This is a genomic window from Streptomyces virginiae (genome assembly GCF_000720455.1).
In the GTDB taxonomy this organism is placed as follows: Bacteria; Actinomycetota; Actinomycetes; order Streptomycetales; family Streptomycetaceae; genus Streptomyces; species Streptomyces virginiae.
This window is the reverse complement of sequence record NZ_JOAK01000003.1, coordinates 503799-616496: the sequence shown is the minus strand read 5'-3', so window position 1 is coordinate 616496 and position 112698 is coordinate 503799. Positions and strand designations below refer to the sequence as shown.

Annotated in this window: 104 protein-coding genes and 7 pseudogenes (2 of these 111 running past the window's edge); 51 read left to right on the top strand and 60 right to left on the bottom strand. The window is 71.5% G+C overall.

Translation table 11 applies throughout. The features are described from left to right. Positions 1-483, bottom strand: partial view of a TetR/AcrR family transcriptional regulator gene (locus IG86_RS0108205; RefSeq protein WP_030817653.1) — the 5' portion only. 78 nt of this gene lie to the left of the window's left edge; the window shows 483 of its 561 coding nt (coding positions 1-483); it begins with the start codon at positions 481-483; its stop codon lies off the left edge, out of view. 114 nt (positions 484-597) lie between these two features. Between IG86_RS0108205 and IG86_RS0108200 the strand changes: the two genes are divergently transcribed. The 4 genes from IG86_RS0108200 (at position 598) to IG86_RS0108185 (ending at position 4105) form a co-directional block, all read left to right on the top strand. Then, positions 598-1290 carry an SDR family oxidoreductase gene (locus IG86_RS0108200; protein WP_030817655.1) on the top strand — a complete coding sequence of 231 codons (693 nt, stop codon included), beginning with the start codon at positions 598-600 and terminating at the stop codon, positions 1288-1290. A 57-nt stretch (positions 1291-1347) separates the two neighbouring features. Continuing rightward, the gene (locus IG86_RS0108195; RefSeq protein WP_107056209.1) at positions 1348-2088 is read left to right on the top strand and encodes an aldo/keto reductase; all 741 of its coding nucleotides are present in this window, start codon (positions 1348-1350) and stop codon (positions 2086-2088) included. Between the two features lie 126 nt (positions 2089-2214). Then, positions 2215-3240: an NADP-dependent oxidoreductase gene (locus IG86_RS0108190; protein ID WP_030817659.1), complete on the top strand. Its 1026-nt coding sequence runs from the start codon at positions 2215-2217 to the stop codon at positions 3238-3240. Next, positions 3233-4105 (top strand): alpha/beta fold hydrolase, encoded by an 873-nt coding sequence (locus tag IG86_RS0108185; protein WP_030895920.1) that lies wholly within the window; start codon positions 3233-3235, stop codon positions 4103-4105. The genes IG86_RS0108190 and IG86_RS0108185 overlap by 8 nt, the downstream gene beginning before the upstream one ends. Before the next feature lie 276 nt (positions 4106-4381). Here IG86_RS0108185 and IG86_RS0108180 read toward each other — a convergent pair whose 3' ends face one another. Genes IG86_RS0108180 through IG86_RS40975 form a run of 4 tightly spaced genes read right to left on the bottom strand, consistent with a single transcriptional unit; the run spans position 4382 to position 6984 of the window. After that, positions 4382-4879 (bottom strand): hypothetical protein, encoded by a 498-nt coding sequence (locus IG86_RS0108180; protein ID WP_030817663.1) that lies wholly within the window; start codon positions 4877-4879, stop codon positions 4382-4384. Between the two features lies 1 nt (position 4880). After that, on the bottom strand, positions 4881-5879 hold the full coding sequence (locus IG86_RS0108175) for a hypothetical protein (protein ID WP_244305812.1): 999 nt from the start codon (positions 5877-5879) through the stop codon (positions 4881-4883). Further along, positions 5866-6219, bottom strand: coding sequence for a P-type ATPase actuator domain-containing protein (locus tag IG86_RS45300; RefSeq protein WP_338116731.1), 354 nt, complete (start codon positions 6217-6219; stop codon positions 5866-5868). Before IG86_RS45300 ends, IG86_RS0108175 begins: the two co-directional genes overlap by 14 nt. Positions 6220-6246: 27 nt before the next feature. After that, the gene (locus IG86_RS40975) at positions 6247-6984 is read right to left on the bottom strand and encodes an anti-sigma factor (protein ID WP_078905841.1); all 738 of its coding nucleotides are present in this window, start codon (positions 6982-6984) and stop codon (positions 6247-6249) included. A gap of 705 nt (positions 6985-7689) precedes the next feature. Between IG86_RS40975 and IG86_RS0108160 the strand changes: the two genes are divergently transcribed. Beyond that, complete coding sequence (locus IG86_RS0108160; RefSeq protein ID WP_244305810.1) at positions 7690-8217, top strand: RNA polymerase sigma factor; 528 nt, start codon at positions 7690-7692, stop codon at positions 8215-8217. Positions 8218-8396: 179 nt separating this feature from the next. Beyond that, on the top strand, positions 8397-9506 hold the full coding sequence (locus IG86_RS0108155; RefSeq protein WP_078905850.1) for a MerR family transcriptional regulator: 1110 nt from the start codon (positions 8397-8399) through the stop codon (positions 9504-9506). Positions 9507-9676: 170 nt separating this feature from the next. On the opposite strand, the gene IG86_RS0108150 is transcribed toward IG86_RS0108155, so the two are convergent. Further along, positions 9677-11737: a glycosyltransferase family 4 protein gene (locus IG86_RS0108150; protein ID WP_157854789.1), complete on the bottom strand. Its 2061-nt coding sequence runs from the start codon at positions 11735-11737 to the stop codon at positions 9677-9679. 167 nt (positions 11738-11904) lie between these two features. On the opposite strand from IG86_RS0108150, the gene IG86_RS0108145 reads away from it, so the two are divergent. Continuing rightward, positions 11905-13230, top strand: coding sequence for a glycosyltransferase (locus IG86_RS0108145; protein ID WP_244305808.1), 1326 nt, complete (start codon positions 11905-11907; stop codon positions 13228-13230). 258 nt (positions 13231-13488) lie between these two features. On the opposite strand, the pseudogene IG86_RS44210 reads toward IG86_RS0108145, so the two are convergent. Continuing rightward, positions 13489-14249: pseudogene (locus IG86_RS44210) on the bottom strand (FAD-dependent oxidoreductase); the annotation flags it as partial. A 29-nt stretch (positions 14250-14278) separates the two neighbouring features. Next, positions 14279-16387, bottom strand: a complete 2109-nt coding sequence (locus IG86_RS43895) for an MMPL family transporter (RefSeq protein ID WP_030895905.1) — start codon at positions 16385-16387, stop codon at positions 14279-14281. Between the two features lie 65 nt (positions 16388-16452). On the opposite strand from IG86_RS43895, the gene IG86_RS0108130 reads away from it, so the two are divergent. Further along, on the top strand, positions 16453-16944 hold the full coding sequence (locus tag IG86_RS0108130; RefSeq protein WP_030895903.1) for a MarR family winged helix-turn-helix transcriptional regulator: 492 nt from the start codon (positions 16453-16455) through the stop codon (positions 16942-16944). 294 nt (positions 16945-17238) lie between these two features. Here IG86_RS0108130 and IG86_RS0108125 read toward each other — a convergent pair whose 3' ends face one another. The 6 genes from IG86_RS0108125 to IG86_RS0108100 all read right to left on the bottom strand — a co-directional run bounded on the left by IG86_RS0108125 (position 17239) and on the right by IG86_RS0108100 (position 23492). Beyond that, positions 17239-18111, bottom strand: coding sequence for a MurR/RpiR family transcriptional regulator (locus tag IG86_RS0108125; protein ID WP_030817681.1), 873 nt, complete (start codon positions 18109-18111; stop codon positions 17239-17241). Positions 18112-18241: 130 nt separating this feature from the next. Then, complete coding sequence (locus tag IG86_RS0108120) at positions 18242-19534, bottom strand: cyanophycinase (protein WP_030895901.1); 1293 nt, start codon at positions 19532-19534, stop codon at positions 18242-18244. Positions 19535-19703: 169 nt separating this feature from the next. Further along, positions 19704-20918 (bottom strand): M20/M25/M40 family metallo-hydrolase, encoded by a 1215-nt coding sequence (locus tag IG86_RS0108115; protein ID WP_030895899.1) that lies wholly within the window; start codon positions 20916-20918, stop codon positions 19704-19706. Then, a complete protein-coding gene (locus tag IG86_RS0108110) occupies positions 20915-21667 on the bottom strand; it encodes an amino acid ABC transporter ATP-binding protein (protein WP_030895897.1) in 753 nt (250 codons plus the stop codon). Before IG86_RS0108110 ends, IG86_RS0108115 begins: the two co-directional genes overlap by 4 nt. A gap of 11 nt (positions 21668-21678) precedes the next feature. Then, positions 21679-22641 carry an amino acid ABC transporter permease gene (locus tag IG86_RS0108105; RefSeq protein WP_030817689.1) on the bottom strand — a complete coding sequence of 321 codons (963 nt, stop codon included), beginning with the start codon at positions 22639-22641 and terminating at the stop codon, positions 21679-21681. Positions 22642-22643: 2 nt separating this feature from the next. Further along, complete coding sequence (locus IG86_RS0108100) at positions 22644-23492, bottom strand: ABC transporter substrate-binding protein (RefSeq protein ID WP_234316167.1); 849 nt, start codon at positions 23490-23492, stop codon at positions 22644-22646. A 421-nt stretch (positions 23493-23913) separates the two neighbouring features. Between IG86_RS0108100 and IG86_RS0108095 the strand changes: the two genes are divergently transcribed. From IG86_RS0108095 to IG86_RS0108080, 5 genes are all read left to right on the top strand, one after another. After that, entirely contained in the window at positions 23914-24984 is a 1071-nt protein-coding gene (locus IG86_RS0108095) for a hypothetical protein (RefSeq protein ID WP_208864247.1), read from the top strand. Positions 24985-25407: 423 nt separating this feature from the next. Further along, positions 25408-25566: a hypothetical protein gene (locus IG86_RS43525; protein WP_167751138.1), complete on the top strand. Its 159-nt coding sequence runs from the start codon at positions 25408-25410 to the stop codon at positions 25564-25566. Positions 25567-25605: 39 nt separating this feature from the next. Continuing rightward, complete coding sequence (locus IG86_RS44205) at positions 25606-25956, top strand: DUF6479 family protein (protein ID WP_244305806.1); 351 nt, start codon at positions 25606-25608, stop codon at positions 25954-25956. 142 nt (positions 25957-26098) lie between these two features. Then, a complete protein-coding gene (locus IG86_RS0108085) occupies positions 26099-26494 on the top strand; it encodes a MerR family transcriptional regulator (protein ID WP_030895892.1) in 396 nt (131 codons plus the stop codon). A gap of 148 nt (positions 26495-26642) precedes the next feature. Next, positions 26643-27560, top strand: coding sequence for an NADP-dependent oxidoreductase (locus tag IG86_RS0108080; protein WP_045936910.1), 918 nt, complete (start codon positions 26643-26645; stop codon positions 27558-27560). On the opposite strand, the gene IG86_RS44200 is transcribed toward IG86_RS0108080, so the two are convergent. From IG86_RS44200 to IG86_RS0108045, 8 genes and pseudogenes are all read right to left on the bottom strand, one after another. Next, on the bottom strand, positions 27535-27714 hold the full coding sequence (locus tag IG86_RS44200; protein WP_078658672.1) for a DUF6480 family protein: 180 nt from the start codon (positions 27712-27714) through the stop codon (positions 27535-27537). The genes IG86_RS0108080 and IG86_RS44200 overlap by 26 nt on opposite strands. A gap of 34 nt (positions 27715-27748) precedes the next feature. Continuing rightward, a complete protein-coding gene (locus IG86_RS0108075; RefSeq protein ID WP_234316168.1) occupies positions 27749-28465 on the bottom strand; it encodes an SDR family NAD(P)-dependent oxidoreductase in 717 nt (238 codons plus the stop codon). 4 nt (positions 28466-28469) lie between these two features. Then, positions 28470-29009, bottom strand: a complete 540-nt coding sequence (locus IG86_RS0108070) for a DUF4383 domain-containing protein (RefSeq protein ID WP_078905839.1) — start codon at positions 29007-29009, stop codon at positions 28470-28472. 335 nt (positions 29010-29344) lie between these two features. Then, positions 29345-30115, bottom strand: a pseudogene (locus tag IG86_RS0108065) (pyruvate formate lyase family protein); the annotation flags it as partial. A gap of 279 nt (positions 30116-30394) precedes the next feature. Continuing rightward, entirely contained in the window at positions 30395-33097 is a 2703-nt protein-coding gene (ppdK, locus tag IG86_RS0108060) for a pyruvate, phosphate dikinase (protein ID WP_030895881.1), read from the bottom strand. Positions 33098-33179: 82 nt separating this feature from the next. After that, entirely contained in the window at positions 33180-34049 is an 870-nt protein-coding gene (locus IG86_RS0108055) for a universal stress protein (RefSeq protein ID WP_030895878.1), read from the bottom strand. 346 nt (positions 34050-34395) lie between these two features. After that, positions 34396-35106: a response regulator gene (locus tag IG86_RS0108050; RefSeq protein WP_030895875.1), complete on the bottom strand. Its 711-nt coding sequence runs from the start codon at positions 35104-35106 to the stop codon at positions 34396-34398. A gap of 184 nt (positions 35107-35290) precedes the next feature. Continuing rightward, positions 35291-35737: pseudogene (locus IG86_RS0108045) on the bottom strand (bifunctional acetaldehyde-CoA/alcohol dehydrogenase); the annotation flags it as partial. Between the two features lie 65 nt (positions 35738-35802). On the opposite strand from IG86_RS0108045, the gene IG86_RS0108040 reads away from it, so the two are divergent. Continuing rightward, positions 35803-37521, top strand: a complete 1719-nt coding sequence (locus tag IG86_RS0108040; RefSeq protein ID WP_030895868.1) for a sensor histidine kinase — start codon at positions 35803-35805, stop codon at positions 37519-37521. A 16-nt stretch (positions 37522-37537) separates the two neighbouring features. Here IG86_RS0108040 and IG86_RS0108035 read toward each other — a convergent pair whose 3' ends face one another. The 3 genes from IG86_RS0108035 to IG86_RS0108020 all read right to left on the bottom strand — a co-directional run bounded on the left by IG86_RS0108035 (position 37538) and on the right by IG86_RS0108020 (position 40075). Further along, positions 37538-37987: a pyridoxamine 5'-phosphate oxidase family protein gene (locus IG86_RS0108035; protein ID WP_037942007.1), complete on the bottom strand. Its 450-nt coding sequence runs from the start codon at positions 37985-37987 to the stop codon at positions 37538-37540. Between the two features lie 171 nt (positions 37988-38158). Continuing rightward, entirely contained in the window at positions 38159-38485 is a 327-nt protein-coding gene (locus tag IG86_RS0108030; protein ID WP_051785026.1) for an STAS domain-containing protein, read from the bottom strand. 714 nt (positions 38486-39199) lie between these two features. Beyond that, on the bottom strand, positions 39200-40075 hold the full coding sequence (locus IG86_RS0108020) for a universal stress protein (RefSeq protein WP_030817756.1): 876 nt from the start codon (positions 40073-40075) through the stop codon (positions 39200-39202). Between the two features lie 243 nt (positions 40076-40318). Here IG86_RS0108020 and IG86_RS0108015 point away from each other — a divergent pair, with 243 nt between their 5' ends. Both IG86_RS0108015 and IG86_RS0108010 read left to right on the top strand, forming a co-directional pair. After that, positions 40319-42688, top strand: a complete 2370-nt coding sequence (locus IG86_RS0108015; RefSeq protein ID WP_030817758.1) for a phosphoketolase family protein — start codon at positions 40319-40321, stop codon at positions 42686-42688. A 549-nt stretch (positions 42689-43237) separates the two neighbouring features. Next, on the top strand, positions 43238-44248 hold the full coding sequence (locus IG86_RS0108010; RefSeq protein ID WP_030817761.1) for a quinone oxidoreductase family protein: 1011 nt from the start codon (positions 43238-43240) through the stop codon (positions 44246-44248). A 259-nt stretch (positions 44249-44507) separates the two neighbouring features. Here the strand turns inward: IG86_RS0108010 and IG86_RS39780 are convergent, their stop codons facing one another. Continuing rightward, positions 44508-45866, bottom strand: coding sequence for an eCIS core domain-containing protein (locus IG86_RS39780; RefSeq protein WP_051785025.1), 1359 nt, complete (start codon positions 45864-45866; stop codon positions 44508-44510). Positions 45867-46383: 517 nt separating this feature from the next. Beyond that, positions 46384-47541, bottom strand: a complete 1158-nt coding sequence (locus tag IG86_RS0108000) for a HEAT repeat domain-containing protein (protein ID WP_030895861.1) — start codon at positions 47539-47541, stop codon at positions 46384-46386. A gap of 776 nt (positions 47542-48317) precedes the next feature. Between IG86_RS0108000 and IG86_RS0107990 the strand changes: the two genes are divergently transcribed. Beyond that, positions 48318-49382, top strand: coding sequence for an NAD-dependent epimerase/dehydratase family protein (locus tag IG86_RS0107990; protein ID WP_030895858.1), 1065 nt, complete (start codon positions 48318-48320; stop codon positions 49380-49382). A 189-nt stretch (positions 49383-49571) separates the two neighbouring features. Here the strand turns inward: IG86_RS0107990 and IG86_RS0107985 are convergent, their stop codons facing one another. Beyond that, positions 49572-50681: a sensor histidine kinase gene (locus IG86_RS0107985; RefSeq protein ID WP_030817770.1), complete on the bottom strand. Its 1110-nt coding sequence runs from the start codon at positions 50679-50681 to the stop codon at positions 49572-49574. After that, entirely contained in the window at positions 50674-51504 is an 831-nt protein-coding gene (locus IG86_RS0107980; protein WP_078905837.1) for a response regulator transcription factor, read from the bottom strand. Before IG86_RS0107980 ends, IG86_RS0107985 begins: the two co-directional genes overlap by 8 nt. Positions 51505-51627: 123 nt before the next feature. Here IG86_RS0107980 and IG86_RS0107975 point away from each other — a divergent pair, with 123 nt between their 5' ends. From IG86_RS0107975 to IG86_RS0107965, 3 genes are read left to right on the top strand one after another with little or no spacing between them, the layout of a single operon-like run. Further along, entirely contained in the window at positions 51628-52341 is a 714-nt protein-coding gene (locus IG86_RS0107975) for a glycosyltransferase family 2 protein (RefSeq protein WP_030895854.1), read from the top strand. Then, positions 52338-52958: a TIGR04282 family arsenosugar biosynthesis glycosyltransferase gene (locus IG86_RS0107970; protein ID WP_030817774.1), complete on the top strand. Its 621-nt coding sequence runs from the start codon at positions 52338-52340 to the stop codon at positions 52956-52958. Before IG86_RS0107975 ends, IG86_RS0107970 begins: the two co-directional genes overlap by 4 nt. Continuing rightward, on the top strand, positions 52955-53614 hold the full coding sequence (locus tag IG86_RS0107965) for a class I SAM-dependent methyltransferase (RefSeq protein WP_030817777.1): 660 nt from the start codon (positions 52955-52957) through the stop codon (positions 53612-53614). Before IG86_RS0107970 ends, IG86_RS0107965 begins: the two co-directional genes overlap by 4 nt. A gap of 82 nt (positions 53615-53696) precedes the next feature. On the opposite strand, the gene IG86_RS0107960 is transcribed toward IG86_RS0107965, so the two are convergent. Together IG86_RS0107960 and IG86_RS0107955 are read right to left on the bottom strand one after the other, a co-directional pair. Further along, positions 53697-54101, bottom strand: coding sequence for a hypothetical protein (locus IG86_RS0107960; RefSeq protein ID WP_030895850.1), 405 nt, complete (start codon positions 54099-54101; stop codon positions 53697-53699). Then, positions 54101-55243, bottom strand: a complete 1143-nt coding sequence (locus IG86_RS0107955; RefSeq protein ID WP_030817781.1) for a molybdopterin-dependent oxidoreductase — start codon at positions 55241-55243, stop codon at positions 54101-54103. The genes IG86_RS0107960 and IG86_RS0107955 overlap by 1 nt, the downstream gene beginning before the upstream one ends. 114 nt (positions 55244-55357) lie before the next feature. On the opposite strand from IG86_RS0107955, the gene IG86_RS0107950 reads away from it, so the two are divergent. Continuing rightward, complete coding sequence (locus IG86_RS0107950) at positions 55358-56902, top strand: glycosyltransferase 87 family protein (protein ID WP_078848413.1); 1545 nt, start codon at positions 55358-55360, stop codon at positions 56900-56902. Here IG86_RS0107950 and IG86_RS0107945 read toward each other — a convergent pair. Next, positions 56887-57225 carry an ATP-binding protein gene (locus IG86_RS0107945; protein WP_030895845.1) on the bottom strand — a complete coding sequence of 113 codons (339 nt, stop codon included), beginning with the start codon at positions 57223-57225 and terminating at the stop codon, positions 56887-56889. The two genes, IG86_RS0107950 and IG86_RS0107945, sit on opposite strands and share 16 nt — an antisense overlap. 38 nt (positions 57226-57263) lie before the next feature. Between IG86_RS0107945 and IG86_RS45480 the strand changes: the two genes are divergently transcribed. The 6 genes from IG86_RS45480 to IG86_RS0107920 all read left to right on the top strand — a co-directional run bounded on the left by IG86_RS45480 (position 57264) and on the right by IG86_RS0107920 (position 63206). Continuing rightward, on the top strand, positions 57264-57686 hold the full coding sequence (locus IG86_RS45480; protein ID WP_107056204.1) for a SpoIIE family protein phosphatase: 423 nt from the start codon (positions 57264-57266) through the stop codon (positions 57684-57686). A gap of 131 nt (positions 57687-57817) precedes the next feature. Next, the gene (locus tag IG86_RS0107940) at positions 57818-58204 is read left to right on the top strand and encodes a hypothetical protein (RefSeq protein ID WP_030817790.1); all 387 of its coding nucleotides are present in this window, start codon (positions 57818-57820) and stop codon (positions 58202-58204) included. Between the two features lie 206 nt (positions 58205-58410). Beyond that, positions 58411-59745, top strand: coding sequence for an AI-2E family transporter (locus IG86_RS0107935; RefSeq protein ID WP_078905835.1), 1335 nt, complete (start codon positions 58411-58413; stop codon positions 59743-59745). Positions 59746-59934: 189 nt separating this feature from the next. Beyond that, the gene (locus IG86_RS0107930) at positions 59935-60849 is read left to right on the top strand and encodes a SigB/SigF/SigG family RNA polymerase sigma factor (RefSeq protein WP_030817799.1); all 915 of its coding nucleotides are present in this window, start codon (positions 59935-59937) and stop codon (positions 60847-60849) included. Positions 60850-61149: 300 nt separating this feature from the next. After that, positions 61150-61563 (top strand): ATP-binding protein, encoded by a 414-nt coding sequence (locus IG86_RS0107925; protein ID WP_037942124.1) that lies wholly within the window; start codon positions 61150-61152, stop codon positions 61561-61563. A gap of 167 nt (positions 61564-61730) precedes the next feature. After that, entirely contained in the window at positions 61731-63206 is a 1476-nt protein-coding gene (locus IG86_RS0107920) for a M1 family metallopeptidase (protein ID WP_030817803.1), read from the top strand. A gap of 15 nt (positions 63207-63221) precedes the next feature. On the opposite strand, the gene IG86_RS0107915 is transcribed toward IG86_RS0107920, so the two are convergent. After that, positions 63222-63914, bottom strand: a complete 693-nt coding sequence (locus tag IG86_RS0107915) for an N-acetylmuramoyl-L-alanine amidase (protein WP_030817806.1) — start codon at positions 63912-63914, stop codon at positions 63222-63224. 348 nt (positions 63915-64262) lie between these two features. Between IG86_RS0107915 and IG86_RS0107910 the strand changes: the two genes are divergently transcribed. The 4 genes from IG86_RS0107910 to IG86_RS38490 all read left to right on the top strand — a co-directional run bounded on the left by IG86_RS0107910 (position 64263) and on the right by IG86_RS38490 (position 66683). Continuing rightward, positions 64263-64478 (top strand): DUF6243 family protein, encoded by a 216-nt coding sequence (locus tag IG86_RS0107910; RefSeq protein WP_030895834.1) that lies wholly within the window; start codon positions 64263-64265, stop codon positions 64476-64478. 283 nt (positions 64479-64761) lie between these two features. Further along, positions 64762-65742 carry a magnesium transporter CorA family protein gene (locus IG86_RS0107905; protein ID WP_234316174.1) on the top strand — a complete coding sequence of 327 codons (981 nt, stop codon included), beginning with the start codon at positions 64762-64764 and terminating at the stop codon, positions 65740-65742. Positions 65743-66081: 339 nt separating this feature from the next. After that, complete coding sequence (locus IG86_RS44190; RefSeq protein ID WP_244305804.1) at positions 66082-66405, top strand: PI-PLC domain-containing protein; 324 nt, start codon at positions 66082-66084, stop codon at positions 66403-66405. Between the two features lie 71 nt (positions 66406-66476). Further along, complete coding sequence (locus IG86_RS38490) at positions 66477-66683, top strand: hypothetical protein (protein ID WP_037942003.1); 207 nt, start codon at positions 66477-66479, stop codon at positions 66681-66683. Here IG86_RS38490 and IG86_RS42905 read toward each other — a convergent pair. Then, complete coding sequence (locus tag IG86_RS42905; protein ID WP_157854788.1) at positions 66676-66849, bottom strand: hypothetical protein; 174 nt, start codon at positions 66847-66849, stop codon at positions 66676-66678. The genes IG86_RS38490 and IG86_RS42905 overlap by 8 nt on opposite strands. Before the next feature lie 164 nt (positions 66850-67013). On the opposite strand from IG86_RS42905, the gene IG86_RS0107890 reads away from it, so the two are divergent. Both IG86_RS0107890 and IG86_RS0107885 read left to right on the top strand, forming a co-directional pair. Then, positions 67014-69560: a helix-turn-helix domain-containing protein gene (locus tag IG86_RS0107890; protein ID WP_030895830.1), complete on the top strand. Its 2547-nt coding sequence runs from the start codon at positions 67014-67016 to the stop codon at positions 69558-69560. 149 nt (positions 69561-69709) lie between these two features. Then, the gene (locus IG86_RS0107885) at positions 69710-69997 is read left to right on the top strand and encodes a hypothetical protein (RefSeq protein ID WP_030030332.1); all 288 of its coding nucleotides are present in this window, start codon (positions 69710-69712) and stop codon (positions 69995-69997) included. A 70-nt stretch (positions 69998-70067) separates the two neighbouring features. Here IG86_RS0107885 and IG86_RS39775 read toward each other — a convergent pair whose 3' ends face one another. After that, entirely contained in the window at positions 70068-70490 is a 423-nt protein-coding gene (locus tag IG86_RS39775; RefSeq protein ID WP_051785023.1) for a hypothetical protein, read from the bottom strand. Next, positions 70487-70690 (bottom strand): three-helix bundle dimerization domain-containing protein, encoded by a 204-nt coding sequence (locus IG86_RS0107875; RefSeq protein WP_159040586.1) that lies wholly within the window; start codon positions 70688-70690, stop codon positions 70487-70489. The genes IG86_RS39775 and IG86_RS0107875 overlap by 4 nt, the downstream gene beginning before the upstream one ends. A 146-nt stretch (positions 70691-70836) precedes the next feature. On the opposite strand from IG86_RS0107875, the gene IG86_RS0107870 reads away from it, so the two are divergent. Then, a complete protein-coding gene (locus IG86_RS0107870; protein WP_030895824.1) occupies positions 70837-71598 on the top strand; it encodes an SDR family NAD(P)-dependent oxidoreductase in 762 nt (253 codons plus the stop codon). A 27-nt stretch (positions 71599-71625) separates the two neighbouring features. Then, positions 71626-71996, top strand: a pseudogene (locus tag IG86_RS38480) (MerR family transcriptional regulator). A gap of 42 nt (positions 71997-72038) precedes the next feature. Here the strand turns inward: IG86_RS38480 and IG86_RS0107860 are convergent. After that, positions 72039-72515, bottom strand: coding sequence for a MarR family winged helix-turn-helix transcriptional regulator (locus tag IG86_RS0107860; RefSeq protein WP_030817828.1), 477 nt, complete (start codon positions 72513-72515; stop codon positions 72039-72041). A 103-nt stretch (positions 72516-72618) separates the two neighbouring features. Here IG86_RS0107860 and IG86_RS0107855 point away from each other — a divergent pair. The 3 genes and pseudogenes from IG86_RS0107855 to IG86_RS0107845 form a co-directional block, all read left to right on the top strand. Then, positions 72619-73521: pseudogene (locus IG86_RS0107855) on the top strand (EamA family transporter); the annotation flags it as partial. 266 nt (positions 73522-73787) lie between these two features. Next, a complete protein-coding gene (locus tag IG86_RS39770) occupies positions 73788-75515 on the top strand; it encodes an RICIN domain-containing protein (RefSeq protein ID WP_157854787.1) in 1728 nt (575 codons plus the stop codon). 208 nt (positions 75516-75723) lie between these two features. Next, positions 75724-76164 (top strand): STAS domain-containing protein, encoded by a 441-nt coding sequence (locus tag IG86_RS0107845; RefSeq protein WP_030895815.1) that lies wholly within the window; start codon positions 75724-75726, stop codon positions 76162-76164. 82 nt (positions 76165-76246) lie between these two features. Here IG86_RS0107845 and sigJ read toward each other — a convergent pair whose 3' ends face one another. Further along, positions 76247-77191 (bottom strand): RNA polymerase sigma factor SigJ, encoded by a 945-nt coding sequence (sigJ, locus tag IG86_RS0107840; protein ID WP_030895811.1) that lies wholly within the window; start codon positions 77189-77191, stop codon positions 76247-76249. 168 nt (positions 77192-77359) lie between these two features. Here sigJ and IG86_RS0107835 point away from each other — a divergent pair, with 168 nt between their 5' ends. Then, on the top strand, positions 77360-77767 hold the full coding sequence (locus IG86_RS0107835; RefSeq protein WP_030895808.1) for a hypothetical protein: 408 nt from the start codon (positions 77360-77362) through the stop codon (positions 77765-77767). Between the two features lie 49 nt (positions 77768-77816). On the opposite strand, the gene IG86_RS42900 is transcribed toward IG86_RS0107835, so the two are convergent. The 4 genes from IG86_RS42900 to IG86_RS0107820 form a co-directional block, all read right to left on the bottom strand. Then, complete coding sequence (locus tag IG86_RS42900) at positions 77817-78026, bottom strand: hypothetical protein (protein ID WP_157854786.1); 210 nt, start codon at positions 78024-78026, stop codon at positions 77817-77819. A gap of 115 nt (positions 78027-78141) precedes the next feature. After that, on the bottom strand, positions 78142-78828 hold the full coding sequence (locus IG86_RS0107830; protein WP_208864246.1) for a hypothetical protein: 687 nt from the start codon (positions 78826-78828) through the stop codon (positions 78142-78144). A 109-nt stretch (positions 78829-78937) separates the two neighbouring features. Further along, positions 78938-79309 (bottom strand): peptidase inhibitor family I36 protein, encoded by a 372-nt coding sequence (locus IG86_RS0107825; protein WP_078848339.1) that lies wholly within the window; start codon positions 79307-79309, stop codon positions 78938-78940. Positions 79310-79517: 208 nt separating this feature from the next. After that, on the bottom strand, positions 79518-81380 hold the full coding sequence (locus IG86_RS0107820) for a hypothetical protein (RefSeq protein WP_030895803.1): 1863 nt from the start codon (positions 81378-81380) through the stop codon (positions 79518-79520). A 191-nt stretch (positions 81381-81571) separates the two neighbouring features. On the opposite strand from IG86_RS0107820, the gene IG86_RS39765 reads away from it, so the two are divergent. Beyond that, entirely contained in the window at positions 81572-82315 is a 744-nt protein-coding gene (locus tag IG86_RS39765) for a pentapeptide repeat-containing protein (protein WP_157854785.1), read from the top strand. Positions 82316-82357: 42 nt separating this feature from the next. Here IG86_RS39765 and IG86_RS0107810 read toward each other — a convergent pair whose 3' ends face one another. The 6 genes from IG86_RS0107810 to IG86_RS39760 all read right to left on the bottom strand — a co-directional run bounded on the left by IG86_RS0107810 (position 82358) and on the right by IG86_RS39760 (position 88020). Continuing rightward, positions 82358-83011 (bottom strand): DinB family protein, encoded by a 654-nt coding sequence (locus tag IG86_RS0107810; protein WP_244305802.1) that lies wholly within the window; start codon positions 83009-83011, stop codon positions 82358-82360. 513 nt (positions 83012-83524) lie between these two features. Then, positions 83525-84454, bottom strand: a complete 930-nt coding sequence (locus tag IG86_RS0107805; RefSeq protein WP_030895796.1) for a class I SAM-dependent methyltransferase — start codon at positions 84452-84454, stop codon at positions 83525-83527. Between the two features lie 471 nt (positions 84455-84925). Then, a complete protein-coding gene (locus IG86_RS0107800) occupies positions 84926-85444 on the bottom strand; it encodes a hypothetical protein (RefSeq protein ID WP_030817858.1) in 519 nt (172 codons plus the stop codon). Between the two features lie 86 nt (positions 85445-85530). After that, positions 85531-86019, bottom strand: coding sequence for a hypothetical protein (locus tag IG86_RS0107795; protein WP_234316123.1), 489 nt, complete (start codon positions 86017-86019; stop codon positions 85531-85533). A 159-nt stretch (positions 86020-86178) separates the two neighbouring features. Further along, positions 86179-87630 (bottom strand): RNB domain-containing ribonuclease, encoded by a 1452-nt coding sequence (locus tag IG86_RS0107790; RefSeq protein WP_037941999.1) that lies wholly within the window; start codon positions 87628-87630, stop codon positions 86179-86181. A gap of 21 nt (positions 87631-87651) precedes the next feature. Then, on the bottom strand, positions 87652-88020 hold the full coding sequence (locus IG86_RS39760) for a calcium-binding protein (protein ID WP_030895789.1): 369 nt from the start codon (positions 88018-88020) through the stop codon (positions 87652-87654). A 325-nt stretch (positions 88021-88345) separates the two neighbouring features. On the opposite strand from IG86_RS39760, the gene IG86_RS39755 reads away from it, so the two are divergent. The 3 genes from IG86_RS39755 (at position 88346) to IG86_RS0107770 (ending at position 91351) form a co-directional block, all read left to right on the top strand. Beyond that, entirely contained in the window at positions 88346-89974 is a 1629-nt protein-coding gene (locus tag IG86_RS39755; protein ID WP_159042568.1) for a sigma-70 family RNA polymerase sigma factor, read from the top strand. Between the two features lie 447 nt (positions 89975-90421). Beyond that, positions 90422-90796, top strand: coding sequence for a hypothetical protein (locus IG86_RS0107775; protein WP_030817869.1), 375 nt, complete (start codon positions 90422-90424; stop codon positions 90794-90796). A gap of 198 nt (positions 90797-90994) precedes the next feature. Next, positions 90995-91351: an ArsR/SmtB family transcription factor gene (locus IG86_RS0107770; protein ID WP_030817872.1), complete on the top strand. Its 357-nt coding sequence runs from the start codon at positions 90995-90997 to the stop codon at positions 91349-91351. A gap of 119 nt (positions 91352-91470) precedes the next feature. Here the strand turns inward: IG86_RS0107770 and IG86_RS0107765 are convergent, their stop codons facing one another. After that, entirely contained in the window at positions 91471-93084 is a 1614-nt protein-coding gene (locus IG86_RS0107765; protein ID WP_030895783.1) for a phospholipase D-like domain-containing protein, read from the bottom strand. 185 nt (positions 93085-93269) lie between these two features. On the opposite strand from IG86_RS0107765, the gene IG86_RS0107760 reads away from it, so the two are divergent. Continuing rightward, positions 93270-94157 (top strand): NAD-dependent protein deacetylase, encoded by an 888-nt coding sequence (locus IG86_RS0107760; RefSeq protein WP_030895780.1) that lies wholly within the window; start codon positions 93270-93272, stop codon positions 94155-94157. A gap of 36 nt (positions 94158-94193) precedes the next feature. Here IG86_RS0107760 and IG86_RS0107755 read toward each other — a convergent pair whose 3' ends face one another. Beyond that, entirely contained in the window at positions 94194-94517 is a 324-nt protein-coding gene (locus IG86_RS0107755; RefSeq protein ID WP_234351251.1) for a lysine transporter LysE, read from the bottom strand. 252 nt (positions 94518-94769) lie between these two features. On the opposite strand from IG86_RS0107755, the gene IG86_RS0107750 reads away from it, so the two are divergent. Then, positions 94770-95168, top strand: a complete 399-nt coding sequence (locus tag IG86_RS0107750) for a VOC family protein (protein ID WP_030895775.1) — start codon at positions 94770-94772, stop codon at positions 95166-95168. Positions 95169-95207: 39 nt separating this feature from the next. Then, the gene (locus IG86_RS0107745) at positions 95208-95840 is read left to right on the top strand and encodes a hypothetical protein (RefSeq protein WP_030895773.1); all 633 of its coding nucleotides are present in this window, start codon (positions 95208-95210) and stop codon (positions 95838-95840) included. Positions 95841-95892: 52 nt separating this feature from the next. Here IG86_RS0107745 and IG86_RS0107740 read toward each other — a convergent pair whose 3' ends face one another. Together IG86_RS0107740 and IG86_RS0107735 are read right to left on the bottom strand one after the other, a co-directional pair. Beyond that, positions 95893-96138, bottom strand: coding sequence for a DUF3817 domain-containing protein (locus tag IG86_RS0107740; RefSeq protein ID WP_030817884.1), 246 nt, complete (start codon positions 96136-96138; stop codon positions 95893-95895). Positions 96139-96143: 5 nt separating this feature from the next. Next, a complete protein-coding gene (locus IG86_RS0107735; RefSeq protein ID WP_030895768.1) occupies positions 96144-96587 on the bottom strand; it encodes a hypothetical protein in 444 nt (147 codons plus the stop codon). An 88-nt stretch (positions 96588-96675) separates the two neighbouring features. Here IG86_RS0107735 and IG86_RS0107730 point away from each other — a divergent pair, with 88 nt between their 5' ends. Further along, positions 96676-97014: a helix-turn-helix transcriptional regulator gene (locus tag IG86_RS0107730; protein WP_030895765.1), complete on the top strand. Its 339-nt coding sequence runs from the start codon at positions 96676-96678 to the stop codon at positions 97012-97014. Beyond that, entirely contained in the window at positions 97011-97691 is a 681-nt protein-coding gene (locus IG86_RS0107725) for a permease prefix domain 1-containing protein (protein ID WP_030817890.1), read from the top strand. The genes IG86_RS0107730 and IG86_RS0107725 overlap by 4 nt, the downstream gene beginning before the upstream one ends. Positions 97692-98281: 590 nt before the next feature. On the opposite strand, the pseudogene IG86_RS0107720 reads toward IG86_RS0107725, so the two are convergent. From IG86_RS0107720 to IG86_RS39750, 4 genes and pseudogenes are all read right to left on the bottom strand, one after another. Further along, positions 98282-100726: pseudogene (locus IG86_RS0107720) on the bottom strand (SpoIIE family protein phosphatase); the annotation flags it as partial. A 110-nt stretch (positions 100727-100836) separates the two neighbouring features. After that, entirely contained in the window at positions 100837-101310 is a 474-nt protein-coding gene (locus IG86_RS0107715) for a hypothetical protein (protein ID WP_030895759.1), read from the bottom strand. 71 nt (positions 101311-101381) lie between these two features. Then, on the bottom strand, positions 101382-105389 hold the full coding sequence (locus IG86_RS0107710) for an SGNH/GDSL hydrolase family protein (protein ID WP_244305800.1): 4008 nt from the start codon (positions 105387-105389) through the stop codon (positions 101382-101384). Between the two features lie 686 nt (positions 105390-106075). Beyond that, positions 106076-106933, bottom strand: coding sequence for a 2OG-Fe(II) oxygenase (locus IG86_RS39750; protein WP_078905831.1), 858 nt, complete (start codon positions 106931-106933; stop codon positions 106076-106078). Between the two features lie 244 nt (positions 106934-107177). Between IG86_RS39750 and IG86_RS0107700 the strand changes: the two genes are divergently transcribed. From IG86_RS0107700 to IG86_RS40920, 3 genes and pseudogenes are all read left to right on the top strand, one after another. Continuing rightward, positions 107178-107909 carry a DUF2470 domain-containing protein gene (locus IG86_RS0107700; RefSeq protein ID WP_030895751.1) on the top strand — a complete coding sequence of 244 codons (732 nt, stop codon included), beginning with the start codon at positions 107178-107180 and terminating at the stop codon, positions 107907-107909. Between the two features lie 275 nt (positions 107910-108184). Next, entirely contained in the window at positions 108185-108364 is a 180-nt protein-coding gene (locus tag IG86_RS0107690) for a VOC family protein (protein WP_037941994.1), read from the top strand. Positions 108365-108461: 97 nt separating this feature from the next. Then, positions 108462-108728, top strand: a pseudogene (locus IG86_RS40920) (SpoIIE family protein phosphatase); the annotation flags it as partial. 1 nt (position 108729) lies between these two features. Here the strand turns inward: IG86_RS40920 and IG86_RS0107680 are convergent. The 4 genes from IG86_RS0107680 to IG86_RS0107665 all read right to left on the bottom strand — a co-directional run. Continuing rightward, positions 108730-110064 (bottom strand): serine hydrolase domain-containing protein, encoded by a 1335-nt coding sequence (locus IG86_RS0107680; protein WP_167751137.1) that lies wholly within the window; start codon positions 110062-110064, stop codon positions 108730-108732. A gap of 178 nt (positions 110065-110242) precedes the next feature. Continuing rightward, entirely contained in the window at positions 110243-111037 is a 795-nt protein-coding gene (locus IG86_RS0107675) for a 3-hydroxybutyrate dehydrogenase (RefSeq protein WP_030817909.1), read from the bottom strand. A gap of 148 nt (positions 111038-111185) precedes the next feature. After that, positions 111186-111884 (bottom strand): HAD-IA family hydrolase, encoded by a 699-nt coding sequence (locus tag IG86_RS0107670; protein ID WP_030895741.1) that lies wholly within the window; start codon positions 111882-111884, stop codon positions 111186-111188. 46 nt (positions 111885-111930) lie between these two features. Continuing rightward, on the bottom strand, positions 111931-112698 hold the 3' portion of the coding sequence (locus tag IG86_RS0107665) for a L,D-transpeptidase (RefSeq protein WP_234349128.1). The gene runs 693 nt beyond the window's last position; only the last 768 of its 1461 coding nucleotides appear in the window; the start codon falls outside the window, past its right edge; the stop codon is at positions 111931-111933.

Sequence of the window (112698 nt, the reverse complement as noted above, 5' to 3'; positions counted from 1 at the left end):
CAGGACCAGCGCTCCGAACAGGGTGCAGAGGCGGACGATGCCGTCCTGGTCGTCGGTGGCGAGGAAGTCGGCGAAGTCGGCCACCCCCTCGGTGTAGACGCGACGGGCCTCACGTCCCCCGCCTTCGCGCGCGATGTCGGAGGCGAGCGCGGCGACCGGACAGCCGTCCGCCGGGCCGTCACGGTGCTCGACGGAGAGGTAGGTGTCGATCAGCACCTGCTGGGCGGCGTCGCGCCGCCCTTCATACCGCTCAAGTCCCTCGGTGTAGCGCCGGGCGAGCTCGGCGAAGGCGTGGGCGGTGGCCTCGTCGACGAGCGCCTCCTTGGAGGCGAACTGCTTGTAGAAGGCGCCGTGGGTCAGACCGGCCGCCTTCATCAGGTCGGCGACGCTGACCTGCGTGCCCTGCTCCCGGAACAACCGGGAGGCGGTGTCCACCACCCGCCTGCGATTTTCCTGCGCCTGCGCCTGCGATACGCGGCCCATGGCCACCTCCCGTTTGGATGTCGACTGGCATCTATCGTAACTCCATGTTTAGATTGATTGCGTAATCTAATTCGTGTGGGTTGCCGTCGGCACCCGTCAGGACCAGGAGCAGGCATGGAACTCAAGAACGCGGTCGCGGTCGTCACCGGCGCAAACCGGGGGCTCGGGCGGCACCTGGCAGCCCAGCTCGTCGAGCGTGGCGCGAAGGTGTACGGCGCGGCCCGACGCCCCGAGGCGGTTGACGTGCCCGGCGTCATCCCGCTGCGGCTGGACGTCACGGACGAGGCGTCGATACAGGAGGCCGCCCGCGTGGCGTCCGACGCGACACTGCTGATCAACAACGCGGGCATCTCCACCGGCGTGACGCTGATCGGAGGCGACGTGGCTGAGGTGCGCCGGGAGATGGAGACCAACTTCTTCGGCCCGCTCGCCGCGACCCGCGCATTCGCCCCCGTCATCGAGGGCAACGGCGGCGGCGCCGTACTCAACGTCCTGTCCGCCCTGTCCTGGTTCCACCCGGCCGGCCTCGGCTCCTACGCGGCCTCCAAGGCCGCCGCCTGGGCGCTGAGCGACGCGACCCGTGAGGAGCTGGCACCGCGCGGGATCACCGTCTCGGCGCTGCACGTCGGTTACATGGACACCGACATGGCCGCCGGCGTGCCTGCCGATCAGAAGGTCGCCGCCCCCGACGTCGCGGCCCAGGCCCTGTCCGGCATCGAGACCGGCCTGCCCGAGATCCTCGCCGACGAGACCAGCCGGTACGTCAAGCAGACGCTGTCCGCGGCACCCCAGCCGAACGCGGGCTGACGCTCACCCCTCCACCCCGGCGCGGCCGCCTTCCCACCCCTCAGGCAAGGACATCTCATGCGTTACACGACCTTCGGACACCGGACCGGACTGCGCGTCTCTGAGTACACGCTCGGCACCGCGAACTTCGGCACCGGCTGGGGCGCAGGCACCGAGCCGGACGAGGCACGCCGGATCTTCGACCGGTTCGCCGAAGCAGGCGGCACCTTCCTCGACAGCGCGGACGGCTACCAGTTCGGCGAGTCGGAGGAACTGACCGGAAAGCTGATCTCCGCCGACCGCGACCACTTCGTCCTGGCCGCGAAGTTCACCCTCGGCGCCGCCCCGCAGCCGGACATCTCCAGGACCGGCAACAGCCGCAAGAACATGGTCGCCTCGGTGGAGGCCAGCCTGAAGCGCCTGGGCACCGACTACATCGACCTGCTGTGGGTGCACTTTCCCGACGAGCTCACTCCGATGGAGGAGCTCCTGCGCGGACTCGACGACCTGGTGAGCGCCGGCAAGATCCACCACGCCGCGCTGTCCAACTTCCCCGCCTGGCGCGTCTCGCGCGCGGTAACCCTCGCGGACCAGAAGGACTGGGCTCCGATCGTAGGCATCCAGCACGAGTACAGCCTCGTCGAACGCACCGCCGACCGCGAACGACGAGCAATACACCCGCCTGACCGAGGTCAGCGCGGTGCCGCTCGGCGTGCCCCACGAGGGGATCACCGCCTCCCTGGACCGCCTCCAGGGAGGCACCGCCGACCGCGTCATCGCCCCAGCCGTGCCGGTCGCCTGATGAGTGAACGCGGCTGAGGACGCAACGCGCCCGCGCCGCAGCCAGAAAGACAACACAAACTATTTCAAAAAGTACGGCGGCCATTCGGGATGCGCCCGCCGCCGAGATACCCCCCCCAGAAACGCTTTGCTTAGGAGTGCTCCGTGAAGGCCTTCGTCCTCGAGAGGTACGGCTCCCCCTTGCGGGAGGTCGAGATGCCCGTACCGGTCCCCGCCCCCCATGAGGTGCTCGTGCGCATGGTCGCGTCGGGCGTCAACCATGCCGACGAGCGGCTCCGCTCCGGCGAGTTCAAGGCAATCTTCCCGTTCCGGCTACCCAAAGTCATGGGCGGTGAGCTCTCCGGCGAGGTCGTTGAGGCCGGCTCCGCGGTACGAGACGTCGCCGTGGGCGACCATGTGTACGGCTATGTCGACTTGGCGGCCACGGGCACCTTCTCCGAGTTCGTCGCGGTCGACGCCGCCACGATGGCACCCGTACCCCGGTCTGTGAGCCTGGTCGAGGCCGCGGGGCTTCCAGTCGTCGCGCTCACGGCCTGGCAGGCCCTCGTCGAGATGGGCAAGGTGAAGAAGGGCCAGACCGTCCTCATCCACGGCGGGACCGGTGGCGTGGGATCGGTCGCGATCCAGCTCGCCAAGCACCTGGGCTGCACCGTCGCCACCACCGTCTCGACGGCGAACATCGCAGCCGCCCGAGAGCTTGGTGCCGACATCGTCATCGACTACCGCCACGACGACCTCGCGCAGAGCCTCGCCGGCACGCCCGTCGACCTCGTCCTCGACACCCAGGGCGGAGCCACGCTGCAGGCTTCCCTCGGTGTGCTGCGCCCCGGCGGCACCGTCATCGGCATCACGGGCCCGCCCGACCCGGCCTTCGCGCGGCGCGTCGGCGTCAACCCCGTCGTCCGGCTCGCCATCCGGGCCCTGAGTGCCCGTACTCGCCGCCGGGCACGCGCGCTCGGGGTCACCTACCGCTTCCTGTTCATCACACCCGATAGCGCCGCGCTGCGCCAGGTCGCCGGGCTGGTCGACGACGGGGTGCTGCGCCCGATCATCGACCGGGCGCTCCCATTCGACCAGACCCCGCGAGCTCTCGACGAGGCGCTCGCCGGCGGCACACGCGGCAAGGTCCTGGTCACCACCGACCCGAAGGCGGTGACCAACCGTGGCTGAGTCCAACGTCCGTCCCCGCCCGACCACGTGGGCCACGGCGCCCAACCGCCGCATCGTCGTAGGTTCGAACACGCTCGTATACCGCGACCTCGGCCCCGAGAACGGCGTCCCGCTGGTCCTGCTCACTCACCTGGGCGCCACGCTCGACGAGTGGGATCCCCGATTTGTCGACGCGCTCGCCCGCGACCGCCGCATCGTCGCGCTCGACCTCCCCGGGGTCGGCGGATCCACCGGCCGTGTCCCAGGCACCGTCGCCGCGATGGCGCGTGCGGCGGAGGGGTTCGTAGCCGCCCTCGGCCTGACCCAGATGGACCTGCTCGGATTCTCGCTCGGCGGCTTCGTCGCCCAGCAGGTGGCCCTCGATGCGCCGGGGCTCGTGCGCCGCCTCGTCCTGGCCGGAACCGGCCCCGCCGGGGGCACTGGCATCGACCGTCCGACAGGTGGAGCCTACGTCTACTGGGACATGGCTCGTGCCGCGATGGCCCGCACCGATGCCAAGGAGTTCCTGTTCTTTCCCCGCACTCCAGCGGGCAAGGCGGCAGCCAAGGCTTACCTCGCGCGCTTGCGCGAGCGCGTGATGGACCGTGACACCCCCATTACACTGTCGTCCTTTCACCGCCAGATCACCACCATCCGGGGCTGGGGCCGGGCTGAGCCGCAGGACCTCTCCCGCATCGGCGCCCCGACGCTCATCGCCAACGGCGACCACGACCGCATGGTCCCCACCGAGCTGTCCCACGACATGCACGCCCGCATTCCCGGCAGCACGCTGATCATCTACCCAGGGGCCGGGCACGGCGGCGTCTTCCAACACGTCGACGAGTTCGTCGACGCCGTGCGAGCCCACCTCCACACCGACAGTTGACATCGGCTCCTCCGCCCGCACCCTCGGCCTGGCCGACCTCGCCCTCCGCCGGGCCGGGGTGGGCCTGTACGACGGCGGCCACCCGACAGCAGCAAACGGCTCGGCCAGATCAACGACCTCCTGCGGCGTTGGAGCCAGCAGAGGCGGCTGGTGACGACCTGGACGCGGTAGGCGACAGCGCGCGTCCTCGTGCAGACGAGTAGATTCCCAGAGCACACCAGAGGCGGTTGCCCGGCATACATCGGCCAGGCAGCCGCCCCCTGCATACCATTGCGCTCAGCTACACGATCCGTACGGTGCATTCGCACCTGAACTGTTCGGCAGAGCACGAACATTCGACGGCGTGGCCAAGACATCGCGAAGCCGCTCGATCTCCATCCGCTGGGCGGCGATCTGCGACAGAGCCCGCTCCCTGAAGTCAGCGAGCCCCTCGATCTGCGCGTCACTCGCGGCGAGGCGTTCCTTCAGTCCGGATACCTGTTCCTTGAGGCGCTCGATCTGTGCAGCCCGCGGGTCCGGAATCACGCCCGTTTCCCGAAGCTCGGTCAACCGGCGTTCGAACTCCTCCGCCAGGTGTTGGTAGGGGCCAGGCCGCGGCGAGCCGTCTCGGTTCTTCTTGGGATAGAAGCCGGTGCGGGCGACCCTGGCCTGGGTCGCGAGGGTTTTGATGTCGCACTTGCCGCCCGGGGGAACGTCACCGGCAAGGAGCCGTTCCATGACATGCCTGATGGCCGTCTCGTTGTTCCGCCGGGTCTCGTCGCTGATGCGGGCCACGTCATGCCCCCGTTCCGGAGAGGGCGTCGATCTCGGCCAGCACCCGTTCATCGCGGGCGAGTTCCGTACGCAGCCGGGTCTTCTCCGTCCGTTGTTCGCGTCCGATGGTGGCGATGAAGACCTTCTTGCTGTCGGCGCTGGCCGCCCAAACCGGGCGGTGCCCGGCATGGTGAGTGGCCTGGGGACACCGCGCTGAATCGCACATGCCGATCAAGGGCTCTGTCGCCCCACGGGCGTGGGTCCCTGCGAGCTTGAGACACAGCGCCTTGGACGGATCGAGGAACCAGCAGTAGTTCGCTGGCCCCAGGTGCAGGGCCTTGGCCCGCTTGGCGAGCAGGTTCGTCACCTCCTGGTCGCTGCGCTTGATGTTCGGCGCCCCGGAGGAATCCAGCTGTTCGTCGACGAACGCGAAGAAGTCCAGGAGGTCGCTGGCGCCAGGCCCCGCAGGCCGGATACCGTTCCGGTAGTCGTGGAATGCGTCCAGGGCGACGCGCATCTTGTGCTCTCGCTCCTCTTGGCCGAACTCGGCCATCAGCACCGACTGGGCCCCACCGGGGCGGTCCGCATAGCCCTCGGTGGTGACCACGGAAATGTGCTTGAGATGGATCTTGGCGGCCAGCAGACCACCGGGTCGGTGCGCCATTTCCACCGCGAGGGTTCTCCGTAGCATCCTCAGACTGACCGGCACCTCGGGGATCGGCGCCAGCCCAAGTCGACGGCCGTCTGAGCCATTGACCCAGGTCAGGAACCATTCGTACGGAGTGAAGAAGGAGAGCGACTTGAACAGGTGACCGTCGCTCTTCACCGGGTCAGCGAGGGAGGCGGCTACGCCGGCGGTGTCGTGCGCCTGCTTGATGGTCACCCACTGATCGTGTTCACCACCCAGCTTCCGGCCCTTAATGACCTTGCCCTTCAGGCGGTACCGGACGCGGCCCTCGCCGAGCTGCTCGGGAGGCAGGCGGCAGCCGTCGGTCAGCTCAGCCAGTTCACTCTTCCGCATGCCGGTCAGTGCGGCGAGCGCAGAAGTGCTGCTCCCCGCACCCGCGGGGATGGTCCCTCAAGCTGGGCGTCAGTGAGCTTGTGCAGCAGCTGCTCCCCGCACCCGCGGGGATGGTCCCGGTCGGCGCCGTACCGGGTGACGGTACGGGTGCTGCTCCCCGCATCTCCCCCGTCACCGTCGACTCGTCGACCTCGCTCTCGCCCTCCTCGACAACCCCGTCCGCGGCGATCTTCGCCCCTGGGCGGACGAGCAGCAGGTCCCCGACGGCCACGTCGGAGGTGGCGACGTCGACCGCTTCCCCGTCCCGCAGGACGAGCGCCCGGGGCGGGGCAAGGTCCAGCAGTGCGCGGCCCCAGTACAGGTCATGTCAGCCGTACAGTCTGCCGCGCACGGAGCTCACACCGGAGTGGGCCGGGTTGCCGTTGGAGGCCTGCACCGACACGTCTACCAGTGGGTGGGCGCCGAGGTCGATCTGCGGAGGAATCGGAAGCGTGGCGGTACCGTCCGCACGGAGGGTGCCCAGCGGGACGAGCCGGGAGTGGCTTTGGTCCATGAGCCACACCTCGTAGTAGCCGTCCGTCGGCGGCAGCCGTGCCACGGTGACCTCGACCTCGCGATCGGTGGCAGACACGCGCACCAGGCGAACCGTCCCGGCGGCTCCAGGAACACCGAGAGGGGCGAGGCGGCTCACCGGGCCGGCCACGCTCGGCGGTCCGGCCGTGAGTCGTGCGGTGGCGAGGGCGCCGAACATCGTGGCGGCGGCAAGCGCAGTGGTTGGGAGGATCAGGGCGGATCGTCGCGCCCAGGCGCGGTCGCGCGAGGGGCGCTTGTCCGGAACGGTTGTGGGGCCGCCGCTTCCTGCCGGGGGTCGCAGGTGGGCACCCAGGTGCAGTTCTGACGCGATCGAACGCCACACACCGTCGGGCGGAGCGGTCAGGAGATCTTCGGTCGAGACGTCGCGCGCGGCGCGGACCACTTCCAGCAGTCGACCGAGCTCACGAGAGCAGTCGAGGCAACGGTCCACATGGTCGTGCCGGCGCAGGCTCGGGCCGGCACCGGTGCCGAGAGCGAGGTCGGTGAATTCATCAGTGCCCAGATGATCCACTGTGTTCCGCCTCCCTCGCGCCGGTTGGCTGCGGGATCGCCCGCGTGTGAAAGGGAAGCTCCGGGGGGTACACCTGAGCGGGCACGCTTCGGCCCGAGGCGACGCCGACCGGTTCGCCCTCCGTCATGGTCACCTCCACACGCCACCCGGGCATGGGCCGCAGCCCGGCGCCGGAAGAGAGCGTGCAGGGCTGCTTCGACGCGGCCCGGTAACGGCACGAGGAGCAGCCGCAACGCTGTCGGCGTCGGCCGTTCTCGGCTCTGTCCCGGGGAGTCACGGCGCCGCCCGTCGCCACCGGCTGCACAGGGCCCGGTGACGGGGCGGGGGTGGTGCGGGCGACGGCAGGGAAGGGGAAGTTCACGGCTCGCTCCCATCGAAGAGCTCACTTCCTGTGAGTGAGTGCAGCCGGTTGTTCCCCTGGTGGGTCACTCAGAGATGCAGGCCCCGACCGCTCATTTCGATGCAGCAACGGCGCAGATTGCAGCCCTGCATCGTTTCGAAGGACTGTCGTGGCATCTCTGTACATCGACCCAGGAGCCAACGATGGCCACTGCTCGGCCCGACACTCACCTGAGCGCCGACACAGAGCGCACGCGGTGGTGCGACTCCGACACGCTCCGGATGTCGGATCCGTCTCCGCAGCAAGCGGAGACGGGCACGGACGCCGACCTTGCCCATCGCTTCCGCGCCGGGGACGAGCAAGCATTGGCTCTGGCATACCAGCGGTGGGGTGCCCTGGTCTACACGCTCGCTCGGCGTTCCCTGAACGACGTCCGGGACGCCGAGGATGTGACCCAGCAGGTCTTCATGGCCGCCTGGCGGGGACGTGCCGGGTACCGGCAGGACCGGGCCCCTCTGGCCGCCTGGCTCGTCGGCATCACGCGCCACGCCATCGCGGACGCGCACGCGGCGCGGACCCGCCGAGCCGACATCGAGAACATGTCGGCGGCCCAGCAGGAGGAGGCGGTCCGGCACTGGGGCTTCGACGAGAGCGAGGCCGCCGTCAACCGCGTCCTCGTCCTGCAGAAATTCGAACGTCTGACTCCGGTGCAACGGCGTCTGCTGGGAATGGCCGTGTACGGCGACATGACCCAGGTGCAGATCTCCGAGCACACGGGGCTGCCGCTGGGTACGGTCAAGAGCCACATCCGCAGGGCCTTGCACTCGCTGCGCCGCGTGATGGATCCCCCCACTCCATCTGATGGTGCCCCCGCAACGTCATGCCCTCTCTGATCCTCTCGGATCGGGCGGTAGAAATGTCGGGCCCCGCGTCGGCAGCGCCCGGCGCAGCGCCTGGTGGCGGCTGCAAACCGCCGATCGCTTCCTCGCGCGTCCGGTCGTGACGCATCCGCAGCCCGCCCGAACGGAGAACACATCGGTGTGGCACGTGCACTGCGGCGGTGGAGGCGGAGATGGACGGGAACGGGGATCGCGGCTCCGGGGCCGGCGTGACGACCGGGGGCCTCGCGCGGAAGCTCGGCATCTCCCCCACCACGTTGCGTTCCTGGGATCGCCGCTACGGATTGGGACCTGCGACGAGGGTCGAAGGACGTCACCGGCGATGGACGGCACGGGATGTCGCGATGGTCCAGGAAATGTGCCGCCTGACGGCGGAAGGCGTGCCCCCGGCCGAGGCGGCGCGCGCCGCCAAGAATCATGCCAGCGAGGTCCGCTCGGGACATGCCACGGCGGTCGTCGCACCCTTCGATCGGACGCCGGTCGAGCCGTCGACCGGTACGGACGATCCGCAGGGAGAGGACCTGACACCGGAGGACTCACGCCGACGCGGCCGGGGGCTCGCTCGAGCAGCGGTGCGCATGGACGCCGAAGCCGTCCACGAGCAGATCATGGGCTGCATCGAAGCGTACGGCCTGATCGCCGCGTGGGACGAAGTGCTGATGCCGACCCTGCGGTACGTGGGGCGGAAATGGGAGTCGTCCGACGACCGGTACGTGGAAGTGGAACACATGCTGTCCTGGCACATCTCCGCAGCCCTTCGATACGCCTACGCAGGCTCTATGGCTCGCCGCAAGCCGGCGGACGGACGCCCTGCCCTCCTGGCGTGTCTGCCCGGCGAACAACACACCCTTCCCCTGGAGGCGCTCACCGCCGCGCTGAGGGATCGCGGTCAACGTGTCCTGATGCTGGGCGGGTCAGTGCCGGTCGAAGCCCTGGAAGCCACCGTGCACCGAGTCGCCCCGGCGGCAGTCGCCCTGTGGTCGCAATCCCGGAACACCGCCGACCTTCCCATGGCACGTCATCTCGCGTCACAGCGCTGGGGGATCCACGGCGCGCGCACCCGTAGCCACGTTCTGCTGTGCGGCCCGGGATGGGGGCTGCGTCCCGACCCGGAACTGCTGAGGCCGCACGGCCTGGGGGACGCTGTGAGGATCATGGTCTCCGCCAATCGTCCCGTCGACGAAGGAACATCCGACGGAGTGGAGCGGGCGCCGGGATCCGCGCACACCGAAGCCGCCCATGCATCCGAACGCGGCACCAAGAGCGAAGAAATCGTTGCATGACATCCTATATACGGTTTTTGCGCTCGTATGCAGGCGGCGGCTCGGCGGCCCCTCCGGACGACCGGGCGGGCCGTCAACCTCGTCGGGCACCGGGCACCGGGCACCTGGCACCGGGTGCCGGGTGCCGGGTGCCGGGTTCGCCCGGAGCCCACGACTGGCGGCAACCGTCATCAGCCGCCCTGGCTTCTCTCCCCGGTAGCCGCCAGGTACTCGACTCTCAGGGCCTCCGCCATCTCGGCCACGGAGTAGCGCTCCGTCACCGTGCCTCGCGCCGCCTGCCCCATGCGGCGGCGGCGCTCCTCCGGAACGGAGGCCAGCCTGTGCAGGCCACGTGCCAGGTCGGCGGCGGAACCTGTGTCCAGCAGGATGCCGTTGACCCCGTCCTGCAGATAGTGGGGCACTCCCCCGCGGCGGGGCCCCGCCGCGGGCAGTCCCGCCTCCATCGCCTCCAGCACCGCGATCCCGAACTCCTCCTTGGCACTGGGGCACACGTACCAGGCCGGTACGCCATTGGCCGTGTCGGCCAGGGCTCGCTCGAGGCGTCGGATGCGGTCGTTCGGCATCGCGGGGACCAGCGCCAAGCGGCGTGCCGCTGCTTCCCGGCCGGCGAGCAGGGGGCCGAACGTGGCGCGCATGCGCTGCTCGTGCAAGGTCGGGCGGTCTCTGCTGCCGCCGACCACGACCAGCGTGCTCGTGCGCCACAGTTCCGTGGCGAGCCACGTGCGCACGAGCAGGTCCTGTTGCTTGACCGGGTGCAGCCGCCCCACACACAGCAGCAGGGGAAGCGCCCTGTCGTCCGGCGACAGCGCATCGGAACGGCCGCCGTCGGCGAACAGTTCTTCCAGCATCGCCTGCCGCAGAGAGGTCTCGCGCTCGGCCGGGATGTAGGGTGCGATCCCCTCGGGCGGGGCAGCCGGCCCCGTGGGACCGTATCGCGTGCCGAGGGAGGGAAAGTAGCGGAGCAGGTCCCGGGTTCCGGGGCGTCCCGGGATGCCGACGACAGCGTCGGCACGGTCCACCAGACGGTCGGCGCAGAAGACCCGGTGGAGATCGTCGCGGAGCACTTCCGCTCGCTCCGCGTCGTCCGGTCCGGCCTCGGCATGCTTGCGCGCCAAGTTGCGGTGGGGATCAGGGGTCGCGGTGAAGAAGAGCCGTGCTCCGGTCCGGTCCGCCGCGCGCGCGAGCGCCAGGCTGCCGTCGTCGCCGTATCGCACGTGCACGAGATCGACAGGGCGGGGCATGGCGCCCAGAAGACGGGTGGCCCACCAGGCGAGGGCAGCCCGGTGGGCCGGCCATTCGTCCGGCTGGGGTGACGCCGCGGCGTCGACCGGAAGGCGCAGCACCCAATGGCCCGGACGGCGCTCGCGCAGCAGGAGGGGGTCGCGTTCGAGTCCTTCGTGCCCCGACGTCACCACCGTCAGCACGCAACCGATGCCGGGGCTCAGGGCCAGGCGGTCACCCAGTCCGCCCAGCAGCACGGACAGTCCGCCGCTCGACCCGTGGCCCGGTGCATCCAGTTCGCCCTGGAGCATGCTCTGCGCGACGACGATGCCGGTTGCCGGCCACCCTTCCTGCCCAGCGAGGACCTGCGGCTGGAGGAGCAGCCTCTCATAGGGGTCGGCCGCCGCCCCGGTGCCCGGCAGGTGTGTGATGCCGTCGGGAAGCTGGTGCAGGTAACGCCACACGGCATGCCGAACGCCTCGGTCATGGCATGAGGCATGGTGCGCCGCCTCGGCGGCGGACAGCGGACGCAGGCCGACCGATTCCGCGCAGTCCAGCAGGAAGGCCGTACGCGCGGCATCCGGCGCACCTCGCAGCAACATGTGGCGCAGCGTTTCCTCGGCGTACTGCTCGCCGTGGCGGCGTACTGTTTCGGGCCACATCTCGGTCAGGACCGCGGCGAGTCTGGGCCCGTCATGGCTGTGGGCCAGCAGCGCCTCGGGGGTGAGCGGAACGGCGAGGCGGCACGCCCGGCGCAGCGACGCGACGGCGGTGTCCTCGCGGCTGAGCGCGTCGGCCTTCCCCGACGGCACCGAACAGGGGCGGACACCGTACTCGGCCTCCAGCAGAACCGTCAGGTCGCCGCTGAAGGGCACGCCTGCAGCAGTCCCCCGTACGTCCGCGCCCGCACCCCGGAAAAAGCCGCTTCTCGCTGCGACGAGCGGGTCCATATCGTCCCGGGGCGGCGGCGCCACCGCGGTGTCCCACGGCTGCGCTGAAGGATCAAACACGTGGTCTCCTTGGTGAGAAACGTACGACGCAGCGGGTTTCTCCCGGTCGACCGCACTCGGATGCACTCGGTCACACGGCATTCCGCACGGGGTGGCGGGGGTCTGGTCCCCCGACGCGCGCATCCGAGCGTCCCCATCGGGCCGAAGACAGATGTATGCCTCGCGTCGTGATCATCAGCCCCCCGTTCTCCTCCCATGCCGGCCCCATGGCGGTGCTCGCGTCGGCACTGCGGGATCGCGGCACGGAAGTGCACTTCGCATGTTCGGAGGCCTTCGAGGATCTGGCGGTCCGCGCAGGCGTCCGTTTCGTGCCCCTGACCGTGACGCGCAATGCGAACACCGGCGTGGCCGAAACGACGGAGCAGGAATCGGCGGAGACCGCCCGGCTGGCCGAGTTCCTCGAGGCCACACGCTTCGGGGCGGTACCCGCACTGACGGTTCAGGCCCGTCACCGCCGTGCCGACATGCTGGCCGACCCGGACACCGTATTCGAGAGCCTGCGCGCCCTCGACGAGCGCTGGCGCCCGGACTGGTACGTGGTGGACCAGCTCAGTTATGCGGTGACCCTCGCCCTGTACTGCCTCCGGGTGCGCTTCGCATCGTTCTGCCCTGGGCACCCGACCTACGTTCCGGCAGGGCCCGGCAGCTGGTTCGGCGTCCCCTACGACTGGCCCGCCGCCCTGCGGCCCGACCCGCGTCGGCTGGCCGGCCTGACTGCTGTTGCGCGCGAAAACGACCGGGCCTTCACAGCTCTGTTCGAGGCGTTCGCCCGCGACCGGGCGCCGCACGCGCCCCACCCGGGCCGGGCGTTCGCCCTGACCTCACCCCACGCCGTCCTGTACTCGTATCCGCAACTGTCTTGGCTACCGGTCCCGCCTGAGGGACCTGAGCGTGTGTACGCGGGTCACATGGTCGGCCTGACCCAGCCGCTGGACGGCGAGTGGCCAGGGCGATTGCGGCGGCTGCGCGGCACGGCGGACAGGGTCGTCCTCATCGCGCTCGGCACCTTCCTGTCCGCCCGCGACGATGTGTTGCGCGCCGTCGTGTCGGGGGCGTTGGGCAGTACCAGCAGGACGGCCGTGATCGTCGCCGCGGGGGGACGAACGGCCGCTCTCGCCGACCTGGCCGGTGACCGCGTCGTCGTCGCGCCGTCAGTTCCGCAACAGGCCCTGCTTCCGCACGTGGACGCCATGGTCCACCACGGGGGTGCCAACTCCTTCACCGAATGCCTCCATTCCGGAGTCCCGGCGCTGGTCCTTCCCTTCTCCAGCGATCAGTTCGCCGTGGCACGCGACGTCGAACGCGCCGGTGTGGGGCTCGCACGGGATCCGAACGCGCTGGCACCCGGCGACGTTCCGGCCGTACTGGACACCCTGTACGAGACCGTCGGTCCCAGCATGAAGCGGTGGTCACGAGGACCGGGCGAAGGTGGGCCGGACTACGCCGCCGCCCGGCTGCTGGGGGCGATGAGCCGGTCCGGACCTGCGAGGTGAACCCATCGCTCGGGAAACGGGTCGGCGGCAGCGGCCAGTAGGAACACGAGCCTGCACAGACGGCACGCATCGCCGGCAGCGGATCGAGGCAGAACGTCGGGAAGCCACGCCGTGGCGGCCGAGCGCCTCTCGGGCGGTCCGCGCCGACTCCGGGATCGCCCGGGCAGCTTTGGCGGCGGCGCCCGGCCCGAGGTGCCGGGCGCGGCTGCGCGGTGTCCTGCCCCTCCGTGCCCGCCCGTACCGCCGCCCGGCCGTGCCTCAGCGACCGGCCCAGGCGGCCGCCTTGCGCAGTACGGCGGCACGGCCCCGGTCCGGCACCGTCCACAGGGTCTGCCCACGCAGACCCCGGCGTTCGAGCAGAGCGTTCGCGGCTGGAAGCCGGTCGTGGCCGCCCGTTCCATCAGTGCGACCGGAAGGTCGGTGCGCACGGCGTCGCCCGCAACCACCAGGCAGGGATCGGAGGTACGGATGGTGGGGCGGTCCGCGTAGTCACCCACCGGGAACAACGGGCAGTCCTCGCGCCATTCGTGGCGGACGTCGACCACCGTCGCGGCGCGGGTCTCCGGGTACACACGGTGCAGCTGTTCCTCGAGTTGCCGCTCCTCTGCGGTGCGCTGCGCGCGCGGGTCGACGGCGTAGGCGTGCAGTTCCACGACGGATCCCCCGGTGCGTGCCGCCCAGATGGCCGCCTCGTCCTCCCAGCGGTCCAGCACACTGATGTCGTCGAGGCCTCCGAAACCGCTGGTTCCGAGGAATCCGGGCCGGTCGGGGGCGACGGGCCGATCGAGCCAGAGCCTGGTGACCAGGAAGGGCGGGGCATTGCGCAGCCGCGCCACGCGCTCCCGCCAGGCTGAATCGCCCAGCCGCTCCGAGCGGGCGACCAGGGACCGCAGGCCGATGGCGTCCAGGGCGAGGACCACGGCGTCGTGTCGGCGCTCTTCGCGGTCTCCGGCCACCTCGAACCCTCCGCCGCGGGCGGGCGCGACGTGCTCGACCGTGCTCCCGGTGCGCACCTCGGCATGCGGGTGACCCGTCATCCCGTAGCACTTCAATGCGCACGGCCCGCGACGATACGGGCTGGTCCGCGGGCCAGCGAGCTGGGCCACCAGCCACGCGGGCCGATGTCGATCACCAGTGCCGGTACGAGGAGGGACCGTACGACGAGGGTGTCGAGGAGGACGCCGAAGGCGACGATGAAGGCGATCTGGATGAGGAAGGCGAGGGGGATGATCATGAGCGCGGCGAACGTGGCGGCCAGTACCACGCCGGCTGAGGTGATGACGCCGCCGGTGGTGGTCAGGCCGCGGAGCACGCCCTGGCGGACGCCGTGGGTGAAGGACTCCTCGCGGACGCGTGACATCAGGAAGATGTTGTAGTCGACGCCGAGCGCGACGAGGAAGACGAAGCCGTAGAGGGGGACGGAGGCGTCGGTGCCGCTGAAGCCGAGCAGGTGCTCGAAGACGAGTGTGGACACACCCAGGGTGGCCAGGAAGTTCAGGGCGACGGTGGCCACGAGCAGTACGGGGATGAGGAGGGAGCGCAGGAGCATCACCAGGATGAGGAGGATGATGCCGAGGACGACGGGGACGATCACCTCTCGGTCGCGGGCCGCGGTCTGCTGGGTGTCGTACTGCTGGGCGGTGTAGCCGCCGACGATCGCGTCGGCGTCCTGTACGGCGTGCAGGCGTGTGCGCAGTGCGGCGACCGTGTTCTTCGCGGCGTCGCTGTCGGCGGCGTCCTCGAGGGTGGCGTCGATGCGGATGCGGCCGTCGACGACGAGCGGCTCGGCGGTGCCGGGACGTCCCGATGCCGTTACGGGTGCGGCCGTGGCCACCCCGTCCGTCGCCCGGGCCGCGGCTTGCACCTCGGACGTCTTCGCGGCGTTGGCGATGATCACTGTGGGCTGGCCGGATCCACCGGGAAAGTGCCGGCCGAGGGTCTCTTGCGCGGCGACCGAGGGGGCGTCGTTGACGAAGATCTCGTCCAGGGGCACGCCCTTGGACGACAGAGCTGGGGAGAAGGCGGCCAGGAGGCACAGGAGCAGGGCTGTCGATGCCCAGACGCGGCGTGGTGCCCTGTCGATGATGGCCGCGACGCGGCGCCATACGGAGTGGCCCTCCGCCGTGGTGTCAGCGGGCTTGGGCGTGGCGGGCCAGAACGCGGTGCGGCCGAGCAGGGCCAGAACGGCGGGGAGGAAGGTGAGGGTGCTGAGCACGGAAGCGGCGATGCCGATCGCGCCGACTGGGCCCAGGGCTCTGTTGTTGGTGAGGTCGCTCGCGAGCAGGGCGAGCAGGCCCAGGGCCACGGTGGCGGCGCTGGCGGTGATCGCTCCTGCCGAGCGTCGGACGGCGGCGAGCGCCGAGGCCGTCCGGTCCCCTCGGGCGGCGAGTTCCTCGCGGAAGCGCGCGGCCAGCAGGAGCGCGTAGTCGGTGGCCGCGCCGATGACCAGGATGGACAGAATGCCCTGGACCTGGCCGTCCACACGGACGGCGCCGCGGTCCGCCAGGGCGTAGACGGCGGCGCAGGCGAGGCCCAGGGCGAAGACCGCACTGATGATGATGATCAGTGGAAGCAGCAGGCTGCGGTAGACCAGAAGCAGGATCAGCAGCACGGCTCCGAGCGCCACGCCCAGCAGCAGGCCGTCGATTCCTGAGAAGGCGTCCGCGAGGTCGGCCTGCGTTGCCGCGGGTCCGGCGATCTGCGCCTTGAGGGCAGGGACGGAGTCGGCCGCGTCGCGTACCTGCTGCATATCGGCCGGTAGCCCGTCGCCGAGGTCCGGGACGAGCGCCACCACGGCCTGCAGAGCCTGGCCGTCCTGTGAGGGCTGGGCCGGTGACGGCTGTCCGCTGATCCCTTGCTTCCCGGCCAGGCCCGCGACGGCACGGGTGGCCTCCTGCCGCTGGGCATCGGTGACCGCACCCCCGTCGCGGGCCTGCCAGACGACGATCGCGGGCACCGAATCGGACTTCTCGAAGGACTTGCGTGCCTTGAGGACCATGGTGGACTCGGCGCTCTGGGGGAGGAAGGCCGCCTGGTCGTTCGTGGCGACTTCACCGAGCTTGCCGGCGTAAGGACCGAGTGTTCCACCCACGCCCAGCCACACCACCAGCAGGGCGAGCGGTACGAGCCGGCGGATCCAGCGCGATGTGCCCGTCATATACAGGCTCCCTGATCTCTCAATGGATGAGTATCTCAACGATTGAGAGATCATATGCTGTGTAGATGCTCAGCGACGACAGCCCCCCTGGACTTCCGTACGACGACCCCATCGGGTTGCAGTCGTTCGCTGTCCTGCTGCGCGCGATGAACGCGGAGTTCAACCGGATCGCCCAGGAGTTCGCCCATGCACAGGGTCTGCACCTGACCGACGTGCAGGCGCTGATCGCAGTGCTGGACGCCGAGCGTGACGAGGACGCGGGGCCCCTCACTCCAGGCCGGCTGGCGGCCCACATGAACCTGACCACGGGGGCGGTGACCGCGTGCCTGGACCGGCTGGAGAAGGCCGGCCACATTCGCAGGGTCAGAGCGGCGTCCGACAGACGCGTGGTCCACATCCACTACGCCCAGGTCGGCCGCGAAGCCGCACGCGAGTACTTCCGGCCGCTCGCCAGGTCCACCGATGCCGCGCGTGCCCGCTTCAGCCCGGCCGAACTGCACGTCGTCGTTCGGTTCCTGAGCGAGATGAACGAGCAGCTCGCCCGCGTGCGCCGCTGAGTGGCCGTTTGGTCGGCGGGCACAGCATGGACAGCCCTCCTGTGAGGGCAGCTCGCGCCGACCAGGGTGGCCCGCGGGCTGCTGCGGCGGAAGAACAGCCGCCTCCATCCCGCGTTGAGCGCCAGGCGCACGCCGAACACGATGGCCGGGGCGGCTCGCTCCCCCGAGTACGGCCCGGCGCGTGGCCGGCCGCGAAGGCGATCGAGGCGTACCGGTGTCCACACCGGTGCGAACGCTCACGCCGGCGGCCGCCGGGCGGGCTCGGGGTCCGCGTGACGGAGCGGTGGCGGCCCCTCAGTACAGCCCCATGCGGCGGGCGGTGTCCTCCCCGTGCCGCATCCGCTGGTGAGCGTCTTCACCGAGAGCGGTGAGCACACCGGCTACGACCGTCTCGATGACGGCGAGGGTGGGGACCAGGCTGTCGTACGGGGAGGGGGCCGCGACCTGGCTGGGCAGGACTACCTCGGCGTGGGTGGAAGCGGGCGAGAGCCACATGTCCGTGAAGAGGATGACCTTTCCGCCTTGTGCCTGCACGAGTTCGGCCATCGCGACCTTGTCCTGCTCGTAGCGCCGGTAGTCGAAGACGACAAGGACGTCACGTCTGTGGAGAGCTGCGAATACGGCGGTGCGTTCGACGTCGCGGTCGGGCAGAAATCGCACGTCGTCGCGTAGTTGCATGAGGTGCAGGCCGAGGTACTGGGCGAACAGGTTGGTGAAGCGTCCTCCGGCCAGGGTGATGCGGCGTTTGCTGTCGGACAACAGTCTGATGGCGTGCTCGAGGTCGTGCGGGGGCAGTTCGGCGAGGGTCTGCGCCACGGCACCGCTGAAGACGTTGCTGCCCCGTTGGAGGAGGGAGAGGTCCTCCTCCGCTCCGCCCTTGCTGCGACCGTAGTCGGTGGCCTCGTACAGCGAGAGAGGGGAAGCGTTGCGCTCGTCGAGTTCGGTTCGCAGCGCGGCCTGGAAGTCGGGAAACCCTCTGTACCCGAGCCGGTTGACGAAGCGCAGGACGGTAGGGGTGCTGACGGCTGCCCGCTCTGCGAGCACGGCCATGGTCTCGAAGCCCGCTGAGGGATAGCCGGCGAGCAGCACGCGCGCGACCTTGCGTTCGGCGGGGCTGACGTCGCCCAGCTTGTGGCGGATCTCGTCGGCGAGCGTGCCAGGGGCCATGCGCGGGTCTTCTTTCGGGGCTGGGGGCGGAAGGGGAAGTGGCGGGTCGAGCCTACTGCCGCTGATCGGGGGGACAGGGCCGGCCGGATCGGTTGGCCGGCCCTGTCCCCCGGGTGTGCTCGGGGCAGAGTCACTCCGGCGCGACGGCTATGCGCAGGCCAGTGACGGTGTGCGCGGTGGCGCCGTCGTTGGTCCATGCGGCGAATCCGGGTTGCTTGCTGAGGGTGACGGTGAAGCGGGGGCCGCATTCGAAGGTGCTGGCGGTCGCGGTGCGCGGGGCTCTGGTGGCCGCGAGGGCTCGCACGGTGCCCAGGAAGGAGTACGGGACGGCTGCGGGGTTGGCCGCTGAAGCGAAGACGTCGGGGTTGGCGGGGACGGGTGAGGCGGCAGTCGGGGTCAGGGGGTGCTTGTCGGGGGCGGGCAGGACGCGCCAGCGGTTCGGGTCGTAACGGTCTCCGTCCGTCAGATAGCTGTAGCCCGCTCCGGCCAGGGACCAGGCTCCGGAGGACGCCGTTCGGGTCCGGGCTCGGCGCAGGTCGAGGACTGCGACGCCGCGTGGGCCCAGAACGCGCACTCGCTCGTGCGGCGTACGGGGAGCATCGACGACGAGGGCGGTGTTCTCCTCCAGTGCGTACACGCGGTCGTGTCCGGTGTCGGCGGCGAGGCGCAGGGCCCTGCCTTCGCGGCCGTAGGCGCCGGTGTGGGTGTCGATGAGTCCGGAGCGCAGGAAGCCGAACCCGCCGGCGGGCAGGTAGCCGAGCCGGCTCGGGTCCTCGAAGTAGCCGGGGCTGCTGCCGTCGCGCAGGCTCTCGTAGGAGTCGCCTCCCGTGACCATGTCGGCTCCGGCGGCGATCTGCGCTCCGGCACTGGAGCCGGATACGACCGCGCCGGCCGCGAGCTTGGCACGGATCGCGGCGAGTACCTTGGAGTCGGTGTGGGCGGAGCCGTGGAGCAGGGTGGTGACGTAGCGGTACTGGTCGCCGCCGCCGAAGAAGAATCCGGTCATGGAATTGACCTGCCTGACGACCTCGTCGGAGTCGGCGTTGGCGATGTGGTCGAGGTCGACGGGGATCCACTGGGCATCGGCGGCGCCGTGCCGTTCGAACAGGGATGCGTAGTAGGCGCCGTTGCACTGCGAGTTGCTGCACTTGTCCGGATCGGCGGCCTGCGGGTCCTGGCTGGCGGGTACCGAGGAGGCCGTGATCACCCCGATCTTCGCGAAGGCCCCGCCGGCCCTTTTGATGATCTCGCCGTAGACCTGGGTGTTGTCCGCTTTCAGTCCGCCGCCGACGAGGACGAGGGAGCCCCTGTCGCCCGCAGGGTGGGTGGTGTCGGCACCGGCGGACGGAGCGAGGGCGAGGGTGAGCAGGAGAGCGGCTCCGCCCGCGAGGGTGGTGCGGCGGGCTCCGGTCGGGACGCGCAAGTGGTGCCTCCTGTGGATGGGGGTAGGTGGTGGCCGGGACCGCGGCGGCGGGCGCCCGCCGCTGTCCCGGCGCGGGCCGGCAGCTGCGTGGTGCTGCACCGGGCTGCCGGGGCCGGGGCCCCGTACCGGGCCCCGTCGTGATCGGACCGGTACGGGACGGAAGGGGGCGTCAGCCGGTGCGGCTGTCGCCGAGTTCGGCGACGAGGGAGGCGAGGAGCGCGACGCGTACGGGGACGGTGGAGGTGTCCAGCCATTCCTCGGGGGTGTGGTCGGCGCCGCCGACCGGGCCGAGCCCGTCGAGGGTGGGCACTCCGAGGCCCGCGATGAAGTTGGCGTCCCCGACGCCGCCCGTCGCAGCACCGCCGAGCGGAAGGCCGAGGTCCGCGGCGATTTTCCTTACCCGGTCGAACATGCGGCGTGAGGCGGGGGTGTCCTCCATGGGCGGGCACAGGTCCAGCTGCTCCACCGTGGCGGTGGTTCCGGGTACGGCGGTCCGTGCGGCGGCTGCTTCGATCGCGGATCTGGCTGCCCCGATGCCGGCGGCCGTGGCCGAGCGTACCTCGACCCGCAGCTCGGCCGCCGGGCAGACGATGTTCGCTCGGGTGCCCGCGCGGACGACGCCGACGTTTATGGTGACGTCGTCCCAGTGGCCGTTGAGTGCTTGGAGGGCGACGACCAGGTGGGCGGCGGCCAGGGCGGCGTTCGCCCCGCGCTCCGGCTCGATGCCGGCATGGGCGGCCCGGCCGGTGACCGTCACACGGAACTCTGCGACGCCCTTGCGGGCGATGACCACGTCGCCGTTCTCGCGCGCGCACTCCAGGGCGAGGGCGAAGTGGGCCCCGCATGCCGCCGCCTCGGTCGCCGCGCGGCTGGCGGGTGAGCCGATCTCCTCATCCGGGGTGGCGAGGAAGACGAGTTCGGCGTACTGCCGCCATCCGGTCTCGTGAAGGATGCGCAGGGCGGTGAGCCCCGCGAGCAGGCCGCCCTTGTCGTCGCTGACTCCTGGCCCTCGCGCCGTGCGGCCGTGGAGTGCGAAGGGCCGCTCGGCGGCGGTGCCGTCCTCGAACACGGTGTCCAGGTGGGCGACGAGCAGGACGCGCCGGCCGCCCTCGGCGACGGGCAGGTCGCCTCGACTGCGGGCGACGAGCACGTCGCCGACCGGGTGGCCGTGGGTGGGCGCCGGAGCGATGCGATCAACGTCGAATCCGAGCTCCAGCAGCCGTTCCTGGGTCCAGTCGGCCATCCGATTGACGCCTTCTGGACTGTAGGAGCCGGAGTCGATGGCGACCAGGTGGGCCAGGTCGGTGAGGTAGCCCTCCAGGCGCGCCTCTGCGTACGGGAGCAGTCCGGTGGTGCGCAGCCGCTCCGGCGAGGGGGCGCTCACAGGACCTTGGAGAGGAACGCGCGGGTTCGCTCGTGCCTGGGCTCGACGAGGACGTGGCGGGGTTCGCCGGCTTCGACGACGACGCCGTCGTCCATGAAGACGGCGGTGTCCGCCACCTCGCGGGCGAAGCCGATCTCGTGAGTCACCACGACCATCGTCATGCCGTCGACTGCGAGCCGGCGCATCACGTCCAGCACGTCCCCAACGAGCTCGGGATCGAGGGCGGAGGTGGGTTCGTCGAAGAGCATGAGCTTGGGCTTCATCGCGAGGGCGCGGGCGATGGCGACGCGTTGCTGCTGTCCGCCGGAGAGCTGCGCCGGGTAGTGGCCGGCCCGGTCGCCCAGGCCCACCCGTTCCAGTAGTTCGTGGGCGTCCTCCTTGGCCTGCGTCTTGGGGAGTCCACGGACATTGAGCGGGGCTTCCATGACGTTCTCGAGGGCGGTCATGTGGGGGAAGAGGTTGAACCGCTGGAAGACCATGCCGATGTCGCGGCGCCTTGCGGCGACTTCCTTCTCCCGCAGTTCGTGCAGTCTGGGGCCGCTCTGGCGGTAGCCGACCAGGTCACCGTCGACCGCGAGTCTCCCGCCGTCGACCCGGTCGAGGTGGTTGATGCAGCGCAGGAAGGTGGATTTGCCCGAGCCGGAGGGCCCCAGCAGACAGCACACCTGGCCGCGTTCAACTGTCAGGTCGATTCCCTTGAGGACTTCGAGCTTCCCGAAGTTCTTGCGTACCCCTTGGGCGTGGACCATGGGGAGGACGTTCACCGGAGGGCCTCCTTGGTGTTCTTCTTCGTACGAACGGGTCGGCTGAGCGCTCCGGCGAGCATGCGGCGCAGGGGGGAGGCGTGGCCGCTGCGGCCTGTGCCGCGGCCGTAGCGGCGCTCGAGCCACGCCTGCGGAATGCTGAGCAGGGTCACCAGTGCGAGGTACCAGAGGCTGGCGACGACGAGCATGGGGATGACCTGGTAGTTCTGGGCGTACACGGCCTGGATGTTGGACATCAGGTCGTGTGCCGAGATGATCGACACCAGGGCGGTCATCTTGAGCATGTTGATCGTCTCGTTGCCCATCGGCGGGATGATCACTCGCATCGCCTGGGGGAGCACGATCCGTCGCATCGTCAGGGCCGGTCGCATACCGAGGGAGTGGGCTGCCTCGGTCTGGCCGGTGTCCACCGACTGGATGCCGGCGCGGACGATCTCGGAAGCGTAGGCGGCCTCGTTGAGCCCGAGGGCCAGCAGTGCGGCAACGGCCGGGGTGAGCAGGGAGTTCGTTTCGATCTGGACGAAGGTGATGTCGGTGAAGGGGATACCGATCATCACGTATTTGTAGAGGGCTGCGGCGTACCCCCAGAAGATGATCTGCACCAGCAGAGGAGTGCCCCGGAAGAACCAGACGAAGAGGGAGGACATCCCGTACAGCACGGGATTGCTCGACAGGCGCATCACCGCGATCAGCGTGCCGAGGGCGAGCCCGAGGGCCATCGACGCCGCGGTGAGCCACAGGGTGGTGACCAGGCCGGAGAAGATCAGGTCGGCGAAGAGGAAATGGCCGATGATCTCCCAGTGGAGATTGCCGTTCTTCGCCAGCGATCCGGCTACGCCCATCAGGGCGGCGATCGCCGCGATGGCCGCGATCCAGCGGCCGTAGTGGCGCAGTGGAACGATGGTGAGCTGTTCGGCCGCGGTGCGGTCGATGTCGGCGGGAGCCGTGGTGGTGGTCATCTCTAGTCCACCGCCGCGTTCTTGGTGGCTTCCTGGACGGCGATGGATGCGACACCGTACTTGTCGAAGATCTTGGTGACGGTTCCGTCGTCGATCAGGGCCTGCAGCGCCTTCTGGATCGCGTCACTGAGCTGGGGCAGTTTCTTGGACACCGCGATCCCGTTCGGCGAAGCGCCGTAGCCGCCCGCGGCGGCCGGGTCGTCGACCACTTCGAATGCCCTTCCGCCGTCGGCGGTCTTGGCCGTCCAGCCGGCGGCGGGCTTCGTCTGCACCTGAGCGACGACCTTGTCGGAGCGCAGGGCCAGCTGGGCGTCGGAATCCTTGGGGAAGGTCTGGATATCGATCTCGGCCCTGCCTGCCGCCCTGCACTTGGCCTGGTGCTCCTGGAGCAGGTCCAGCTGGTTGGTCGCCGCCTGCACCGCCGTCTTCCTGCCGCACAGGTCGTCCAGGGTCGTGATCTTCTCCGGGTTGCCCTTGACGACCATGATTCCGGAGCCGGAGACGGAGTAGTCCACGAAGTCGACGACCGCCTGGCGCTCCTTGTTGTCAGTCATCGCCGACATCGCCGCGTCGAACTTTCCGGCCTGGATGGCCGGCACGATGCCGTCGAACTTCTGCGGCGTGAAGGTGAACTTCACACCCAGCTTCGCGCCCAGCGCCTGACCCAGGTCGTAGTCGAGGCCGGTCAGTTCGGGCTTCCCTTCGGCCACGAACATCTCGAAGGGCGCGTACGGCACATCGGTGGCCACCCGCACCACACCCGACTTCCTGATCTCCTCGGGCAGGGCGTCGTGGAGCGCCGCGTCCTTGGCGATGGTTACCCCGGCGATCGTGGCCGCGGCGGGCGACACACCGGCACCGTCAGAACCGTCGTCCCCGCATGCCGCGAGTGTCATCAGGATGGCCGCGGACAGAGCGGTGGCCGTCGCCACGCGACGGGGGGACGGGGTTGGCATCACAAGTAGCCCTCTCGGAAGACCGGGCGGCGACGACTGTGTGCGTCACCGTCTGACATGCGAGGAAATTACATGGACCGCATGTTGTTGGCTAGATGTAACTCATGTTTCATGATGGTAACGGGCCCCACTCCCCTGCGGGCGGGTCACCTCCAGGGCCCTCATCTGCCCAATCAACGCAGCATCCGTTCCGCCCGGCCGACCACTGCGTTACATCTATCGCGTTTGGCGATCGACCTGTACTTTCCGTTGCTGCAAGCCGCAGTGTCTGCTTCGCCGTTTCACTGCGGTACCCCTCACTGCACACGGAGGACCCATGAGTCCGCACCCTCGCCACAGCTCCCCCGCATTCCCCGCACACCGCACCGTCGCGTGCCTCGCAGCCGCCCTCGCGGTCATCGCCGCCGGCATCACCCAGGCCGATCAAGCCGAGGCCGCCGCCAGCCGGATCCGCCTCGGCAGCTCCGCGGACGTCGGCCGCACCACCTGGTCGGGCCCCGCCTTCACCATGAACGGGTCCGGTGGCATCGTCTCCGCCTCCATGGCCAAGGCCATGGACGCAGTCCGCGGTGGAACCGGCTCACTCGACGTGGTGGTGCTTGCGGCATCGAGTCCGGGATCCGGCAGCAGGACACCCGAGTGCGATGCGGTCATGGGCCTGGGCGGAATCAACTCCTGCACCACATGGACGCTCGCCAAGGCGAGCGACGGCAACAACGCACAGGCCAACGCCGACATCCGCAACGCGGAGTTCGTCTACTTCGCCGGCGGCGACCAGTGCAAGTACGCGGCCTGGAAATCCACCGCACTTCGCGCCTCGGTCCAGTCGGTCGTCGCCAAGGGCGGCGGCTCCGGCGGAGGCAGCGCAGGTCACCACATCAACAGCTCCGTCGTGTACGACGCCTGCCAGGGGAGCATCACCTCCAGCGAGGCTCTGGCCAACCCCTACGACTCCTACGCGACGTTCACCACGGGCATGTTCGACTGGCCGCACTACGGCGGCACCATCAACGACTCCCACTTCGTCACACGCGACCGCATGGGCCGCACCATGGCCTTCGTCGCGCGCGCCCTCAAGGACGGTCTCACCCCGGGCGGAAAGGCCTGGGGAGTGGGTGTCGAAGAGGGAGGCTCGCTCTTCGTGGACAAGGACGGCCTCGCTACCCTCTACGGCGCCGACGCCTACGTCGTCCTCGGCGACCACCAGCCTGAAAAAGCGGTCTCGGGACAGCCCCTCACCTTCTCCGACTACAAGATCTGGCGCCTCTCCTCCGGCCGGACCTTTGACTTCAAGAACCGCCCCACCTGCGGCTACTACCTCAAGAGCGTCACCAACGGTGTCGCGGACAGCAACCTCTACAGCGGCACACCCGTCACCAGCTGCTGAACCCGGAGACCACGGGCACGACGCAGTGCGCCGGGCTGGTGCACTGCGTCGCCGTCGCACAGGGATCGACCGCGGCCGCTCCATCCGGTCGGGGCGCCGACCACCGCGGCCGAACGCCGGGTCGGGGCGGATTCGGGCCGGGTTCGGGCCGGGCTGTTTGCCGTGCCGACGGAGGAGATGCGGCGTATTCGGCGAAGCCGCAGGTGCGCGGCATGAGCGCCGGCCGCCGGCGCCGCTCGCCAGGCAGCGAGCACGGACAGCGCCGGAATCAGGACGCGGCCGGTACCGATGAGCCAGCACCGCCCGGCGCGAGGGAAGGAAACACACTGCACATTCAGTGCAAGAGGCCCGGCCTCTCCGTCCGCGCCCATTCTTGAGAGCGCCCGAGTCATGACACTCAGCACCCCCACGAAGGAGGTCGGCATGATCGTCAAGAAGCTGCACGATGCCGGGGTAAGGAGCGAACATGCCTACATGGCAGCCGCGGCATCCATCGCTCTCTCCCTCGCGACCTGGTCTGCTTCAACCAGTCGCGAGGACCTTGAGCGGGCAGACAGGTGGAGGATTTTCGTCGAAGAGTAGGCTCCCACCTTCTGTCGATTCCACACTGAGTGACATCGCTTGGTTCGTAGTCGTTGGATTCGCGATGTCGGGTTCCTGCTGGCCGGCTTCAGGCTGGGCCAGAAGGTTCGGGATGAGGAGCCACCGCCGCCGACTCGCGAAAGCCAGCCGCATCTGCCCGAGACGGGCGCGGTCCACGAGGTGCGTGAAGAACGCGACCTGGTGGAGCTGCCTCCTGGCGGCCTACGGCCTCACGAGATGCGAGGGTACGGAAACTTTGGGTCCACAACCTCCGCTCATCCCGAGGAAATAGGGAAGGAACGCGAGTCCGGGTGCCAGGACTTGAGTGGGCCTCATCCCCATGTACAGCCCGGAGCTCCTCCCGGCCACGGACGTGGAGCGCACGCTTGATCCGGTCAGCGGCGCCGGGGCGGGGTGCCAGGCGCCGCCCCGGCCGGCTCGCCCGGGCCCTCATCCGGCAGCACGGCGGACACCCCTGTCACATCCGGTCGAGTTGCGAAAGCCGAGTTGCGCGCGGGCGTAGGCTCTCAGGATGCGGATAGGCGAACTTGCCAAGCGCACGGGCGTAAGTCCGCGCTCACTGCGCTATTACGAGGACCAGAGGCTGCTGACCAGCTCACGCTCCGACGCGGGGCAGCGTCACTATTCCGATGCTGCGGTTCAACGTGTGTCGCTCATACGGCAGTTGTTCGACGCGGGTATGTCCAGCCGGGTGATCGCGAGCGTGCTGCCGTGCGTGGACGTCCCGGGTGACCTCGGCGTCGCTGAGGAGACGTTCGCGGCGATGATGCGCGAGCGCGACCGGATCAACACCGACATCGCGCATCTGATCGAGACCCGGGACGCACTCGACACGCTGATCCGGGCCAACAGCCGGCACCGGACGGAGCTGTCCACGAACCCGGATCCGGTGATGCAGTCCACCTGATGCTGTGATCTGCGTCTCAACCGGTTGCCCCTGACATCAGTGTCAGAGGTGAGGATGGCGGCAGCACCCGGAATCACCGGGTCGGTCGTACGAGAGGCGGCAGAGGATGGGGCAGGCATGGGGTTTCGGCAGGTATGGCGGGCCCGAGGTGCAGGAGTTCTTCGATCGTCCCGATCCCGTCCCCGGTCGCGGTGAGGTGCTGATTCGGGTCGCCGTCGCCGGCGTGAATCCCCTCGATCACCTTCTGCGCTCAGGTCTGGTCGACGGACTCGACGGCGGACGTGCGTTTCCCCGCGTACTGGGCATGGAGGCAGCCGGAACCGTTCTCGCCCTGGGCGAGGACGTCAACGGGCTCGAGGTGGGTGACGCCGTATTCGGCTTCGCACTCACTGGTGGTGGCACCTACGCCGAGACGACGGTGCTGTCCGCGCAGAACACCGCACGCATCCCGGACGGTCTGTCCGCGACCGTGGCGGCAACGCTGCCAGTGGCCGGGACGACCGCGGTGGACGTGCTCAACCAGCTCGGGCTGCCGGCTGGTGCCACGGTCCTGGTCAACGGGGTCGGGGGCGGGGTCGGCCTCGCCATCGCCCAACTGGCGATCGGCCGCGAGCTGCGTGTCACGGGCATAGGGAGTACTGCCAAGCGCGAGCACGCCGAGGGCATCGGGGTACAGTTCATCGACTACACCGCCGAGGGCGTCGCCGCCGCGGCACGCGAGCTGGTTCCGGGCGGCTTCGACGGGATCGTCGACCTGGTCGGAGGCACCTCGCTGCGGACGGTCGCTCCGCTGGCCCGAAATCCCCTCGACGTCATCGCTGTGGGTGATACCTCTGTGACCGTTCTCGGTGGGCGTTTCGTCCAGCGCCACGTCGACCGCGAGAACCTGGAGCAGTCGGCCCGGCTGGCTCTCGCCGGAGTCCTCGCACCCGTGATCACCGCAGTCCATCCGCTCTCCGAAGCCCCGGCAGCCCTCGCCACCGTCGAGGACGGTCACACCTCGGGCAAGGTCGTCATCAAGAGTCCCTCTGCGGAGGGCATCACCAGCCCCAGATGCGCGCTATGAAGAAGGCTGCTACCAGGCACGCCCCCGTGATGATGAGGGCGACGAATACGCCGGGGTGCTCCCAGGGCCCTCCGTCTGCGCGCTCGATGTGGGCCGACGCTGTCGAGCCTTCCGCGGGGGGCGTCTCTCCGGGCGGGACTTTGGGCGTGGACATGTTTGTCTCCAGGTGAGATCGAGTTTTGTCGGTCCTAGCGGTCCTTGACGGCTCTCTTCCCCGTTTCGGCAGCCACGGGCAGGTCTGATGCACGGTCGAGGTGGCTGACCATCTCGTCAACGAGTGCGGCAATTTCGCGGGCCGGGTCCGCGGCTCGCGCAAGGGACGGCGGACGGCCGGCGATGGCCCGCCCGGCGAAACCGGTAGCCATGTGGGGCAGCCGCGCGTCGATGACGGCGACCTGTCGCCTGCGAACCTCGCGGGCCATGACTCCCAACCAGCAGGAGAGCGCCGCCTTCGCCGCTGCGTAGTCGGCAGTACCTGTCAGGGGACCATCGACAATCGCGCCGGTTACGGCGGCCAGGACGCCACCGGCGCCGACGGTTGACGCGGCGCCCCGCAGCACTGCCATGGGGCACAGGGCGTTCACGGTCATCAGATGCTCAGCGACAGCGTTGGGTACTGCCGCTGCGTGGCCGAATCCGGCCACGCCGACCGTGACGAGCACCCCGTCGAGTGTCCCGAGCGAGGAGGCCGCCCACGGTGCGGCAGCGGCACAGTCGTCAAGGTCGTAGGCGTCGATGTGTCGGGCCGGGCAGCCGGTGCGCTCTGCGAGTGCGGCCAACCGGCCCTGGTCTCGGCCACAGAGTGCGACCTCGGCACCGCGCCCGATGAGATCGTCGACGGCGAGTGTGCCCAGCTCGCCGGTGGCTCCTACCACCAGCACCCGCGGTACGTTGATGCTGTTCAACACGTCACCGCCCGGGGAGCCGGGCTTCGGTCGGGCGCCTGCGCGGGTTCTGGGGGCGATTCCCGCCCGTGGAGCCGATGTCCGGACCGGCATGACGTTGTTGCCAGTAGGGGTTGTCGTGGGGAAGGCCTCCGCTGACGCGACCGTACATGCCGAATGTCATGATCAGCAGTCCCATCAGAAAGCTGAAGATCACATTCGTCAGGCCGAAGTCGAGGATGTTCCCGGGGCGGCCGATGAGGGCCAGGTGGGCGAAACCGCTCAGGATGAAAAGTCCACCCACGATGATGTTGACGGTCGAAGCGAAGTTCCCCCCGATGAGCGCGGCGACGAACAGCAGGAGCCCGAACGCCACCGAGATGGTGCTGAGCAGTCCGTTGGTGGAGAGACCGGCGATCTGCCGGCCGTCGGTGTCGAAGGAAGACAGGCTGTCGGCGAAACCAAGACAGCCGAACAACAAAAGGAGGAGTCCGCACAGTGCGGCACCGATCCGGTAGACCCGATTGAGTGGGTGATCGACCGGCAGCTCATCTCGCAAGTTCATCAGCACTCCCGCAGATGACGAGTCACTACCCCGAGAAGATCAGCGTGCCTGAAGACAGGGAGAGGGGACACTTGCATCGATTTCGCAGCGAATGCCGTACCCGCGTGCAGGGTCTCCAGCAGGGTGACAGGACTGGCGGCGACCGACCGCCGGATCCCTGCTCGAAGGCCTTGAGATCAAGGCGGCCGCCCCCGATCGACGTGTGCCAGGGGTACGCGAAGCCCGGCCAGGCCACGTCCAACCTCGCAGTCTCCGCTGCCGACGCCCGCCTGCGGACAGGCCGACACCGTCCTCGTGTGACGCGCATCCGGCTGGTTCACCGTGCCCGCAAGCCGTGCCTCTTTCGCGGTGGCTGCGGGACGGGACACGTCGCAGCCGTAGGAGACGGCCATCCGTTCCAGCTCGCCCAGTGCCCTGATCTGCTCGGCCAGTTCCTCGCGGTCGCGGATCACGTCGGCCGTGGACGGAGTCTCGTCCAGCCGGGTCCGCTCGGCTCGCTTGGCCTCGATCAGCCGGGCGGTTCCGTACAGCGCGACACGGCGGTAGTCACCGATGATGCGGCCTCGCCCGTAGGCGTCCGGCAGGCCGGTGATGATGCCGGCCCTGCGGGCGCCCAGCATTTCGGGGGTGTAGGCGTCGAAGACACCGTCGTTGTGGGTCTTGCGGTACGTGCCGAAGACCTTCGTGACGAACGGATCCGGTTCGAAGCCGTACGCGCGCAGCGCGTTGTCCACCATCCGCAGCCCGCCGTTGGGCATGATCGCCCGCTTCAGCGGAGCATCGGTCTGCAATCCGACGATCAGTTCCAGGTCGCGGTCGATGTAGCCGGGCGCGTGGGAGGTGATGGTGGACGGCATGGCAGTGTCCACGTCGAGCACACCCTTGCGGCGCTCCTCCGGGAAGAGCGCGGTGACGGTCTTCCACACGGTGCGGGTGCGCTCCGTGGGACCGGCGAGGAATGCGGCATCGCCCTCGTAGGGCGTGTAGTTGGCCTGGATGAAGGAACGGACGTCGATGTGTCGCTGCCACTCCTCGCCCGTGAAACCACGCCACGACCGGGTGACGAGGGGGCTGGGGTCGGCAGGGTGCTGGACGGTCACGGTCATGTCGTCATCTCCTGGGCCGGGGCGGAGGCGAGGTGGGCGATCGCGCTTTCTCACTGCTGATGGTTCCCCTCGGCTGTGTCACCGGCCAGGGTCGAAGGGGCAAGGCGGAGCCCGCCGACCGGCCCCGGTGAGCGGGGCCGAGAGGGCCTGTGGTCCCGTCGGTGCGAGGGACCATGGGCTCTGCCGCAGAGCGTCACGAGCCGTACCCGGCAGGTGCGGCCGCCATCGAGTCCATTGACGACGCGGCTCTCCGCGCCCCCGGGCAGCACGGTTCGGGGGCTATGCGCTCGCGTCGGTGCCGTTCGCTTCCAGGGCTGCCCGGCCGGCTTCAAGGCGGGCGACCGGGACGCGGAAGGGCGAGCAGGAGACGTAGTCCAGCCCGGCCCCGTGGAAGAAGTGGACCGAAGCGGGGTCCCCTCCGTGCTCCCCGCACACGCCGATCTTCAGGTCCGGGCGAGCTGCCCGGCCCTCCTCGACCGCGATCCGCACCAGCCGGCCGACGCCTTCACGGTCGATCGTCTCGAACGGGGAGACGGGGAAGACGCCCTTGTCGAGGTACGCGGAGAAGAACGCGGCTTCGACGTCGTCGCGGGAGAAGCCCCAGGTGGTCTGTGTCAGGTCGTTCGTGCCGAAGGAGAAGAACGCCGCCTCCTTCGCGATCCGGCCGGCGGTGAGAGCCGCCCTGGGCAGTTCGATCATGGTTCCGACCGGGCAGGTGACGTCGGCACCCGTCTCGTGCGAAACCTCTGCCAGGACCCGGTCCACTTCCTCCCGTACGAGGTGGAGCTCCTCGACCGCGTCCACCAGCGGGACCATGATCTCCGCCCGGGGGTCGCCGCCCGCACGCCTGCGCGCGACGACGGCCTCGGCGAGGGCCCGTACCTGCATGGCCACCAGCCCCGGCACCACCAGTCCCAGGCGCACGCCGCGCAGGCCCAGCATCGGGTTCTCCTCGTGCATGCGTGTGACGGCCGCCAGGAGTTCGGTGTCGTGCGGATCGGCCGGTGTGCCGAGCGCTTCGCCGCGTGCGAGACGGACGGCGAGTTCCGTGCGGTCCGGCAGGAACTCGTGAAGTGGCGGGTCGAGCAGCCGGACGGTGACCGGCAGGCCGTCCATCGCCTCGAGGATGCCGATGAAGTCCTGCCTCTGGAGCGGCAGCAGCGCCGCGAGTGCCGCCTCTCGTTCGGTGTCGCCGTGCGCGAGGATCATCGCCTCGACCAGGGGGCGCCGGTCGCCGAGGAACATGTGCTCGGTACGGCACAGGCCGATCCCCTGGGCACCGAAGCGACGGGCGCGGGCCGCGTCATCGGGGGTGTCCGCGTTCGCCCTGACCTCCAGGCCCCGCACGGCGTCAGCCTGCCGCATGAGCCGGTGCACATCCCGCACCGGCTGCCGGGCCGTGCCGTCGGCCGGCAGCACGCCGCCCGCCTCGAAGTACCGCATGACGTCGGAGTCGACCAGGGGTACGGAGCCGAGGCGCACCACGCCTTCCGACCCGTCGACGGAGACGACCGTGCCTTCGGGGACCGTCACGCCACCGGCGCTGAAGCGCCGCTCCCGGGTGTCCACGACGATGGCCTCCGCCCCGCACACGCACACCTTGCCCATGCCGCGCGCGACGACCGCGGCGTGGCTGGTCTTCCCGCCCCGGCTGGTGAGCACCGCCTGGGCGGCGACCATACCCGGCAGGTCGTCGGGCGTCGTCTCCTGACGTACGAGAACGACCTTCTCGCCGGCGGCCGCCCTGCGGACCGCTTCCGCGGAGTCGAACACGACGGCTCCGACGGCCGCGCCCGGTGAGGCGGGCACGCCCCGCGCGATGACCTCGCTCGAGTCCGTGGTGGCGAAGCGGGGGAACATCAGCCGTGCGAGTGCCTCGCCGCCGACCCGGCCCAGCGCCTCCCGCTCGCTGATCAGTCCTTCGTCGGCGAGCTGGGAGGCGATGGCGAAGGCGGCCTGGGCCGTGCGCTTGCCGACGCGGGTCTGGAGCATCCACAGTGTGCCGCGTTCGATGGTGAACTCGATGTCGCACAGATCGCGGTAGTGCGTCTCCAGTTTCTCCATGTAGCCGCGCAGCCGCGTGAACGACGCGGGGTCGAGGCCGACCAGGTCCTGGAGGGGCACGGTGTTACGGATGCCGGCGACGACGTCCTCTCCCTGGGCGTTGGGCAAGTAGTCGCCGTAGACGCCCGGCCGGCCGGTTGCCGGATCCCGGGTGAAGGCGACGCCGCTGCCTGAGTCCGGACCGAGATTGCCGAAGACCATGGTCTGGATGTTGACCGCGGTGCCCAGATCGTCCGGGATGTGCTCGCGCCGGCGGTACAGGCGTGCGCGGTCGCCGTTCCAAGAGGTGAAAACGGCGAGGACTGCCCGCCGGAGTTGCTCGGCCGGATCCTGCGGGAACTCCTCCCCGGTCCGCTCGTGGATCAGGTCCTTGAAGGTCTCGACGATCCGAATGAGGTCGGAGGTGTCCAACTGCGTGTCGTCGCCCCGGCCGTGTTGCTGCTTGACGGCGGCGAGCGCCGCCTCGAAGTGGGAGCCGTCGACGCCCATGACCGTACTGCCGAACATCTGCACGAGGCGCCGGTAGGAGTCCCAGGCGAAGCGTTCGCGCTCGGGGGTCTTGGCCAGGCCCAGGACCGAGAGATCGTTCAGCCCGATGTCGAGGATGGTCTCCATCATGCCCGGCATCGAGAACCTCGCCCCCGAGCGGACGGAGAGCAGGAGCGGGTCGTCCACCTGGCCGAGCCGCTTCCCGGCGGCTCGTTCCAGCGCCGCGAGATGCTCGCCGATCTGCCGGTCGAGGCCGTCCGGAGCCTGCCCCGTGGCGAGGAAGATCCGGCAGGCTTCGGTGGTGACGGTGAAGCCGGGCGGCACGGGCAGGCCCATGCGCGCCATCTCCGCGAGGTTCGCTCCCTTGCCTCCCAGGAGACCGGCCATGTCCCGGCCGCCCTCGGAGAAGTCGTACACATAGGTGGTCATGGCTGCTCGCCTGTCTCTTCGGTGGATGTCGGGTCCCGGGAAGCGGGGCGGCATGCCGCACGGTAGTGGCCGGTTCGGTCGGTCAGTCGTGCGGCACGACCGTGACGGGAGCCAGGGAGTGGTGGATGACGGCGTGGGTGACGGCCCCGATGTGCGTGCCGATCCGCGCGCGCCGGTTCCGGCGACCCACCACGACCAGCCGGGCCCCTCGCGAGGCTTCCGCGAGGTCCTGCGCCGGCCGGCCCCGGCGGCATTCACGGACGACGGACACACCGGGGTACTTCTCCGTCCACGGGGCCAGCGCCTCGTCGAGCGCCCGGCGCGCGTCCTGCGCGATTTGCGCCCACATCAGTTGCAGGGCGGCGCCCATGTCGGCTCCGTACGACGGAACGGCCCAGGTGTGCAGTACACGCAGACCGCAGCCGTACCGGTCGGCCGCCGCGAAGCCGAAGGCGAGCACCTCGTCGCCGGGTGCGGACACGTCCAGGCCGACCACGACCTCTCCGGCCGGTCCGTCCTCCCCGGCCGCCGGGCGGTTGTGCGGGCGGACCAGAACGACCGGGCGCCGGGTGCGGGCGAGCACGGCCAGCGAGACGGACCCGGCGAGGAAGCCGGCCAGCCCGCCCAGGCCACGGGAGCCGAGCACCAGCAGCTCCGCCTCGTCCCCGGCGGCACACAGCTCCTCCACCGGGTCACCGCAAACCCACTTCGTCGCGGTCCGCAGACCCGGGTGGCGCCGGCGCAGTCGCCTCCCCGCCGTACCGAGCGCCCGCTCACCCCACCCCTGAGCGGTCGCCGGCGCCACCAGGCGCGTACGCGGATCGTCGTCCTTGCTCCAGACCTGGAGAATCCGGAGCGGCGCCGCGCGGCGCACTGCCTCCCCGGCAGCCCAGTCCACGGCGGCGAGGCTCTCACGGGATCCGTCGAAGCCGACGGTGACGGTGCGGGACATGAACGGCTCCTCGGGAGAACGGGGAAGGGCCTTGCATCTCCACAGTGACCTGCCCACGACCCACCCGCCGAGGGGCCACAGGTCCCTGCTGCGGGTCCTGTAGGCCCCACACGACCGCACACCGCCGGGCGCCCGGTCGCCCCTGCAGTTCTGGCACCACGCCCGCTGCCCCGTAGCTGTCGTGCCGCACGCCTGACGGCCCGCCCCGCTTCGGGGACGGGCCCCGGCCGGCCTCTCCGGCAGACATGCGGCAGCGGCCCGGCCCGACGTCCGAGAGGGACGTCGGGCCGGGCCGCTCAGCCGTTTCGCGGGCGCGTGAACCTGCGCTCGGATCCCGGCACAGCCGTCACACCTTGCCGAGCCGCCCGCTCTGGTCTCCCTGGGCGGCCAGAGCCTGCGTGGCGATGACGGCGGCCTGCACTCGCCGTTCGACGCCCAGTTTGGCGAGCAGCCGGGAGATGTTGTTCTTGACCGTCTTCTCCGCCAGGTAGAGCCGCTGACCGATCTCACGATTGGTCAGCCCTTCCCCGACAAGAGCGAGGATCTCACGCTCGCGCTCCGTCAGGCCGGGCAGACCCTGTGGAAGCTCCTCCTGCGGAGGTCCGCCGCGCAGCCGGGCCATCACCCGCGCCGTAGCGCCGGGGTCCAGCATGGACTGGCCGGAGGCGACCGTCCGCACGGCGTTCACCAGGTCGGTTCCGGTGATCTGCTTGAGCACGTATCCGGACGCGCCGGCCATGATCGCGTCGAGCAGCGCCTCCTCGTCGTCGAATGACGTCAGCATCAGGCAGGCGAGGTCGGGCATTCGGGAGCGCAGCTCCCGGCAGACACTCACGCCGTCCCCGTCCGGCAGGCGCACATCCAGGACGGCGACCTGCGGGCGCAGCGCGGGCACACGGACGAGCGCCTGCTCGACCGTGCCCGCCTCCCCGACCACGGTCAGGTCCGGCTCTGCGTCCAGCAGATCGTGCACACCGCGGCGCACGACCTCGTGATCGTCGAGGAGGAAGACCCTGACCGGTTCCTTCCCGGTGAGGCCGCCGCTGCTGTCCGTCATCGCACGCTCCGAGTTCGCCGAATCTTCCGCCCGCCGGCGGATCCACTGCATCGTGCCGTGCGAGCGGGACCTTCGGCCAGGGCCGGATGGCCCTCGTACGCGGCCGTGCCCCAGATGGCTGCCCTGGACCCGGGTCCCACTCGGTCTCGGCCGACCGCCCGCAGGGCGGCCGCCCTACGCGCGGTCAGAAGGAGGGAAGGGGCCGCGGCCCGGCGTAGTAGGCCGTGCGCATGATGTCCTCCATGTCGTCCAGCATCGGCATGCGCGGGTTGGCCGGGGCGCACTGGTCCTCATAGGCGTTCAGAGCCTGCTGCGGCAGCGCGCCGATGAAGGTGGCCTCGTCAAGTCCCAGGGCGCGGAAGGAGGGTTCGATGCCCACGGCGTCCCGCAGGCGTTCCACCGCGGCGGCGTACGAGGCCACGCCCTCGGCGGGGGTGGATGCGGGGAGCCCGAGGGCACGGGCGATGTCCTGGAACCGCTCGGGCGCGCGGTAGCTCTCGTACTTGGGCCATCCCGTCAGTTTGCCGGGAACGCTGCCGTTGTAGCGGATCACGTGCGGCAGGAGGATCGCGTTGGTCCGCCCGTGGGCGATGTGGAAGGTGGCACCCAGAGTGTGGGACATGGCGTGGACGCCCGGGCGTGTCGATACGCTGACCATGGATCGGGCAACCGAGCGAGCCGTCGGAGGGGAAGCACGTGGGTGCGAGGGATCCGTTGACCCAGGTACCGCGGATGCGGCTGGACGAGCTGCTGGACGAGCTCCAGGCGCGCATCGACGAGGTGCGAGGCACCCGGGACCGGGTGCACAGCCTCCTGGAAGCCGTGGTGTCGGTGGGACGGGAGCTGGATCTCGCCCAGGTGCTCCGGCGGATCGTGGAGGCGGCAGCGCTGCTCGTCGACGCCGAGTACGGCGCTCTGGGAGTGATCGGCCCCGACGGCCGGACTCTCTCACAGTTCCTGACCGTGGGGCTCACGGATGAGGAGATCGCCGAGATCGGTCCCCTGCCGGCGGGCCACGGCCTGCTCGGGGAGGTCATCCACCACCCGGAACCGCTGCGCCTGACGGATCTCGGCGCGCACTCCTCTTCCTACGGCTTTCCGGCCCATCACCCGCCCATGCGCACATTCCTCGGTGTGCCGATCCGGGTCCGCGACCAGGTGTTCGGCAATCTCTACCTGACCGACAAGCGCGGCGGGATCGACTTCGACACCGAGGACGAGACGGTGATCTCCACCCTGTCGGTGGCGGCGGGTGTCGCGATCGACAACGCGCGGCTCTACGAGGGCTCTCAGCGCCAGCAGCGGTGGCTCAGGGCCAATGCGGAGATCACCGAGAGCCTGCTGTCCGGCAGCTCCCGCCCGGCGGTACTGGAGCTCATCGCCCGCCGCGCGCAAGAGATCACCGCGGCACGCCTCGCTGACATCGCCATGCCCGTGGCGGGTATCGACGGCCTGGTCGTGGAGTTCGCGGCCGATGCGGACGGAGCCGAGCGGCAAGGTCTCGTCGTCCCCTTCGCGGGCACGCTCGCAGGCGCGGCACACCTCGCCGGCAAACCCGTCACGGCGGTGCAGGCCTGGGCCGACGAGCGCTATCCCGCTGAGTCCCAGGTGCAGGAGGGATTGGGGCCCGCCGTGGCCGTCCCGTTGGGCACCGCGGGCGGCGAGAGCAGGGGCGTCCTGATGCTTGCGCGCACGTCGGGTGAACCGGCGTTCGGCGAGGGCGAGCTGGAGCCCCTCGTCGCCTTCGCCGGTCAGGCCGCACTCGCCTTGGAGCTGGCGGAGCGACGCCGGGACGCCGAGCAGATAGCACTGCTGGAGGAGCGCGACCGAATCGCCCGTGACCTGCACGACCTGGCCATCCAGCGGCTCTTCGCCACCGGCATGACCCTGCAGAGCGCTGCCCGGCTCGTCGAGCACGACGGGGCCGCCGAAAGGGTCGGCCGGGCGGTCGACGACCTGGACGAAACCATCAAGATCATCCGGTCGACGATCTTCGGGCTGCGCACCAAGGACCGCGAGAGCGGCCCTGGCCTGCGGGCACGCGCCGCCCGTGCCGTCGGCGACGCGGCCACCACCCTCGGTCACCCGCCGCGCCTGAGCATGGAGGGCCTGCTCGACACCGACGTACCTCCGCAGATCGCCGACCACGTCATGGCCGTGCTGGGCGAGCTGCTCAGCAACGCCGCCCGCCATGCACAGGCGACCCGGGTCGGCGTGACCCTCAAGGCCGGCCAGGGCGAGATCGTGCTGACCGTCTCGGACAACGGGAAGGGCATTCCGGCCCAAGGCCGCAGAAGCGGCCTGCTCAACCTCGACGAGCGGGCGCAGAGCCTGGGCGGCTCCTTCACTCACGAGACTCCGGACGACGGGGGTACAAGGCTCGTCTGGCGGGCTCCCCTCCCCGCCGGGGGCTGAGGACAGGGGCACGGCGTCAGCCCCGGTCCTCAGGCACGGGCTGCGTCGGGTCCGCCTCCAGCCGGAACCCGGTGACGAGATCCGGACGGATCCGCAGGGTGCTGGTCATCCGGTGCGCCACCCATGGACGCAGCAAGTGCGCGTACCGGTCCACCTCGTCGGCATCTGCCACCACCCTCGCGTAACCAGTGACGACAACGCTCCAACCGAGGTGCGTGACGGAATCGATGACGTCCGCTTCGTAGGCGACCACCACACCGGGAGCGTCTGCGGGTGCCACCAGGGAGGCCAATGCCCCGTCCTCATGTATCCGGACGATGATGGCCTCGTTCTCGACGAGATGGTTCACCGGACGGACGGCGGGCAGCGCGTGCTGTGTGAAGACGATGCGCCCCAGGGACACCGTCGAGAGCAGCCGCAGAGCCTCGGTCCTGTCCAGCTCCCGCATGTAGCGGTGGGCTGTCATGTCACCGACCTCTCGGGCCCGTAGCGCGTTGCCTGCGTGATCCATGCTGCTTACCCTCGTCCGGCCCCGACGGGCCCTTGCGGCTGCCGCGCCCCAGCCTTTACCGCGATCCACGGGAGAACCAGGGCCGAACGGTCCCCGCCCAAGGGCGAGGTTCGGACACCCGCTCGATCACGTCACGGACAGCGGCAGGCCGCGGTCGACACCGAGCACCTGCATGGACTTGACCAGCAGGGGTGGTACGCCGCAGAGCAGGAGCCGCGTGCCCGCGCTGCGGCAGCGCTGGTGGAGCCGGAGGAAGAGTTCGATACCCGAGCTGTCGCAGAAGGAGATCCCGGACAAGTCCAGGACCATGTTGCGGTGGCCGAATCCGGCGAGTTCGGCGAGGCGTCGTTCCACTCGTCCCGCCGTATGGAAGTCGAGCTCTCCGGCCAGGGCGATCCTCAGGCCGCGCTCGTCGCGTGCCACGGTCCTCAGGTCGATCAAGGCGGTCGTCATGGTCTCCTCCGCGCGCTGCGTGCGGCTCCGTCGAGTAGCGCCGTTCCCCGTGCACCCGCAGTTCATCGGGTGCTGAGTGCAGTCGGGAAGGCCCGGCAGGCCCTCGGACGGGGCCGAAGGTCCCTCCGCCTCTGCCCACACCGGCCCTGCCGAGCGCAGCGGCAGGCGGATGAGGCCCGATCGGCCCTGTGCGTCCCGCCCGTACGGAAGGGAGGATGCCGGTCTTCGTGCCTTCAGGACGAACCAGGCGAAGGAGTTGCGTCATAGCCGGCCGTGGTGCCCGCTCCCACGCGACGAGCGCGAGCGGCGCGACCGTTCCCATCAGCATCTTCCTCGTTCGACGACGCGGAGGCACTCCTGGACGCCGTGATGGCCGGGGCCGCCGGCTACGTCCTGAAGCAGATCACCGGAACCGACCTGGTGACCGCGGTACGGACGGTGACCTCCGGCCAGTCGATGCTAGGCCCCGGCGCCACGACGCGGCTGATGGCCCGCATGCGCGGCGACGTGCCGAAGGAGGAACAGGTCCCGGGGCTTCCCGCGGCTCTTCGTCAAGCTGGGCGTGGAGCTGCGCGTCCAGGCCGCGGTGATCGCCAGTCACGCGCTGACCCCAACCCGTCGGCACCCGATCCCGGCCGCGGAGCAGGAACCGCCCACGGGAAGGGCCGGGCACGCCGTACGACGGCGAGCCCGGCTTCAAGCGTCGATTCGGCGTCAGTGGTGCGGGACGACAGCGACGGGGCAGGCCGCGTGGTGGAGCACGGCATGGGCCACCGACCCGATGCGCGTACCCACCGCCGACTCGCGGACCCGGCGGCCGACGACGACCAGCTGGGCGTCCGAAGCCTCGGACAGCAGCACGTGGCCGGCGCTGCCCCGCTCCACGTGCGCGACGACCTCCACCTCGGGAAACCTCAGCCGCCACGGCTCCAGCGCCTGGTCCAGCGCAGCCTTCTCGAACGGCTCCAGCCCGCCGAACTGCTCGGCGATCCACATCGAGCCGGGGCTGTATCCGTACACCGGGGGCAGGCTCCAGGCCCGGACGGCGCGGAGCGGGACCTTGCGCGCCGCGGCCGCCTCGAACGCGACGCGCAGTACCTCGGCGGATTCCTCCACCCCACCCTGCTGTCCCACGACGACCTCGCCCTCCTCCGGCACGCCCAGAGGCCTGCCGTGGGCGGAGCGGACGGAGACGACGGGGCACTCGGCCGCAGCGATCACCTGCTGACCGTAGGAGCCGAGCAGGAAGCCGAGCAGGGCTCCGTGCCCGCGGGTGCCGAGGATCAGCATCTCGGCTTCCTTGGCGGTGCGCAGCAGGGCCGGCACGGGCACGTCGCACAGGACTTCCGCGGTGAGCGCGAGCGACGGGTACCGGTGGGTGAGCTCCTGCTCGACCGCCCTCAGGATGTCATCGGCCCGACGGGACTCGGTTTCGCGGTCCTGGACGATCGGGACGGCGAGCGGCTGCCACAGCCAGGCGTGGACCACGTGCAGGGGCAGGTCACGCCGTACGGCTTCCCGCGCGGCCCAGTCCGCGGCGGCCCGGCTTTCCGGGGATCCGTCCACTCCGACAACGAGGGTGCGCTTCACAGGTCTGTCCTCCGTACTGATGCGAGAGGCATCGGGGTCGGCCGGCGGGGATGGGCGGCACCGGCCGGGGGAAGGACCGGCGCCACCGGGATTCACCTTGCTCGTGCCGGGCAGGGGCGCAGAAGGGCCAACGGTCCCTTCTCGAGGGCCGGTCCTCCTCTCGCGGCCGCACCACGGCAGGGGCAGGGTGTCGGTATCGGCCCAGTCGACGAACGTCCCGGACCCTCAGACGCAGGAGCGGACATGACCGCGTTGACCGCGCACTCGATCTCGCAGCTGGACGCCCACTGGCGCGCCGCCAACTACCTGGCCGTCGGCCAGATCTACCTCATGGGCAACCCCCTTTTGGCCCAACCGCTGCGCCCGGAGCACATCAAGCCGCGACTGCTCGGCCACTGGGGCACCTCCCCCGGCCTCAACCTGGTGCACACCCACCTCAACCGCGTGGTCAAGGAGCGTGCGCTGGAGGCCCTGTGCGTCTGGGGTCCGGGCCACGGAGGTCCCGCCGTCCTGGCCAACTCCTGGCTGGAAGGGACATACAGCGAGACGTATCCGGACGTCAGCCGCGACGCCGACGGCATGGCCAAGCTGTTCCGGCAGTTCTCCTTCCCCGGCGGGGTGCCGAGCCATGTGGCGCCGGAGACCCCCGGTTCCGTCCACGAGGGCGGGGAGCTGGGTTATGCCCTCTCCCACGCCTACGGAGCCGCCTTCGACCACCCCGGCCTGCTGGTCGCCTGCGTCATCGGCGACGGCGAGGCCGAGACCGGTCCGCTCGCCGCGTCCTGGCATTCGAACAAGTTCCTCGACCCGGTGCACGACGGCGCGGTCCTGCCGATCCTGCACCTGAACGGCTACAAGATCGCCAACCCGACCGTCCTGTCCCGGATCCCCGAGGACGAGCTCGACGCGCTGCTGCGCGGCTACGGCCACGACCCGCTGTACGTGACCGGCAGCGACCCCGCCCAGGTGCACCACGCCATGGCCCGCGCGATGGACCACGCCCTGGACCGCATCGCCCTCATCCAGCAAGAGGCACGGACGGCGGGCACCGACCCCGGCCGGAAGTACGCACGCTGGCCGATGATCGTCCTGCGCACGCCCAAGGGCTGGACCGGGCCGGCGAACGTCGACGGCGATCCCGTCGAGGGCACGTGGCGTGCCCACCAGGTCCCGCTCGCCGGGGTGCGCGAGAACCCCGCGCACCTGAAACAGCTGGAGGACTGGCTGCGCTCGTACCGGCCGGCGGAACTCTTCGACGCCGACGGCCGACCGACGGCCCAGGTCCTGGCCTGCGTGCCGGACGGCGAGCACCGCTTGGGCGCCGTGCCGTACGCGAACGGGGGCCGCCTCCTGCGGCCGCTCCCGCTGCCCGCGCTCGACCAGCACGCCGTCCCCGTCGACAAGCCCGGCCGCACCCTCCACGAACCGACCCGCGTCCTCGGCCGCTTCCTCACGCAGATCATGCGGGACACGGCTGAGCGCCGGGACTTCAGGGTCGTCGGTCCGGACGAGACCGCCTCCAACCGGCTGGACGACCTGTACGAAGCCACCGGCAAGGCCTGGCAGGGCATCACGGAGGCCACCGACCGGAACCTGTCCCGCGACGGCCGGGTCATGGAGATCCTCTCCGAACACGTCTGCCAGGGCTGGCTGGAGGGCTACCTCCTCACCGGCCGCCACGGTCTCTTCTCCACCTACGAGGCCTTCGCCCACATCGTCGGCTCCATGGTCGCCCAGCACATCAAGTGGCTGAAGACCTCGCGCGAACTGTCCTGGCGAGCGCCCATCGCCTCCCTGAACTACCTGCTCACCTCGCACGTCTGGCGCCAGGACAACAACGGCTTCTCGCACCAGGACCCCGGATTCGTGGACCACGTCCTCAACAAGAGCCCCGAGGTCGTACGGGTCTACCTGCCGCCGGACGCCAACACCCTGCTCGCCGTGGCCGACCACGCCCTGCGCAGCCGCGACCAGGTCAATGTGATCGTCGCCGGCAAACAGCCCACCTTCGACTGGCTGCCCATCGACGCGGCCCGCACCCACGTGACGCGCGGCGCCGGCATCTGGGAGTGGGCGGGCACCGACCACGGCTCCCGCGAACCCGACGTCGTACTCGCCTGCGCCGGCGACGTACCCACCATGGAAGTGCTGGCCGCAGCGGCCCTGCTCCGCGAGCACCTCCCCTCGCTGGCCGTCCGCGTCGTCAATGTCGTCGACATGGCCCGGCTCATGCCCCACGAGGAACACCCCCACGGCATGACGACCCCCGAGTACGACGCGCTCTTCACCACCGACAAGCCGGTCATCTTCGCGTACCACGGCTACCCGTGGCTCATCCACCGACTCGCCTACCGCCGGACCGGCCACCCCCAGCTGCACGTCCGCGGCTACAAGGAGTCCGGCACCACGACCACCCCCTTCGACATGGTCGTGCGCAACGACATGGACCGCTACCGGCTCGTCATGGACGTCATCGACCGCGTACCCGGCCTCGCGGGTCGCGCCGAGGGACTGCGCCAGTCCATGGCCGACCAGCGCATCCGCCACCACGCCTGGATCCGCGAGCACGGCACCGACCTGCCGGAGGTCGCGGACTGGTCCTGGCCGTACTGATCAGCACGGCTCCCTTCCGGTGCCGCACGTTCCGGGACCCGTCATCGCGCGATCCCCCCGTGGTGGGAACACGTGCCCCTCCCGCTGGACCGGGAAGCCCAGCCGTTCCCGCAGAGCGTGCCCGGATACCCGGGCGCGGGCGTGAGCGCCGGCACGGAAGGCCCGCGCCCCGGCGTCACCCGGCAGTTCGTGGGGTCGTCGAGCCTGTATCCCCGGGGACGCATTGCAGCGTCAACTCGTACCAGGCCGCTCGGGTGGCGGGCAGTGAGGTCCATCGCGGAGAGGTGCAGGACGTCTGGCACGGTGAGGATGTGCCCGGTGCCGCGTACGAGGCGGAACATGTCGGCGATGTGGACGGTGCCGTACGGCGGTGCGGAAGTGGCGGGTGGTGCATTCGTCGACCCTTGACGGCCTCGGTCTCCTGTCCCGGACCCGGGTGCGAAGCAGGCGTCCCAGCTCTCGGCGGGCGCGGCGGGCTGGTGTGCTTGCCGGGAATCGGATCGCCATCAACGGGGTTGGTGGGGGATGAGAGCCGTTGACTGGAGGGCCATGCGAGCGATTCAGGTGTACGAAGTGGGCGGTCCCGAGGTGCTGCAGGAGGCCGAGGTGGACCAGCCGCGGCCGGGGCCGGGCGAGGCGGTCGTGGAGGTCGCCGCATCCGGGGTCAACTTCCTCGACGTCTACCACCGCGAAGGCCGGTACAGCCTCCCGCTGCCCTTCACCCCGGGCGCTGAGGGCGCCGGCACGGTCGTCGAAGTCGGACCGGGTGTCGCTGACGTCGCAGTCGGGGACCGGGTCGGTTGGGTGGAGATTCCCGGCACGTATGCCGAGCGGGCCGTCGTGGACTCCTCCCGGCTGGTGCCGCTGCCCGACGACATCGGCTTCGAGACCGCCGCCGCCGTGCTCCTCCAAGGCATGACCGCGCACTATCTCGTCAAGGACGCCTACCCGGTTCAGGGGGGCGACACGGTGCTGGTGCATGCGGCTGCCGGCGGCATGGGGCTGCTGCTGACCCAGCTCATCACCCATCTCGGCGGCAGGGTGATCGGCACGACGTCGACCGCGGCGAAGGCCGGGCTGGCGAAGCGTGCCGGGGCCGCTGAGGTGATCCTTTCCTCCGCAGTCGACGATCTCGCAGCCGAGGTGAGGCGGCTCAACGGCGGTCAGGGACTGCCGGTTGTCTTCGACGGCGTCGGCGCGCACACCTTCGATGCCAGCCTCGCCAGCCTGCGAACCCGCGGCCACCTCGTGCTCTTCGGCGCGGCAAGTGGTGCCGTGCCGCCGTTTGATCCGATTCGGCTCGCCCACGGCGGTTCGCTGACCCTGATCCGGCCCAGCCTCGGGGACTTCATCGCCGATCGGTCCGAATTGCTCCGACGGGCCGCCGATGTGTTCGAGTGGGTGCGCTCCAAGGCGCTTGAGGTCGCCGTAACGGGCCGCTACGCATTGTCCGAGGCCGCACAGGCCCACAGCGATCTGGAGGCTCGGCGTACCACCGGCAAGCTGCTCCTCGTACCCGATGCGGCCGCTATGGGACGCCGCGAGGAGACGCCGAGCTGATCGCGGGTGCCGAGGTGGGGGATCTTGGAGACTGAGATGTCGAGGGCATGGCCGACCGTCATCGCCGAGATCCCCGACAGCGTCAGGCACTCAGCCTGGGTCGTGTCTTTCGGATCTTGCCGGGCCCGCGCTGCCCGGCACCGCGCCTCGCCGCGTTGTCGGGGCTCCCGCGTTGTCCAGTGCGCGGGGAGCTCCTCCGCCTTGCGGGGCACGGCACCGGACAACGGGGGCTCGGCCGACAACATCCGAAAGACACGCCCTAGGCGACGTTCGGGTTGGCCGGCTGTTCTGAGCCCGCCGTCACCCGGCGGCCCTTGCCGCGCTTGACGAGGACCACCGTCTTCATGGTGACCCCCGGGTGGTTCGGGGTGTAGTACGCGCCCGTCCAGTAGTCGTGGAAGGAGGCCACCGTGCCGATCGTGTACGTCATCGGGTTCGCGGACGTCTGGCCGCTTCCGGCGAAGGCCTCCATCGTCACCGTGTCCTGGCCGTCCATGCCCACCACCGCTGCGGCGTGGTACTGCGACATGATCTGCTCCCCGGGGTTCATGGCGAGCATCAGGTAGGACTGTCCCACCACCGGGCTGGCGTCGCGGTCCGTCGCCCCCTGGAAGTCGCCTGCGCGGTCGCGGTTCTGCTCGTCCGACATGCCGAAGGCCTTGAGCCCGGCGCTCGTACGGACGTTGCTGTTCGCGCCGTCGGCCAGCTCTCCGACGGCGTTGTGCATGATCTCCTCCGCCGTGTGGAGGCAGTCGTCCAGGATGCTCCGCGCCAGCTCGTGCTCCTGGTACAGCTCCGTGCCGCCGAACAGGGCCTGCTGCGCCGTGCTTGTCGGGCGCAGGGCCGGGGAGTAGGACCCCGCGGGCGCGCTGACGCGGATCCAGATCGACGTGGCGTCGTCGCTCGGGACGGCGAAGACGCCGTTCGCCGAGACCGTCATGGGCTGCTGGTTCGGGCCGGCCTGGGCCGCCCAGCGCTGGACCGACTCCTGGGCCGCCCCCTGGTCGGCCCGGATCGCCTCCTGTGCGTGCTGCTCGGTCCTCGGCGCCGCCCCGCTCATGGCGCGGCGCGCGTTGCTCTCCGCCTCCCGCTCGAAGCGGTCGGAGGGGTCGGAGACCCGCAGGCCCGCTCCGTTGTCCGTACCCGCCACGGGGCCCTGGCGCTGCTGGATCACGTGGGTGAGTTCGTGGGCGAGCGTGAGCTTGTCGGCGCCGCCCTCCCCGATCACCACGTGGTTCCCAGTGGTGTACGCCCGAGCGCCCACCTCGGCCGCCGATGCCTTCGCCGCGCTGTCGTCGTGGATGCGGACGTCGGAGAAGTCGGCGCCCAGCCGGCTCTCCATGTCCGCGCGCGTGCTGCCGTCCAGCGGCCTGCCGCCGGCCCGCACCACGTCGTGGACGGCCGAGCGCTGGACCGGCGCCTCCTCCGCCTCGTGGCCGCACCCCGCACCGTGCCGGTGCGGCTGCTGCTTCAGACGCTGGACGACCACCGCGTTCCCCACCGTCGCCTGCAGCCCGAGGAGCCCGGAGGCCTGTGCGGGTGGTGCGGTGACCGGCCTGCGGGCCGTCGACCGGGCGTCCTCGGTGGCGTTCGACCTGACCTTCGCGTGGTCCTGCACTGGCGCTTCCTTCGTCGGAGAATCGGAGCCGAACGTGATGCCTGCGTCCTGCGTACGTCTCGCGTACGTCCTTGTCCTGGATACGCCGGGCGACCCCGCGGACGCCAGGTATCCGAGGGCAGACTCGACCGGCCGTGAGGGCAGTCTCGGTTCCTCCTGAAGAACTCGACCTCCACCAGCGCCGGCGCCACATGACGGCCCGGGGTGAGCCCCGCCGCCTCACGGATCACCAGCCGCACCGACACCACGTCGCCGTACCCCGTCTGGATGGTCTGCGGGGCCGGCTTGTCGGCGAGAGGTATCCACAGGCTCGATCGAGAGCATTCCGTCCCCCAGCAGCCCCACCGGTTCGGCGCTGTCCGCCACGGCCTGGACCAGCAGGCTCTCGCGCGGGCAGCCGCACAGCGTCGGGACCTCTCGCGGCAGCGGAGGCGGGTCCATGAACAGGCCCTCGGCCTCGACGCACCGCCCCCACAACACGCCGTCCTCCTCACCGTGGTCGAGACGAGCGTCGAGCTCAGGTCGATGTCGATGTGGTGCGCGCGCGAATGCGGTGCGCGGTCCGCAGTCCCTGCTTGGCGGCGGTTGCCACGAGGCCGCCGAGGGTGGTTCTGGCGAGGTCGTGGGCGGCGAGGTGTTCCAGTGCCGGCAGGGCCCGGTCGTCCGCGGTGGAGCCGAGAGCGCGGCAGGCCAGTGCTCGGAGGTCCGGGTCGGGATCGGTGGTGAGGGCGATCAGGTCGTCCACCACCGGCGGGCCGAAGGCAGCGATCGCTGAGGCGAGATGGCTGGCCTTCGGGTTCCGGCGTTCCATCATGGCCTGCCAGAGCGCGGCGAGTGCCCGGTCGCCGCCGATTTGGCCGAGCGCCAGGGCGGCCTTGCTGCGTACCCAGTTGGTCTCGTCGTTCAGCCGGGCTGTCAGGGCGGGCACGGCGGCCGGTTCCTCAAAGAGGCCGAGCGCCTCGCAGGCACCTTCGCGGACCATCGGATCGGGATGCTCCAGCAGGGCGGTGATCAGCGGAACGGCCCGGCGGAAGCCGAGTTCGGCACAGGCGAGCGCCGACCACCGCACCCCGCGGTGCCCGGTGTCGGCGAGTGCGCGCAGGAGGCCCGGTTCGACGCTCGCGTCGCCGAACAGGGCGATCCGGTTGAGTGCCTTGGTCCAGACGGTGACATCCTGCGTCCGGTGGTCGGAGGCGACCTCTGACAGGGCCGCCCGGGCCTGCGGATGGCCGAGCTCGGCCCACTCCAGCAGGGCGTCGATCGCCCGCAGCCGGATCGTGCGGTTCCCGCTCAGCTCGGCGGCGTGGACGGTGACGAGGGATGTGGGCCCGTCCGGCGGGTGGCCGAGTGCGTCCCGGAGCGGGCCGGCGAGCGGTGGTTCGAGCTCGCCCAACCACAGGGCCAGTGGGCCGATTCGGGTGCCGACGTCCGCGTCGTAGAGGCCGTCGCCGCGCAGGTTCGCGGCCAGCTTGGCGACCGTACGGAACAGCAGCCATGCCTGGTCCGATGGGGAATCAGCGAGGGCGTCGAGTCGGCCGGACATCGCCGCGGTGACGGCGGTCGGCGGTCGACCGGTGGCCTCAAGGACCGCCTCCGCCCAGGCGAGTGGCTCGCCCTGACGCTCATAGAGCCGGCGACCCCACAGGCGGAGGACGGCGTCACGGTGGTCGGTCATCCGAGGATCGTTCCAGCAGGGAACACCGACGGCCAACGGGTTTTCCTCACGGTCGGTCGGGTGCCAGATCATTTGGGCACTACTCCGGCAGTTTTTGAGGCCGCGTCGTCCCAGGAACGGCTCGGCCGGAGGGTCGCTGGTCAGATCTGACCCGGCAGTCCGTCGGGTGGCGTGGCTGCTGCTTCAGGCTTGGTCACGTTCCAGAAGCTGGGCTTTGAGCGGGGAGACTCGCCGATCCAGGAAGCGTGTGTTGCAGCGGGCAGCTTGGAGGCGGTCTTCGAGTGTGCGGTTGTCCTGGGCCAGCTGGCGGAGGACGTCCTTGAGGGCTGTGTTCTCGATGGCGATGCGCTGGGCTGAGTCCTGTGGCTGGTGGGTTTGGTGCGCGTCTTTCAGGGCGGCTTCGGCGTTGAGTGCTCGGTCACGCGACCCGTCGCTGTCCCTGGGCGCGGGGACGGCGCGGTTGCCACCGCTGTCTCGGTCGATGTTCGCGGTGACGAGGGTTCGGGCTTCGGGGTGATGCCGGACGGAGCCGGTGCGGGGGAGATCATGTGCACCACTTCCGGGGGGTCTGCGGGGACGTTCCGTGTGGCCACACCGTAGGAGCCCGCAGGTCGGCCGCGCATGTGGCGGGACATCACATTGAGGCAGCACCTTGTGTACCCGACCGCCACACCGCCGGCATGGATGTCGGCGGCAGATCGCTCCCCCATGACGGAAGTCTTACGTCCGCGTGTGGGAGACGCCCCGGAGGGCCGGTACTGCGTAGCGTCCGGAGCATGCGCGTACTCGTCACCGGAGGAGCCGGGTTCATCGGCTCCCACATCGTCACCGCCCTCAAGGACCGCGGGCACGAGCCAGTCGTCCTCGACGCCCTGCTGCCCGCCGCCCACCCCGGCACCCCGCCGCTGCCCGACGCCGAGTTCGTCCGCGCCGACGTACGGGACGCCGACGCGGTCCGGGCCGCGCTGCGCGCAGTGGACGCCGTGTGCCACCAGGCGGCGATGGTCGGCCTCGGGAAGGACTTCGCCGACGCCCCCGAGTACGTCGGCTGCAACGACCTCGGAACGGCCGTCCTGCTGGCGGAGATGGCAGCCGCCGGCGTCCGGAGGCTGGTCCTCGCCGGGTCGATGGTGGTCTACGGCGAGGGACGGTACACCTGCGAGCAGCACGGGGTGGTGCGCCCCGGGCCGCGCCGGATCGACGACTTGAGGGCCGGCCGGTTCGAGCCCCGTTGCCCCGACTGCGGGGCAGATCTCGTGCCGGGTCTGGTCGGCGAGGACGCGCCGACGGATCCGCGGAACGTGTATGCCACGACGAAGCTGGCACAGGAGCACCTGGCCGCGTCCTGGGCCCGGTGCGTGGGGGGTCGTGCGGTCTCGCTGCGCTACCACAACGTGTACGGGCCGGGCATGCCGCGCGACACCCCGTACGCCGGCGTGGCGTCGTTCTTCCGCTCCTCCCTCGCCCGCGGGGAAGCCCCGCGGGTCTTCGAGGACGGCGCGCAGCGTCGCGACTTCGTGCACGTCCGGGACGTGGCCTCGGCGAACGCGGTGGCGCTGGAGGCCGTCGGCACCCGGCCGGCGGGCGCCCTGGCGGCGTACAACACGGGCAGCGGGGAACCGCACACGGTCGGCGAGATGGCCGCCGAGCTGGCCGCGGCGCACGGTGGACCGGACCCGGTGGTCACGGGTGAGTTCCGCCTCGGCGACGTACGGCACGTCACCGCCGACTCGGCGCGGCTTCGCGAGGAGCTCGGCTGGCGCCCCGTGGTCGGCTTCGCCGAAGGGCTGGCCGAGTTCGCGCGGGCCGGGCAGCGTGCGTCGGCGGGCGTGGTCGGCTGATCCCGGGAACCGGCCGGGCGCGGAGGTCCGTCTCGGCGCACGACGTCGAGGACGTTCCTCCGCAGGCCGTCGGCGCGGGCACGGACCGCATGCGCGCGGCTGCCGCACACCCACCGTGACCTCTGGCTGTGGATCACGGAGCAGTTCATCGGTCGTCACGATGCCGCTGCCGAGTGCGGCCGATGCGGTCTACGCGGGGGCCGGGAGGGTCAGTTCGAAGCGGCAGCCGCCGGGCACGTTGTGGACGTCGGCGTGGCCCGAGTGGGCCTCGACGATGCCCCGGACGATGGCCAGGCCGAGGCCCGCGCCCGAGGGCGGTGTGCGTGCCGGCGAGCCCCGCCAGCCGGTGTCGAAGACGCGGGGCAGGTCCTCCTCGGGGATGCCGCCGCAGGCGTCGGTGACGGACAGCACCACCGCGTCGGCGCGGCGTTCGGCGGCGATCGCGACGGTGCCGTCGGCCGGGGTGTGGCGGATGGCGTTGACCAGCAGGTTCGACAGGACCCGGGTCATTTCCTTGCCGTCGACCTCCACCGGCAGCGGGTCCACGGTCCCGCCTGCCAGATGCACGCCGTGCTGCCTGGCGAGGGCGTCGGCGCCCGCCAGCGCGTCGCCGACCAGGTCGTAGAGGGACATGCGGGTGGGGCTGAGCGAGAGCGCCCCGGCATGGATGCGGGACAGCTCGAACAGGTCGGTGACCATGGAGTTGAGGCGCTCCACCTCGGCGCGCATCTGCTGGTGGTAGCGGGCGGGATCGGCCACCACGCCGTCCTCCAGCGCCTCCGACATGGCGCGCAGCCCCGCCAGCGGGGTCCGCAGGTCGTGCGAGATCCAGGCGACGAGTTCGCGCCTGGAGGTCTCCAGGGCCCGTTCGCGTTCGCGCGAGGCGGCGAGGCGTTCGCCGGTGAGGGCCAGCTCGCGGCTCAGCGCGGCGAGTTCGGCGGGAGCGGGGGCGGCAGGTGCTGTGAAGGTCCCGGCTTCCCCGAAGTCGCGTGCCGCTCGGAGGAGTTCCCGGCAGCGCAGCACGACCTGGCGGCCCAGCAGCAGCGCCGTACCCAGCGATACGGCGGCGGCCATCGCGACGACCGTGGTCACCACGGCGAGGTCGTGGGAGGACAGGAACATGGCCCACGCCACCGTGAGCGTCCCGGCGAGCATCGCGGACACCGCGACCGCCGCGACGACGGCGAGGGAGACGGCGACGCTGCGTCGACGCAGTATCCGCAGCGCGACGGCGCCGAGCAGTCCCGCGGCCGCCGCGCCGAGGAAGGCGTACAGGGCGATGAGCAGCAGGTCACGCACGGCCGTCCTCCAGCGGGGCGACGCCCGGGGTGCTGCCGGACGGACGAGGGCCCGTCTCGAACCGGTATCCGGCGCCCCAGACGGTCCGGATCAGTTGCGGGTCGGCCGGATCCTTCTCGATCTTGCTCCGCAGGCGGCGGACGTGCACGGTCACGGTGGAGAGGTCGCCGTATTCCCAGCCCCAGACCTCCCGCATCAGCCGCTCCCGGTCGCAGACCTGCCCCGGGTGCCGCAGGAAGTACACGAGGAGGTCGAACTCCCGGAGGGTGAGGGCCAGTTCCGATCCGTCCCGGGTCGCACGGCGGGCAACGGGGTCCACGGCGAGGCCGGCAACCACGAGCGACGGTTCGTCGACCGGGGTCGTCGAGGAGCTCCTGCGCAGGATCGACCGTACGCGCAGGACCAGTTCGCGCGGGCTGAAGGGCTTGGTCACGTAGTCGTCCGCGCCCATCTCCAGGCCCAGGATCCGGTCGTCCTCGTCGCCGCGCGCGGTGAGCATGACCACGGGGACAGGGGGCCTCCCGGTTCCGCTGGCACGCAGCCGCCGGCAGACTTCCAAGCCGTCCATGCCGGGCAGCATCAGGTCGAGGACGACCAGGTCGGGACGGTGGCGGGCGGCGCTCTCCAGGGCGGACGGGCCGTCTTCGGCGCGCTGGACGGTGAAGCCGGCCCGCTGGAGGTAGCCGGCCACGACTTCCGAGACGGTCGGGTCGTCGTCCACGACCAGGACGCGTCCCGTGACGTCACCGGAGGTGTCCCCGGGACCGTTGCCGCTGCCGCTGCCGCTGCCGCTGCCGTTGCCGTTGCCGTTGCTGGTTGCCATGCCCCCAGGGTGGCACCGCGCCGCACCGTCCGGGCCCGCGCCCGCCGCCGTACGGCACGGCGTTCGCGATTCGTAAGGTCTTCGGGCGCCCTTCTGCGCCTTCCGGTTCCTACGGTGTGGAGGGTGACTCCTTCTGCTCGTCCGCCCCGCGCGGACCTCGTACTTCCCTGCCTCGACGAGGCCGAGGCGCTGCCCTGGGTGTTGGCGCGGGTGCCGTCCGGGTGGCGGGCCATCGTCGTCGACAACGGCTCCACCGACGGCTCGGCCGACATCGCCCGCTCTCTCGGCGCGACCGTCGTGCACGAGTCCCGGCGCGGATTCGGCGCGGCCTGTCACGCCGGACTGGCCGCCGCCCGCGCCGATTTCGTCTGTTTCTGCGACTGTGACGCCTCCATGGATCCCGGGCTGCTCGCCCCCATGGCCGGGCGGGTCGCCGCCGGCGAGGCGGACCTGCTGCTGGGCCGCCGCCGTCCTCAGGGGCGCGGCGCGTGGCCCGTCCACGCGCGGGCCGGGAACATCGCCCTGTCCCGGATGCTGCGCCGGCGCACCGGGCTGCGGCTGCACGACCTCGGGCCGATGCGGGTCGCGCGCCGCGAGGCGCTCCTCGGCCTGGACCTGACCGACCGGCGCAGCGGCTACCCGCTCCAGATGGTCGTACGGGCCGCCGACGCGGGCTGGCGGGTGGCCGAGACGGACGTCCCCTATCTGCCGCGTTCCGGGAAGTCGAAGGTCACCGGGACCTGGAGGGGCACCTGGCACGCCGTGCGCGACATGCGCCGGGTCCTGGCCGAGCCGCCGGTCACCCGCACCGCACCGACCGAGGGAATCTCCGCATGAGCACCCTCCTCGTCATCGCCAAGGCCCCCGTCCCCGGGCGGGTGAAGACCCGCCTGACCCCGCAGTTCACGCCGCAGCAGGCCGCCTGCCTGGCACGCGCCGCACTGGAGGACACCCTCGCCGCGGTCATGGCCACCCCGGCCGGGCGCCGCGTCCTGGTCCTGGACGGAGAGCCCGAGCCCTGGATCCCGGCCGGCATCGAGGTCGTCCCCCAGTGCGCGGGCGGCCTGGACGTCCGGCTGGCCGCGGCCTTCGCCCTGGCCGGCGGACCCGCCCTGCTGATCGGGATGGACACCCCGCAGGTCACCCCCGGCCTGCTCGCGCTCGGGCTCGACTTCGCGGAGGCGGACGCCTGGTTCGGGCCCGCCGACGACGGCGGGTTCTGGGCGCTCGGCCTGGCCGAACCCGACCCGGCCCTCCTGCTCGGCGTCCCCATGTCCGTGGCACACACCGGGCAGGTGCAGCGTCGCCGGTTGACCGGTGCGGGGCTGGCCGTACGGGACCTGCCCGAGCTGTGCGACGTGGACACCCCCGCCGATGCGGCACGGGTCGCCGCGACCGCACCGCGGACCCGCTTCGCCGCCCGGTACTCCGGCCTGTGCGCGGTGACGCGATGACCGCCCAGCTGACCGAGCCCGCCGCGCGGGCCTGGCGGGCCGACCCGTACGCCGACGCCCTGCGCGCCGGCCACGGCCCGCTCTACCTCCGGCGGCACGACGGCTGGCTGCTGCCCCTCGAAGTCGAGCGGTGGTGCGCCGAGCCCGACGCGGCCGACGACACCGTGCTGGCCCGATGTACCGGCCCCGTCCTCGACATCGGCTGCGGACCGGGCCGCCTGGTCGCCGCGCTCGCCGGGCTCGGACACACGGCGCTCGGGGTGGACGTCACCCCCGAGGCGGTGACCCGCACGGTGCGGGCGGGCGGCAGCGCACTGTGCCGGTCGGTCTTCGACCCGCTGCCCCGCGAGGGCGGCTGGGGCACGGTCCTCCTCATGGACGGCAACATCGGCATCGGCGGCGACCCGGCCGCCTTGCTGCGCCGGGCCCGCGAACTGGCCGCACCCGGCGGATCCCTCCTCGTCGAAGTGGCCACCGCCGACGTCGACGAACGCGTCGAGGTCCACGTCGAGGACGGCACCGGTGGCCGCGGAGCCTCCTTCTGGTGGGCCCGGCTCGGCACCCGCGCCCTGCACGCCGGGGCGAGGGCCGCGGGCTGGACCCCGTACGACATCTGGCAGGCGGCGGGCCGGCACTTCGTGCACCTGACCCGCTGACCGGCCGGGCCACGGAGAACCGCCGGGGTGGGTCCGCAGCGGCGCGGACCCCACCCCGGCGGTTGTCGTGCGGGACTCGTCGTCAGGCCCGGCGGCCGGCCCGGCGCGTCAGGGCCCGCAGGGCGGCGTGCAGGACGGTGACCAGTGCGACGGCCGCCATGGCCAGCAGCCAGTTGCGCAGGTAGTCGAGCGGCAGCACCGTCGGGTTGGCCGCGGGGCCGGGGCGCAGGAGCGGGGGAAGCGCGATCGCCGTCAGGGAGCCCGCGACGATCAGCGCCGCACGGGGGACGCCGCGCAGGCGCAGGCCCGCGGCGGCGGCGAGGGCCGCGACCGCGAACACGAGTGGTGCGACGAGCCCGTCGTGCACCGCGACCGCTCCCCCGAGCCACACGGCGATCCGCCACGGCTCGGGCTGCCGGAGCAGCAGCCATCCGCCCCAGGCCGCGCACAGCAGCCCGAGTCCGCCCGTCACGTGTCGCAGGCTCATCACGCGGCCTCCAGTCGGCCGACCCATTTGGTCTGGAGCACACCGGGCCGGTTCGGGGCGATGATCCGCGCCGGATAGCCGTGGTCCAGGGACAGCACCTCGCCGTTCAGGCGCAGCGCCAGCAGGGTGAGCGGGTCCTGCGCGTAGAGCCGGCCCATCTCCATGACGCGGTAGGCGCCCGCCGCTTCGAGGGAGACCACCCGGGCCCGCGCATCCGGTCCGGCGCCCGCCCGCTGCAGGAGGTCCCGTACCCGTACTCCGGTCCAGTGCGCGGACTTGCTCCAGCCCTCGACGCAGGCGATGGGCAGGGTGACGTCGTGCTGGGGCATGGCGCGCAGCTCCTCCAGCGTGAGGGTGTAGGGACGGGGCCCGTCCACGGTCAGCCGCCAGTCGGCCAGCGAGGCCCGGGTGACGCGTGCGGCTGCCGCCGTCCTGTTCACGGGGAGTCCCTGTACCCCGTGGGAGGGGCTGCGCGGGGCGAACAGGTCCAGCGCTCCGAGGGCGGTGACGGACTGTCCGACGGTGGTCAGCGTCACCGCACCGGCCGCGGCCGTGACACCGAGGAGGAGCTGACGCCGGTCGGGCCCGTCGGCCGCGGGCAGGGCCAGGGTTCCGGGAGAACGGCTCGTGAAGTGGTCCCGGATCTGCGGCCATTGCACGGCCAGGTGCAGGAGCAGCGAGCCGAGCAGGAGCCAGGCGACCGCGTAGTGCACGGGAACGAAGTTGAAGGGCCACGGGTACCACTGGAAGGTGTTCAGCAGGCCGGTGCACAGTTGGAACAGGGCGGCCGCGACGAGGACGGCCACGGAGATCCGCTCCAGGGCGTGCCGCAGCGAGCGCACCGGCGGCCATACGAACAGCCGGGGGTAGACCGCCCACAGCTTCGCCAGCAGCAACGGGACCGCCGCGGTCCCGGAGGCCACGTGGAGTCCCTGGGTGAGCCGGTAGCCCCAGTACGGTCGGGGCGGCAGCAGGTCGGCCAGCCGGCCCGGCGGGTGCTGGAGGTAGTGGCTCAGTACACCGGTCGCGAAGCAGACGACCACGGCCAGGCCGAGCCAGCGGCCGATCGCGGTCGCGGTACGGGCATCGTGCAGGCGCGCCTTGAAGGTGACGGGCGGCCCCGGAGGCAGGGTGAAACGCATGCCCCCATCACACCCCCGACGAGAGCCGCTCAGGTGGCTGGAACACCTTACGAAACACGGACGCCCGCGGCGCCACCCACCGCCGCAGGGCCGATTCCTGGAACGCTTCCGCAGGTGAACCCCCTTACCGCCCTCACTCCTCGCACCGCACTCGTGGCCAGTGTCCTCGCCCTCGCCGCACTCACGACGGCGCTCGCCCTCACCGTCCGGTACGGGGGCCGTTCCAGCGACCCCGTCGTGCTCTTCGGGTGGTATGCGCTCGGCTGGGCGCTCTTCGCCGTCGCTCTGCTCGCGCTGCGCCGGGCCCCGTCCGGCCGCCTCGCGTGGCTGATCGTCGCGGGGGCCGTCGCCGTCACGGTGACCGGGCTGCTGGGGCCCCCGCGGACCAGCACCGACTCCTATCGCTACGCCTGGGACGGCCGCGTCCAGTCCGCGGGCGTCTCCCCGTACGACCACACCCCGCAGGACCCGGCGCTCGCCCTGCTGCGTGACCCCTGGCTCTTCCCCACCGGCGCCGCGTGTGGCGGCCCGGACCTCGCGCCCATCCCTCCGAGCGGCGGCAGCCCCCACTGCACCCGTATCAACAGGCCCGCCGTGCACACCATCTACCCGCCTGTCGCCGAGGCGTACTTCCTGGCCGTCGACCGGCTGTCCCCCGCGGGCGCCCGGCACAAGCCGCTCCAGATCGGCGCGGCCCTGACCTCCCTCGGCGTCACGGGGGCGCTGCTCCTCATCCTGCGACGGCGCGGAGAGGACCTGCGCAAGGCGGCGTACTGGGCCTGGTGCCCGGCCGTTCCGCTGGAGGCGGTCAACAACGCGCACATCGACGTGCTGGGGGTGCTCCTCACCGTCGCCGGACTCGGCCTCGTCGCCTCCGGGGCCCTGACCCGTCGGGCGGCGGGCGGAGCGCTGATCGGCGCCGCCATCGCCACGAAACTGATGCCGGCCGTCGTCCTCCCCGGCGCACTGTGCGGAGTCCGGCGCGCCCGGGACGCCGCGACGGTCCTGCTGCCCGTCGCAGCCTCCGCCGTGTTCGCCTACCTCCCGTACGCCTTCCTCTCCCACGGCTCGGTCTTCGGCTACCTCGGCGGCTACGTCGAGGAGGAGGGCTACGACGACCCCTCGGCCGGGTCCCGCTACTCGCTCCTGCGCCTGGTCCTGCCCGACACCTGGGCGTTCCCCGTACTGCTCGTCGTCATCGCGGCCGTGGCCCTGTACGTGATGTGGCGCGGCGATCCGCGGCGCCCGTGGAGCGGCGCCCTGCTGGTCACCGGCTGGGCCTTCGTCCTCCTCACGCCCGGCTACTCCTGGTACGCGCTGCTCCTGATCGCGCTCGTGGCCCTGGACGGGCGCTGGGAATGGCTCGGGATCCCCCTCGCGGGCGCCGCCGTCTACGTCCTCGGCCCGGCCTTCGGCTATCAGCCGGCCCTGACCGACCTGGCCTACGGCGCCGCCACCGTCCTCGTCCTCGTGACGGACCGGCTCCGACGACGACCGGCCTCACCAGGAGCCGGAGGATCCGCACCGCTGCCCTCTCACGGTGTCGCCCGCTCCCCGCACCGCTGGGGCGCTTTGCGGGTGGTACCGCGGTCGACGCTCGGCAGGGTCGTTCAGGTCCGGGGCGGGGCAGCAGACGGGGCGGGTCAGAGCGCGAGGTAGGCCGTGACGGTCTTGCCGTGGGGGCCGGTACGGACCTCTGTGCGCTGGGACAGGCTGTTGACCAGCGCCCAGCCGAAGCCGCCCGGCACGTGCGCGGGGGTACCCGGGGAGCGCGGGAGCTGCGGGGAGGCATCGGCGACCTCGATGACCACGGTGCCGCCGTCGATGCGGACGCTGAAGCCGGTCACGCCGCCCGCGTGGCGGAGGGCGTTGGAGACCAGTTCGGAGACGACTATCAGCGCGTCGCCCACCAGGCCTTCGGCCTGGTGGGCGAGGGTGTGCCGGGCGATCTGACGGGCTTGCTCGCACCTCAGACGGGCCATCGGTTCAGACATCTGCTGTCACTGCCTTCCCCCTTGGCATGCTGCCCGCCCCGGTGCGCCACCCGCGGGGTGATCGGCCTCGGACAGGATATGGCAGAGGGCGGGGGCGGCGGATGACTCGTTCCCCGGCGCTCCCGCCGTGCATGAGCGGCGAGCGGTGTTCGTGGCCGACCGCGAGGCGCTCGTCGCGGCCTCCGGATACGTCGCCGATCATGGCACCCGGCACAGAATCCGCGCTGATGGTCACCGTCGGCGACATCACCGGCCATGACATGCACGCCGCCACCGTGATGGGCCGGGTCCGCAGCATGCTGAGGCGGGCCACCCTCGACCGTCCCCCGTACAGCCCGCCGTCGCGCCGGCCACCCACCACCGCTTCTGCCCACCCCCGACGGCCGCGTGATCCTCCTGGCGGAGCACGACGTCGTCCTGCCGGCACTACGCGTTCCCTGACGACCTGACGCCGGCGCCAACGGCCTGAGGTGGGGCAGCGTGTGGTCCACGCACAGCACGCCGACCGTGACCGGGGCGCCTAGGCTGGAAAGTGTCACCGGAACCTCCCCGTCCGCAGGAAAGGCAGGCAAGCCACGTCATGGCCAAGCAGCCGAAGCCGTCCCAGCCTCCGCACGGCGAGGGACCCAGCCCGCACAAGGGCACCGAACAGCACGGTTGGTCTCCCGATGTCGACGAGACCCGTCAGCAGCAGAACCCGAGCGCCCGCCGCTCTTTCCACCCCGAGCAGTACGCCCCTGACAAGGGCCCTGGGCGCGAGGTCTCCAAGGAGGAGGCCGGCAACCCGCACGGCGAGCCCGTGAAGAGCAGGGGTCGCCGCGGCGAGGACCAGAGCAAGGCCGGTCGTGGCGAGAAGGGCATGCACGACACCGGTCCCCGGGGTCGCTCCCAGCGACCGAGCGGGACCAAGGATGCATCCGCGTCCACCGGCGTCGACCCTCAGGACCCGCCGGGCAGCGCCGACTGACCCTCGGCGCGTTCCACCCGCGCCGCCGCCTCTCCCGTCCTCGCCCGCCTCGACTTCTCCGCTGTTGACGACCCGGCCGACGTCCGCGCGGATCAGCGGGAACAGCACCTGCTCCCGGGACGCCGTGGGCCGTGAAGTTCGCGGCGAGCGCGACGAAACACGCAGAACGCGGACAGACGGGCACAAGGGGCGGAGGGAGGTCCGGAATGTCCGGGATCCGTGACCTGTTCGGCCACGCCAGAAGCGCAGCGGCCGCAGTCGGTGAGCGGCGTGCGCAGGCCCTGGCCCGCCACGACGCCGAGGAGGCGGCCGAGCGGGAACGGACGGTACGCCTCCGGCCGGCCCAGGCCCGCGACCGCGCTCCGGACGCGGCCCGTGCGGTGCCCTGGGGCATACGGGTCGCGGCCGAGATCGCCTGGCGGTTCCTGGTACTCGCCGCCGCCCTCTGGGTGGTGATGCGGGTGATCGGCGCCGTCCGGCTCGTCGCGCTCGCCTTCGTCGCCGCGCTGCTGATCACCGCGCTGCTGCAGCCAACCGTCGCCCGGCTGCACCGTCGGGGACTCCCCCAGGGGCTCGCCACCGTCGTCACGGCGCTCTGCGGGTTCATCTCGCTCGGGCTGATCGGCTGGTTCGTCGTATGGCAGGTGCTCGACAACCTGGACAGCCTCTCCGAACGGCTCCAGGAAGGCATCGCGGAACTGAAACAGTGGCTCCTCAACAGCCCGTTCCACGTGACCGAGCAGCAGATCAACGACATCACCGAGCGCCTGAGCGATGCCATCGGCACCAGCACCAACGAGATCACCTCGACCGGTCTCCAGGGAGTGACCGTCCTGATCGAAGTCATCACCGGCATGCTCCTGGCGATGTTCATCACGCTCTTCCTGCTGTACGACGGCAGAAAGGTCTGGGAGTGGACGGTGAGGCTGCTACCGGTCGCCGTACAGCCCGGTGTCGCCGGAGCGGGCCCGCCGGCCTGGCGCACGCTCACCGCCTACATCCGCGGAACGCTGATCGTCGCCCTGATCGACGCCGTGTTCATCGGCGTCGGGATCTACATCCTCGGCGTACCGCTCGCGATACCCATAGCCGTGGTGATCTTCCTGGCCTCCTTCGTGCCGCTGATCGGCGCCATCGCCTCCGGCGCGCTCGCCGTGATCGTCGCGCTGGTCACCCAGGGCGTCTTCACCGCCTTGATGACACTGGTGGTCGTACTCCTCGTCCAACAGATCGAGGGCCACGTCCTGCAACCCTTCATACTGGGGCGGGCCGTCCGGATCCATCCTCTGGCCGTGGCCCTCTCCGTCGCCACCGGCGGGCTGATCGCCGGCATCGGCGGCGCAGTCGTCGCCGTCCCGCTGGTGGCCGTCGCGAACACCGTGATCGTGCACCTCCGGTCCTCCGCGGACGAGGACGAGGACGAGGACGAGGACGACAGGACGGTGCCGGAAACGGCCACCGAACCGAGCACGGCACCGGACCCGGAACCGTCCGGGGTGCCGGAGCACCCACCGGAGCGGCCCCCCGATGCCGCGGAGTGAACCCCGGAACGGGAACCGGGCCCAAGGCCCTCGGCGCCTCCCTAAGCCGTTCACCGACTCGTGTCGGAGCCGTCGTCACCCGAGCCTGCGACGGCGATGGCGAACACCCGGCCCCAGCACGTGCATGGAAGTGCGAAGCGGGGGCAGAAGGGGCGGACAGGCGTCAGTCAACTGGGAGGGAGCGGTCGTATGTCTCGCTCGGCCACCGTCATGGGCCCCGTTCGGGCAGCAGAAGAGCAAGCCACCGGCGCCCCGGAGGAACCGGCTCAGGACCTGGGACCGCGCCGGGTGGAGAACGCCCGTGAGATGGCGCCGAGTGACGCACGCGAACTGTCGCGCGTGTTCTTCCAGAGACTGCGCACGCTGGAGGAGGGGACGCGCGAGTACCAGTACACGCGCAACACCCTGATCGAGATGAACCTCTCGCTCGTCCAGTTCGCCGCGCGGCGCTTCCGCGCCCGCGTGATGGGCGGGGGCCTGGACATCGACGACATCACCCAGGTGGGGACCATCGGCCTCATCAAGGCAATCGACCGCTACGAACCCGAACGGGAGGTCGAGTTCTCCACCCTCGCCCTCCCCTACATTCTCGGTGAGATTAAGCGCCACTTCCGCGACACCACCTGGGCCGTGCACGTCCCGCGCCGCCTCCAGGAACTGCGTGTGGAACTGGCCAAGGCGCAGGAGGCCCTGACCGACGTCCTGGGCCGGGCCCCGACCGTCAAGGAGGTCGCGGCCCACCTCGAACTGACCGAGGAGCAGGTCATCGACGGACTGGTCGCCGCGAACGGCTACACGAGCGGCTCCCTCGACACCGCCGCCGGGGAGAGCGACGCGGCTTCCCCGACCAGCCGGGCCACCCGACCCCTGGCGGAGGTCATGGGCGAGGACGATCCCGCCATGGAACTCTTCGAGGACTTCCACACCCTCGCACCCCTGCTGCAGCAACTGGACGAGCGTGACCGGCTGATCCTGCAGATGCGCTTCGGTCAGGAGAGGACCCAGGCCGAGATCGGTGCCGAACTGGGCATCTCGCAGATGCAGGTCTCTCGCCTTCTGTCCCGTACTCTCGCCCGGCTGCGCGCCGGCATGCTCACGGTGTAGGGGCGAGCCATGACGCCCGTACCGGGAAGCACAGCGCCGCCGTCCGAGATCGAGAAGATGCCCGTCAGACCGGGTGGAGTTCCGCACTTTCACGCCCCGGGTTCACCAGGCGACGCCGCCGGCCGGGTCCCCTGCACCGTCACGACCGTGCTGAGGCCTCCCGCACCGTCCGGGGGCGTGCGGCCGACCCGGCCCACGGGCGCCAACCGCGGTACGGGCCGGCGGCCGGGAGCCGGAGTGGCGGGCGAACGCGGGGGTGGCGTCACCGTGGAGACGATGGAAACGGAGGCGGGCCGTCCCATGACAGTCGGCCCTCCTTCAGGGAGCCAGCGCCGCAGGCTCGCCCTGGCGGGCGTCCCCGGGCTGGTGGCCAAGGGGCGCGATTTCACGCGTCGGGCCCTGCGGGACTGGGGCTGGAACGAGACCGAGACCTCTGAGGACATCCTCCTCCTCGTTTCCGAGCTCCTGACCAACGCGTCACTCCACGCACACGGCTGCCGCGAACTCGTCCTGACCGCTGATGAAGCGTCCCTGCGCATCGAAGTCCACGACGGCATGACGACCCTTCCGGTACGCAACCGGGCGCCGCAACGAGGAGTCCCGGGGGGCCGCGGTCTGTTCATCGTGGAGCGCCTGTCCGATCGCTGGGGCACCCATGTCCACGGAACCGGCAAGGCCGTATGGGCCGAGATCGCGGCCTCCCGGCTGGCGTAGGGCCCGGCAAGAACCCCGACCGTGCTGGTTCCGTACTGTCGTGCCACTCGACGGTGGTGCCGGTCGGGCTCGCTGCCACGAGGTCGCCGGACGCCGGGCCGGTGCCGTGCCCGCCAGAGGGGCCACGGGCACGGCGTGGCGAGGTCGGGGCGCTCGGGGGCTGGGTCATGATCGGCTGCGTGAAGACTTCCGGACGTCTGGCCGCCTTCGCGGTCGCGGGCCTGCTCGCCGCACTCCCCGCGTGCTCGGAGTCCGACGGCCGTGACGGCGGTGGGGCGGGGGCTCGTACCGGCGCGGACACCGCTCGGACGGGGGCACCCGGCACGGTGTTCCGCAGCGGGCACCCCGGTGCCGCGGGCGCCGGTGACCCGTACTTCCCGACGCTCGGCAACGGCGGCTACGACGTCACCCACTACGCACTGACCCTGTCCTACGAGCCCGGCAGCGGCCGCCTGGAGGGCACCGCGGAGATCACCGCGAAGGCCACTGCGGACCTCAGCTCCTTCAACCTCGACCTCCTCGGCATGGAGGTGCTGAGCGCCACCGTCGACGGCCGCGAGGCGATGGTTCGCCGTGACGGGCAGGAGCTGACCCTGCAGCCGCGCGATCACCTCAGGAAGGGCGCCGCCTTCCGCGGCGTCGTGCGCTACGCGGGTGCGCCGGAGCCGGTCACCCATGACCACGGGTGGCGCGAAGGCTGGATGAGGACGGGCAACGGAGCGGTCGCGTTCGGCGAGCCGACGGGCTCGATGTCCTGGTTCCCCGGCAACCACCACCCCTCGGACAAGGCCTCGTACGACATCACCGTCACGGTCCCCAAGGGGGTGCAGGCGATCTCCAACGGCCAGCTGCGCGCCCAGCACACCAGCGGCGACCGCACCACCTTCCACTGGCACCAGGCCGAGCCCATGGCCAGCCATGTGGCGACCGTGGCGATCGGCAGCTACGACATCAAGACCTCCCGGACCCGGTCGGGCATCCCGGTCGTGTCGGCGATGGACACGACCGCGGGCGTGGACGAGGACGGAGAGGTCCTCGGCCGGTTCCCCGAGATCATGGAATGGGCCGAGGGGAGGTTCGGCCCCTACCCCTTCTCCGCCGCCGGTCTGATCGTCGATCAGGCGGCCGATGTGCCCTACGCCCTGGAGACCCAGACCCGGGCGACCATTCCGGCCGGGATCTTCCACACCACCAACGTGGTGCACGAAACGGCCCACCAGTGGTTCGGCAACTCCGTCACCCCGCGAACCTGGCGGGACATGTGGCTCAACGAGGGCTTCGCGACCTACGCGGAGTGGCTGTGGACCGAGGACCACGGTGGGGCCAGCGCCCAGGACCACTTCGACCGCAACCACGCCAAGGCCGCGGACGACGACGAGTGGGACTTCCCGCCCGCCGAGCCGCCGAGCGCTTCGGACATCTCCGGCCAGCCGGTGTACGTGCGCGGCGCGATGGTGATCCACAAGATCCGGCAGGCCGTGGGCGACGAGGGATTCCGCGCCCTGGTGCGGGGCTGGACCCTGCGCCACCGCCACGGCCACGCCTCCACGCGCGACTTCACCACGTACGTGGAGGCCAGGGCCGGCCGGAAGCTCGACTCGATCTGGGACTCGTGGCTGTACGGCGACGGCAAGCCCACGTGAGGGGGCGACGCGGTGTCAGGCCCTGATGCGCCGGCGGGCGGTCTCGACGAGCTTCATGTACTGGTCCCAGTTCCACGCGGTCCCGGGGTCGTCGTGCGTGGACAGCGGCACCTCGACGTGGCCCAGGATGTGGTCCCGGTCGACCGGCACGTCGTACTTCGCGCAGATCGTGGCCGTGAGCACGGCGGATGTCTCGTACAGCTTGTCGGTGTACACGGGCTGATCGGTCCAGCCTTCGTGCTCGATGCCGATGCTGCGGTGGTTGTACCAGACGCTGCCGGAGTGCCAGGCCACGTCGCGCTCGCGCACGCACTGGGTGATCCGCGTGCCGGTTGCGCTGATCATGTAGTGCGCCGACACTCTCTCCGCGTCGTCCTTGAACTTGGCGAACATGATCGGCAAAATGTCCGTTGTCAGATGAATGACGACGTATTCGATGGGGTACGACTCGGGACGGTCGGAGGCCGTGTAGTTGGACTCGGAGGCTTCGACCCAGACGGCGGGGGCGTAGTCCACCGATGAGTCCGCCCGCAGTGCCGCGGGCGGCCCCGCGGCGCCGGGGGTCTTGCGCCCGGGGCTCGGCAGTGCGGCCTTCGCCCTCTCCTCGGGCCTCATCAGCCGGGGCAGACCGACAGCGGCCAGGGCCGTGCCCGCCGCGCCGGCAGCACCCCACAACAGCCGTCGACGGCTCAGCGGGCTGTCTTCCATGGCCACTCCTCATGCAGTCGAGCAGGCAGGCAGGTCGAGGACGCCCCGCCGCGAGCCGTGGCATCACGGTGCACGGGCGGTGCATCCCGAAATGTGATGCTTCACCAGCGCCCGCACCCCGGCAAGCCGGTCCTCCACCACTCGGCGCACACCCTCACCCCTGACCGGCACCGGCCGGCGCGTGGCGCGCGGGGCCGACGGAACCGGGTAACGTCTTTGTCATGTTCTTCCAGACGCCGATTCACGAGTGAGAGCGTGACGGACCCCCGCTGACGTCCTTCGACGTCGCCGCGCCCGTCCCCCGCCGATGAATCCGTAGATCACCACACATCACCACCGGGAGAACCCGTGACCGACAGCAAGAACATCAACAACCCCGTGGGCCAGGGCGGCGGCCAGCGCAAGAGGCTGTCCCGCGCCGAACGGCAGAACAACGGTCCGCACCGCAACCTGGACCGCCAGAGTGCCGCCGACAAGAAGGCGGAGCTGGTGCGCAAGATGCAGGAGAAGGCACGCGCGGCCGAGGCCGCCGGGCAGGCGGGCGACGACACCGAGCAGAGCTGAGGCGCCGCCGCCGCACGGCGGCACCTCAGGGGCGGCCGCGGATTGGCAGCCCCGGATTGGCGGCCCCGGGCCTCACCCCCGCCGCCGGACACCGTCGGCACCACCCTGCCGTGCCGGGGTTTCGGGGCGCATGTCGTCGCCGGGCCGCGCGCGGGACCTCACCTGTTCGAGGTGGTTTCGCGGGCGAACGCGCCACCGGGATGGCGGCGGGCCGGCGCGCGTACAGGCTGGGAGGCACTGCACCAGACCCGGCACACGACGAGGGGCAATGATCGTATCGCTGATGCCCATGCCGGACGGCACGATGACGCGTGCCCACGCGTCCGAGGCGCGTGAGCGTCTCGCGACGTCCCCTTTCCTGCTCGTGGACGTGGAACTGTCCGAGGAGGCTTCGCCCACCGGGCAGCCGCTCGCGCACCTGCTGGGCCTGGGGGCCGCGGACCTGGCGTGGCTGGGCCGGGAGGGCGAGTCCGCCCGGGCCGAGTACCTCGGGGACAGCGCCGCGTTCGTCGTGCCCGCGGTCGAGGCGGGCCAGGTCGTCCACGTCCATGCCGTGGTGACCGAGCGGTATCTCGTCACGGTGCACCGGGGGGCGGCGGCCCGGCTGGTCCAGAGCCTCACCGCCCGTTTCCCGCACGAACGTCCGCCGGACGCGGTGGCCATGCTGTTCCTGCTGCTCGACGAGGCACTGGAGACGTACCGCGGGTCGGCCGTCCAGGCCCTGCTGGACGTGGAGGACCTGGAGAACGAGATGTTCCGGCAGCGGCAGCCCGAGCAGGTCTACCGGCTGGCGCGGCTGCGACGCACGGCGGCCCTCCTGCACCACACGCTCCTGCCGTACCACCGGGTGACGGAGGAGACCGTCACCCGCCGGATGATGAGCGGCAGCGTCCCGGAGGAGCGCCAGCGGCTGGTCCGCGAGTACCAGCGCACGGCGGGGCTGGTGCTCACGGACATCGAGTCGCTCCAGGAGGCGGCCCGCCGTGCGTTCAGCAGCTACTCCTCCCTGGTGTCCGCCGACCAGAACGGCGTCATCAACCGCCTGGCGATCGTGTCGACGATCTTCCTGCCGCTGACCTTCCTGACCGGGTTCTTCGGCATGAACTTCACCTACCTGACGGACGAGATGGAGGGCGAGGCCGTCTTCTGGCTGCTCGCCGTGGGACTGCAGGTGGCCTTCCTCGTCATCGCGCTCTACACCCTGCACCGCACCGGCCTGTGGCGCAGACTCCGGGACGAGGACGGCGGCCTCGACGACGAGTAGGGGCGGCGGCGGTTTCCCGCCGACCGCGCCGCCGCACACAACCGGATTCATTCATCCTGCATCTACCGCATGTCGGCATGCGGCGGACGAGATCAACCGTCCGCCTCGGAAACCGACATGACGGAGTACGTTCTTGATCACTCACCTCACACGGGGTGCCGCCCCACGGATGCTCCTGGCGCTGATCGCGGCCCTGAGCGCGGTCGTCGGTACCACCGCGCTCGGCGCGGCCCCGGCTGCGGCAGCCGACCAGCGGCGCCCGTCTACGCCATCGCGCACCGCGTCGACACGCTAGGCGGCGTGGACGCCGCGCTCTAACACGGCGCCAACAGCATCGAGATGGACGTCTGTGCCTGGTGGAACCCCAACGAATGGCGTGCCTACCACGACTGTTCCTCGGCCGGTGACAACCGGCTCGGCCCCAGCTTCGACAGCATGATCGACCGCATCCTCTCCCACGCCTCCGCGGGACGCCGGCTGGCGCTGGTGTGGCTGGACATCAAGGACCCGAACCACTGCGGGGAGAAGGAGAACCGCGGCTGCAGCGTGGCCGGACTGCGTAGGCGCGCAGAGCGCGTACGGCCCCGCGGGACACGGCCCCCGAGGGGCCCGGCGCGGGTGTCCGGCTCGCCTCGCGGACCTCCCGGGCAGCGCCCATGCTGAGTAGTAGGGCACCTTCGGCCTGAGGGCTGTCCTCCCCCAGGTCCGCGCGAGGCGCCCGTGAGGAGGAAGCCATGCGTATCCGCAGAACGCTGGGCCTCATCCTGGCCTCAGCAACCCTCGCCGGAGCGGGCGCCGTCGGCGCCGTCAGCGCTCAGGCCGCCGCGTCTCCCACCATCACCAGGCAGGAGTGCACGGACGCGGGAGGGCAGATCAAGTCGATCCCGTACGGCGGTGACACCTGCACCCTGCCCGACGGAACCAGCCAGAGGATCACCTGACGGGGCCGTTCCCCTCTGTCTCGTCCGAGGCCCGGCGCTCATGCGGCGTCGGGTCTTCGGCGTGTCCCGTGCGCCTGCGCTTCGTGATCACGGCCGTCAGCTCGACGACGGCCGAGGCGAGCGCGAGCAGACCCGCGGCGGCCTGGGCCAGATCCGACCAGTGCATGGGCAATCTCCTGACGCTTGGCGAGCGACGGACTACGCTCGGTGGACGCCCTGATTGCAGGGCCCCGGAAGGCCGTCCGGCAACGAGATCGGACGGGGCCGGACGGAGCGGCCCGCTTCGTCCGCGCCCGACCGGCGAGGACGGCGCACGAGGGAGACGTGTGGATGACCCGTCCACTGGACGTCCACGGCATCGATCCGTCCTCGGTGACGACACCGCGGCAGCTGGCCGAACAACTGGAACGACTGCGCGTGCGCGCGGGCCTGTCCTACGCGCAGATGGCGGAGAGGGCCGGACGGATCGCGGACGGGGGGCGGTGCGCGGCGCTGTCGAGGGCTTCGGCGCACGGCTATGCCACGGGCGGGCAGTTTCCGACCCCGGAGCGCCTCCTGACGTACCTGATGGTGTGCCAGGTCCCTCTGGCCGATGTGCGCCCGTGGAGGGCAGCCCTCGAACGGGCGCGCCCCGGCCGCCGGTCGGCCGCCCCGGGGGCCGTCAGGGTCCGCGAGGCCCTGCCGCACCGGCTCGGGGTGCGCGTCCCGATCGAGTTCGAGGAAGCCCGCGACGAGACGCCGGGCTATGTACCGCGCGATCTGGACGAGGGCCTGCGCGCGGCCCTGGCGGACGCCGCACGGGACGGCGGCTTCCTGCTCCTCAACGGCCGCTCCTGCGTGGGCAAGACGCGCACGCTCCACGAGGCCGTCCTGGAGGTGCTGCCCGAGTGGTGGCTGGTCCAGCCGGCGGGCACCGGAGCGATCCGCGAGCTGGCGGCGGCGCCGACACCGCGGACCGTGCTGTGGCTGGACGAACTGCAGGCCCACCTCGGGACCGCGGACCCCCTCACGGAGGGGACCGTACGCACCCTGCTCCACGCCGGCACGGTGATCGTGGGAACGATCTGGACGACCGAGTACCAGGCCCGCGTCCTCGCCCCGCGCCGCACGGGGGACGGCCGCGGCGACGAGGACCGCCGGCTGCTCGAACTGGCCCGCGTCTTCGACGTCGCCGACGCGTTCACCCCCGCCGAGCACGCCCGGGCCCTGGCGCGGGCGGGCGAGGACCCGTGGGTGCGTGCCGCGCTCGACAGCGCCGACACCGGATTCACGCAGGTCCTCGCGGCGGCGCCCGACCTCGTGCGCCGCTGGGAATGCGCCCCGGACCCGTACGCGGAACACGTCATCACCGCCGCGGTCGACGCCCGCCGCATGGGAGTGCACGGCCCGGTCTCGGAGGAGTTCCTGCGGGCCGCCGTACGCGGGTACCTCAAGGACCGGCGCGCCGTCGCACCACCGGACTGGCTCCGCAGCTCCCTCGACTACGCCACGGCCCCGGTGCGCGGCGTGGCCCCGGCGCTGATGCCGTGCACCGACGGGGACATGGAGGTCGCCACCGGGTACATCGCCACCGACTACCTCCTGCAGCGGGCGCGCGAGACCCGTCGGGCGCTCTGTCCCGACGACGCCGTGTGGCGGGCGCTGAGCGAGCACTGCCACGACCCGGCGGACCTGCAGCGCCTCGCCCGGGCAGCCGGTCTGCGGATGCGGTACGAGCAGGCGGCCGCGTTCCACCGGCGGCTGTTCGACCGCGGCGACCACCGGGGCGCAGCGACCTTGGCCGAGGAGCTGATCCGGCAGGGCCGGAGCGAGGAGGCCTTCGAAGTGCTGCGGCCGGCGGTGCACGCCGACTGGCACCCCGACAGGGCTCGGGCCACCGCGCAGTGGGCCGGACTACTGGCCGAACGGGGCCGTACGCAGGAGGCGGTCGACCTGCTCTCCGCGCAGGGCGACGGGCCCGAACTGCTGAAGCTCCTGGTCCGCGTGGGCCGTGCGGACGAGGCCGTCCGGATCGCGCGACGGTGGGCGGCCGGCGGAGGCCGGGCCGCCGACGGTCACCTGGCGGACCTGCTGGCGGAGCTGGGTGACGAGGAAGCGCTACGGGCGCGGGCGGCGGCGGGCCAGGTGAACTCGACCGGCAGACTGGCCGAGTTGCTGGCCCGGCGCGGCCGGCGCGACGAGGCGATCGCGCTCTACCTGCCGTACGTGCGCACCGAGCGGGGAGCCGCGGACCGGGTGGTCGAACTGCTGGTGGAGGAGGGACGGTTCGAGGAGGCCCTGGCCGTGCTGCGCCCCTTCGTGGCGGCCGGCCACAGCAAGGCCCACGCGATGCTGGCCGACGTCCTCGTCGCGCACGGCCGCGAGGCGGAGGCCGTCCGGCACCTGCGTGCGGCCGCCGCACGGGATTCCAACCTCCACGAACAGTGGGCGCAGCTCTGCCCGTCGGAGGAACTCCCGGCCCTGGCGGCGACGGGCATGTGGCCCGCGATCGCCCGCTGGACACGGCTCCTCGCCGGACAGGGGCACGTGGACCGGGCGCTCGGCATCGTCGGGCCCATGGCGGACGGCGGGCACGTACCGGCCGCGAGGCACCTGACGGAGCTGCTCGCCGACCACGGGCGGCTGCGCGAAGCCCTGGACCTGCTGCGGAACCGGATGGCTTCCGGAGTGCTGCTCCGCGCGTGGTGGGCACCCGAGCAGCTGACTCGGCTCCTCTTCGCGCACGGTCTCGCCGACGAACTGCGCGCGGAGGTCGACGCGGGCACCGCGGGGGCGGCGGAGCTGCTCGGCCGGCTCACGGCCGGGGAGACGGCGCCGGCCGTGAGCCGGCCGCAGCGCTACCGCGGACACATCCTCCCCGAGTACGGGTGCTGTTGAGTGTCCCACTGCCCCTGCCACGCCGCCGCGCCCGCCGAGGTGAGGAGGTGGCGTACGACCACGGCGCGCGAACAAGGTTGCCCTGCAACGGACTTCGAGAGGCGCCGGAAGCAGCCGACCGCGAACTACTTACAAGTACGCTGACCCACATGACCGATACCAGCACGAATGACGAGCAGGTGTACGACGACCTGCGTGCCCTGACGGACCAGTACATGCAGGCGGTCCGTACGCGCCTCGCCGAGATCGAGTCCCCGCTCACCCGTGAACGCGGCGCCCGGCTGGTCACCGACGAACTGCTCACCGGCGCCAAGCAGGCCAAGCTCATACGCAGTGCCGCCGTGGGCGAGTTGAAGCAGGGCCGCACCCTCAAGCAGGTCGCGGAACTGACCGGTCTGTCCGTACCGCGGGTCGACCAGCTGCTCAAGGCGAAGTAGCCGGGGGAACGCCGCCGCGCTCGCCCGAAGGGGCCCCGAGGATCGTTCTCGGGGCCCCTTCGTCCGCGTCTCAGCGGACCGCCCCGCGCCTGCGGGCCGCGTCGGCGGGCCGGTCGCGGCGGTGCGTCGTGCGGAGGGCGGCGGTGGCGGTGGCGGTGGCGGTCACGGCGGTCGCGGCGAGGAGTCCTGCCGCCAGGAATCCGTCGCGCGAGCGCCAGGAGAGCACCGACCAGCGGGACCGTGCGGACAGCAGCGAGCCCATGCTGAGCCAGGACCCGGCGGAGAGGAGCGAGAGGGAGGAGCCGATGGACGCGGCCGAGAGGGCGGAGCCCACCGATCCGACGGACAGGACCGACCCGACCGATCCGATCGACAGCACGGACCCGACGGAGCCGATCGACAGGATCGAGTCCTTGGAGCCGAGGGAGAGGTAGGACCGCCCCTCCCCGCACCACGGCCTCGCCGACGGATGCGCCCAGGTCTTCGGGCTCATTCCGTCACCTCGGAAGGCAGCAGGTCCTGGGCCCTGCGTTCCATCAGGACCGGCAGATAGGTACGCACACGCGCGTACCTGAGTTCCTCGTAGGCCGTCTGCACCGAGCTGCGCACCAGGCCGGCGTCGAGCTGTGGGTGCGCTTTCATCAGCCGTTCGGCGACAGCGCGGATGGTAAGTGCGTCTTCTGTTTCCGCCATCACACGCCCCAGCCTCCCGGTCGGACCCCTCCCCCATTTTCGCGGTGCGCCCCCTCTCCGGGAAGTCGATCTTTCGCCGACCCGGTCGGCGGCCGGCCGCCGACCGCTTGACCTTGCCACTGACGGCAAGGTTGAACGATCGGGGCATGGACATCAGCACCGCACCGCAGGGCAGCAGGGTCGTCGTCGTCACCGGGGCCGGCAGCGGGATCGGCCGGGCCACCGCCCGGGCCTTCGCCGCCGAGGGAGCCCACGTGGTCGCCGTCGGCCGGCGGGCCGAACCGCTCCGCGAGACCGCCGCCCTCCATGACCGGATCACCCCACTGGCCGCGGACATCACCGGCGCGGGCGAGCCCGAGCGGATCGTCGACACCGCACAGGAGCTGTACGGCCGGCTGGACGTACTGGTCAACAATGCCGCCGTCGTGCGCAGCGGCGCCCTCGGCAGCCTCACCCCGGAGTCGATCACCCCGCAGATCGCCACCAACCTGGTCGCCCCCGTCCTCCTGGCCCAGGCCGCGCTGCCCGCGCTGGAGGCGAGCAGCGGGGTGATCGTCAATGTGAGTACGTCGGTGGGCCAGCGGGCCTGGCCGGGCAGCTCGGTCTACGCGGCGACCAAGACCGCGCTGGAACTGCTGACGCGCAGCTGGGCGGTCGAGCTGGCACCTCGCGGCATCCGTGTGGTGGCGGTCGCCCCCGGCGCGGTCGACACCCCGATCGGCGAACACCAGGGCCTGACGCCGGAGCGCCGGGCGGCGGTGCGGGAATGGCAGCTCGCCCACACCCCGCTGGGCCGCATCGGCCGGCCCGAGGAGGTGGCATGGGCCATCACCCGGCTCGCGTCGCCGGCCGCGTCGTTCGTCACCGGAGTCGTCCTCCCGGTCGACGGCGGGGCGGTCGTGGCGTGATAGGACTGGCCCCCGGGGGTGGATCACGTGAGGATCGGCGAGCTGGCCAGGGCACGGGGACGACTCCCCGTGCCCTGCGGCACTACGAACAGGCCGGTCTGATCAGCTCCGAGCGGACCCCCAACGGCTATCGCGCGTACGACGACGGGGCCGTGGTGCGGGTCCGGAACATCCGCTGCCTCCTCGCCGCCGGACTCACCCTCGACGACGTACAGGTGTTCCTGCCCTGCCTGGACGGCGATGTGGCCGCCGCGCCGCCCTCGGAGAGGGGGCTGCGGGTGGCGCTGGAACGGATGGCCGTCCTCGACGCACGGATCGCCGCCCAGACCGAGGCCCGCGACCGGCTGCGGGCCGCCCTGCGGCACGGGTCCGGCGACCGGGTCCGGCCCGTGGCCTGACCCGTGGCCCGACCCGGCCGGCTCGGCCCCCGTTCCTCCGGCTCAGTCCTCCAGACGGGTGAGCCAGGCGGTGAGGAGCCTTTCCAGTGCCGCCGCCTCCTCGGGCGTCACGAGGTCGAGCAGCCGGCGTTCGTTGCTCATGTGGTCGGTGAAGGCACGGTCGACGAGGTCGCGGCCGGCCGGGGTGAGGGCGACGATGCGGCCTCGCTGGTCGTCGCCGGCGCGGCGGCGGGTGACGAGCCCCGAGCGTTCCAGACGGTCGATCCGCTTCGTCATCGCACCGGTGGTGACCATGGTGTGGGCGGCGAGCTCGCCCGGTGCCCGTTCGAACGGCTCCCCCGCGCGGCGGAGCGCGCACAGGACGTCGAACTCCCCCTCGCCGAGCCCGTACCGGTCGTAGACGAGGCGGAGCTCCGCTCCGAGGCGGTCGGCGAGGCGGTGCAGCCGGCCGATGACGCCCTGGGGGCCGACATCCAGGTCGGGCCGTTCGCGCCGCCAGTCGGCCTGGATGCGGGCCACACGGTCCGCGGCAGGCCCGTACTCCCCGGACGGCTCCGCAGACGGCTCTCCGGGTGGGCCCTCGGACGGCTCATTGGCTTCCATGGAAGGTATATTACCTTCCATGGAAGGTAATACGCGCTGGGTGGCCGTGACCGCGGTCGCGCCGGTGGCCTGGGGGGCCAACTACTTCGTCACCCACGCGTTCCTGCCGGCGGACCATCCGCTGTACGGGGCCGCCCTGCGGGCACTGCCGGCCGGCCTGGTGCTGCTGGCACTGTGCCGTCGGCTGCCGCGCGGGGTCTGGTGGGGCCGGTCCGCGGTGCTCGGGCTGCTCAACGTGAGCGTGTTCTTCGTCCTCGTCTTCGCCGCCTCGCAGCTGCTGCCGACGAGCGTGGCCTCCACCGTCATGGCGGTATCCCCGCTGGTGATGATGCTCTCCGCCTGGGCCCTGGTGGCCGAGCGGCCCGGCGCCGCCCATCTGGCGGGCGCCGCGATCGGGCTCGGCGGGGTGTGCCTGATGCTGCTCGGCGGAGCGGGCGGGATCAGCTTTCCGGGCGTCATGGCCTCGGCCGCGGCGGTCCTGGTGTCGTCCTTCGGCCACATCCTCACCAAGCGGTGGAACACCGGCGGCGAGCGGTCCGCCGAAGGCCCCGCCGGTGCCGCCGGTGCCGGCGTGCTCGCTTCGACGGCCTGGCAGCTCACCGCCGGGGGCCTGCTCCTGCTGCCGGTCGCCGTGGCCGTGGAGGGCGCTCCGCCGCCGGTGTCCCCGGCGGCGTTCCTGGCGTTCTGCTACGTCGGGCTGGTCGCGACCGCACTGGCCTTCGCGGCCTGGTTCGCCGGCCTCCGCCACCTGCCCGCCGGAACGGTGGGTCTGATCGGGCTGCTCAACCCGGTCACGGGTGTCCTGCTCGGGACGGTGGTCGCCGGCGAGGTGCTGACGGGCCGGCAGCTGGGCGGGCTGGCGCTCGTACTGGCCGGTGTCGCCCTCGGCCGTCCCGGGGGCAAGGGCCGGCGGGCCGGCCGCCCGCACCGGCGGGACACGGCCGGTCCGGGCGATGCCCCGCGGGCGGACGATTGCGCGGTGGGTTCGCGCCAACAGCACGCCTTCCGCTGGACGGTTCCCACCGGCCGGTGTTCCGTGGTCCCGGGCTTCGCCGGGTGGCGGAGTCGTCCGGCGGGGCCCGGGGACGGAGGGGCTGACCAGCCGGTCTCAGGAGGTCGGACGGCCCCGGTCGTCCGCCGACGGATCAGGGGGCAGGGATGGCGCGAGCGGGGCGCCCGCAGGGGGCCATGAAGGGCGCGACGGGGGCGGCGGACGACCTCGCCCGGTTCTTGGTCGACCTCACCGCAGGGCTCACGGTGCGCGAGATGGCACAGCGGTACGGCGGGGGGAAGACGAGCTGGGGCGAGTACCGCTCCGGGACCCGGATCATCCCGCTGGGCCGGCTCAACGCGGTGGTACGGGACCGGGTGCGCGACGGGCGGGGTCGCGAGGCCATGCTGCGCCGGGCCGGACGATTGCACGACGCCGCCCTGGTCGCCGGGGCGGACGCCGAGCCTCCGCCCCGGCTGGACGAGGCGTTGCGGCGCGCCGAGGCGGATCTCGCGGAGTCGGAACGGATCGTCCGGCAGCTGGCCACGGTGATCGCCACGCTGCTCGCGGAGCGGGAGGGCGCCGGGGAGCGGCCCCGGCGGGCGGGCGCGGCGGAGGATCCGTCGGCGGAGGATTATGCGGAGGATTCGTACGCGTCGGAGCCGTATGCGGCGGATCCGTCGGCAGCGGGGCCCGAACAACGGCCAGCCTCCGGGCGGACGTCCGGGCCCGGGCCGGTGGCAGCGGGCGGGTTGCTGGACCGTGCGATGGAGCAGCTCGCCGCAGCGTGGGCCGTCCGCGCGGCGGCACGGCGGATCACCGCGGCATACGGGAGGAGGGCGCTGCCTCCGGGCGGCGGCGGGCTCGCACGCGAACTGGCCCGGACGGCAGACGTGCTGGAGTACGTGCGAGGGGAGGTGCGGCGCCTGGAGCACGAGGTGGACGAGGAGTGCCGCGCGTACGAGGGGCCGATCGAGGGGGTGGTCCTGGAACGCGTCGATCGGCTGACGGCGGCGCCGGTCACCGTCGCTTCCACCGCTTCCCCCGCTTCGGCCACCGCCTCCCGGGCCGCGCTCGCCGTGGCCGCCCCGCCGGTCGCGCGGGCCGTCACGTCCACCCGCGCGGGTTTCGTCGCCGCGGCGGTGCTCGGCGTCGTCGCGATCACCGCGGCGGCGCTGGTCGTCCTCGGCGGGCGGCAGCCGCTGGTCGTCCCGGTCGGGGCAGGCCCGGACCGGCTGCAGGCCCCGGCCCCCGGCGGGGCGCCGACCGGCCCGGTGCCCGGTTCCCCGACCCCGTCGGCCGGGCCGTCCGGCGCCGCCCCCGCGCCCGCGTCGCCGCCGGCCGAGCGGCCGCCCGCCTCGCCGCCGCCCACGTCCGGTCCGGCGTCCCCGCACACCCTCGCACCAGCCGCGGGCGGGCCGACCCCGCCCACTGCCACGGCCCCGCAGTCGCCTCCCCCAGCCGGTGCGGAACCGTCCGTACCGGCGGCCGGTCTGGTCCGGCTGGCCAACACGGGCAGCCGCAGGTGTCTGGCCGTACCCCGGGACAGCGCCACTCCCGCCGACCCGCTGGGCCTGGCCGAGTGCGGTGAGGACCACGAACAGCTGTGGCACCTCACGAAGGAGTCCAGCGGCACGGCCGGGACCGTCTACTCGATCCGCAACCGGTTCAGCGGCCTGTGCCTGTCCGTGGACGCGGCCCGGGTCACCAACGACGCCGCCGTGACCCAGTACCTGTGCGGGGACCGGCAGGGTCTCTTCCCGGACCAGTTGTGGACGATGCGTTTCCACGCCGCCTCCGCCGCGTGGCAGCTGGTCAACGTCAACAGCGGCAAATGCGTGGCGGCCCGGGTCGGCGGCGGGACGAACGATCCCGCCTTCCAGCAGGACTGCCGTGAGGACCCCTGGCTGACGTGGCGGGTCTGACCGACAGGCGTTCGTCGCTCTCCACGGCGCCGCAGCCGCCGCACACCGCGCTGCGGCACCGGGGCGGGCGGGGAAGTCGTTCCCCCGGCCACCCACTGCCTCATCCGGGTGGCAGCTTTCCCCCTTCCGGGGATACGGGCTGGTCGCATGGGGTGAATGGGGCGTGCCGCGCGTTTCCCGACACCCTGCGGGAGGCGTTGATGAGGATGTGAATACCTCAAGCACCGCCCCGATACTGCCCGCCCCGCTCGCGACCGAGGCTCCGCCCACCGTGCACGACTCGGGCGCGGACACCGCGCCCGGCGTCATACTGATCCGCTCCTGCACCACCCTCGGCGCCACCCTGGTCGTGCACCTCGCGGGCGAGATCGACCACTTCAGCGCCGCTCCGCTGCGGGCGTTCCTGGCCTCGGCGGCCGACAACGGCATCACCGGCCTGGTGCTGGACTGTTCGCGGGTCACCTTCTGCGACTCCGGCTTCCTGGCCGCATTGGACTGGTGGCCCCGGCAGGGACGCCGCCTCAGGCTCACCCATCGCTCCCGCGCCGTGGAACGCCTCCTGCGCGCGGCAGCAGCATCGCTGTCTTCTCCCTGCAAGCCCCTGATCCACGCGCAGCAGACCGCCCCGCGCCTGGGGCCCACGGGGTAGGCGACGGCCGGGTGGTGGGGCCCACGGCAACCCGCGCGCCCCACCACCCGGGCCCAGACACGGCCGCAGGCACGGGCGCGGCTCAGCCCTCCGTCCACGCGCGGAGCTTCTCGGGGTTGCGGACCGCCCAGATGCGGCTGACGCGGCCGTCGTTGATCTCGAACGCCGCCACCGTCACCGGTACGCCGGTGTGTTGGGCGACGAGGCCGGGCCGGCCGTTGACCCTGCGCTCCACCAGCTCCAGCCCCCGGGCCTTGTCCGCGATGTGGATCAGGTACTGGGCGATGCTCTCGGCGCCCTCGACCGGGCGCAGGACCGTACCGACCATGCCGCCGCCGTCGGCGGTCATGACGGCGTCGGGGTCGAGGAGGCCGACGAGGGCCTTGATGTCCCTGGACTCCCACGCCTCCTTGAAATGCCGTACGAGAGCGGCCTGTCCCGCGACCGGGGCCGCCGGTGTGCGTCCGGCGCGGATGCGCCGGCGGGCCGATGACGCCAGTTGCCGGCAGGCCGCGGGCGTGCGGCCGACGATCTCCGCGACGTCGGCGAAGGGGTAGCGGAAGACGTCGTGCAGGATGAACGCGACGCGTTCGGCCGGTGTCATGGCCTCCAGGACGACGAGGAAGGCCATGTTCACGGACTCGTCGAGGGTGACCTGGTCCGCGGGGTCCGCCGGTACGCGGCCGCCGCCCGCTCCCCCGCCGGCGGACCACTCCCCCCGGTCGGGCAGCGGCTCGGGTATCCACGCGCCGACGTAGCGCTCCCGCCGCGCCCGCGCCGAACCGAGCACGTCCAGGCAGATCCGGCCGGCCACCTTCGTCAGCCAGGCGCCGGGTGACTCGATGGCTTCCTGCTGCTCCCGCGACATCGCGTACCAGCGGGTGTACGTCTCCTGCACGACGTCCTCGGCCTCGGCCAGTGAACCGAGCAGGCGGTAGCCGAGGTTGATCAGTTGGCGCCGCTCGCCGACGATCGCGTCCAGCTCCGGTGCGGACTCGTGGTGCCGGGGCTCGGATGGGGTGCTCATGGTCGCGGCTGCTCCCTCGCTCGTCTCGTCGGTTTCTCTCTTCACGCTCCGACGAAACACGTCACCGAAAGGTGAGGCCGTGCACCGCCTCACATTTCACGGGCCTGCGTCGTCGGATCGTCGGACACCAATGATCCACAGCCGCAAGGCAGAAGAGGGGACCGCATCATGGCCGTGCAGACGACGACAGCACCCGGCAGGTTCACGTTCCAGCAGATCGCGATCGGCTTGCAGACCTTGGCCCTGCTCTTCCAGGCGGTCACCGCCGGGCTGTTGCTGTCCACGTCCTACGGCGAGGTGCTGCACGGTGTCGGGGCGCGGGTGATGTACGGCGCGTCGATGCTGTACGTGCTCGCTGCGGTACTGGCGTGGCGGCCGGGCGGCGGATCGCCGCGGCCGATCCTGCACGCGTCCGGATTCCTCGCACTCGCCTCGCTGCAAGTGGTCCTCGGCATCGCGCGCATGCCGGGACTCCATGTCCCGCTGGGCGTCGTGATGTTCGCCCTGAGCGTGCTGGCCCTGCACCAGTCGCTGTCAACGCGGCCTGCCGGCACGGCCTTTCGCGCCACCCCGTGAGCGCGGCCTGCCCGGCCGAACGGGCCGGGCAGGCCGGACGGGCCACGGATCAGCCGAAGCTTCGCCGGTGTTCCCGGCTCTGCTGCGGTGGGATGTTGCGCAGTCGGCGGGCAGGGGGCCGCCCCGGGCCGGTCCTGCGTGGGTCCTCGTCACCGGCTCGGCCTGCGGTCTGGTCGGGTTGCGCGGGTGCCACCGCCGGGACGAGCGCGATCACAGCGATGACCGCCGCCACCACGACGAGGATGACTGCAATGCTCACGGACATGAATCCCGCCTTTCGCCTTGACCTTTACACCTTGTGGCTACTCAGCGTTTCCAATATCCGTCTGATTAAACACGGTAAGTGATGCGAGGGCGCGTCTCCTTGGCGCACTTCACTTCTGGCAGGTGAACGTCACGGGCCCGCTCCGCGCGCTCATCTTCTGGTCGGGCAGGTGCAGGGTGACGTAGACGCTCACGGTCGCGGCGTTCGGCCGGGCCGGTACGTCGGCCACGTGCAGCAGGGCCTGTGTGGTGGTGTCTGCCGCGAAGTCGGCCGAGCCGGGTGAGACCGGCTTGGAGCCGGCGAACGTCCAGTGGAAGCGGACCTTCCCCGGCCCCGTGGCCGTGATCTTGCCGTCGAACTCCGCCGTGGTCGGTTTGGCGCAGTCGATGACGGTCCCGGGCGGGGTCAGGACGACCACCTCGACCTTGCTCACCTTCACGCCCTGCTTGCCGCTGCCCGTCTTGTCGGCGGGCACCGCGGCGCACCTGACGCGTACGTCCTGCCGGGACCCGGCGGCCTTGTACGTGACGGTGTACGCGCCGTGGCGCACGCCCTGCCGGTCCAGTTGGCCCTTGCCGTTCACGGTGGCCCGGAAGGACGTCTTCGGTCCGTCGACCCGGACGGCCTGGTTCGCGGGGAAGCCGCCGAGGTGGAGCTTGTAGCGCGCGTCGCCACCCGGCTTGCCGCCTCCGCCCACGAGCAGCTCGCACGCGGCTGCCGCAGGTGCGGTTCCCGGTCGGGCCGGGCGTGCCTGGGCGGCGAAGGCGGGCGTGAGGCCGACGGCGGATGCGAGCAACGGTGCCGCGAGAAGCAGAAGACGCCGGTGCCGGTTGGTCTGCCGGTGCATCGTGCTGCCCTTCGTGAGGAGAGCCCCCGGGAGACGACATCAGGATTCAGGATATCGGTCACCCCGTCGCCCGGCACGTGTGGAAGCGGCTGGAGCGTACGTGGCCGAAGGACGCCGGGAGCTGCGGGATCCCGTGGCCCGGCCGCACGGTCAGCCTCGATCCGCCGTAGTCGGGCTTGTTGTACACGGTGACGCAGCGGCCCCCGCGTACACCGTTCGCACTCCTCGGCCCGGCCGCGTTCCACACCGACGCGGCATCGTTGAAGCCGACGTAGGCGGTCGTCTCTGGATACCGGGGCATGTCCTGCGCGGCCAGGCTCGCCACACCCGTGTAGGCGGGGCCGGTCCATCCGCACAGCCATCCCGGATCGCAGGGCGGGGCGGGGGCGGCGAGGCCTCCGGAGCCGGCCCGTGCCGTTGCCGTGGGCATGGCCGTAGCCGTGGGGGCGGAGGCCAGCAGGAGGCACAGGGCACCGACGGCACTCAGCGTTCTCGTCCGCGCCCCGACGGCTTCGGGACACCTGGTCACAGGACTCGCCTCCCGGCTGGTGAGGGACTGACGCGCTGCACACCTCCATCCCACCTCCCGCCCACGCTGATCGCACGTCGTTCGCCGCGGCCGTGGCGCGCGGGGCGGCTCAGGCGAGCGAGAGCAGGCTCCGGGCCAGAGCGCGCAGTTCCTCGTCCGGGTGGACCTCGGCGAAGGGGACGGCGGGGAGCAGGCGCAGCGGCGAGAAGGCGAAGGAGCGGAGGGTGGGCCGGAGTTCCTCGGGGACCTGGCCGATCGCGGCGAGGGCCCTGAGGGCGCACAGCCCGACCGGGGTGCTCCCGACCAGCGCGGCGAGGACCGGGACGGCACGCTCCGGGGAGCCGGTGACCTTGTGGTGGGCCTCGGCGGCCGCCATCCGGGTCCACTCGTACCGGGCCGTCAGCAGCGGCTCGATGAGCGGCAGCAGCGGGGCGGCGGCGCTGCCGAGCGGCTGGAGGCTGCCGAGGTGCCAGTGAACCGGGCCCTGCGCCGACAGCAGGCCCTCGAAGACGCGCAGTGCCGGATCCGCCTCACCGGTCAGACCGTGGTGCGCGAGAGCCGCCGCAGCGCTGAGCGAGGGGTCGCTGCTCCGCACGGCCTCGTCCAGCAGGGAGATGGTCTCCGGCGTCACGACGCCGCCCCGGCCGATCTGGCGGGCGGCCACGACGGCCGCGCGCCGGGTGCGCAGGCAGTCGAGGAGCTCCGGCTGTGCCGGGCGCGCGGCGGTGCCGAACTGCGCCAGGGCATCGATCAGTGCGATGGCCTCGTTGCCCGTGGCCCCGTCGGCGAGTGCGCGGCGTACGAGGGGAACCAGCCGGTCGGCGGCCTCGGGAAAGGCCGTGGCGGCCGCTCTGAGCGTCTCCGGGCCGGGGTTGCGCAGGACCAGTTCCAGGGCGCGGGGGTCACGCGAGCGCACCAGGGCGAGGAGCGCGGGTGCGGCCGTCTCCTCCTCCGTGCGGGCGTAGCGGTGCAGCGTGTCCCTCAGCTCGGCGCCGGGGGCGGGCAGGCGCTCGATCCACTCGCTGATGGTGGTGAGGCACCGGGCCGTGCCGCGGGCGTCCCGCTGGTGCGGCAGGGCGGCGAGCGCCAGGTCCAGTACCTCGGGCTCCCGGTCGCGCCAGGTCTGCAGGATCTGGGCGCCGAGCCAGGATCCGCGCGAACCGGTGTCACCGGCTTCGATCCAGCGGGCGGCCACGGTGAGGCCGGCGTCCACGTCGCGGGTGAGGAGGCGGGTGAGGTGCTCGTCCGATGACCAGGTGCCCGTCCAGGGGAAGTCGTCGGTCCCTGGATCGGGTTCGGCCCCGTCCTCGGCGAGGACGTCCACCAGCCGTTTCTCGTACGGCGGCCCGGAGCGCTCGGCGGCGAGCATGGCCGCGGCCAGCCTGACCTCGGCGAACGGGCTGTCGTACGCCTCGACTTCGCGGCCGAACCGGGTCAGGACCACCAGGGCGTCCGCCCGTACCACCGCGAGGGGATCGGTGGTGTACAGCTCCTCGACCCGGTGTTCCGCCGTGGCCCGCCACTCGGCCGGCAGCAGCCCGGCCACGGCGGCGACCACGCGGAGCGCCGCCCTGCGCACCGCGCGCTCGGGGTCCCCCAGGCAGGGCAGCAGGTCCGGGAGCACCCGGGCCAGCTCGGCGCAGATCGCGGCGACCGAACTGCCGGACCAGTGCGGCGACTCGGTGTCCTCCGGGTCGTGGTCGGCGAGCACGGCGAGCAGCATCAGCACCTCGTCGCGTCTGCCGGGGGCGTGGAGCACGGCGTGGGCGAGGAAGGGGACGGCGGGCGCGGAGGCCGGATAGACGGTGCCCTGGTGGTGGATGTTGCCGTAGAGCTCGTAGATGGCCTCTTCGACCGTGTCGTCGTCGTCCGCGTAGAGCGCCCTGATCAGTTCGGGCACGTCCGCGGCCGGGCCGTAGGCGTGGGTCAGGTCGTGCCACGGGACATGGTCCAGTTCGGCCGGAGATCTCATGGTGGGGGCGCTCCTCGGTGATCAAGTCTGCCGACCGTACCGATCACCACTGACAACGGGCGGCGAGCGGGGTGAGCGTCAGGAACCCGGTGATTCCGCCCTGCTGTACGGAGAGTTGCGATCAGCGTCCATCAGCAGTAGAGAGGAAGAGAGGCGTTCTTCGCCTGATCCCAGTTCTGGGGATGGTCCCCGTGCCCAACACAGGCCCGTGGTCATGGGTTCTGATCGGCGTGTTGCTCGCTCTCGGGAGCCTCGGCGCCGCAGGAGCGGTCTTCGCCTGGAAGATGGCCGTCCGAGAACCGGAGTCCGAACCCCGCATAGAAGTACTCGCGGGTATCGGTGGAGGCCTTGTCACCGGCATCGTCATCGGACTGTCGGCCTTGTTCCTGGAACAGACCATCGGCGAGTCACAGAAGTACGCGACGTGGAGGGCGAACATCGAAATCGCCCAATCAATACCAGGGTTCACTCCTGACGGCCGGAGCATCAAAGGCATCAACTTCAGTGGCAAGGATCTGCACGACGCCGACCTGCGCAAAACCGATCTGAAGGATCTCAGGTTCAGGGAGTCCGACCTCAGAGGAGCGAACATCAAAGGAGTTTCGCTTCAAGGGGCAGAACTGATCGGCGCCAACCTCTACGAGGCCACGCTGCTCGGGGCAGACCTCGAAGGCGCATCGCTGCACAGCGCGAACCTCACTCATGCCGAGTTGGACGGTGCCGGTACCTCGTTCCAGGGCACCAAGGTGAACGCGTACACCTGTTGGCCGAAGGGCATGCCGACCAAGATGCTGGCTCACGTCGTCGTGCAGAAATTCTGGGACGAGGCGACCGGAAAGATGCTGGGCCCGCAGGAGGACATGCAGGACGGATTCAAGGGAGGCCAGCAAGCTCCGAACTGCACACTGTGGGACGGCAGCAAAGAGCTCCGCTGAAGACCAAGGGCATCGAGGCCGCCCGCCGGCGGTACGCCCTGGCTACTCCTCGCGCTCCCAGGCGATCAGCTGCTCGAACACCGGCCGGTCGCCCTCGACCTTCAGGTCGCTCTGTTCCGAGACGGGTGTGGCCGCCCTGGCGGCTTGCTCGATCTTCGCGCAGTGCGCCGCACGGGCTTCCTCGTCGATCTGCTGCTCGTGTTCGGGACGCAGCCCGGTCCGGCCGTCGAGGCCCTCGCGCAGGATGTCGGCGTGCCCGGCATGCCGGACGGACTCGCCGAGGACATGGACCACGACGGCGAACAGGTTCGTGTCGGCATGAGGCTCCGGCCACCACGGCACGTGGCCGGGGGCGTCGAGGGGAAGCTCGCTGATCGTCGCGTCCGAGTGTTCCCACGTGCGCCGGTAGAACCCGATGATCTGGTCGAGGGTCTCGTCCTCGGTCGCCCACAGATCGCTGCCGTCGGCGTCCTGCCACCGGGGCAGCGGCTCCGGGGAAGGGCGGTCGAAGACCTCGCCGAAGTACCTGGCCTCGACGGTGGCCACGTGCTTGACCAGGCCGAGGAGGTTGGTCCCGGTCGCTGTCAAAGGCCGGCGGGCGTCGTAGTCGGACAAGCCGTCGAGTTTCCACAGCAGCGCCTCGCGGTCCCGCCGCAGTCTCCCGTGCAGGTTGTCCTTCGCGAATTCATCGATCATGCGGCACGAGCCTGCCATGGGCTGCCCGCGGCCTCAAGATCCCCTACGTGGTCCGCAACGACCGGTAGAGCGGGGGCGGCCCGTGCCTCGTCTCGGAGGCCGGCGACCTGCGCCAGGTGCCGTGTCGTCCGAGCCCCGGCTCATCCACATGGGTGACAATGGAAGGAACGGGGGGAGTGGAAATGGAATTCCTGGTGGTCCTGGGGATCGGTCTCGCATGGGGGCTCTTCCAGGCCTGGCGCGGCGGCGCATTCGGTGGCCGGCCGGCGCAGCGTCGACAGCGGTCGCGATCGTGGAAGAACGACGGTGTCAGCTTCTCCTGCGGGAACGATGCGTCCTGCGGCGGAGGCTCCTCCTGCGGTGGCGGCGGAGGCGACTGAGCGCCGCCGCGCTCGCGGATGCTCCCCCGGACGGCGCAGCGCGACCCCGGTCCGGGTGCGTCGGGGCGTCGGGGCGTCTGACGCGCATACGGCGTGCCGGCCCCCGGACCGGATGCGGTCCGGGGGCGCGGGCTCAGCCCCTGCGGCGGCGGTTGCGGGCGACGATCGCGCGGGTGATCACGGGCGGGAGCAGGTCCTTGGCCAGCTTGCGCCAGCGGGCTCCGGGCCTGCGCGCGGCGGCGGGAGCGGGTGCCGGTTCCGGCTGCGGCGCGGGGTGCAGCGGCTGCGGGGGTTCCGGCGCGACCACGCCCTGGTCACCGATGCGCACCATGGGGCGGCCGTCGATCACGTCCACTCCGTGCCAGAGGTCGGTGCGCTCCTCCAGCCATGCGCGCAGTGCCGCCTGGTGGGGCTCCGGGTCGCCCCAGGTCGCGTAGAGCTTCGAGGCCGAGACGCAGATGGGGTGCAGTCCGCCCGTGACCACGGCGGTCCAGACGGCGGCTGCGACACCGGGGCAGTGTTCGGAGCGGTAGTCGTCGAAGACCACCACGGCATCCGGGGTCGCGACGAGGCGCGAGGACGCGATGTCCGTGACGACGTGCTCGTAGAGGTGTGAGGCGTCGACGTGCACGAATCGGCAGCTCGTCGGCTTCACCCGGTCGGCGACGACCGAGGTGGGGGCTTGGATCAGTGTCGGCAGCGCCTCGTGGAAGGCCAGGTAGTTCGTCTCGAAGCCGCGCCGCGTGAGCGTGGGGTAGGAGCTGCGGTTCTCCGCGACGTTGAAGTCGTCCGTCGCGGGCGAGTCGAAGAGGTCGCAGACGGTGAACTCCTCCCCGGGCCGGAGGTACCGTCCGAGGAAGATCGCGCTCTTCCCCATGAAGGCGCCGAGCTCCAGCAGGTCGCCCGGCTGCCCCTCACCACTGTTCTGACGTGTCAGGAACCAGTCGAAGAGCACCTGGTCGTACGCCGAGAACCATCCTTTGACCTCGCCGTACGTGGTGGGGACGAGCGGGGTCGGCTCACCGTCTGGGGTGGTGACGGAAGCTTGTGAAACGTGCGACACGGAGAGTCATCCTCCAGCGGAGTGGCATCGATTTTCACGCTGATACCCGGCCGGGTAACGGAACCCTAAGCCCTGGGCGGACGTGTGACGAGATGTGAGCGGAATTGACTGTGATTCCTGTCCGGGGCACCCCGTGCGCCCGGAGTCGGGCCAGCGGCGGCCGCTCGACGGCGGCGTTGCGGACGGGCCGGGCCCGCGCGGCGGTCGCCGGCGGGTACGACGCCTCGTACCGCCTTCAGCAGGCGCAGCGACCGCTCCTGGCGCCTCCCCGCGCCAGCGCAGCCCTGGCGACACGAGGCCCGTGCTCGGCGCGGCCCGGGCCGGTGTCCGCGTGCGGGCGGGGCCGCCCCCACGACACATCTCCCCCGCGTCCCGCGCCGCGCGGAACCACAGCCCGTGGTCGGTGAACGCCGTGCCGCCGGCGGCCACGATGGCGACGGACAACGGCGCCGGCCGCCAGTCGGCCCCGAGTCAGCGGCCGACGGTGCTCCAGTCGGCGCGAGCGGGCGGCACCGATCGTCCGGCGGCATGCTCGCGAAGGCGGCGGGTCAGTTCCGGCAGATCGTACGCCGGGAAGCTCACCTGGAGCAGGTGCAGTCGGAACTGCGAGGGCACGGTGTCCTCGTGCATGGCCCAGTCGATCGGCTTGACGGTGACGTCCCAGGCGTCCGGAGCCGCCCAGTGCGTCATCCGGACGTAGAAGGCGTCCCGCGGACCCGCGTTCGCAACGGCCGACATGAAGGCGAGGCCGCTGTCGACGGGGAAGTCGATGAGCATCCAGCCGCGCCGGGACTCCACCCATTCCGCCATGTGCGGCAGCTTCTCGGGCCAGTCCGCGTTGCTCTCACCGATGTCCTGGCAGCAGGTGAAAGTGTCGAACCCGCACTCCCAGATCGCCTCGATCGTGGACGCGAGCTGCTCGTCGATGTGCGCGTTCAGGTCGCCCACCTCGACGACGACGGTTGGGTGGGTGCCTTCGTAGGACGTCATCGAAGGAGCATAGAAGCGGGGTACGACACACCGGGGGGCGGGTTCGCCGTGGAGGCAGGCACCGCCTTGCGGGACGTCCGTGGCGCTCAGTCGTCGGCGATCTGCAGGGCCAGTGCGAAGTGCTCACCGTCCGTGCCCGCGAGCAGGCTGTCGAACAGTGGGGTGAGCCCGTTCACTGCGCCGCAGTCGACGTCGTGGTTGGTCCACCAGCTGGCCTCGGGCCCCAGCAGGGAGACCACTCGGGCAGCCGCGCGCTCGGCGCTGTCGACGGGCTGGTGCCGGTGGCTCGGCCAGACCAGGTCGACGGCCGCGACCTGGGCCAGGAAGGAGGCGGCCCGGTGCGTCTCCACCGGTTCCAGACAGGCGCAGATCTCAGGGACGGACAGCGGGGTGTACCCGGGCAGGAAGCGCCGCCAGGCCGCGTCCCCCGCCATCGTGGCCAGCAGTGCGCGGACCTGGGCCGCGAGCTCCGGCAGGTCGGCTTCCGGATCAGTGAAGCGTCCAGCCGCCACGTACACGCGCATCGGCGTGGACAGTTCTGCCATGCCGGCTTCCAGCTCGGCCAGGACCCCCATGGACGTCACAGCGTGATTCTGCCGCAGGCGTCGCCCTCTCCTCGACCCGCCCGTGGCCGCCGGGAACTGGTCACGAACCGTCGGTGTCGACTTCCACGAAGAAAGGGACGGTGCCGCGTCGGGCCGGGCCGGTCTCGGGTGAAGCGTTCCGCAACACCCTCAGGGCACGTTGAAGAGGACCTTGTCGTCGTCCGACGAGGGGTCCGCCCGCTTGAGCCTGGCCCTGACCCTCGCTCCGAGCCGGAGCTTTTCGCCGTTGGTCGAGGTGATCTTGGCCAGGACTGCGGGTTCGGCCAGGTACACCTTGCCCGAGAGGGGATCGTTCCGCTCCGCGTCGGTGTCGATGACCGCAGCGTCGAACACCTCGCCCTCGCGGTGCCTGAGCGCCATGGCCTCGGCCAGGTCCACGGTCTGCCGGTCCGCGACACCTCCCTTCGCCCGTGCCATGTCGCACGGCAGGCAGTGCAGGGCGTCGAGCACCCACTTGGGCGGGGGCTTGTCCGCGCACGCCGCCACGCACAGCTCACCGGTGTACCGGTCGACCAGGCGGCGCAGCGGAGCCGTGCAGTGGGCGTACGGGGCCGCGATCGTCTCGTGCTTGGTGTGTTCCGGCGTCTGGTGGTCGCGGAAGACGGTGTACTCCGCCCTGGGCATCGCGGTGGTGGCCTCGGTGAGGAAGGCCATGTGCTCGTGCTTCGTCGGATCGAGCGTGCGGACCAGCGTGGCGTACGGGACGCCGAGGTCCCAGTCGATGCCCAGGCACTTGGCGATCTCGTGGAGGCGACCGACCACCTGGTCGGACTGCTTCTTCTGGGTCCGCAGGATGCCCGTACCGCTGTCGATCATGATCTGGGCCGCGGCCATTCCGGTCATGAGGGAGATCTGCTCGTTCCAGCCCTCCACCGGCAGCATCGTCACGTAGCTCAGGCGGAACGCTCCGTCTTGGAAGGTGACCTCCTGATCCGGCAGGTTCACCGAGATGCCCCCGCGCTTGATCTCGACGGCCTCAAGCAGTTCGCCGATCTCGCGCAGCAGCGTGAGGGACTCCTCGGCCGTGCCGTTGTCGATGGCCTGCTGGACGTACTGGTAGCTGAGTTTGGCCCGGCTGCACACCATGGCCCGGCTCACGGACGATTCGGTCACGTTGCCGGCGGCGTCGAGGTCGTGCTGCCACAGGAGGGCCGGGCGGGGCTTGCCCGGCAGCAGGCTGACCGCGTCCTCGGAGAGCACGGGCGGGTGCAGGGGCACCTTGAGGTCGGGGAAGTAGAGGGTCTCGATCCGGTCATGCGCTTCGGCGTCCAGGGGGCTGCCGGACCTGACGAACGCGGCCACGTCGGCGATGGCGTAGTACACGCGGAAGCCGCCGCCGGCCCGGCGCTCCAGGTGCATGGCCTGGTCGAGGTCTTTGGAGGTCGACGGGTCGATCGTGAAGAACGGCAGGTGGGTGGCGTCCTCGTGGTGCAGTTGCGTTTCGGCCACTGCCTTGTCGGCCGCTTTGAGTACGCGCTTGGGGAAGGCCAGAGGGATCTTCAGCTCCGCACGGAGTTCCACCAGCGCGGGGCCCAGGGCGTCCAGGGCCTCGTCGGACATGTGCATCGGGCGGCGTCGCATGCCCCGAGCGTAGGGCGCCGGTCACGGACCGGCGCGGCGAGCGGGTCCGGGCGGCGGAGCAACCGGCTCCCCATGCGGCCTGGTGCCGGCACCGCCGTCCAGGGCGTCGCTGCCGTTCTCTCCGAAGAGGTCGTCGTTGCCGGCGGCGCCCTGCAGGACGTCGCTGCCGTCGCCCCCGCACAGCAGGTCGTCGCCGCCGCGGCCGTCGATGACGTCGCTGCCGCCCAGCCCGAAGATCGCGTCCCGCCCGGCGGTACCGACCAGGATGTTGCTCCGGTCGTTGCCGGTGATGACGTTGAAGCCCTGGGCCTGCAGGACGACGGGGCTGGTGCCACAGGTCACGGCCACGCGCGGCACGGTGTAGGTGATGGTGACGCTCGCGGTGGCCACGGTGGCGGGAGTGGCACTCCGTGTGGCGCCCAGAGGGGTCACGAACGACGACCCCGCGCCGCCCTCATCCGTTCAACCGGACCCCATCTCTCCGGCACCCTCGGACGGACATCATCCCAGGTGGTGACCATCGCACCCGGTCGCCGGGCTGCTCGCGTCCATGGATCCGGAGCGAAACGCTCAACTTTTGCGCCTGTCGTTTGCCTGCGGCCGTACGAGCGTGCACACTTGCGCGAATTCCGGTCGGGCGCAGCGTCGCACCCTCATGACGGATGTGCCCGGGGACCGAGGCCCGGGGCATCGGCAAGCCACACGGGAGCACGTGTTGAGTACACCTGGTACCACCCGCCAGCAGCATCTCCGAGACCTCAGCGACGGGGAACTCTGTGCCCTGATGCGCGGGCAGGCCTCGGACTCCGATGCGGCGGCGGTCAGCGATGTCATGGACGAGGTGTTCGCCCGTCACCACCCCTCGGTGCTCGCCTACGCCCGCACGTGCTGCCGGGACGCCTCCACCGCCCAGGACCTCGCCGCCGAGGCGTTCGCCCGGACCTACCGAGCCATCGCCTGGGGTGCCGGACCCGAATACGCCTGGCGGCCGTACCTGTTGACCTGCGTGCGCCGTCTGGCGGCCACATGGGCGCGGGATGCCGCCCGTACGCGGCTCTCCGACGACTTCGAGGAATGGGCCGCCCTCCTCTCGGACGGTGAGGACGCCGCGGACGCCGTCTTCGCGGCAGAGGAGGGGTCGCTGGTCCTGCGGGCCTACCGGTCGCTGCCGGAGCGCTGGCAGGCCGTGCTGTGGCATGCCGTCGTCGAACACGAGCCGGCGGCAGAGACCGCAGCACGTCTCGGGATATCGGCTTCGGGCGTCGCCTCGCTGGTCGCGCGTGCCCGGGAAGGCTTGCGGGAGGCGTACTTGCGCGCACACCTGGACCAGGCCGCGAGCGAGGAGTGCAGGCATTACGGGGGGCAGATCGCCGCCAGGCTGCGCCGACCGGGAACGCGCCTCACCCGGGACCTGGGCCGCCACCTCCAGGGGTGCGACGGCTGCGCACGGGCCGAGCGCGACCTGCGCGATGTCAACAGCCGTCTGGGCGTGCTGCTGCTGGGCGGAATCCTGCTGTGGAACCCCGCCTCGTTCCTGTCGGCCCTCGGTGGCGGCGGCACGCATCTCGCCTCGGGCGCACTGAACGCGCAGCTCGCCGGAGCCAAGGCCGGCGCCGTGAAATGGGCCGCTGCGGCAGCGGTGGCGGGAACGGCGGCCACCGTGGTCGCCCTGTTGCCGGCCGACTCCGAGAGCAACGGGTCCGTCCGGGTCGCGGCTCCCGCCGGAACGTCCGCGGCCCCGGGCGGCCCGCTCCCGGAAGCCACGCCGATCATGGCCATCGGGTCGGCGGCCTTCGCCACCGCCCCTGCCACACCACCGCTCCCCTCCGCCTCCACCGCCTCGGCCCCGGCCCCGGCCGTGCCGACCTCCGCGTCGCCGTCGACGGATCCCACCGGCTCCGCCCTGGTCAACGTGGCCTCGGGGCTGTGCGTCGGCCTTGGCGGCCCCGGTTCCGACGGCCCGTTGCAGCTCGAGAAGTGCACCGGAAAGGCCAGCCAGGGATGGGAGCGGCTGCCGGCCCGTCAGAACACCTACCAGCTCCGCAACACGGGGACCGGAACCTGCCTCGACGGAACGACCGGCGGCGGGAACGTCGCCGAGGTCACCCTTCGCGCCTGCCGGACCGGCGCGGACCGGCAGGCGCAGCTCTGGCGGTTCGAGCCGGACGCGCAACCGGGCACCTACCGCGTCTGGTTCGTGCCGAAAGTCCCCCGGAGCGACTACGCCGACCATCTGCTGGGCCCGCGGAACTGGCCGAAGGCCGACCCGCCGCGACCGGGATCGGAGATGGTGCACCTGCCCAACTACTACAACTCCGCCAACCTGGTCTTCGCCCTGAGGTGACTCCCGCGCGGTCCGGCCCCAAGCGCCTCGGCTCCCTCTCGGGCCGCATCCCTTCCGCGCGCCCGGCGGACGTAGGGCGCCGGTGCTCCCGGGAGCCGGCCGACCGGTGGCTGTCGGCCAAAGCCTGCAACCAGTGTTGTGAGTGCGACAGTTGGGTCTGAAGGGGCTCGCCTTCGGCGTGCCGGTGGGGGCTGAGCTGCGCGGATCCGCTCCTGCGGCCTCGTACTCGGCTCGCGAGGGGCCCTCTGGTGCGGCGCCGACTGCCGGGCGTTTTCGGGCAGTCGGGTGATCGCGGGCTCGCACTCTAGCGGATGGAGGTCCATATCCTGCCCGAATACCTGATGTTCGCCACGTCCCCGGCGTTCGGCGCGTAGCGTCCCTCCCGTCCAATCCCGGCCGGAGATGGGAAGCCGGTCAGGGGCGTGAAGCAACGAGGAGGCTGCAACGATGGTGAACGTGGAAACGTCCCTGAAAGAGGCGATGACCTCGATCGAGGGGAGCGTGGGAGCGGCGCTGGTCGACTACACGAGTGGCATGGCCCTCGGCACCCTGGGGGGTAGCAAGGAGCTGGACCTGACGGTCGCCGCCGCCGGGAACACCGATGTGATCCGGGCGAAGGCCCGCACCATGGAGATGCTGGGCATCAAGGAGGACATCGAGGACGTACTGATCACCCTCGGCAGCCAGTACCACCTCATCCGGCTGCTCAAGGGGCGCGGAGGCAACGGCCTGTTCCTGTACATCGTTCTCGACAAGGCCAAGTCGAACCTGGCGATGGCCCGGCACCAGCTCAAGCGCATCGAAGCGGACCTGGAACTTTAGCCGCCTCCTGTACCCCGACTCTTTTTTTGCCCATGAGTTGAAGAAATCTTCAACTCGCCACATCCGAATGTGGTCACCGAAGAGTGGGGCGGGGCCGGGGTACAGGAGAATGGCTGGTCATGGTCACCGGGGGCGGGCGCGGCGACAACGGGCGCCGTCCCCGTCCATTGGTCAGAAACCGGGTAGGAGCGTTGCCACATGCAGGTCCCGCTGTACCAGGCCAAGGCGGAGTTCTTCCGGATGCTCGGACACCCCGTCCGGATCCGTGTTCTCGAACTCCTCCAGAACGGCCCCGTACCCGTGCGCGAGCTGCTGAACGAGATCGAGATCGAACCGTCCAATCTCTCCCAACAACTCGCGGTACTGCGCCGATCCGGCATCGTGATCTCCATACGCGACGGCTCGACGGTCAGTTACGCCCTCGCCGGTGGCGACGTGGCGGAACTCCTGCGAGCCGCACGGCGCATCCTCACCGAGCTGCTGGTCGGACAGAGCGAGCTGCTCGCCGAACTCCGCGACGCCGACACCTCGGTCCACACGGGTCCCCCGCTGTAGACCGGCCGTGCGCGCCGCCGGGGCACCTCGAAAGGGCCCCGGGCGGCGCGGGGTGCCGGCTCTGGCAGCGGTCAGCCCTGGCAGGCGTCAACCCTGGCAGGCGTCAACCCTGGCAGGCGTCAGCCCTGGCAGAGTCCGCGGGCGTAGTCGTACGTCGCGGTGGCCTGGGAGTAACGCCACTGCGGGTCCAGCAGGTCGCTCCTCAACTGTGCGGCCGCGGCCGGGCTCTCGACGACGTAACCGAAGTCCTGCAGCCACGACGGGTACAGGTTCTTGGAACCGATGTAGAAGGCCGACCCGTCCACCGAGACCAGCTTGTGGTGCTGGGCGTAGGGCTTGCCGTCGGCCCAGGTCGGCTGGTCGGAGGCACGGAACGTGGCCAGCTGGAGGTTCTCGCAGAGGGCCGTCCGCGTCCGGCCGCCGTCACCGGTCAGGGCCGTCACGCGGCCGCGCAGGGCGTCGCTCACCTCGGAGAGCGACTTGATCTGCGAGTAGCCGCCGCTGCCGATCGTGCCGCGGTTCGCCGGGTCGCTCACCACGATGCGGACCTTCACGCCGGAGACGAGCTTCGCGGCGAGGGCGTCGTAGAGGCGCACGTCGTAGCGGGGCAGCGGCGGGCAGGTGGCGTGCACGTCCTGCTGGGAGATCTCGATGTGCGAGGTCGCGCTGGAGACGAGGGCGCGCAGGGCGCTCTCCTCCGGGTTGACGGTGTCGTAGTCCCGGTCGGCGTTGGTCTTGTCGGGCACCCCGATCCCGCACTTGGTGTCGCCGGCCGTGGGCAGGAGGGGGCGGAAGGAGGAGGTGGGGTCGTTCTGGCGGATGCCGACGCCGAGGCCGCCGACCGCGAGCGCGGGTACGTCGCCACCGCCCTCCGCGGGGGCCGGCCGGGGCAGGGAGGGCATGCAGTCGGCGCCGGACGAGGCGGCGAACCAGACCGAGCTCCAGTTGCCCTTGTTGCGGCAGGTCCAGTCCCACAGGGAGTCCAGGTAGCGGCCCGCGGAGCCGGCGGCGGGCCCGGACAGCGCGAGGTCGACGTCGCTGACCGGGTGGGTGGTGTCGAGGTAGTCGTCCTTCCAGCTGTTGATGCCTCCGGTGATCACCGAACCGCCGTCCACCACGATCAGCTTGGAGTGGTTCCAGGAGAAGGAGGTCTTCGAGGTGGTCATCGAGGCCACGTTGAGGGAGATGTTGGCCGCGGCGGCCGGCCCGAGCTTGCCGAGCAGCTCGTCGCGGTAGGACGAGGGGATCACCGTCGAGTGGTAGACGGGAGCGGCGCCCACCATGATGCGGACCTTGAGCCGGTTGCCCTTCTGGGCGGCCTCCTTCAGGCCCGCGACGATCGCGTCCTGGTAGCCGCCGTTGGGGAAGGGCGCCAGCGTCGATATGTCCACCGTCTGCCGGGCGCCGGCGATGTCCTGGCGCATCTTGTCCAGGAGGCGGCGCGATCCGGGCCGGTCGGTGCAGGCGGCATCGCCCCAGCAGCCGGGGGTCTGGAGCAGCCAGTCGGCGCCGCCCGGGGTGGAGGAGCCGAGCCGGTTGCCGGCGGTGCGTTCCCAGACCGAGCCCTCCAGGCCCGGCGAGACCTGACGCAGGGTCTGCTCGACCGCGTCCAGGTGCGGTGTGGGCGCTTGCGCGGCGTACGCGGGGGCGGTGGCGGTGGCGCCGAGGAGGGAGAAGCCGAGTGCGAGGGCCGAGGTGGAGACCAGGGCCGTCCTACGGACGGTGCGTGCCAATGTGGTTCCTTGACTGGGGGGTGGCTCGGGCCGGGAGCGTGGGTCGGCCACGCCTCCGACCTTGATCAACCCGCGCAAGTTACCAGCCCGTAGCCCCCTGTTCACCCGCCTCGGGCGAGTTCCGGCCACAGGGGCCGGGCAGCGACCACGGAGCCGGTGTCCGGCCGGTTCCGTACCCTGGTTGCATGCGCATGCGCCCCACCCTGAGCTGGACGCCCACCGAGGACCCGCAGCCCGGCAGCACGGATCCGGAGCCGGTGGCCGAGGCGCTGAGCGCCGGCGGTGTGCTGGTGCTCAGCGGGGCGGGTATCTCCACGGAGTCGGGCATCCCCGACTACCGGGGCGAGGGCGGGAGCCTGCGCAGGCACACCCCGATGACCTACCAGGAGTTCACCGCGAGCGCGCGGGCCAGGCGCCGGTACTGGGCGCGCAGCCACCTCGGCTGGCGCACCTTCGGCCGGGCCAGGCCCAACGCCGGACACCGGGCCGTCACGGCGTTCGGGCGGCACGGGCTGCTGTCCGGGGTGATCACGCAGAACGTCGACGGCCTGCACCAGGCCGCCGGCAGCGAGGACGTGGTGGAACTCCACGGAAGCCTGGACCGGGTCGTGTGCCTCTCCTGCGGCGCGTCCGGCTCGCGCCGTGACCTCGCGCGACGGCTGGAGGAGGTCAACGCCGGCTTCGAACCGGTGGCCGCCCGGCTGAACCCGGACGGCGACGCCGACCTCACCGACGAACAGGTCGGGGACTTCCGCGTGGTGCCGTGCGCGCAGTGCGGGGGCGTCCTCAAGCCGGACGTGGTGTTCTTCGGCGAAACGGTTCCCCCGCGGCGGGTCGAGCGCTGCCGCGAACTGGTCGACGGAGCGACCTCGCTGCTGGTCCTGGGCTCTTCACTGACGGTGATGTCCGGCCTGCGGTTCGTCCGCCAGGCGGCGCAGGCCGGCAAGCCGGTGCTGATCGTCAACCGGGACCCCACCCGCGGCGACCGCCACGCCGTCACCCGCCTCACCCTCCCCCTGGGCACGGCGCTCACCGACCTGGCCGCCCGCCTGGACGTCCCCGTGGACGCCTGAGCGGCGCCCTGACGGCACCGCGTCGATCTGCGGCGTTCACAGGCAGCCGCAGTCGGTGGCGTAGAACATCAGGAAGAGAGCGGTCGCCGCGGTCAGGAGGAAGGCGAACGAGGTCACGGCCGCCGGCCCTCGCCGGCCGCGGCCCTTCCCGGGTCCGCGAAAGGTGCTCCAGGCGCCGTGGGCGAGGGCGAGGCTCAGGAGGCCTGCGCCCGCGAGCGTCAGGCGCGGGCTGAAGGACCAGCTCAGGTAGGCGATCAGGGCCAGCGCACCCAGCAGGGCGCAGGCGAGCAGGCTCAGGAGCACCTCGGCCACCGCTTCGCCGACCGTCTCGACCAGGAAGTCGCCGACCCCCTTCGCCACTCTGCGGACTCCCACGGCTCCCCCATCGTGTGTACGCCCCGGCCCAGCGGCCCCGGTGGGAAGGACCCCGGGAACGCCCGGAAGGTTGCCGGGGCGCCGGGCCGAGGAGGTGCGGTCCGGGCCGTGGGGGGCGTGCGCCATCATGAGGTTGCGTCACCGGTGCATCAGGAAGGGGGGCGGGCGATGTCCGACGTACCGTCATCCGGCGCCGAGCCGCAGCCGGCGTACGGCACGGCTCGGCCCGTCGGCGGGATGCTGCACCATGTCGAGATCTGGGTGCCCGACCTCGGCCGGGCCGTGGCCTCCTTCGGCTGGCTGCTGGAGGCCCTGGGCTACACGCCGTTCCAGAGCTGGCGCGACGGACGGAGCTGGCGGCTCGGAGCGACCTACTTGGTGTTCGAGCAGTCCCCGGACCTCACGGCCGACCGTCACGACCGCTGCCGGCCCGGGCTGAACCACCTGGCCTTCCACGTGGAGGACCACGCGACGGTGGAGGACTTGGCCGCCGAGGCCCGCCGGCACGGCTGGAGCCTGATGTTCCCCGATCGCCACCCGTACGCGGGCGGCCCACGGACCTACGCCGCGTACCTGGTGAACGCCGACGGCTTCGAGGTCGAACTCGTCGCCGTCGACCACCCCGGCCCCGGGTGACCGCCCCTGGCGAAGCCGGCTCCGGCACAATGGCTGCCCATGACCGCCCCGCTGGGGGCCGTGCCCCCGCTTCGCCGCACCGGTGACGAACCCCTGCACCTGCACGGCACCGCGCACGGAACGGTGCTCGGCTTCTGGGCCTGGGCGTACTCGGGTCTGACGGGCAACACCCTGCGCGGGGCCCTGGCGGAGTACATCGTCGCGCTCGCCCTCGGCGCCGCCGGGGAAATGCGGGTGGACTGGGACACCGTCGACCTCCGGCTGCCGGACGGCCCCCGGGTAGAGGTCAAGTCCGCGGCGTACCTCCAGGACTGGGCGCAGTCCCGGCCGTCGGCGATCTCCTTCTCGATCGCCCCGGCGGAGGGCTGGGACCCGGTGGCCGGGGCCACGGACCCCGAACGGCTGCGGCGCTCCGACGTGTACGTCTTCTGCCTGCTGGAGCACCTGGACAAGCCGACGCTGGATCCGCTGGACCTCTCCCAGTGGGCCTTCCTCGTCCTGCCGACCCGGGTACTCGACGAGCACAAGGGCGGCCAGCGGACCATCGGGCTCGCGGCCCTGCTCGCCCTGGGTGCGGTGCGCACGGGCTTCGACGACCTGCGTACGGCGGTCTTCGCCGCGGCCGACCACTGCGATCGCAGGGCCCCCGTTCGGGGCGACGTCACGGCCTGAGGGCCCGACGGCGCCCGGCTCTGCGCGATGACGGCGTCGACTTCGACAGCTCCTACGGTCGGGTCCGCCGCAGCTGCCGCAGTGCCAGCAGGCCGCCGACGCCGGGGATCCAGGCCCGCCGTCTCGCCGCCGGCTCCGGCGACGCCCGCCAGACGGTGAGGATGACGATCAGGTAGGCCGTGCCGTGCACGGGCCCGCCCAGCGAGGCGACCGCCCCGGTGTGAACGGTGAGGAGGTTGGCCAGGAGGAGGGCCAGGGAAACGGCCTCCACCTGGGCCGCGATCCGCAGGACGCGCATATCGCTCACGCCCCCGTGGTGGAGCCGGGACGGACGATCATCAGTACGACGACTACCGCCCAGAGCAGGTTGAACACGCCGGTCACCATCGCCAGCCGGGCCGCCCCCGACCTGTCCGGGCTGCCGAGCAGCCGCTGCTGCCCGGGCAGGATCGCCAGGACCAGCAGGGCCGCGGCCGCGGCGGTGAGCACGATCGAGGCCAGCAGCCAGGCGTCGGTCAGGACGCCGAGCCGGGCGCCCGTGGCGATGCCGAAGACGGGTACGGCGATCCCGACGACCGTGTAGCCGCGGCAGATCCGGTGCAGCACCCCGGCCGTCCGCAGCCCCTCACCGCCGGCGGCCCCGGACGGGGTGCGGGTGTGGCGCGGGAACATCGAGGCCGCGACCGCGATGGGCCCGATCGCCAGGATCGCCGCCAGGACGTGGACGGACAGGAGCAGCTTGGTCACGGGGTTCTCGCATTTCTCATGGATCGGCTGGCAATAGGTTGTCAGGCAACCTATCCGACGGGATGCGGTTTGGGTAGGCTGCCTGACCATGAAGGCGAGTGAGGTACGGGGGCACCTGGACGGCCTTTTGCTGTCCGTGCTCGAATCAGGCCCCCTGCACGGCTACGCGGTGATCACCGCGGTGCAGGAGCGCAGCAACGGCGTACTGGAGCTCCGCAAGGGCACCATCTACCCCGCGCTGAACCGGCTGGAGCGGCTCGGGCTCCTGGACAGCACCTGGGAATCCGTCGGCGAACGCAGGCGGCGCTGCTACGAACTGACCGACGCCGGCAGGCGCAGCCTGGACACGGAGCGGAAGGTGTGGCGGGAGTTCACCGCCGCGATCGGTTCGGTGCTCGAACCGGCGCAGCCGCGGACGGCGACGTGAGCGGGCTGCTCCCGGACCCGGCGCGCGTCGACCCCATCGAGGCCCACGTGGCCGAGCTGGCCGCCGTCCTGCGCGGCACGGACCGTGCGAAGACCCGGATGCTGGCCGAGCTGCGCGAGGGGCTGCTCGACGCCGCGACGGAGCTGGCCCCCGGGCGCGGGCCCGACGACGCGGCGGCCCGGGAGGCGGTGCGCCTGTTCGGCAGCGTGGCCGAGCTCGCGCCGGGCTTCCAGCACGAACTCACCATCGTCCAGGCCCGGCACACCGCCGGCAGGATCCTGCTCCTCGCGCCCCTCCTGCTCCCCTGCTGGTACGTCCTCGCCGGGGCCGGGCCCACGGCGCACCGGCTGCCGTACGCGGCGCAGGTGCTGCTCGCCCACCTGGGCGGCACGGCTGCGGCCACAGCGCTGGCGGCCGCCGCGTTCCTGGCCGCCACCGGGCCTCTCGCCCGCCGGCTGGCCACCCCCGACCGGCTGCCGACCGTGGTCGCCTGGACGGGCACCACCGCTGCGGTCGCCCTGGCGCTGAGCGCGTTCACGCTCACCATCGCCTCCCTGCTGACCGCGAGCTGGCCGCTCTGCGCACTCGCGGGCGCGGTCGCCATCGTCTTCCACGCGAAGATCGCCGCCTCCGCCCGCGCCTGCCGGGAGTGCGCCCGGCTGCCCGCCACCGCCTGACGGGGCCGCCGGGCGCGCAGTACGCCGGTCAGCATCGGGAGGGTGAACTCCCCGTCGGCGGTTTCCGGCCAGTCCGCGAGGAACGCCCGGATCCGGCCGGGGGTGGCCTGCCGTTCCCGCTCCGGCATGACGAGCATCCCCGCGCGCGTGGCGAGCGTCGCGACGAGGGAGTCGGCGGTGCGGCGCCGCTCTCCGGGAGGTGCGTGTCCGCCGTCGCGGCGCGCCAGTTGCCGAGGGTGTCGCGCGGGCCGACGGCCGCGCCCCCGCTGACCCGCTCCAGCCCGGCGGCCCACTCGACCCGGTCGTCGATGACGTTCCACAGGCCGGCCAGGACGCCGTCGGGTGGGCAGGACCCTGGCGATCCCGGGTCCGGCGACGGCCATGTCGAACCAGTGCCTGGCGTTGCCGGCCGCCCCGAACGACGGGCCGAGCAGCAGCTGTTCGTCACGGTCCGTACAACCAGCCCATGCCTGCCTCCAGTTGGGGCGAAGGCGGCCGCCCGGCGAGCATCGGCGATCATTGCGCGGCCGTGGCTGGAGGTCGTGCTGAACGGGCGCCTCGTCACCCCCTCCGCCGCGCGGTGACCTGCGTCAGCCGGTCGGGGCGCGCCAGGGGATTTCGGCCCAGACCTGTTTGCCGCCGCTGAGGGGTACCGAACCCCAGGCCGTTGCCGTCGCCTCGACGATGAGCAGGCCGCGGCCGCCCGTCGACTCCCAGCTCACCGACACCGGTTTGACCGGGCTGCGCGGCGACGCGTCGTTCACGGCGATGCGCAGCCGGTCCGTCGACAGGGTCAGGTCCATGCCCACCTCGCCCTGCGTGTGCGCGATGGCGTTGGTGACCAGTTCGGACACGATCAGCAGCGCCGTGTCGAGTTCCTCCACCACTCCCCAGGACCGCAGCGTGCGCGCCGTGAAGCGGCGGGCGTGCAGGACCGCCTTGGGCAGCCGCCACACCGTCCAGTGGCTCCGCCTGGGCCGGCCCCGCGTGCCGTCGTAGCGCAGCAGCAGCAGTGCCACGTCGTCGTCACGCCGGCCCACGCCCATGACCAGCTCGTCGGCGACCCCTCCGGCGTCGACCGGGTCGACCTCGACGAGCGTCTCGCACACCCGCCGCATGCCCTCCTCCAGGGGCAGCCGGGCGGACTCGACCAGGCCGTCCGTCAGCAGGACGAGCAGGGTTCCGGGGAGCAGCCCGGTCTCGGTCATCGGGAACTCGGCCTCGGCGAGCACGCCGAGCGGCGGCCCGCCCTCGACCACCATCTCCTCGGTGACTCCGTCGGGGTGGCGCACCACCGGCGGCAGGTGGCCGGCCCTCACGACCCGGGCGATGCCCTCCTCCATGTCGAGGTCGACGTACGTACACGTGGCGAAGAGGTCGGTCTCCATGCCGACGAGCAGCCGGTTGGCCCGCGCGACCACCACGTCGGGCGGGTGGCCCTCCACCGCGTAGGCCCTGACCGCCGTGCGCATCTGGCCCATGATGGTGGCGGCTCCGGCGCTGTGCCCCTGCACGTCCCCGATGACGAAGGCCACGTGCCCGTCGCGCAGCGGGATGACGTCGTACCAGTCGCCGCCGACCTCGAGTCCCGCCGTCGCGGGCAGGTAGCGGGCGACGGCGACCCCGCCCGGCAGCTCGGGGAGCTTGCGGGGCAGCAGGCTGCGCTGGAGCATGGTGGCGAGTTCGTGGCCCGCGTCGAGGGCGTGGGCGCGTACCAGGGCCTGCCCGACGAGTCCGGCGGTCGCGGTCAGCAGCGAGCGTTCCTCCGGTGCGAAGCGGTGCTCCTCGTCCCACCCCACGAGACACACCCCGACCATCCTTCCTTCGGCGGGCAGAGGCAGCACGGCGAGACCGCCGGGCCCGACGCCCAGGAGTCCGGGTTCGAGTGCCGCGCCGGGCGGCCACAGGCTCATGTGGCCGGCGCGCAGCGCGCTCTGCAGGGTGGGGAGGTCCCCGAGGGACACGTCGGGCCATTCGGAGCGCCATTCCGCGCGCCAGCTCTCCGGCCAGACGTCGGGCTCCGGGGGGTCCAGGGCGGTGACGATGAGCCGTTCGGGTTCCAGTTCGCCGACCGCGACCCGGGAGGCACCGAGCGGCTCGCGCAGGGCGGCGACCGCCAGCCGGCTGACCTCCCGGATCGTCGCCGCTCCCGCGAGGGTGGCCGACAGGCGCTGGACGAGGGAGACCTCGTCGGCGCTGGGCCGCAGGTAGGAGGCGTCGGCGACCACGCCCAGGACGCGCCGCGGTGTCCCGTCGGGGTCCACCTCGACCCGGCAGCGCAGGCCCAGCCAGCGCAGCTCGCCGCCCGGGCGGCGGATACGGAACGCCAGCTGCTGTCCGGTGGCGGCCAGCCGGTCCGGCTCGACGACGGCCATCAGCGCGGGCATGTCGTCGGGGACGGCGCAGGCGAGCAGGGTCTCCACCTGCCCGTCGAACTGCTCGGGAGACAGGCCGAGCAGTTCCAGCACGTGCGCGTGGGCCTCCATGCGGCCGGTGCCCAGGTCGAGGATGAAGGCGCCGCCCTGGTCGGGGACGAGGGACTGGACCAGGTGCGCCTGGGGGGCCCTGCGCCCGGCGAAGCGGGCGGCGACCGATTCGAGTCCGGCGGCCACCTGGTCGGCGTACAGCTCCAGGAGGCTGCGGTCGTCGGCGCTGAAACCCTCGCCGACGTCGCCGGCGACGACGAGGCATCCGAGTTCCTGGTCGCCGTGGCCCAGGGGCAGGGCGCCCAGGGAGATCCGGGCCGGGGAGCTGGGGGCGCCGTTGCGGACCCGGGTGGGGAAGTGGTGGGGATCTTCCTCGATGAACGCGGCGAGTTCCTTCGGCGTCAGCCACAGCGGGCGGCCGGAGCGGAAGGCGTTGGCGGCGGGTGAGTGGCCGGCCACGGCGAGGATGGCGGGCAGCCCGTAGAGGACCCCGCGGTTTCCGGTCAGCTCGGCCAGATGGAGTTCCCGGTCCTGGTCGGCGGCCACGTAGACGGCGGCGAGCTGAGCCCCGCAGAACGCAAAGCGATGCCTGGTCACTGGCCGTGTCGCCTCCTCCCGGGGCCGTCCCGTCGAGCGCCGGGTCTCCCTCCATGCTGTCGCGCCCCGGACCTTTCGGGCGAGTCGGGAGGCCGACGGGCGGCGGTACGGAGGCCCGCGGGTCAGCGGTACAGCGCGACCAGCGAGGCGAGGAGGAGGGCGGCCGAGACGGCGAGGGCCGGGATCCGGTGGCGGTCCCAGGCGGCCAGTGCGAGCGAGCCGGCCCACGCCGCGCCCACGAGGGTGGCGGCCCACCAGCCGGCGGCCGTGTCCGCGGCGCCGAGCGGCAGGGGCGCCAGCACGACGGTCGGCAGGACGACCGCGAGCCGGGGCGTGATACCGAGCCGTTTGTAGACGACCATCAGGGTGATCAGGGCGGCCGTGAGGGTGAGGGGGACGGCGGCCCAGTCCCACCAGGTCCAGCAGAGGCCGTCCGTCGTCGCGCACGACTGCTCGTCGTGGCGCTCGACCCAGGAGAAGAACCACACGGCGGCACAGGCGAGGACCGCGCCGGTGGCGGCGGCCGCGGCCGTCTTCGGGAGGGCGGGCCGCCGGCCCGGGTGCGGGGCGGCGTTCACGGGATTCGTGGGGTTCATGGCCACAGCTTTCCGTCGTCGGTGGCCGGGGGCCTGAGTACGCGTACTCAGGCCCCCGGGTCAGTGGTCCGTCACTTGCCGGAAAGGGTCTGCTCCAGGGTGTCCGCGTAGACACGGGCGCCCGCGGGCTTGGGGTGGAAGGACTGCATCGACGGCTTCGGTGCGTCTTCGTCCGCCTTCTCCCGGCCCGTCATCACGATGCCGTGGACGGTCTCGGGATTGCCGCAGATCGCCTTGGTGTCGAATTCGCTCCGCGGGTCGGAGAACACCGCCCACGAGCCGGCGTCCTGCGTGGCTCCCTTCATCTCGGTCGCGAGGGTGTCCGCCACACTGCGGACCCAGTCGTTCTCGCCGGTCTCGTAGGCGCCGGGAAGGCAGCTGTGGTCCTTCTCCACCAGGCGCGGATAGCCCATGAGGACCACCTTCGCGTACGGCGCCCTGGCGTGAACGGCGTTGAGCGTCTTGACGATCTGCGGCCGCACCGAGTCGTGCAGCCACTTCGGCGCCCAGTCCTTCAGGTCCCCCGTCTTACCGCCGTTCTTCTTGCCGGTGGCGGGGTCGATGTTGTCCAGTTCCGCATACGGGCAGGTGGTGAGCGCGGGAATCGGGATGTCGATGCACTTCCCGACGACGTCGGCGAAGCGTGCGTCGTTGCCGCCGACGCTGAGCGTCACCAGGGTGGTGTTCTGGTCCAGGTATCCGGCGTCGATCTGGGCCACCTCGCCCGACTGGCCGTCGGAGAGGATGTTGAAGGTACGTGCTCCGGAGCAGGCCACGAAGTGGTAGTCCATCTGCGGGTCGAGGCCGTCGGCCAGGGCTCCGACGGAGGTGGAGGTTCCGGGCAGCTTGGCCTGCCGCGACCATGCCAGCTTGGAGCGGTGGCACTTGTTGGTGCCCTTGTCGTTCAGCTTGTCGTTGCGGTCGGTCTCCGGGTAGAGGTCCGCGCCGCCCGGGGCGGTGGCTCCCTCACCCGAGGAGTACGAGTCGCCCATCGCGGTGACGGAGTTGGCCGGCTTGCCCGCGAGGGGCTGGAAGGCGACCGCGCCCCAGGCGACGTCCTCGTCCGCGCTGCCGTCGCTGGTGGTGTTCGACAGCTCGACCTGTGGCGTGCCGGTGAAGTGGAAGACGCCCAGGCTGACCCAGCCGCCGGCCCGCTGGAGCACCACTCGTTGCTTGCTGGTGCTGTCCGTGCCCTGAACGGTGTAGGTGGCCTGCCTGGTCTGGGCACCGGTGTCGGGCAGGTGGACCATGACGCGCGCCCAGTTGAGCTTCTCGCCCAGCGTCCACGTGCCGTTGATGGTCATGTAGCCGCCGTCGCCGCCGTAGTGGGCCTTGTCGCGGGTGTGGGTGTACCAGAAGTGGCCGCCGTAGCCGCCGCCCACCTGGTGCAGGTCGGCCTTGGCCTGGTAGCGGCCCTCCGTGCCGGGGTTGAAGCCGAACTGGAAACTTCCCGCCGAGGAGATCCGGCCGCAGTCACTCCATGTTTCGGTGCCTGCCGGGACGGAGGCGACCACCTTCGAGCCGGCGGGCGCGCCGGTGCAGACCGGCGTTCCGCTCTTGAGTCGGTAGCCCCGTCCCGGTTCCGCGACCAGCGTCTGGTACTTGATGGCTTCGTGGCCGCAGCTGGCGGCGCAGTTGGCCTTCCATGTGACGTTGGGCTGGTTCCACCAGTACTGCGCGTAGCATGCGGCGTCGGGGCAGTTCGGCGGGCTCTTGGGGTCGCAGTTGTTCTTGCTGTTGCAGAAGGTGTCGAGCGGCGGGGACACGGCGGCGCGGTCGGAGATGGTGGTCCACCAGGCGGGCCGGAAGCCGGCCGAGGAGAAGCCGGATTCGCCGGGCCAGTCCTGGCGGCCCGAGGTGGCGTAGGAGAAGCCGGTGTCGACGGACCAGGCGGCCCAGCCCATCACCTTGGCCTCGTACGGCCAGTCCTGCGGGTGCGCCGCGTCCTTGTTGGCCTCGGGGCCGTCCACGTCGGTGTTCATGAAGGGGTGGCCCCAGCTCTTCTTGTAGAGCGGGTTGGCGGGGTTGTTGTACCAGCCGAGGCCCCAGTGGCCGCCGTTCTTCGACGCCTCCGACGGCGGGTTGAAGCCGAGGTTGTAGTTCCACACGGCGGTGAACCAGTTCTCCACCAGGGACGGGTCGTCGTTGTTGACGGTGATCTTCTGGCCGTCCTCGTGCACCTCGTTCCACTTGTCCGCGAGGATCTTCATGGAGGCGGCGATGTTCGACGCGTAGTCGATCGCGACGAGCTTCTGGAGGGCCGGGGACAGGCTGGTCTCCTTGTCCTTCGGGTGGCCGGGCAGGCGCATGCCGTCGGTGACCTGGCCCACGCCGTAGCCGCAGTCGGACTTGTCCCAGTTGATCTGCCAGTAGGCGGCCGGGTTCTTGGGATCGGCCTTGTGCCCGTAGTAGCCGTCCACGGCGGCCAGCGGGCTGCCCATCTGGCCGGGGATCGCACCGGACTCGGCCTGCCACATGTTGGACTCCTGGGCCATGATGCCCAGCAGCACGTTGGCGGGGATCTTGCCCCCGCCCTTCAGCGTCGGCGGCGGGAAGAGTCCCTGCGGGTCGATGGTGCCCAGGCCCGCCTGGTCGCGGTAGCCGCCCTGCCGGATCCACTTGCCGCGCAGCTCTCCGCGTACGGCCATGTCCACGGCCCATTCGACCTGGTTGGGCGTCGGCTGGAGCGCCTGGACCTTGACGTCGTTGCGGGAGACCGAGCACCAGCGGTCGGGGTCGGTCGGATCGTTCGCGGGTCCTGCGGCCGCAGCGGCGCCGGCCTTGGACTGCGGCTTCGGCGTCGGCTGCGGCTGGGTCCCGGCGGCCGGGGCGAGGGACGGGGACGCCACGGTCCCGGAGCCGTCCGCGGCCGCCTGCTGCACGCTCTGCGTGACCTTCGTCCCGGTGACGGTGGCGGTGCTGGTCACCGTCACCGGCTCTTCACCGGCGGCTCCCGCGGCGGCCTTCGGGGCGGGCTCCCGGGTCTTGCCGTAGTCCTTGCCCGCGTTCTTGACGCGGTCCAGGCCGGCCCGGATGCCGGGGGTCAGGACCGGCTCGACGGCCAGGCGGCCGTGCGAGGAGACGTCGGTGTCGGCGGGGGCGTTGACGCGGGTGATGCCGGTGCCCACGGTCGCGGTGGCGGTCGTGGGGTGGCCGGTGAGGAAGACGCGGCCGCCGTCGCCCTGCATGAGGTCGAGGTCGCCGAGCTTGCCGGAGGCGATGGGGGCCGGCCCGCCCTGCCCGGTGAACAGCTTGGCGTTGACGGTGGAGTCGTCCTTGCGGTCGACGAAGGCGACCTTCCCGTCACCGACGGGCCGGATGTCGAAGGGAACGCTGTCCGCGTCGGCGAGGTTCTTCACCGTGCCGGATCCGTCGAGGTGGACCAGGTGGCTGCCGAGTGCGGCGACCGTGCCGTCCTTGACCGGGACCGCGCTGGTGATCTCGCCCTTCGCGGCGGCCGTGCCCGTGGTCTTGCCCTCGGTGTCCACGGTGATCACGCGGGTCCGGGTGGCTTCGGGGTCGTTCATGTCCCGGAAGGAGGTGAAGGCGGCCGTGTGCAGGTCCGTGTTGCACGACGGGTCGAAGTAGGCCAGCGACGCGGTGAACGGCAGCTTCGTGACCTGCCCCGTCGCCAGGTTGACGATGGCGGTGAACGCGCCGCCCTGCATCAGGTCCGGCTTGTTCGTGAAGGTGCGGGGCGCGTAGACGACGGCGGCGTGGTCGCGGTCCATCGCGCACTGGTTGCCGATCCACGAGTCCGCCGGCAGGGCGGGTTCGGCGAGGGTGGCAACGGCCTTCCACGCGTACGCCTGGCTGCTGTCGGCGACGAGGATGCGCAGGCCGTCGGCGTCGGCGGCGGCGGTCACCGCGCGGTCGGGCGTGGTCTTCCAGTCGCCGCCGAGCTTGCCGGCCGGGTCCTCGACCTGCGCGGGAGCCGCCGGCGGTGCGGTGGGACCGGGCTCCGGCTTCGGCGCGGCGGGGGTGGCGGTGGCCGGCGTGGCCTGGAGCAGTCCGCCGGTCAGGGCGGCGCAGGCCGCGACGGCCGCCCATGACGAGCGCGTTCGTATTCTTGTTCTCAAGACAGAGTTTCCCCGTATTTCGATGAGAGGTGCCCCGTGGTCTTTCGGGGCACGGGTCGGCTCACCCGCACACTCGGTCGGTTCGATCCGACGGCGGGCGGGAGCCAGTGAATTTCAGCCACGGTGTCGAGAAATGCGCGGGCGAAAGGCCCAGCGGTCAACCGGGCGGCGCCCGCGAATCGGCCCGGACTTCAGCGGGCGCTGCGGAGCATCAACTCGTACACCGGTCAGGCTTCCCCATGTTGCCCTTTCAGGCGCGTTCGGCGAAGGCGGAATCCGTGACGGGCAGGGGGAATTGACGCAGCACTGCAACAGTCGTCAGCCGCGCCCCGCCCGGACCGTCGAAACGGCATGACGAAACACGGCACCCCCGAGCCGTCGGACCAATGTCCGGACTTCCCCTGAACGCACGGTCTTTCTTGCCGCCCCCCGTACTGATGGTCAATCAGCAGAAGCAATTCAGGCTTCTTGGCAGCTAGATCATTAGAACATCCGGGGTTTTTGACAAAAGGGATGTTCCATACCCAACCGGATGGTCAAGCTTTGTTATAGACAGCACGTCGAATCGGCTCGGACCGGAGAGGCTTCTCCGGATCCGAACCGATTCGGGGCCGAGCCGGGTCGGGGCCGAGCCGATTCGGGGCCGGGCGCGGGCCGCGGGCCCGGCACGATCGGCGGGACACCTCCTACGGGGTCCTGCGGGGCGCGGGGAGGGTGAGGCGGGTGGCCGGGTCCGCCGCGGGAAGGGCGATGGGGCTGGCGCCGTCGTGGTCGTGTTCCACGTCCGCGAGCGGGCGGGTGCGTTCGGCCGCGTGGGCCAGCCACGGCCAGATGCGGAACGTGTCGTCGGGCCCCGCGGCCGCCGGCCCGGTGCCACTGATCCACGTGGTGAGGGTGAAGCGGTGGTCGGCGAAGTGCCCACTGGGGCAGGTGGACGGGACGACCTCGTGGAAGGCGCCGGCCGGGAAGAAGACGATGGTGTCGCGCTCGGGCTCGATGGTGCGGTAGGACTCCGCCGGCCGGGCGCCGCCGTCGGCGAGCAGGGTGTCGTACAGCCGGAGCTGGCCGCCGCCGAAGCCGCGCGGCTCGCGGTGGAGGTAGTACACGGCGGAGAGGGCCGTACCGACGTCGCGGACCCGGGAGGCGTCGGTGTGGATGCCGTAGTGGCCCCCTTCGCCGTGCGACGTCAGGACCGTCAGGGTCTGCGTGAGCGCCGCCCGGTGGCCGAGGATCTCCCGGACGAGGGGCAGGCAGTCCGCCAGGTGCGCGCTGAACACGGAGCTGGTGACGGGGAGGACGAGGGAGCTGCGGCCCTTGTGGGAGACCTGGCCCGAGAGGGGGTCGAGGACCGTCCCCGCGTTGAAGTCGGCCTCCCGGGAGATCGCGTACGACAGCAGGGAGCCGGCGCGTTCGGCGCCGAGGAAGTTCTCGAAGCGACACACCGGCGCCGGCACCACGGGGGCCGTGGACCACTGATCGGAGGGAGGCAGGGCCTGGATGCCGATTTCCGCCGGGGTGGCCGATTCCATCGCGTATCCGCTCATGGCCCGGAACCGTACGCGCGGTGGCGGGAGCCCCCGAAGGGGCACATGGGGGGCGCACGGGAGAACACCGGCCCGGCGTCATGCGCTACGGGAACGGGCGCGCCCGTGCCCTGCGGCGCGAGGTCGCGCACGCAGGCCTGCCGGCGTACGCCGGCGCACCCGTGACGTCGGCCGGTTTCGGGTACTGGTCACGCCACCCCTCCATCCATTAAGTTAGGCGAGCCTTACCTAACTGGAGGTTCCGATGAGTGCTGCCGCCGTGCCCGCGGCCGAGCAGACCCTCGCCGAACGGACCCGTTCGGTGCTGGCCCGCGCCGTCTCGCTGACCGTCACCACGCACGGGCTCCGCCACGACCTGGTCGGCCTGCACTGCGTCAACGCGAGAGGGCAGGTACGGATGCGCCTGCAGGCCGACAGCCTGCCGGCGGCGCACCTGGCGTGCGCGCCGCGCGGAGCCCTGGCCGCGCTGGTGGAGTTCACCGACATCGCCCCCGTCGCCGTACGCGACCGGGTGCGGGCCCGGGTGACCCTGTCCGGCTGGCTCGCCCGGTCCGGGCAGGAGACCGACGCGGACGAAGTCGACCTCCGCCTCGACGCGGCGCGCGCCACCCTGGCGACGCCGGAGACGACGGTGACCGTGGGCCTCGACGAACTCGTCCTCGCCGAGCCGGATCCCCTGGCCGTCGACGAGGGATCGCTGCTGACGCACCTGGCCGACGCCCACCAGGACGCGGTGACCCGCCTGACCCGCCTCGCCGACCCCTGGCTCCTGCACGGCGCCGTCCGCGTCCTGCCGCTCGCCCTCGACCGCCACGGCATCACCCTGCGCTGCGAGTACGCCCGCAACCAGCGCGACCTCCGGCTGCCCTTCCCGGCGCCCGTGCGGGAGGCCTCCCAGGTCGGCGAACAGATCCGGCTCCTCCTCGGCGCGGCCCAGGCCTGCCCGAAGCGCCGCCACCTGCCCGCCCGCCCCTAGTCTCTCTCCCCCAGGCCGTGCGGGAGGCGGCGCCCGGGGGGACGATGGAGCGTGGAGGGCCGGGTGCGGCCGGGACCGGGACAGGCGGAGGGAGCGACCGTGCCCGGTCGATGTCGGGCACCGGGAAGTTGAGCACGGTGAAGGTCGCCGGGGTGTGGTTCTCCTTCGGATACACCAGCACGTCGGCGCCGCCGCCGAGGTGCAGCGACAGCATCCCGTTGTCCTCGGAGACCCGCAGGCCGAGGGTCGAGCCGTAGAAGTCCTTGGCCGCGTCGATGCTGTCGACCGAGAAACCGCTGGCCGTCGACGACCTCAGCGCGCGCGGTGTGGCCTTCGAGCGCTACGACCAGTTCGGGCAGAACGAGAAGGGGATCTCCCGCGACGAAGGCGGGCCCCCGATCGCCTGGTTCAAGGACCCGGCCGGGAACGTCCTGTCCGTGCTCGAGGTGGGCTAGCCGGTTCGGGAAACCGGGCCATGGTGGCGGACCGGGACGGCCTTCAGGCGCGGCTGCGCACCATGGATGAGGCCGTCGAGCGGATCGGGACGTCGGCCCACCGCTGGGCACCGGCGTCGGCGGGTACGAGGCCGTCGCCCTGCCCTTCGCCCCGGACCGGACGGTCCTGCTGTACACGGACGGACTGGTGGGGCGCCGCGGCGAGGACATCGACACCTCGCCGGCCCGGCTGGCCGCGCTCCGCATGCCCGCCGGCTGCGGGGTCACGGAGGTGGTGGACGCGGTCTGCGCCGGCCTCGACGCGCAGCACGCCGAGGACGACGTCGCCGTCCTCGCCGCCCGCCTGCGTCCGCGCGCGACGTGATTCAGCGGGCGGTGAGCGCCGGAAGGGCCGGGGACAGGGCTGCCGGGCCCGCGATGGAGCCCTTCGCGGGAGCCTGCGGCGCGGTCGTGCCGCACAGGGCCTGGTCGCGGTAGTCGCGCATGGCGGCGTCGGCCGGGTGCGGGTCGAATGCCGTGCCCGCCTCGTTCAGGCGCTGATACTTCGTCAGGTTGTGTCCGAGGGCGAACTGCCGGGTGCCGTCCGGGCTGGACAGGGCAATGGTGCCGGCGCCCCAGACGCCGCCGTCGTGGCCCCAGGCCGGGCCGCAGGGCGTGTCGACGGAGAAGATGCCGAGGCCGTAGCGCAGGACCACCGCTCCCGTTTCGTCCTTGACGTCGTAGGTCGTGCGCATCCGGTCCAGCTGGCGGCGCGGCAGCAGGTCGCCGGCCAGCAGGGCCCGGTAGAAGGTGTTCAGGTCCTGCGGGGTGGAGACGAGGGCTCCCGCGGTGCCGCCCCACGTCATGTTGTAGACGCTGTAGTCGCGCGGCGGGTCGATGAGCCCGTAGAAGCTCTCGTACATGCGGGAGTGGGCACCGCGGACGTACGGGTCGGTGCCGGGGAAGTAGGTGTCCCGCAGGCCTGCCCGCCGGATGACGTCCTCGGCGATGAGCCGCTCCGGGTCCTGGCCGGTCACCTTGCGCAGGATCTCGCCCAGCAGGATGTAGTTGGTGTTGGAGTAGCTCCAGTCGGTGCCGGGTTCGAACCGCTGCGGCCGGGCCACGCCGTAGCCGATCAGCTCGGTGGGCCGGATCGTGCGGAAGCGGTGGTCGTCCAGGCTCGTGGTGGTGCCCTGCCGGAGTGAGGGGAAGGCGTCCGCTATGTAGTCCTCGATGCCGCTGGTGTGGTTGAGGAGCATGCGCACGGTCACCTTGCGGCCGCGCTCGCCGGGCAGGAGGTCGGGCACGTAGTCGCCGACCGGCCGGTCCAGCTCGATGCGGCCCTTGGCGTTCTGCTGGAGCACGGCGACGGCGGTGAACGTCTTGGTGACGCTGCCGACCCGGTGGCGGAGGTCGGCGCGGACCGGGCGCCCGGTGGTGAGGTCCGCGGTCCCGGAGGCGCCGTCGAAGCGCTCGCGGCCGTCGCGGGCGGCGGAGAAGACGCCGTACACGCCGGCGTCCCGGACGGCGTCGAGCCGGGCCCGGAGCGCTGCCCGGTCGAGGTGGCGGCCTGCGGCCGGCGCCTGGGCTGCCGGTGCACCCGGGCCGGCGGCACTGGCGGCGGGCGCGAGGCCCGCCAGCAGGGCCGCGGCGACGGCGGCCGCCGAGGCCGCGCGGCGCAGTCGCCGTAAGGGTCGGTCTACGGGACGGGTGTGCTTCATGGCGGCTCCTCGTCGGCGGCCCGGTGGGGCCGGTGGCCGGTGTCCGGTACACCTCGATTCTTCGCGACCGGCCGCGGCGGGACTTCCCCCGCCAGGACGAATCAGGCGTCAACCTCCAGAAGGAGGAACACCTTGACTGCCCGTTACATTTGTCACGTCACGGCTTTCCGCACGCCGCTCAGGCCGCGGTCCAGCCGCCGTCCAGGGGGATCGAGGCGCCGGTGAGGTAGCCGGTGTGGGGGCCGCAGAGCCAGAGGACGGCGGCGGCCACCTCCTCCGGTTCGATCAGCCGTTTGACGGCGGAGCGGCCGAGCAGCACCTCGCTGACGACCCGGTCCGCGTCGATGCCGTGGGCGGCCGCCTGGGCCTCGATCTGCCGCTCCACCAGCGGTGTGCGGACGTAGCCGGGGCTGACGCAGTTGCTGGTGACGCCGTGCGGCGCGCCTTCGACGGCCGTGACCTTGCTCAGTCCTTCGAGGGCGTGCTTCGCGGTCACGTAGCCGGCCTTGAAGGCGCTGGCGCGCAGCCCGTGCACGCTGGAGATGTTGACGACGCGGCCCCAGCCCCGGGTGTACATGTGCGGCAGGATCCGGCGGAGCAGGAGGAAGGGGGCGCGGACCATCACGCGCTGGATGAGTTCGAAGCGGTCCGGGGGGAATTCGGCCAGGGGTGCGACGTGCTGGAGTCCGGCGTTGTTGACCAGGATGTCGACGTCGGCGGGGAGTTCGCCGACGGGGTCGGCCCGCGCCAGGTCGACGACGTGGGCCCGGCCCCCGATCGCCTCCGCGACGGTACCGGCCGCCGCGGCGTCGATGTCGACCACGTGCACGTGGGCCCCGGCCGCGGCGAGCGCGGTGGCGCAGGCCCGCCCGATGCCGCTGCCGGCCCCGGTCACCATGGCGGTACGGCCCGCCAGGTCGACGGCTGATGCGGCTGCTGGCCCGTGGAACACGGGAGGGATCGCGCTCGTCATGGCGGGAATCATCGGTGACGCCCGGGGCCCGGTCCCATGTGCGGGCGCACCACAGTCCGGCGCCCGGGTGTGTCGGCCGCCACCGGCGTAGGTCCCGCTGCGACGGGCCGCTGCCGGACCGGTGGAACGTCGACGGCGCCCCCGGGGGCTATCCCAGCAGGTCCAGGAGAGGCGTGAGGCCGTGCGGGCGCCGGTCGGCCGGCAGGTGGTCGACGAAGTGCACCGGGCAGCCGAGCGCCGCGGCGCCGCCGTCCGCGGTGCGGTCGTCCCCGACCATCAGCACCTCGGCGGGCGGCAGGCCGAGGCGTTCGCAGGCGGTGCGGAAGATCAGCGGATCGGGCTTCTGGACGCCCAGTTCGTAGGAGAGCACGTAGGCGTCGACCAGCTCGTCCAGGCCGTGCGTGCGGAAGACCGGCCGCAGGTCCCATCCGATGTTGCTGACGACGGCCACCGGGACGCCCCGACGCCGCAGTTCCCGCAGCGTCGGGCCGGTGTCCGGGTAGGGGCGCCAGGCGGCGGGGCTCATGTGGCGGTCGTAGAGCGCCTGGGCCAGCTCCGGCACGGGCTCCGGCAGGCCGGCCGCCAGCGCCAGGCCGCCGTAGGCGGCCCGGTGCCGATCGGCGCTCACGTCCCGTTCGCCCCACAGGGATTCGAGGTGCGCGGGCATCCGCCGGGGCGCGGATCCGCCCGGCAGGGCGCCGTACTCCGTCAGCCTTCCCGCGGTCGCGCGGAACTCCTCGTCGGACAGCCGGGTCCCGGTCGCGGCCAGGCCGGCGCCGAGCCAGTCCTCGGTCGACTCGATGCGCAGCAGCGTCCCGGAGAAGTCGAACATCACTCCTCTGATCATGGGGTGATCGTAAGTCAGGCCGGGTGCCGGGTGCCGGCCGCCCGGCTCAGGTGGTGGGGTGCAGGCGGGACGGGGTGAGCGGTGAGCCCTGCGGGGCCGTGTCCACGTCGGCCAGGGCGCTGCCGGCCAGCCAGCTCCGCCAGTCCACGTTCCAGTCGCCGAAGCCGTTGTCGAAGGGGGCCATCTTCGCGCCGCCGCTGTTGACCACCTCCACGATGTCCCCCTCGCGGACCGTCTCGAAGAACCAGGCGGCGTTCTCGGTGCTCATGCCCGTGCAGCCGTGGCTGACGTTCTCCTCGCCCTGCGACTCGACCGACCAGGGCGCGGCGTGGATGTACTCGCCGCTCCAGGTGACCCGTGTCGCGTAGGAGACGGGCAGGTCGTAGAACTCCTTGGTGCCGCGCTGGATGCCGACGGTGTCGCCGCGCATGCGGACCTTGGGCTCCTTGCGCAGTACCACCTTGATGCCGCTGCGGGTCCTGAAGCCCTCCTTGCCGGTGGTGACCGGGATCGTCCGGATGACGCGTCCGTTGCGGCGTACGGTCATGCGGTGGGTAGCGGAGTCGGTGACGGCCTCGATCCGGTCCCCGATGGTGAACTCCAGGTCCTCGGAGGGGCCTCCGTAGGCGTGGTCCCCGACCTCGACGCCGTCGAGTCCGCTGCGGACGCGCACCACCGTGTGCGCGGGCCAGTACGTACGGGGCCGGAAGTGCAGGGTCGAATCGTCGACCCAGTGCCAGGCGCCCTCGACCTGCGGCTCCGAGGTGACCTCCAGCGCCTGCTCCAGCCGGGCCCGTGCCACGGGGTCGTCGGC

Coding starts and splice junctions, on each gene's coding strand:
- IG86_RS0108200 (WP_030817655.1), top strand. CDS start 598: ATGGAACTCAAGAACGCGGTCGCGGTCGTCACCGGCGCAAACCGGGGG.
- IG86_RS0108195 (WP_107056209.1), top strand. CDS start 1,348: ATGCGTTACACGACCTTCGGACACCGGACCGGACTGCGCGTCTCTGAG.
- IG86_RS0108175 (WP_244305812.1), bottom strand. CDS start 5,879: ATGCGGAAGAGTGAACTGGCTGAGCTGACCGACGGCTGCCGCCTGCCT.
- IG86_RS0108155 (WP_078905850.1), top strand. CDS start 8,397: ATGGACGGGAACGGGGATCGCGGCTCCGGGGCCGGCGTGACGACCGGG.
- IG86_RS43895 (WP_030895905.1), bottom strand. CDS start 16,387: ATGACGGGCACATCGCGCTGGATCCGCCGGCTCGTACCGCTCGCCCTG.
- IG86_RS0108130 (WP_030895903.1), top strand. CDS start 16,453: ATGCTCAGCGACGACAGCCCCCCTGGACTTCCGTACGACGACCCCATC.
- IG86_RS0108125 (WP_030817681.1), bottom strand. CDS start 18,111: ATGGCCCCTGGCACGCTCGCCGACGAGATCCGCCACAAGCTGGGCGAC.
- IG86_RS0108110 (WP_030895897.1), bottom strand. CDS start 21,667: ATGGTCCACGCCCAAGGGGTACGCAAGAACTTCGGGAAGCTCGAAGTC.
- IG86_RS0108105 (WP_030817689.1), bottom strand. CDS start 22,641: ATGACCACCACCACGGCTCCCGCCGACATCGACCGCACCGCGGCCGAA.
- IG86_RS0108095 (WP_208864247.1), top strand. CDS start 23,914: ATGAGTCCGCACCCTCGCCACAGCTCCCCCGCATTCCCCGCACACCGC.
- IG86_RS43525 (WP_167751138.1), top strand. CDS start 25,408: ATGATCGTCAAGAAGCTGCACGATGCCGGGGTAAGGAGCGAACATGCC.
- IG86_RS0108085 (WP_030895892.1), top strand. CDS start 26,099: ATGCGGATAGGCGAACTTGCCAAGCGCACGGGCGTAAGTCCGCGCTCA.
- IG86_RS44200 (WP_078658672.1), bottom strand. CDS start 27,714: ATGTCCACGCCCAAAGTCCCGCCCGGAGAGACGCCCCCCGCGGAAGGC.
- IG86_RS0108070 (WP_078905839.1), bottom strand. CDS start 29,009: ATGAACTTGCGAGATGAGCTGCCGGTCGATCACCCACTCAATCGGGTC.
- ppdK (WP_030895881.1), bottom strand. CDS start 33,097: ATGACCACCTATGTGTACGACTTCTCCGAGGGCGGCCGGGACATGGCC.
- IG86_RS0108055 (WP_030895878.1), bottom strand. CDS start 34,049: ATGTCCCGCACCGTCACCGTCGGCTTCGACGGATCCCGTGAGAGCCTC.
- IG86_RS0108050 (WP_030895875.1), bottom strand. CDS start 35,106: ATGACGGACAGCAGCGGCGGCCTCACCGGGAAGGAACCGGTCAGGGTC.
- IG86_RS0108035 (WP_037942007.1), bottom strand. CDS start 37,987: ATGACAGCCCACCGCTACATGCGGGAGCTGGACAGGACCGAGGCTCTG.
- IG86_RS0108030 (WP_051785026.1), bottom strand. CDS start 38,485: ATGACGACCGCCTTGATCGACCTGAGGACCGTGGCACGCGACGAGCGC.
- IG86_RS0108015 (WP_030817758.1), top strand. CDS start 40,319: ATGACCGCGTTGACCGCGCACTCGATCTCGCAGCTGGACGCCCACTGG.
- IG86_RS0108010 (WP_030817761.1), top strand. CDS start 43,238: ATGCGAGCGATTCAGGTGTACGAAGTGGGCGGTCCCGAGGTGCTGCAG.
- IG86_RS0108000 (WP_030895861.1), bottom strand. CDS start 47,541: ATGACCGACCACCGTGACGCCGTCCTCCGCCTGTGGGGTCGCCGGCTC.
- IG86_RS0107990 (WP_030895858.1), top strand. CDS start 48,318: ATGCGCGTACTCGTCACCGGAGGAGCCGGGTTCATCGGCTCCCACATC.
- IG86_RS0107980 (WP_078905837.1), bottom strand. CDS start 51,504: ATGGCAACCAGCAACGGCAACGGCAACGGCAGCGGCAGCGGCAGCGGC.
- IG86_RS0107970 (WP_030817774.1), top strand. CDS start 52,338: ATGAGCACCCTCCTCGTCATCGCCAAGGCCCCCGTCCCCGGGCGGGTG.
- IG86_RS0107965 (WP_030817777.1), top strand. CDS start 52,955: ATGACCGCCCAGCTGACCGAGCCCGCCGCGCGGGCCTGGCGGGCCGAC.
- IG86_RS0107960 (WP_030895850.1), bottom strand. CDS start 54,101: ATGAGCCTGCGACACGTGACGGGCGGACTCGGGCTGCTGTGCGCGGCC.
- IG86_RS0107955 (WP_030817781.1), bottom strand. CDS start 55,243: ATGCGTTTCACCCTGCCTCCGGGGCCGCCCGTCACCTTCAAGGCGCGC.
- IG86_RS0107945 (WP_030895845.1), bottom strand. CDS start 57,225: ATGGCCCGTCTGAGGTGCGAGCAAGCCCGTCAGATCGCCCGGCACACC.
- IG86_RS45480 (WP_107056204.1), top strand. CDS start 57,264: ATGCTGCCCGCCCCGGTGCGCCACCCGCGGGGTGATCGGCCTCGGACA.
- IG86_RS0107940 (WP_030817790.1), top strand. CDS start 57,818: ATGGCCAAGCAGCCGAAGCCGTCCCAGCCTCCGCACGGCGAGGGACCC.
- IG86_RS0107935 (WP_078905835.1), top strand. CDS start 58,411: ATGTCCGGGATCCGTGACCTGTTCGGCCACGCCAGAAGCGCAGCGGCC.
- IG86_RS0107930 (WP_030817799.1), top strand. CDS start 59,935: ATGTCTCGCTCGGCCACCGTCATGGGCCCCGTTCGGGCAGCAGAAGAG.
- IG86_RS0107925 (WP_037942124.1), top strand. CDS start 61,150: ATGACAGTCGGCCCTCCTTCAGGGAGCCAGCGCCGCAGGCTCGCCCTG.
- IG86_RS0107920 (WP_030817803.1), top strand. CDS start 61,731: ATGATCGGCTGCGTGAAGACTTCCGGACGTCTGGCCGCCTTCGCGGTC.
- IG86_RS0107915 (WP_030817806.1), bottom strand. CDS start 63,914: ATGGAAGACAGCCCGCTGAGCCGTCGACGGCTGTTGTGGGGTGCTGCC.
- IG86_RS0107905 (WP_234316174.1), top strand. CDS start 64,762: ATGCCCATGCCGGACGGCACGATGACGCGTGCCCACGCGTCCGAGGCG.
- IG86_RS44190 (WP_244305804.1), top strand. CDS start 66,082: ATGGACGTCTGTGCCTGGTGGAACCCCAACGAATGGCGTGCCTACCAC.
- IG86_RS38490 (WP_037942003.1), top strand. CDS start 66,477: ATGCGTATCCGCAGAACGCTGGGCCTCATCCTGGCCTCAGCAACCCTC.
- IG86_RS42905 (WP_157854788.1), bottom strand. CDS start 66,849: ATGCACTGGTCGGATCTGGCCCAGGCCGCCGCGGGTCTGCTCGCGCTC.
- IG86_RS0107890 (WP_030895830.1), top strand. CDS start 67,014: ATGACCCGTCCACTGGACGTCCACGGCATCGATCCGTCCTCGGTGACG.
- IG86_RS0107885 (WP_030030332.1), top strand. CDS start 69,710: ATGACCGATACCAGCACGAATGACGAGCAGGTGTACGACGACCTGCGT.
- IG86_RS39775 (WP_051785023.1), bottom strand. CDS start 70,490: ATGAGCCCGAAGACCTGGGCGCATCCGTCGGCGAGGCCGTGGTGCGGG.
- IG86_RS0107875 (WP_159040586.1), bottom strand. CDS start 70,690: ATGGCGGAAACAGAAGACGCACTTACCATCCGCGCTGTCGCCGAACGG.
- IG86_RS0107870 (WP_030895824.1), top strand. CDS start 70,837: ATGGACATCAGCACCGCACCGCAGGGCAGCAGGGTCGTCGTCGTCACC.
- IG86_RS39770 (WP_157854787.1), top strand. CDS start 73,788: ATGAAGGGCGCGACGGGGGCGGCGGACGACCTCGCCCGGTTCTTGGTC.
- sigJ (WP_030895811.1), bottom strand. CDS start 77,191: ATGAGCACCCCATCCGAGCCCCGGCACCACGAGTCCGCACCGGAGCTG.
- IG86_RS0107835 (WP_030895808.1), top strand. CDS start 77,360: ATGGCCGTGCAGACGACGACAGCACCCGGCAGGTTCACGTTCCAGCAG.
- IG86_RS0107825 (WP_078848339.1), bottom strand. CDS start 79,309: ATGCCCACGGCAACGGCACGGGCCGGCTCCGGAGGCCTCGCCGCCCCC.
- IG86_RS0107820 (WP_030895803.1), bottom strand. CDS start 81,380: ATGAGATCTCCGGCCGAACTGGACCATGTCCCGTGGCACGACCTGACC.
- IG86_RS0107810 (WP_244305802.1), bottom strand. CDS start 83,011: ATGATCGATGAATTCGCGAAGGACAACCTGCACGGGAGACTGCGGCGG.
- IG86_RS0107800 (WP_030817858.1), bottom strand. CDS start 85,444: ATGACGTCCTACGAAGGCACCCACCCAACCGTCGTCGTCGAGGTGGGC.
- IG86_RS0107795 (WP_234316123.1), bottom strand. CDS start 86,019: ATGGGGGTCCTGGCCGAGCTGGAAGCCGGCATGGCAGAACTGTCCACG.
- IG86_RS0107790 (WP_037941999.1), bottom strand. CDS start 87,630: ATGCGACGCCGCCCGATGCACATGTCCGACGAGGCCCTGGACGCCCTG.
- IG86_RS0107775 (WP_030817869.1), top strand. CDS start 90,422: ATGGTGAACGTGGAAACGTCCCTGAAAGAGGCGATGACCTCGATCGAG.
- IG86_RS0107770 (WP_030817872.1), top strand. CDS start 90,995: ATGCAGGTCCCGCTGTACCAGGCCAAGGCGGAGTTCTTCCGGATGCTC.
- IG86_RS0107760 (WP_030895780.1), top strand. CDS start 93,270: ATGCGCATGCGCCCCACCCTGAGCTGGACGCCCACCGAGGACCCGCAG.
- IG86_RS0107750 (WP_030895775.1), top strand. CDS start 94,770: ATGCTGCACCATGTCGAGATCTGGGTGCCCGACCTCGGCCGGGCCGTG.
- IG86_RS0107745 (WP_030895773.1), top strand. CDS start 95,208: ATGACCGCCCCGCTGGGGGCCGTGCCCCCGCTTCGCCGCACCGGTGAC.
- IG86_RS0107740 (WP_030817884.1), bottom strand. CDS start 96,138: ATGCGCGTCCTGCGGATCGCGGCCCAGGTGGAGGCCGTTTCCCTGGCC.
- IG86_RS0107730 (WP_030895765.1), top strand. CDS start 96,676: ATGAAGGCGAGTGAGGTACGGGGGCACCTGGACGGCCTTTTGCTGTCC.
- IG86_RS0107715 (WP_030895759.1), bottom strand. CDS start 101,310: ATGAACCCCACGAATCCCGTGAACGCCGCCCCGCACCCGGGCCGGCGG.
- IG86_RS39750 (WP_078905831.1), bottom strand. CDS start 106,933: ATGAGCGGATACGCGATGGAATCGGCCACCCCGGCGGAAATCGGCATC.
- IG86_RS0107700 (WP_030895751.1), top strand. CDS start 107,178: ATGAGTGCTGCCGCCGTGCCCGCGGCCGAGCAGACCCTCGCCGAACGG.
- IG86_RS0107690 (WP_037941994.1), top strand. CDS start 108,185: ATGCTGTCGACCGAGAAACCGCTGGCCGTCGACGACCTCAGCGCGCGC.
- IG86_RS0107680 (WP_167751137.1), bottom strand. CDS start 110,064: ATGAAGCACACCCGTCCCGTAGACCGACCCTTACGGCGACTGCGCCGC.
- IG86_RS0107675 (WP_030817909.1), bottom strand. CDS start 111,037: ATGACGAGCGCGATCCCTCCCGTGTTCCACGGGCCAGCAGCCGCATCA.
- IG86_RS0107670 (WP_030895741.1), bottom strand. CDS start 111,884: ATGATCAGAGGAGTGATGTTCGACTTCTCCGGGACGCTGCTGCGCATC.